Here is a 112,776-nt window from a genome sequence, read left to right as displayed (position 1 = left end):
TCCGGTGGACTGCCGATGACTTGCGTACGAAGACCCGTCGGGCCGCGGAGACGGCGCGGCGCCCTGCCACACGCGGGGGCATATGCGGTGGGCGGGTTGGATACAGCCTATCGAAGGAAGGTTCCGTGGCGACATAGGGCGCACAGGAGGCGCACGATGCGTGTCGGAAGCCGCCTGTGCCCCGGTCAGGGACGGTCCCGGAAGAGGGACGCCCGGGCCCGGGACCCGGAGCCGGAACACCCGGCCCCGGGCGCCCGGACGGGGTGCCGTGGCCCGGGGGGCCATGGCCGGGGTGCGGCGCGCAGGCGGCGGCGCGCCCCGGGCCGTGACCGTCGGACGAGGCCCTGACCGCCGGACGAGGCCCTGACCGCCGGACGAGGCTGTCAGGCGAGGCCGAGGCGCTCGGCCGCGGTGGCCGCGTCGACCGGGACGGTGACCGGCTGCGGGGCGCCGGCGACGGCCCAGTCGGGGTCCTTCAGGCCGTTGCCGGTGACGGTGCACACGATGCGCTGCCCCGGGTCGACCTTGCCCTGTTCGGCGGCCTTCAGCAGACCGGCCACGGAGGCGGCGGAGGCGGGCTCCACGAAAACACCCTCCTGCGCGGCCAATAGCCGGTAGGCGCGCAGGATTTCACGGTCCGTCACCTCGTCGATGACACCGCCGGACTCGTCCCGCGCGGCCAGGGCGTACTGCCAGGAGGCGGGGTTGCCGATGCGGATGGCCGTGGCGATGGTGGACGGGTCCTTGACGACCTCGCCGCGCACGATCGGGGCGCTGCCGGAGGCCTGGAAGCCCCACATGCGGGGGGTCCCGGTGGCGATGCCGTCGGCGGCGTACTCCCGGTAGCCCTTCCAGTAGGCGGTGATGTTGCCCGCGTTGCCGACCGGCAGGACATGGATGTCCGGCGCGTCGCCGAGCATGTCGACGATCTCGAAGGCGGCCGTCTTCTGGCCCTCGATGCGCACCGGGTTGACCGAATTCACCAGCGCCACGGGGTAGTTCTCGCTCAGTGCGCGGGCGAGGGTGAGGCAGTCGTCGAAGTTGCCGTCCACCTGGAGGATCTTCGCGCCGTGCACGAGGGCCTGGCCCATCTTGCCGAGCGCGATCTTGCCCTGCGGCACGAGGACCGCGGACACCATGCCGGCGCGTACGGCGTACGCGGCCGCGGAGGCGGAGGTGTTGCCGGTGGAGGCGCAGATGACCGCCTTGGCCCCCTCCTCCTTGGCCTTGCTGATGGCCATGGTCATGCCGCGGTCCTTGAAGGACCCGGTGGGGTTGGCTCCCTCCACCTTCAGGTGGACCTCGCAGCCCGTGCGCTCGGAGAGCACCTGCGCGGGCACGAGGGGCGTGCCGCCCTCGCGGAGCGTCACGACCGGCGTGCTGTCGGAGACCGGAAGCCTGTCCCGGTACTCCTCGATGATTCCGCGCCACTGGTGGGTCATTGCTGGTTACTCTCCTTCAACCCGCATGATGCTGGCGACACCCCGCACGGTGTCGAGCTTGCGCAGTGCCTCGACGGTCCCGGTGAGGGAGGCGTCGGAGGCCCGGTGGGTGACGACGACGAGGGAGGCCTCGCCGTCCTTGCCCTGCTGCCGAACGGTGTCGATGGAGACGCCGTGTTCGGCGAAGACGGTGGCGACCTGGGCGAGCACGCCCGGTTTGTCGGCCACGTCGAGGCTGATGTGGTACCGGGTGACGACCTCGCCCATCGAGGAGACGGTCAGGTCGGCGTACGCCGACTCGCCGGGCCCGGTGGTGCCGGTGAGCCGGTTGCGGCAGACGGCGACCAGGTCACCGAGGACGGCCGAGGCGGTCGGGGCACCGCCGGCGCCGGGGCCGTAGAACATCAGCTGCCCGGCCGCGTCCGACTCCACGAAGACGGCGTTGTACGCGCCGCGCACCGAGGCGAGCGGGTGGCTGAGCGGGATCATCGCCGGATGCACGCGCGCGGTGACCGACGCCCCGTCCTTGGCGCGCTCGCAGATGGCGAGCAGCTTGATGGTGCAGCCCATCTCGCCGGCCGAGCGGAAGTCGGCGGCGGTGACCTCGGTCATGCCCTCGCGGTAGACGTCGTCGAGGCGCACGCGCGTGTGGAAGGCGATGCCGGCGAGGATCGCGGCCTTGGCGGCGGCGTCGAAGCCCTCGACGTCGGCGGTCGGGTCGGCCTCCGCGTACCCGAGGGCGGTGGCCTCGTCCAGGGCCTCCTGGTAGCCCGCCCCCGTGGAGTCCATCTTGTCGAGGATGAAGTTGGTGGTGCCGTTGACGATGCCGAGCACGCGGTTGACCTTGTCGCCGGCGAGGGACTCGCGCAGCGGCCGGATCAGCGGGATGGCGCCGGCGACGGCGGCCTCGTAGTAGAGGTCCTTGCCGTGCTGCCCGGCGGCGGCGTGCAGCGCGGCCCCGTCCTGGGCGAGCAGCGCCTTGTTGGCCGAGACGACGGAGGCGCCGTGCTCGAAGGCGGTGGTGATGAGGGTGCGCGCGGGCTCGATCCCGCCGATGACCTCGACGACCACGTCGATGTCGCCGCGTTTGACGAGGGCGGTGGCGTCGGTGGTGACGAGGGCCGGATCGATGCCCTCCCGGACCTTGGAGGGCCGCCGGACGGCGACCCCCGCGAGCTCCACCGGGGCGCCGATCCGGGCGGCGAGGTCGTCGGCGTGCGTCGTCATGATGCGCGCCACCTCTGAGCCGACCACTCCACAGCCCAGCAGCGCCACCTTCAGCGGACGCGTACGCATCATCCGACCTCGTTTCCTCATACCGTCTACGGTTGGACCAGTCTCACTCACCGGACGACAGTTTCTACCCTTCGTCCGGATCGTGAGACATCTATTTCATTTGTACGGGGGCGCGGGACCGCAGATCTTCCACCCCCGGTCACACCCCCGCGATCTCCGTGGACCCGGTCACCCCACGTCGAGACGCAGGAGGTCCTCCTCCGTCTCGCGCCGGACGATCACCCGGGCCTCGCCGTCCCGTACGGCGACGACGGGCGGCCGGAGCACGTGGTTGTAGTTGCTGGCCATGGACCGGCAGTACGCGCCCGTCGCCGGTACGGCGATCAGGTCGCCCGGCGCCAGGTCGGCGGGCAGGAACGCGTCCTTGACCACGATGTCCCCGCTCTCGCAGTGCTTGCCGACGACGCGGGTGAGGACGGGCTCGGCGTCCGAGGCCCGCGACACCAGCGCGACGCTGTACTCGGCGTCGTACAGCGCGGTCCGGATGTTGTCGGACATGCCGCCGTCGACGGAGACGTACGTCCGCAGCCCCTCCAGCGGCTTCACGGTGCCGACCTCGTAGAGCGTGAAGGCGGTCGGCCCGACGATGGCCCGCCCCGGCTCGACGGAGATCCGCGGGGTCCGCAGCCCCGCCGCATCGCACTCGCGCGTGACGATCTCGTTGAGCGCCTTGGCGATCTCGTGCGGCTCACGGGGATCGTCGTCGCTGGTGTAGGCGATACCGAGCCCGCCGCCCAGGTCGATCTCGGGCAGCTCGACCCCGTGCTCGTCCCGGACGTCCCGCAACAGCCCGACCACGCGGTGGGCGGCGACCTCGAAACCGGACATGTCGAAGATCTGCGACCCGATGTGGGAGTGGATCCCGATCAGCTCCAGCCCGTCGAGGTGCAGCGCCCGCCGTACGGCCTCCGCGGCCTGCCCCCCGGCGAGCGGGATCCCGAACTTCTGGTCCTCGTGGGCGGTGGCGATGAACTCGTGGGTGTGCGCCTCCACACCCACGGTGATCCGGATCTGGACCGGCTGGCGCCTGCCCAGCGACTGCGCGATGTGCGCGACCCGCGCGATCTCCTGGAAGGAGTCCAGGACGATGCGTCCGACGCCGGCCTCGACGGCCCGGGTGATCTCCGCGACGGACTTGTTGTTGCCGTGCAGGGCGATCCGCTCGGCGGGCATGCCGGCGCTCAGGGCGGTGGCCAGTTCCCCGCCCGAGCAGACGTCGAGATTGAGCCCCTCCTCGTGCAGCCACCGCACGACGGCCCGGGACAGGAAGGCCTTCCCGGCGTAGAACACGTCGGCGTCCGGGCCGAACGCGCTGCGCCAGGCGCGGGCGCGGGCCCGGAAGTCGGCCTCGTCGAGGATGTAGGCGGGCGTGCCGAACTCCTCGGCGAGGCGGGTGGCGGTGATCCCGCCGACGGTGAGGACACCGTCGTCGTCACGGCCGACGGTCCGGGCCCACACCTTGGGGTCGAGGGCGTTGAGGTCGGCGGGCGGCGCGGAGTAGTGCCCCTCGGGCAGGACGTCGGCGTGACGGGGCCCGGCGGGATGGGCGGAACGGCTCATGACGTGACTCTCAGACTCTCTGTCTCTCTCCGGGACGCATTCGCTCTCGGCGCCTCAGAGATGTTCGGGTGCGTCGATGCCGAGCAGGGACAGGCCGCCGGCCAGCACCGTCCCGGCAGCTTCGGCGAGGGCCAGCCGGGCACGGTGGGCGGCCGAGGGTTTCTCGTCCCCGCGGGGAAGCACGCAGGGCAGAAAGGGCAGCACGGCATCGGCAACGGTCACGAGATGCCGGGCGACCCGGTCCGGGGCACGGTGGGTGGCGGCCGCGGCGAGGATACGGGGGTGGTCGGCGAGGGGGGTCAGAAGCGGGCGGAGGGTGGTGCCGGCGTCGGGGTGCGGGGCGGGGTGCGGGAGGGCGCCCGGCTGGGTGGGGGCGGCGGGTCCAGGCTCGACGGGTCCAGGCTCGACGGGTCCGGGCTCGGCGGGTCCGGGTTCGGCGGGTCCGGGTTCGGCGGGTCCGGGTTCGGCGGGTCCGGGTTCGGCGGTGAAGCCCAGGCGGGCGGCGTCGGGGTGGGCGGCACCGGCGTTCGGGGCGCAGTCGCCGTGACGGGCGGCACCGGTGGTCGTGACGTGGTGGCCGAGGTGGGGGGCCGCGACGGGTCCGGGCTCGGCGGTGAAGCCCAGGCGGGCGGCGTTACGGCTGAGGGACCGGATGCGGGCGTGGGCGTACCGGACACGGAAGAGGGGATTGCTCTCACGCTGCACCAGATGGTCGGCGCTGATCCGGGGCCGGTCGTGCAGGGCCGGGTGGAGCAGGGCCCACCGGGCGGCGTCGGGACCGAGCGGGGCGGGATCCTCCGGCGCGGGCACGGGCCGCAGGTCCGCGGGCTCGCCGTGCTCGACGGTGGCCCTGCCGCCCTGCGCCCCCACGAGCCGTACGACCACGTCGGCGACGACCTCGGCCCGCACCTCGTACGGCACGCGCAGTGCCACGACCTGGCCGGCGAGGGCGTGTCCATGCCCGTACCGGTCGCCCTTGTCCCGGATCTCCCGCACGAGCCCGCTGACGGGATCGGCCTGCGCGGCGAGGGTGATGTTGAGGAACCCGGGCCCGGTGACGACGACGTCCTGGATGCCGGCGGCGTCGGCGAGGCGGGGCCGCAGTATCTCGGCGACCCGCCGCGGGGGCTGCCCGGCCGGCCGGGCGAGCTGGAGCGCGATGTTGGTGGCGTAGTCCCCGCAACCACCGGGCCCCGGTTCACCCACCACGGCCCGCTCGGGCACGGTCACGCTCAGCTCACCGTCGTCGACAGCACGACGCACCGCGCGCAGCACGGTACGGGAGAGCTCGACGGGTGTCACGGGACAAGCGTAGGGGAGGAGGGGGGTGGGTGAGCGAGGCGGTTATCCACCGGCCCTGCCTTCTGACGGTCCCCGCCGGTCCACCTTCCAGCGGAATCCGCGGGCCTTCCTCGTGCGGTACTCGCCGGCCTACCCCCTGCGGCCTCAGGCCGCCATACCCTCCTGCTCTACCCGCCGCCTTACCCCCTGCGTCCTCAGCCGCCCTGTCCTGACCCCGGCCGCCCTACCCTCCGCGGGCCATCCCGCCAGGGACACCGTCGGAGATGCCGTCGCCACCCGGGGAGGCATCACGGTCGGGACTCGAGCCGCCCCCGGAATCACGGTGCGGACCGGAAGTCCCACCCTCACCGGCCCCGGCAACACCACCGTCCCCCGGCGCTCGGCCTCCCCCGCTGCCGCCGCTTCCTCCGGCACCGCCGCCGTCTCCCCCGCCTTCGTCTCCTCCGCCCCCGTGGGCCTCTCCCCCGTGCCCGTCGTGTCCGGTGCGGCGATCGATGAGGTCCATGACGAGCCGCACCAGCTCGGCGGGCTCGAAGGGCTTGGCGAGGAAGGCGTCCACACCGACGTCGAGACCCGCCTCGACGTCGTACTGCGTACACGCGCTGATGATGGCGAGGGGCAGATGAGACGTGCGGGGATCGGCACGGAGGCGGGCGGCGGTGCGCAGCCCGTCCAGCCGGGGCATGACGACGTCGAGCGTCACGACGTCGGGCTGCACCTGATGCACCACGTCCAGACACTCGGCACCATCGGCCGCGGTCACGACCTCGAGCCCTTCCAGCTCGAGATTGACCCTGATCAGCTGCCGGATGACCTTGTTGTCGTCCACAACAAGCACCCGCCCCGAAGCGCCTGGCACACGTCGAGAGTAGGTCCGCTCCGGCCACCGCGTCCGGGTTTTCCCCACTTCCACCCCCTACCGGGGACGCGCCCACCCCGCACCCCGGGAACGGGTTCCTGATCACCCCCGCGGACCTGCTAGTGTTCTACCCGTCGCCGCGAGCGAGAAGCTCAACGCCAGACACGCCCCCGTAGCTCAGGGGATAGAGCAACGGCCTCCGGAGCCGTGTGCGCAGGTTCGAATCCTGCCGGGGGCACCCAGCATGAGGTGCCCAAAGACCCCGTCACCAGCGGAAACGCTGAGGCCGGGGTCTTCGCGTTTGTGCAGCCGTATTGAGTGTTGCCCGGCCCCAGGGCGGGGTTGGGTCGGTGGGGTACTCGCGGACAGGGTCTTGGGGCAGTCGCCCTGGTCCGTCCTGGGGTTGCCGAGTGGTCGTCAGCCGACGTCCGGCCATTGCTCGGGTGGTGGCCGCGGTTCATCCCGTTCCGCCCGCCGCACGTTCTCCCCTCGCAGGGCCGTCAGCCACGGCCACAGATCCGGCAGTGACTGCGCCGGACAGGCCAGGCGGTGCTCGATACGGCACCGCTGGAACTGATCCGGCGGACAGACCCCGTAGACGGTCACCCGTCCATCAGACGTCTCGATCCACCGGTGCTCCGCCGGCACCGTGTGGGCCGGCGGAGCCATGTCCGGTTCCAACATCACCCAGTCATACTCAAGCGTCGCCACCCGATCTTGCGGTAAGCCGCAGTACGGGCAGCGCGACTGTCCGCCACCCAGTCGGCGCGGTGTCTCCTCCAAAGCCCCCATAAGGCGAGGGTCGGCACCTCGGCGACCTGAGCGTAGAGCGCGAACCGGACGGAACGCCTGGGGCAGTCGGACGCTGATGAAAGGGAAAACGGCGCGGCAGGTGCACCTTGCAACCACCGGCCGAGGAAACGCGGCCGAGACACGGCCGGCCCCCGGCCCGAAAGCCGAGTGCTGACGCCCAGGCACCGATCGCTCTCATTCATTGACGGGCGATAGCGGCCCCCGGTGAGGGGTGGGAGAAGCCGAAGTTCCCGCCGACGGCCGGTGCTCAGGGGGTGGCAGTCCTGTTGCCTCGGCATGCATCCGGTGAGGTGTTGGGCAAAGATAGTGGTGAGAGCTGTCTGTGTTCGACCGGGCGGAAACCGGCAGGCGGAGATGGGTGATGCCGCAGGTCACGTGGTTGCCGGACGCTACCGACTACTGAGCAGCCTGGGCGCCGGTGGAATGGGTCGTGTGTGGCGCGCCCACGACCAGGAGCTCGACTGCGAGGTCGTGCTCAAGGAACTTTCGGTACCGCCCGGTCTGCCCGACCCCGAGCTGAGCACACGCATCGCCAGAGCCCACAGTGAGGCACGGCACTCGGCCCGGCTCCGTGGTAATCCCCATGTGGTCACCGTCTACGACTGCGTCCTTCACGAGGGCTTGCCGTGGATCGTCATGGAGTACGTGCCCGGGGCTCGAGATCTTGAGGCGGTGGTCTGCGAAGAGGGTCCGGTCCCCAGGGCCGCTGCGGCTCACATGGGCCGCTCGCTGCTCGATGCTCTGGCCGCCGGGCACCGGTCGCGGATTCTGCACCGGGACGTCAAACCGAGCAACGTGCTCGTGACCAGCACCGACCCCCACGAACTCGGCAGCGCAGGGAGCGGGCGGGTACTGCTGACCGACTACGGCATCTCACTCCGGGAGGACGCCGGCGAGCCACGCCTGACCACTGTCTCGGGGTTCGTCGGAACACCTGGATACCTGGCTCCGGAACGCGCCCGCGGTGAGCAGCCGACACCCGCGTCGGACTTGTTCTCGCTGGGAGCGACCCTCTACTTCGCCGTGGAAGGCCACGGCCCCTTCGATCGGGGCTCCCCCGTGGGCACCCTTGCGGCGCTGCTCACCGAGGAGCCCGTGCCGCCCCGCCGGGCGGGAGACCTCACACCTGTCCTTCTCGGCCTGCTGGCCAAGGATCCGGATCGGCGGCTACGGTCCGACGCGGCAGCAGACCTGCTCGCCCGGCTCACCGGTGAAGGCCCGCGAACGCAGCAGGCGACCGTCACGCAGGTGAGCCGTCCACCGGTGAAAGGATCGTCCCCCGAACGCGGGCAGCGGCTCGAACCGCGTCCAGACGGACCGCGCGTCCGGAAGCCGGGCCGGCCGCGCCGGCAGCGTGGATCGGCTGAGCGTGGTTCCGGTGGGGCGAAGACGCGCACGTTCCGACGCGTGATCGTCGCGACCGCCGCAGCACTGGCCGCGGGTCTCGTTCCGTGGTTGGTGGTGACGCATCTCGGTGCGACGGCGAAGACGCCGGTCTCCGGCGCCTCCGAGCACCCGTCCGCGACCGGCTCCGTGGAACCGTACGGTGCCGCCGTAGGCCTTTCCCGGGAACTGCGCCGCGGGGATTGCGTCACGGCCCGCTGGACGGGCACCAGGTTCGCCACCGAGCCACCACAGCTGACTTTGGTGGACTGCGCGAATGACACCCCGGACGGCCAGGTCGTCGCTTCCGACGCCGCGATGTCCCTCGCGGACGCGCAAGTCAATGGTCACGACCGGTGCGTGTCGGAAGCGATGAGCACGTTGAGCGCGATGGCCGACGCCGAGGTTTATTCGCTGTCTCCGAGCGAGCAAGGGTGGAAGAGCGGCGTGCACGACTCCGTGTGCCTCGTCTTCAACAGGACGAGCAATATCTATGGGGCGGTGGGCGCCTTCCGGAAGACTGGCGACCAAATCGGGCCGCAGAATGCTGAGACAGGCGACTGCTACAGGGCCACGGAGACAAAGGACGCATATTATCTGTATCTAGCACGATGCGATGCGGCACATGATGCGCAAATGGCGGGTTTCTGGAAGGCGCCTTCTGGCAGGAGCTACTCGGCCGAGCAGTCCGCGCGAACCGACGATTGCACCAAGAAATACGGAACCTCTTATGACGCCAGTACATATCAGGTCGAGACGATTTTGCCCGATGAGAACACCTGGAAACAGGGATTCCACTACGTGATGTGCATTGTCGATCGGTCCGACAGCCAGAAACTCACCTCACCGCTCACCCCCACTTCGCAGCCGTGATCCGGAGCGCCGAGGGCGCGGAGGATCAGCGGGAGGAGCGGGTCACGCCGGTGGCGCGGGGGTTTCCGGTTTCGGCTCCGGGTGGGTGCTCGTGAGCCGAGATGCCCGCCCGGTCGGCCACCCGTGGTTCTCCGGACCGGCACGCGTCCGGAGGGCCGCCGCACCGGCCGGCCGGCGTCCCGTGATCCACGGCTAGGGGTGTGGAGGGGCGACGTATCATTCGGGGCGTGATCACCGGTGACATCAAGGCCAGGATCGACCGCGTCTGGGACACGTTCTGGTCGGGCGGAATCTCCAATCCCACGGACGTGATCGAGCAGATCACCTACCTGCTGTTCATCCGCCGCCTGGACGACCTGCACACCGCCGCGCTCCAGCGTGCTCAGGTGCTCGGCCGGCCCGTTACCGGCGCCATCTTTCCCGAGGGCACCGACGACCAGGGCCGGGACTGGAACGACCTGCGCTGGTCGGTGTTCCGCAACCTGGCTCCCGACCGTATGTACGAGGTCGTGGACAGGAGGGTCTTCCCGTTCCTCCAGACCCTCGGTGTGGACGGTTCCACGTTCTCCCAGCACATGGAACACGCCCGGCTGACCGTCCCGAACGCGTACATGCTCGACAAGGTCGTCGGGCTGTTGTCGGACATCCCGATGCAGAACCGGGACACCAACGGCGACCTGTACGAATACATGCTCGGCAAGCTGTCCACCTCGGGGACCAACGGCCAGTTCCGTACGCCGCGGCACATCATCGAGCTGATGGTCAACATGACGGCTCCCCGCCCGGACGACGTCATCATCGACCCGGCCTGCGGCACCGCCGGCTTCCTGGTCGTGGCCGAGGAGTACGTACGCAGGCACCACGCGCAGACGTTGCGGACCGAGGAAGGGCGCCGGCACTTCCATCACGACATGTTCCACGGCTTCGACACCGACCCGCACATGCTGCGCATCGGCTCGATGAACATGCTGCTGCACGGCATCGAGAACCCCGACATCCAGCACCGAGACTCCCTGTCCCAGCAGGCGGGCCACGACGAGGACAAGTACTCGCTGGTCCTGGCCAATCCGCCGTTCGCCGGGTCGCTGGACTACGAGCAGGTCAGCAAGGACCTGCTCAGGGACCTCAAGACCAGGAAGACCGAGCTGCTGTTCCTGGCGTTGTTCCTGCGGCTGCTCAAGCCGGGCGGCCGGGCGGCGGTGGTCGTGCCGGACGGTGTGCTGTTCGGTTCCTCGGCGGCGCACCGGAAGCTTCGCAGGACGCTGGTGGAGGACCACCATCTGTCGGGGATCGTCAAGCTGCCCTCCGGGGTCTTCAAGCCGTACGCGGGCGTCTCCACCGCGATCCTGTTCTTCAGCAGGACCGGCGTGGGCGGCACGGACGACGTGTGGTTCTACGACGTGAAGTCCGACGGGATGAGTCTCGACGACAAGCGCACGATGCTGGTGCCGGCGGACCGGTTCGGCCCGGTGCCCGCCGGTGGATTCGTGGAGGCCGACCACGAGCGGAACAACCTGCCCGACGTCCTGCGCCGCTGGACCGAGCGCGAGACGTCCGAGAGGTCACGCCCGCGCACGGAGCAGTCCTTCACGGTCCCCAGGGCCGAGATAGCGGCGAACGACTACGACCTCTCCATCAACCGGTACAGGGAAGTGGTGCACGAGGAGGTCGAGTATCCCGAGCCCGCCGACCTCATCGAGAACCTGAAGAAGCTCGACGCCCAGATCCGTGCGGGTCTCGAGGAGCTGGAAGGGATGCTGGCGTGAGCGCCCCCTCGGCCGGGTCCGGCGGCACCACCGCGCTGCGGGTGGGGGACGCCCTGGAGGAGTTCACCGAGACACTCGGGGCCGCCGAGGAGCCCCCGGTCCTCACCCTCACCGAGCGGAACGGATTCGTCCGGCAGGACGAGCGCTTCCACAAGCGGCTGGCCACCACCGACGTCTCCAAGTACAAGGTCATCCGGGAGAACGACTTCGCCTTCAACCCCTACCTGCTGTGGGCGGGGGCGCTGGCGCTCAACTCGCGGTTCGAGTCCGGGGTGATCTCGCCGCTGTACCCGACCTTCAGGGTGCGGGACGGATACGATCCCGCGTACCTGCGGTACGTCCTTCTGTCCGGTCCGATGATCCAGAAGTACGACTCGATCGCGTTCGGCTCGGTACCGCGGCGCCGGCGTTCCTCGGTGGAGGACTTCCTCGGTCTGACGCTTCCCGCGGTGCCGCCCGAGGCGGAACAGCGGCGGATCGCCCGCATCCTCGATCACGCCGACGGTCTCCGGGCGAAGCGGCGGGCCTCGATCGCCCTCCTGGACGACTTCGTCGTCGCCGCGTACCAGAAGGAGTTCGCGGCGGACCGGCACATCGCCCGGAGCACGCTCGAGCACGTCCTCGTGGACGGTCTCTCCAACGGGCTGTCCCCCGCGACCTCGGGGAACATCACCGCTCGCGTGCTGACGTTGTCGGCGGTGACGAGCGGTGTGTACCGGCCTGCGGAGTCCAGGGTGGCGGAGTTCGCCAAGGAGGCTTCCACGGCCCAGCTCGTCGCGGAGAACTCGTTCCTCATCTCCCGCGGTAACGGCAACCCGGAACTGGTCGGAGTGGGGGTGGTGGGGCGGCCCGACGCCGACGGGCGTCCCGTGATCTTCCCCGACACCGTGATCGGCGGTGTCATAGACACCCGGCGAGCTGTTCCCGAGTTCCTTGCCGTGGCGTGGCGGACACCTGACGTGCGGGCACAGATCAGGGCGGTGGCCAGAACGACCAACGGCACCTACAAGGTGAACCAGAAGGGCCTCGGCGCGATCACGTTCCCGCTTCCGGACCCGGACGACCAGGAGCGGTTCGCGGCCAAGGTGCGGCAGGTAGACACCGTACGCCGTCGGTACCAGGCGCACCTGGCGGAGCTGGACACGCTGTTCGCCTCCCTCCAGGTCCGCGCGTTCCGCGGTGCCCTCTGACGGTCGCCGTGTCCGCGGACGGCGCGCCGGCGGCGCTCGCTCACGATCATGGTCCGGCGGGCCTGGCGTGTGTGGCGTGGGGGCTGGTTGACTGATCCCGGCAACGCCAAGTGGACGCGGGAGCGGGGGAGTTCCAGGGGTGGACACGTTCGAGTTCGTCAAGGCCGAGTGGCCTGATCTGTACGAGTTGGCCGGCCGTGCCGAGCAGTACGCCCGCTTCGACCCGTACGCGTCCGGCATCTACTCCCGCCGCGCCCTGGAGGCCGCGGTCGGCTGGCTCTACGCCTACGACGGCACGCTGGGCCGGCCGTACCGGGACGATCTCAACGGCCGCCTGTCCGAGCCGGCGTTCGGGGCCCTGGTCGGCCCCGATCTGCTGGACAAGATGCACCTGGTGCGCCGGACCGGGAACCGCGCGGCGCACGACACCACGATGACGAAGGTGACGGTGCAGCACGCGGTGGCCTCGCTGCGCGCGCTGTTCCACAGCCTGTACTGGCTGGCCCGCACCTACACCGGGCACCCCGGCTCGGTGCCGTCCTCTCTGACGTTCGACCCCGCCGCGCTGCCGGCGCCCGGTGCCGCGGCCGGGACGCAGGACCTGGCCCGCAGGACGCGCGCGCAGATCGAGGCCCTGGACGCGGAACTGGCGGCCGGGGCCGAGGCTTTGGAGGCGGAGCGGGCCCGGAACTCCGAGCTGGAGGCCGAGCTGGCCAGGGCGCTGGCGCAGGCGGCCAAGGAGGCCAACTCCAGGCTGGCGGACACGCACGACTACGACGAGGCGACCACCCGCAGGGATCTGGTCGACGATCTGCTGGCCGAGGCCGGCTGGCCCCTGACCGAGGACCGTGACCGGGAGTTCCCGGTGCCCGGCGCGGCTGCGGACGGTGGCACGGGGTACGCCGACTACGTGCTGTGGGGCGACGACGGGCTGCCGTTGGCCGTCGTGGAGGCCAAGCGCACCGGCCGGGACCCGATGGACGGTCTCAAGCAGGCCGAGATGTACGCCGACGGTCTGGAGAGGATGTACGGGCGCCGCCCGGTCGTCTTCACCACCAACGGCCATGAGCACCGCATCTACGACGACGGCGGCTACCGGCACGGGCCCGGGTACCCGCCGCGGACGGTCGCGGGCTTCTACACCCGCGACGAGCTGGAGTGGATGCAGCAGCGCCGCCGGAACCGGCGGGCGATCCACGGCGTGCCGCTGCCCGGGCGAGCCGCGGACATCGCCGGCCGCGACTACCAGAGCCGTGCCATCCGCGCGGTCGCCGAGGAATTCGACGACCGGGCGCAGCGCGGGGCGCTGCTGGTCATGGCCACCGGGACGGGCAAGACCCGCACGGTGATCGGCCTGGTGGAGACCCTCCTGAAGGCCGGGTGGGCGCGTCGCGTGCTGTTCCTGGCCGACCGGAACGCGCTGGTGCGTCAGACGGTGCGCGCGTTCGGCAGGAACCTGCCGGACGTGCCGGCCGTGGACCTGCGGGAGGCGGACCAGACCGACAAGGCCCGCGTCTACGTGTCCACGTACTCGAAGATGATGTTCGAGATCGACAGGTTCGACGACGACGGGACCCGCAGGTTCGGGCCGGGCTTCTTCGACCTCGTCGTCGTCGACGAGGCCCACCGGTCGGTGTACCGGCAGTACCGGCACATCTTCCGGTGGTTCGACGCGCTGCTGGTGGGCCTGACCGCCACTCCCAAGGACGAGGTGGACCGCAACACCTACTCGCTGTTCGGGCTCGAACAGGGCGTCCCCACCGATTTCTACCCATTGCACCAGGCCATCGAGGACCAGTGGCTCGTGCCCCCGCGGGTCATCGACGTGCCGCTGAAGTTCCCCCGGCAGGGCGTGCATTACGAGCAGCTCTCGGACGAGGAGAAGGACCAGTGGGACGCGCTGGACTGGGGTGAGGGGGCCGAGCCGCCCGAGGACGTGGACGGTGAGGCCCTGAACGACTGGCTGTTCAACACGGACACCATCGACAAGGCCCTGAAGTTCCTGATGGAGAAGGGTCACCGGGTCGAGGCCGGTGACCGGATCGCCAAGACGATCGTCTTCGCGAAGAACCAGCGGCACGCCCGGTACATCGTGGAGCGGTTCGACCATGCCTACCCCCACCTGGCCGGCAAGGCCGCGCGCGTGATCATCTCCTCGGACGACCGCGCCCAGACGACCCTGGACGAGTTCTCCGACCCGGCCGGGCAGCCCGACATCGCCGTGTCCGTCGACATGCTCGACACCGGCGTGGACGTGCCCGAGGTCGCCAACCTGGTCTTCTTCAAGCGGGTGTTCACCTCCTCGAAGTTCTGGCAGATGATCGGCCGCGGCACCCGTCTGCGCCCTGAGCTGTACGGGCCCGGCCGGGACAAGGAGGACTTCTTCGTATTCGACCTGCTCGGCAACGCGGAGTGGTTCAACCAGGACCTGCCGCGCGCCGAGGGACGAGTGGCCAGGTCGCTGCGCTCTCGGACGTTCGCCGCCCGCGTGGACCTGCTGCGCACCATCGACCTGCTGGACGATCCCGGTGCGGAGCTGACCGGCTTGCGCGACGCCGTCGCCGCACGGCTGCACCAGACCGTGGCCGGGATGAATCTGGACAACTTCATCGTCCGCGACCACCGCTCCTGGGCGGAGACCTACGCCGACCGCGGGGCCTGGTCACGCGAGCGGATCCGGGCCGCCGACCCGCAGGACCTGGGTGACCTCGTCGAGAACCTGGGCGACCTGCCCACCGCCGACCGCGGGGACGGCACCGACGAGAAGGCCAAGCGCTTCGACCTGATGATGCTCACCCTCCAACTGGGCACCCTGCGAACGGACATCGACGTGTCACGGGTGCGGGAGAACGTGCGGACCATCGCATCGGCGCTGCTGGAGAACCGGGACGCGACCCAGATCGCGGCCCAGGTCGCGCTGCTGGACGACGTGGCCGGCGAGGAGTGGTGGCAGGACGTCACCGCGGCCATGGTGGAGGTCGCGCGCCTGCGGATGCGCGGCCTGGTCGGGCTGATCACCGGGACGCCGCGGAGAATCGTCTACACCGATCTGGCCGAGGAGTTGGGCGAGGTACGGGAGATCGAGCTGACCGCTGCGGCCAAGGGCGTCAACGCCAAGCGGTTCCGGCAGAAGGCCCAGGCGTATCTGGCCGGGAACCTGAACCACGTGACCCTGCAGAAGCTCCGCCGGAACAGGACGCTGACCCAGCAGGACCTGGACGAGCTGGGCCGGATGCTCGTGGATGCCCGGATCGGTACGGAGGACGACGTGCACGCCGCCGCCGAACGGGCTCATGGTCTCGGGAGGTTCATCCGTTCCCTCGTCGGTCTGGAACGCGAGGCCGTCGAGGAGGCGTTCGCCGCGTTCCTCCAGGATGCGGGGGCCACCCGGGCCCAGCAGGACTTCGTGCGCCTGGTCATCGACCATCTGACCGACAACGGTGCGCTCGACCCCGGTCTGCTGTGGGAGGACCCGTTCAACCGGGACGACCCGTCCGGGGTCTCGGGGGTGTTCCCCGACCCGGTCCCGCTGGTCGAGGTCATCCACCGGTTCAACAGCGGGGCCGACCTGCCGTCGTCCGCGACGGCCTGAGCCGGCCGGGAACGACGGCCGGCCGAGCGGTCCGCCCGGAGGGCCGGGGTCCGCTCCGGTGCCGGTGCCGGTGGTCCGCCCCGTCGGTGCCCGGAGGGTTCCTTCAGGCGGACCGCTTCCGGGACGGCGTCTTCTTCGGGGCGGTCTTCTTCGCCGTACTCGTCGCCGTGTTCGTGGCCGTGTCCTTCGGCGTGCTCGTGGCCGTGTCCTTCGTGGTGCTTCTCGCTGTGGCCGTCGTCTTCTTCGCCGTGCTCTTCGCGGACGCCGCCGTCTTCTTGGTGTCCTGCCCCGCCCCGGACGTCGACTTCCGTGCCGTGGCCGGCTTGCCGGCGGTGGCCTTCGTCGTCTTCTTGCCCCCGGTCTCCTTGGGCGCCGCCCCTCCCCGCAGCGGTGTGACCTCGGCCTCGCCGGTGGGGGTCGCGCGGGACTCGCGGGCCGCTCGGACGCTGTTCTCCAGCGCGGCCATGAGGTCCAGTACCTTGCCGCCGGTGGCGGGGGCCGGGGCCTCGGGCGGGGTCTCGCCTGCGGCCTTGGCCGCGATGACCTCCTCCAGGGCCTCGCGGTACTCGTCGTGCAGGTCCTTCAGGTCGACCTCACCGAGTGTTTCCATGAGGGCGTCCGCCAGGTCGAGTTCCTTGTCGCGGATGGTCACGTCGGCGTCGGGGGCGATGCCCTCGGGAGCCCGTACCTCGTCGGGCCACAGCAGGCCGTGCATGGCGATGGCGTCCCCCACGACCCGCAGCATGCCGAGACGCTCCCGGCCGCGCAGCGCGTACTTGGCGATGGCGACCTTGTTGCTGCGCTTGAGGGCCTCGCGCAGGAGGGTGTACGGCTTGGCGGCGGGCGTTCCGCCGGCCGCGAGGTAGTACGCCGAGCCCATCTGGAGGGGGTCGATCCGGTCGGCCGACACGAAGGCCACGATCTCGATGGTGCGGGCGGTCGGCATGGGCAGGTGGGAGAGGTCCTCGTCGGTGATCGGGATGATCGAGCCGTCGGCGTCCTCGTACGCCTTGCCGATCTCGTCCTGGCTGACCTCGCGGTCCTCCAGTTCGCACACCTTGCGGTAGCGGATGCGGCCACTGTCCTCGGTGTGGATCTGGCGGAAGGAGATGGCGTGGTTCTCCGTGGCGTTCACCAGTTTGACCGGGATGGTGACGAGACCGAAGGAGATGGCGCCGTTCCAGATCGATCGCACGTACCGCACCCTGCCTTTCCCGATTTCCCCGGTTCGTCTGGGATTGTCATCTTATGACGCCTATCACAGAGGTGGAGGGGCGCCGGGTCGCGCTCAGCAACCTGGAGAAGGTGCTGTATCCGGAGACCGGCTTCACCAAAGCGGAGCTGCTGCACTACTACGCGACCACCGCCGGGGCCCTGCTGCCGCATCTGCGCGACCGCGCGGTGTCCTTCCTGCGTTATCCGGACGGCCCCGACGGACAACTGTTCTTCGCCAAGAACGTGCCGCCGGGTACGCCCGAGTGGGTCACGACCGCGAAGGTGCCGCGCTCGTCGGCGGACGGTCCGGCCCGGATGGTGGTGGTGCAGGACCTGCCCAGCCTGGTCTGGGCGGCCAACCTGGTCACCGAGTTCCACACCCACCAGTGGCTGGTGCAGACCCCGGACGAGGCCGACCGGCTGGTCTTCGACCTCGATCCGGGTGCGCCCGCGCACATCGTGCACTGCTGCGAGGTCGCTCTGTGGCTGCGTGAGCGGCTCGCCGCCGACGGGATCGAGGCGTACCCGAAGACGGCCGGGTCGAAGGGGCTGCACCTGCTGGCCGCGGTGCGCGGGAGTTCCTCCGAGCGGACGTCCGAGTACGCGAAGGCGCTGGCCGTGGAGGCGGAGCGGGCGATGCCCCGGCTGGTGGTGCACCGGATGAACAAGAGCCTGCGGCCCGGGAAGGTGTTCGTCGACTGGAGTCAGAACGCGGCCCGCAAGACCACGGCCACCCCGTACACCGTGCGCGCCCGCCGGGCCCCGCTGGTGTCCGCACCGGTGACCTGGGAGGAGGTCGCCGGCTGCCGCAGCCCGGCACAGCTGGAGTTCCGGGCCGGGGACATCGCCGCCCGGCTCCAGGACCTCGGTGACCTCATGGCCCCGCTGACGGACCCGGCCAAGGCCGCACCCCTGCCCTGACCTGCTTCTGTGCCCGCGCCCGCGCTAGACCCTCCCCCAGGTGTTCCGGTCCCGGGCCATCCCGTGCAGGGCCTCCACGTCCGCCGGTTTGAGGACCCCGCCCAGCCGGGCCAGGTCCGCCAGCTCGGTGTCCCGCAGGATCCGTACCCGGCGCGGCTGCGCGGTCACGGTCACCTCGGCCGGGTCGGTGAGGACCAGCACCGCCCGGACCTCCGCGGTCAGCGCGTACGAGGCGCGGTCGGCGTCGGCGCGCAGGCGGCGCAGCAGCGGCTCGGCGGCGCGGCGGCCCAGGCTGATCATGGGGTCGGCGACCAGGACGCGCGTCCTGCGGGCGTACAGGGCGTGGACGGCGAACAGACCGCCGGGGCCGATCACCAGGTGGTGGATGCGGCCGCCGCCGGGCAACGGTACGGAGTGCAGGGTGTGCCAGCCGGCGCCCTCCAGCCCGTCCAGTGCCTCACCGGCGCCCTGCTCGGCGGCCAGGGCGCGCCGGCGGGGGTCGGGGCGCAGCCGGTGGGCGGGGCCGGGGTCGCGGTCGAGGGCGACGAGCAGGGCCTCGCCGGGGCGGTTGGGGGCCAGGTCGTCGTCCGGGTGCAGGGTCAGCCGGGCGTACTCGGCGGGGGTCGGGACCGGGGGCGGCCCCACAGTGACCGGGCCGGTGAGGAAGGGCCGCAGCGCGTGCAGCACGGCGTCCCCGCTGTCCTCGCCGAGCAGGTTCACCCGGCCTGTCTCACGGTCGTACCAGGCGACGCTGCTTCCGTCCGCGCGGCAGACGTACAGCCGTTCCCTGCCGTGCCGGCCGGCCGGCACCACGCGCAGTCCGCTCATGTGCCATCACCCCTCGACCATGGGAACAGGCGGGGTGCTCCCGGGGCAAGACCGGTTACCGTGGAGGACGGCCCTCGCGCGAGGGAGTTGGGGAGGCGCCGGTGCGGACCCACGGAAAGCAGCCCGACGTACCGGCTCCGGAGAGCCCGTGGAACGAGATCCTGCCCGGCCTGTGGATGGGCGGGCACGAGTTCCGCGGCCGTTCCGGACGCCTGGAGTCCGCCGTCGTACGCGACGAGTTCGACGTGGTCCAGACCCTGCTGCGGCTACCAGGGTACGGGCCCGCTCCGGGCGTGGAGCACCATGTGTGGCCGATCCCCGACGGGCCGCTGGACGGGACGCAGCTCGCCGGGGTCATGCGGCTGGCGCGGGCGGTGGACGAGGCGCTGGACGCCGGCCGCCGGGTGCTGGTGCGCTGCTGTCACGGGTACAACCGGTCGGGGCTGGTCATCGGGCACGCCCTGGTGCGGCGGGGTGAGCGCGCCGACGAGGCGATCCGGCTGATCCGGGCCCGGCGCTCGGCGTGGGCGCTGCACAACGAGCTGTTCGTGGCGTACCTGCGGGCGGGCCTGGCGACCGTGCGGCTGCTGGAGGAGCTGGCCGAGGCCGAGTAGCGCTCCTCCGGCGGTGGTGTCCGGCTGGTCCCGGCAGTCTTGTCCCCGGCAGTGTTGTCCCTACCGCCCCTGGCGGCCCATGTCCGCCCGGCGGCCGTACCGCCCAGCCGGGCACGGCGCCCCTCCCCGGTGCCCCGTGCCGTGCGCGGGACGGGTGGTCGGCTCAGGCTGGGCACATGCCCCGGCGCACCCACGAATTAAGGTGGACGGGATCGAACCCGACGCCCAGGAGCACCGTGCCAGCCCGTCGTCCCGCGCGTACCGCCCTCGCCGTGACCGCCGTCGCCCTGCTCGCGGCGACGGCTGCGGCCTGCGGGGACACCGGCGGGCTGCGGGGCGCCGGGTCGACCCCGGCCGCCGCGAGCCCCGTGAGGCTCTGGCCCGGACTGCGGCCGGCGGCCAGCCCGGCCTACCCGTACGACGTGGCGACCAGGGAGACGGTGAAGGGGGTCACCGTGCCCGGGGACGACATCCGGAAGGTGGATCCGGTGGACGTCGTCGAGGCGGAGCTGAAAGCGCACCCGGCCGACTACGGGCCGAAGGGCACCTACCACGCCACCGTCGGCCGGATGAAGGAGTGCCGTCCGGGGGGTGACCGGGCCCGGTGTCCGCTGCTGGAGCCGTACTACCGGGACCTCACCGGGGACGGCCGGCCCGATCTCACACTCGGTTTCCGGCTGTATCCGACGAACCAGACGGGCGTTCGGGTCTACACCGTCGAGAAGCACGGGCTGGTGCAGGTGCTGGCCGACAACGACGCGATCACCGGGGTGGAACTGGCCGGCCGGGCGCTGATCGAACGTTCACCGGCCGACATCTCGGGCTACGAGTACCGCACCACCTGGGTGTGGGACCCGGGTCAGCGGGCGATGGTGTTCTCCCGCGACGAGTACCTGCACGTCGGTGACGGGCGGCACGGCAGGACGCCGTCCGCGACTCCGTCCGTCTCTGTGTCTCCGTCCGCCTCCGTGTCGTCTTCCACCTCCGTGTCGCCTTCAGCGTCACCGTCCGTCTCGCCTTCCGCGAGCGGGCGATGAGGCTCGCGCTGCCCCACTGGGCCGGGACGCTCGCCGTCAAGGCCGCCGCGTTCATCACGGTGATGTGCTGTGCGCTGGCCGCGCTGCTCGGCGTGCTGGTCCACGTGTCGGTGACCAACCAGACCGTCGGGCAGGCCCGTGACCTGGCGCTGTCCCGGCTGACCGACGCCACCCGGGCGTACGAGGCCGGGGACACCCTGCTGCCGGGCGCCGCGGTGGACCCCGCCGGGCTGCCCACGCCGCTGCGGACCCTGGCGGTGACCGGGGAGCGCGGCACGATGGTCTCGACGCACCGGGGACGCCCGACCATGTGGGCGGCGGGACCGGTGGCCGGGCGCCGGGCGCTGGCCGTGGAGGTCGACTACTCGCAGCAGTCCCGCACCATCGCCGGCCTCGACCAGTCGATCCTGTGGTCGTCGGGGCTCGCCATCGGGGCGACCGTGCTGGTCGGCGCGTTCGCGGTGACCCGGGTGACCAGGCGGCTGCACGGCACCGCGCGGGTGGCCCGGCGCATCAGCGCGGGCGACCTGGACGCCCGGGTGGAGGATCCGCGGACGAAGGATCCGACCCGGGCGCAGGACGAGGTGGCGGCGGTGGCCGCGGCCCTGGACTCGATGGCCGCGTCGTTGCAGGGCAAGCTGCTGAGCGAGCAACGGTTCACCGCGGACGTGGCGCACGAGCTGCGTACCCCGCTCACCGGGCTGCACGCGGCGGCGGAGCTGCTGCCGCCGGGCCGGCCGACGGAGCTGGTGCGGGACCGGGTGGCGGCGCTGCGCACACTCACCGAGGACCTGCTGGAGATCTCCCGGCTGGACACCGGGCGGGAGCGGCTGGAGGCCGACACGGAGGAGCTGGGCGCGCTGGCCGGGCGGGTGGTGCGGGCGTCGGGGACGGAGACGGAGGTGCGGGTCCTGCGGGACGCGCGGGTGGAGACCGACCGGCGGCGGCTGGAGCGGGTGCTGGGGAACCTGGTGGCCAACGCGCACCTGCACGGTCGCCCTCCGGTGGTCCTGACGGTGGACGGGCCGGTGGTGACGGTGCGGGACCACGGTGGCGGGTTCCCGGAGTGCCTGGTGGAGCACGGGCCGCAGCGGTTCCGTACGGAGGGCGGGGCCAGGGGCCACGGGCTCGGGCTGACCATCGCCTCGGGGCAGGCGGAGGTACTGGGGGCCCGGCTCTCGTTCGCCAACGCGGTGGACGGCGGCGCGGTCGCCACGCTGACGTTGCCGGGCGAGGGGTAGCGCTGGGAGCGGGGGCCGGGGCCCGGGTGACGGCGCTGCCCGTCCCCCGGCCCCCGTCCCCGTCCCCCTCGCCCGTCCCCCGGCCCCGTCCCCCTTGCCCGCGCGCCGTCCGTCGGGCCCAGCAAAAAAGGTCACCCCCGAGGGGCCTCCTGATGTGGCGATTGGTCACGTTCCACCCCCTTTTTCTGGAGGCGACCCCATGCGCCTACGCCGCTCCCCGCCCCGGTGCCTCGCCGTGGCCGTCGCCACCGGGGCGCCGGCCGCCGGTGTCGCGGCCGCACCGGCCGTGGCCGGCACCTGGGCCTGGGGCCCGGCCACCTGCATCCGGAACGTCGGCCCCGCGCCACGCTGGTGCTGACGCGGCCGTCGAACAACACCCACAAGTCGTCCCGTTTCGGTAGGTTCCGGGCATGACGAAGGCCGGAACCACCGTGGCGGCGGCCCCCGCTCCCCCGCGCGCTCCCCGCCTCCCCCGGCGCCGGGGCATCGAAGCGGCCCTGATCGTGCTGGCCGTCCTGCTGTCCGTGTACGGCTACTGCGCGGTGGGGCTGGCGCGCACCGGCTCCGTCCCGCCCGGTGCCGCCGGCTACGGCGCCGGACTCGGCGTGCTCGCCCTGTTCGCGCATCTCGCGGTGCGGATCCGGGCGCCGTACGCCGATCCGCTGCCGCTGCCCATCGGGGTGCTGCTCAACGGGCTCGGGCTGGTGCTGATCTACCGGCTGGACCTGGAGACGCCCGGCGACCGGGCGGCCCCGACCCAGCTGGTGTGGTCGACGTTCGGGATCGGGCTGTTCATCGGCGTCGTCCTGGTGCTGCGCGACCACCGGGTGCTCCAGCGGTACGCGTACGTGTGCGTGGTGGCCGCCCTGGTGCTGCTGGCGCTGCCGATCCTGTTCCCCGCGGTCAACGGCGCCCGGATCTGGATCCGGATCGCCGGGTTCTCCATCCAGCCGGGCGAGTTCGCGAAGGTGCTGCTCGCGGTGTTCTTCGCCGCCTATCTGGCCGCCAACCGCAGCGCCCTCGCGTTCACCGGCCGCCGGCTGTGGCGCATGCAGTTCCCGACCGGCCGGGTCCTCGGGCCGATCGTCACGATCTGGGTGGTGAGCGTGGGGGTACTGGTGCTGGAGCGGGACCTCGGGACCTCGCTGCTGTTCTTCGGGCTGTTCGTGGTGCTGCTGTACGTCGCCACCGGGCGGACCGGCTGGATCGCGGTCGGGCTGCTGCTGGCCGTGGTCGGCGCGGTCGCCGTGGGGCGGCTGGAGCCGCATGTCAACGGGCGGATCGAGGACTGGCTGCACCCGTTCGCCACGATCCAGGCCGGACAGGGACCCAACCAGCTCGTGCAGTCCCTGTTCGCCTTCGCCGCCGGCGGGATCCTGGGCACCGGGCTGGGGCTCGGGCACTCGATCCTGATCGGCTTCGCCACCAAGTCGGACTTCATCCTGGCGACCGCCGGGGAGGAGCTGGGCCTCGCGGGTCTCGCGGCGATCGTGCTGCTGTACGCCCTGCTGGTGGAGCGCGGCTACCGGGCGGGCCTGGCGCTGCGCGAGCCCTTCGGCCGGCTCCTCGCGGTCGGGCTGGCCTCGATCATGGCGTTGCAGGTGTTCGTGATCGCGGGCGGGGTCACCGGGCTGATCCCGCTGACCGGGATGGCGATGCCGTTCCTCGCCCAGGGCGGTTCCTCGGTGGTCACCAACTGGGCGATCGTGGCGCTGCTGATCCGGGTCAGCGACTCGGCGCGCAGTCAGTACGACGGCCGGGAGGCGCCGTGACCGAGTACGGGGGGCTGCCCGAGAACGGGCGCCCGATGGCGAAGTACATCCGGCACGCCAGCGCGTTCTGCGCCCTGCTGCTGGCGGCCCTGCTGGGCAACGCGGCCCGCGTGCAGGTCGTGCAGTCCGGGGAGTACGCCAACAGCCCGGCCAACCGCCGGGCCACGATCGCCCGTTACCAGCAGCCGCGCGGCGACATCCTGGTGGGCGGCGTGCCGGTCACCGGCTCCGTGGACACCGGCGAGCAGCTGCGCTTCGAACGCGGCTACCTGGACGGGCCGTTGTACGCGCCGGTCACCGGCTTCGCCTCGCAGAGGTACGGCACCACGTTCCTGGAGCACGCCGAGGACGGGGTGCTCTCCGGTACCGACCCGATGCTGGCACCGCTGCCGGTGTGGAACGACGTGACGCGCGCGCCGAACCGCGGCGGGGACGTCGTGACGACCCTGAACCGCAAGGCGCAGGAGGCCGCGTACCGGGGGCTGGCGGGCCGCAAGGGCGCGGTGGCCGCGCTGGACCCGGCCACGGGCCGCGTCCTGGCGCTGGTGACCAGCCCGTCGTACGATCCCGCCGAACTGTCCGGCAACAGCGAGGCGGTGACGTCGGCGTGGTCCCGGCTCAACAGTGACCCGGAGAAGCCGATGCTCAACCGGGCGGTACGGCAGACCTATCCGCCGGGGTCGACGTTCAAGGTGGTCACCGCGGCGGCGGCGCTGGACGCGGGTGTGGTCACGGACCTGGACGCGCCCACCGACTCCCCCGACCCCTACCGGCTGCCCGGCACCACGACCCGGCTGACCAACGAGGGCGAGGGCTGCGTGGACACCTCGGTGCGGGACGCCTTCGAGTGGTCCTGCAACACGGTGTTCGCCAAGCTGGGCGTGGACGTGGGCGTGCGGGACATGGCGGACACGGCACAGGCGTTCGGGTTCAACGACCGAGATCTACGCATCCCGTTCTCCGTGGCGCCCAGCACCTTCGACAACCGGGTGGACCGGGCACAGCTGGCGCTGTCCTCGATCGGGCAGTACAACACCCGGGCCACGCCGCTCCAGATGGCGATGGTCGCGGCGGCGGTCGCCGACGGCGGCCTGCTGCGTCCGCCGTATCTGGTGGAGCGCACCACCCGGCACGGCGGCGAGACGCTCACCGGCAGCGCGGCCCGCCCGGGACGGCAGGTGATGCGGCCGTCCACGGCGGCCCGGCTGAGGGAGCTGATGGCCGGCGTGGTCGAGGAGGGCACCGGCACCCGGGCGGCCATTCCCGGCGCGATCGTCGGCGGCAAGACCGGCACCGCCCAGCACGGGGTGGGCAACGCGGGCGTGCCGTACGCCTGGTTCGTGTCCTGGGCGCAGGCCGATGACGCGCCGGAGCCGCAGGTGGCGGTCGCGGTGGTGGTGGAGGACGCCTCGGCGGACCGGGGGGAGATCAGCGGGGGCGGGGACGCGGCACCGATCGCGAAGGAGGTGATGCGGGCGGTTCTCGCGGGCTGAGACGGGGGGTTCCGGGGGCCCGGTGGCCGACCTACCGTGCGCCCATGACGGAATCCGTGATCGCGTACCGACTCGCCCAGGTCAACATCGCCCGCCTCAGATACCCTCTCGACTCGCCCGAGTTGAAGGACTTCGTCGACGCCCTCGACCCCGTGAACGCGGTGGCGGACACCGCGGACGGCTTCGTGTGGCGGCTCCAGGGCGAGGACGGGAACGCCACCGCCGTCCCCGTCCTCGGCGACGAGTGGCTGATCATCAACATGTCGGTGTGGCGGGACACGGACGCGCTGACGGCGTTCATGTACCAGGGCCGGCACCGGGAGCTGCTCGCCCGGCGGCGGGAGTGGTTCGAGCGGCCCGAGGAGGCGATGACCGCGTTGTGGTGGGTGCCGGCCGGCCACCGCCCGGCGGTCGCCGAGGCGGAGGACCGACTGCTGCACCTGCGGGCGCACGGCCCGACGCCGTACGCCTTCTCCCTGCGGACGCCCTTCGCGCCGCAGGCGGCCGCGGAAGCCGCGGCGGCCAGGGAGACGGCGGTGGCCAGGGAGACGGAGACGGCGGTGGCCGGGAAGACGGCGGCGGCCGGGGATGTGGCGGCCGTCAGCCGATCGGCTTGAGCATCTCCGTACGGACCTTGAGGGTGTCGCGGGCGGCGGCGTCGAGGTCGATGTCGGCGGGGTCCTTCTTCTCCACGCCCACCGTACCGACGATGGCCGCCGTGTTGCCGTCCGCCCAGGAGCAGACCGGGTAGGTGAGCGTGACGAGGGCGTTCTTCTGGATCAGCACCTCGCAGCTGACGGGCGTGTCCGCGCCGGACGGGGTGATGTCCCGCGCGGGCTCCCCGAGCGTGACGTCGTCGGCCTCGGCGGCGCCCTTGAGCATCTTCCGCCGCACCGCGGCCTCGTTCTTGAACCGGCCGTACATGCCGGACACCAGCAGTGACCCCTTGGTGTCGTCGCCGCCCGGGCTGTAGCGGGCGGTGACGGCGTGGATGTCCTTGACGTCCCAGGCGCCGTCCGCCTCCCGCTCGACCTTCTTGCCCTCGGTGCCGGAGTAGTCCTGGGCGAAGACGTAGGTGCCGTCCAGCAGGGTGTGCGGCAGCGTGAGCTTGTTCCTCGCCTCGGGGAAGCCGCTCTCGGCCACCATCCCGAGCAGCACCAGCCCCACGACGCCCAGCGTGACGACACCGCCCACGATCCCGAGCACCAGACCCACCCGGCGCCTCTTCGGCGGCGGCCCCATGGGCGGCACACCGCCCCAGCCGGGGTACGGCTGCGGCGGGTAGGGCTGCTGCGGGGGATACGGCTGCTGCGGATAGGGCTGCTGCGCGGGGTACGGCTGCTGCTGGGGGTACGGCGAACCGTATGGGCCGGGGGCCGCAGGGGGCTGCGGGCCGTAGGGGTACTGCGGCTGCGGAGGCATGGACACGCCAGCACGCTACTGCATCCGGGTGAGCGCACCCGCGCCGCGTCCGCGCCGGCCGGGTTCGGGCGGCCGGGCGCGCTCACCGGCGCAACAAGTCGCGCCCGGGGGATTGACGAGCTTGCTGACAGGCAGTCTCATAAGAGGCGAGACGACTACCCCCGGGTAACGAGGTGAGGGAGCCATGACGACCCTGACGGAAGAGGACGCGCTGGACGGGCTGCGCGACGCGCTCGGCCTGCTGAAGGACCGGGAACAGGTGGCCGAACGGCTGCTCGTCTCTTCCGCCAAGCACTCCTTCGACCCGGACAAGGAGCTGGACTGGGACGCGCCCTTCGAGGAGGGCAAGTGGTTCTGGCCCCCGGAGCTGGTGTCGCTGTACGGCACCCCGATGTGGCAGCGGATGAGCGAGGAGCAGCGGCTCCTGCTCTCCCGGCACGAGGCGGCGGCGCTGGCCTCGCTCGGCATCTGGTTCGAGCTGATCCTGATGCAGCTGCTGGTCCGGCACGTCTACGACAAGGCGGCGACGAGCGCGCACGTGCGCTACGCGCTCACCGAGATCGAGGACGAGTGCCGGCACTCGAAGATGTTCGCCCGGCTGATCACGCACGGCGGCACGCCCTGGTACCCGGTGAGCCGGGCCCACCAGAACCTGGGCCGCCTGTTCAAGACGATCTCCACGACCCCCGGTTCGTTCACCGCCACGCTGCTCGGCGAGGAGGTCCTGGACTGGATGCAGCGCCTGACGTTCCCCGACGAGCGGGTCCAGCCGCTGGTCCGGGGCGTCACCCGGATCCACGTGGTGGAGGAGGCGCGGCACGTCCGGTACGCCCGTGAGGAGCTGCGGCGCCAGATGGTGACCGCCCCGAAGTGGTCGCAGGAGTTCACCCGGGTCACCTCCGGGGAGTTCGCCCGGGTGTTCTCGGTGGCGTTCGTGAACCCGGACGTGTACGCCAACGTCGGCCTCGACAAGCGGGAGGCCATGGCGCAGGTGAAGGCGAGCGGCCACCGGCGGGAGGTCATGCAGACGGGTGCGAAGCGGCTGACCGACTTCCTGGACGACATCGGGGTGCTCCGGGGCGTCGGCCGGCGGCTGTGGAGGTCCTCGGGGCTGCTGGCCTGACCCCCCGCGCCCGCACGGCGATTAGGCTGCGGGGCATGACCCCGTCCGCCACCCCCGCCTATCGCCGGCTCAGCGTCGAGGAGCGGCGGCGTCAGCTCCTCGACGCCGCGCTCTCCCTCTTCGCGCACCGCGCCCCAGAGGACGTGTCCCTGGACGACGTGGCGGAGGCGGCCGGAGTCTCGCGGCCGCTGGTGTACCGGTACTTCCCGGGCGGCAAGCAGCAGCTGTACGAGGCGGCGCTGGGGTCGGCCGCGCAGGAGCTCCAGCAGTGCTTCGTCGAGCCGCGCGAGGGCCCGCTGCTGCCCCGCCTGTCCCGCGTCCTGGACCGCTATCTGGCATTCGTGGACGAGCACGACACCGGGTTCAGCGCGCTGCTCCAGGGCGGCAGCGTGGTGGAGACCTCCCGTACGACCGCCCTCGTGGACGGGGTGCGCCGGTCCGCCGCGCAGCACATCTGCCGGCACCTCGGCGTCCTCGACCCCGGCGCCCGGCTGCGGATGACCGTCCGCATGTGGATCACGGCCGTGGAGGCGGCCTCCCTGATCTGGCTCGACGAGGACAAGCAGCCGCCGGCCGGGGAGCTGCGTGACTGGCTGGTGGAGCAGTTCGTGGCCGTCCTGACGGTCACCGCGGGCCGTGACCCGCAGACCGCCGCGCTCGTCGGCGCGCTCGCCGGGGATGGCCGAGACTGAACCCGTGAAGAGCCAGGACACCCCCTTCGAGGGCGGGCCCATGGACGGCCGTGTGCTGCCCGTGCTGCTCGGCCCCACCGGGCACCCCCCGAAGACGTACCGCATCCCCGTACCGGACCCGGACGGCGGTCCGCCCACGGTGCTCGTCTACCACCGCGTGCCGCGCGGGCACAGCAGGCGGCTGGGACTGATCCAGGGGTGGAAGTACCGGTACGCCCCCGAGGACCGGTCGGGCGGGCGGCCGAGGTGGCCCTGGTCCAAGCCGGACATCACGCCGTCCGGCAAGCCGGACGACACGGACGGGTGACAGGGCTGCGCCGAACCGCGCACGCTCGGGGCGCGCCCCGCACACACCTGCCGTACTAGCGGTGCGATAAGCGGAAGTAATTTCTTCCTCTGAGCACCCGAGGTGATGATGTGTCAGGAATGCTCCCGCGCCTGGCCTGCGCGGCCGCGGTGGCGGCCCAGGCCGTCCTCGTGCCCGTGCCCGCCGCCGCCGCACCGGCTCCCCAGCCGTCCGTCGCCCGCCTGCTGAGCGATCTCCAGCGGCTGTACCGGCAGACCGAACAGGCCACCGAGACCTACGACGCCACCACGGAACAGCTCGAACGGCAGCGCGCCGAGGTCACCCGCCTCGACGGCGAACTGACCCGCGCCCGGCTCGCCCTGCAGGGCAGCCGGACCGACGCCGGGCGCCTGGCCCGGCAGCAGTACCAGAACGCCGGCGGCCTCGGCCCCTACGTCCGTGTCCTGCTCGCCCCCGACCCGCAGCACGCCCTGGACGAGGGCCACGTCATCGGCGAACTCGCCCGCGAACACGCCCGGACGGTGGCCCGGCTGACCGCCGCGGAGAGACGGAAGGACACGCTGGCCCGTGCGGCCCGCAAGGCCCTCGACACCCAGCAGACCCTCGCCGGCCGGCAGCGGAGCCAGCGCGACGACGTCCGGGCGCGACTGGCCGACGTGGAGCGCATGCTGGCCGGTCTCACCCCGGAGCAGCTCGCGGCCGTGGCCCGGCTGGAGGAGCAGGGGGTCAGCGAGGCGCAGCGCAAGCTCACCAGCGCGGGCGCCCTGCCCGCCGACCGCCCCGCCTCACCGGCGGGCGACCGTGCCGTCGACTACGCCCTGGACCAGCTCGGCAAGCCGTACCGGTGGGGGGCGCAGGGCCCGGACGCGTTCGACTGCTCGGGCCTGACGTCCCAGGCGTGGTCCCACGCGGGAACACCGCTCCCGCGCACCAGCCAGGAACAGTGGGACCGGCTGCCCAAGGTCCCACTGAGCCAACTGCGCCCCGGGGACCTGGTGGTGTACTTCCCCGAGGCGACGCACGTGGCGCTGTACGTGGGCGACGGCAAGGTCGTCCAGGCGCCCAGGCCGGGCGAGAAGGTGGAGCTCTCGGCGATCGCCGGCTACCCGATCCTGGGCGCGGTGCGACCCGGTCCCGACGGACGGGTCTAGTGCTTGCAGAACTGCTTCGACGCCAAGGCGGCGCCCGCGTCGTAGCCCTTCTGCCAGTTCGGGTCCACCTTCTGGGGCACGGCGAACTGCTGCTGGTTCTTCTTGCAGTCCTTCTTCAGATCCGCGAAGCCGTCTCTGAAACCCTGCCGGTACTGCGCCTTGGCGTCGTTCTGCTGGCCCTTCTTCACCATCCCGCACTTGGCCCCGGAGGTGCCGACCTGATGGGCGGTCACGAAGCCCCGGGCGCCCATGATCGTCGTGGAGAAACTGCCGTTGGCGTTCGCCCTCACGCTGCCGTCCGCTCCCTGGGAGGAATCCACGACAACGCTCTTGTTCGGCTTGAAGCCACTGCCGCTGACCTGCACGGCGTTCTGGCCGTTACCCGTCCCCACCGAGCAGCTGGGTGACGCCGCCGCCGCTGTCGTGGCGGAGAACGTCATGGACCCCAGCGCCAGTGACGACACCGCCAGTGGTGCCAGCACAGCCAGACGCACACGTCGACCGTTCATGGGAACACTCCTACGTGGTTGTCCCCCCTCCGACCCCTGCTTTCCAGCGTCTCTCCGCCGGTGCGGGGTGTCAAAAGGGGGACGGACCCGTCGGAGAGCGGTCAGGCTCCGGTGACCGACGCCAGGTAGGCGGCCGTCTTCTCCGGCTCGTAGAAGAAGTTCTCGAAGTCGGCGGGATCGTTGAACGCGTTGGCGAACCGATCCGCCACCGGCTGGAGTTGGCCGGCGGCGCCGATGAGGTTCAGCACGTGCTCCGGCGGCGGCGCCAGCATGGCGTTGGTCCACTTGGTGACGTGCCGGGCGGTGGCCCAGTACCGGTCGAAGGTGGCCCGCATCCACTCCTCGTCGAACGGTTCGTCACCCCGCTCCAGGATCGACGCGAGGTACGCGGCGGCGCACTTCGACGCCGAGTTGGAGCCCTGCCCGGTGATCGGGTCGTTCGCGACGACCACGTCGGCCACGCCGAGGACCAGGCCGCCGGAGGGCAGCCGGCCGACGGGGTTGCGGACGGTCGGGGCGTACCGGCCGGCCAGCGTGCCGCCGGCGTCGGTCAGTTCGGCCTTCGTGGCCCGCGCGTGCTCCCACGGAGTGAACGTCTCCATGAGCTTCAGGGTCAGGGACAGGTGCTCCGCCGGGTCCTTGACGCCCTTGAAGGCGTCGAGCGGGCCGCCGGGTATGCCTTCCCAGAACAGGATGTCGGCACGGCCAGAGGTGGTCAGGGTCGGCATGACGAACAGCTCGCCGACCCCGGGGACCAGGTTGCAGCGGACCGCGTCGAAGTCCGGGTGCTCGGGACGCGGGCCGAGCCCGTGGACGTACGCCACCGCCAGCGCGCGCTGCGGCTCGCTGTACGGGGAGCGCTCGGGGTCGCGGGCGAACATCGACACCAGTTCGCCCTTGCCGGCCGCGACGAGGACGAGGTCGTAGGCCCGGGAGAAGTAGTCGAGGTCGCCGACCGCCGCGCCGTGGATGACCAGCTGGCCGCCGCGCTGGGCGAAGGTCTCCATCCAGCCGGCCATCTTCACCCGCTGGTCCACCGACTGCGCGTACCCGTCGAGCCGGCCCACCCAGTCGATCGCCCGCTGGGTGGGGCCCGGGTCGTGCGAGCCGGGGGCCGCGACCGAGACGCCGAGGCCCTCGATCCTCGGTGCCTGGGACTCCCAGAAGTTCACCTGGAGATCGCGCTCGTGCCCCAGCGCCGTGTCGAACATGCACTGCGTCGACATGACCCGGCCGGAGCGGATCTCGTCCGCGGTCCGGTTCGACATCAGGGTGACCTCGTAGCCGTGCGACTGGAGGCCGAGGGCGAGCTGGAGGCCGGACTGGCCGGCTCCGACGACGAGTATCTTCCGCATGCGGGTGGTGGCTCCTTACAGGGACTACTCGGGTGTTTCGGCCAGCGCGTGGCCCACCAGGGCCAGGAGGGTCTCGATCACCGAGATCCGGCGCCGGGCGTCCATGATCATGACAGGGACGTGCGCGGGGATCGTCAGCGCCTCCCGCACGTCATCCGGCTCGAACCGCTCACTGCCGTCGAAGTGGTTCACCGCGACGACGTACGGCAGTGCGCAGCTCTCGAAGTAGTCCAGCGCCGGGAAGCAGTCCTTCAGACGGCGGGTGTCCGCCAGGACCACGGCGCCTATCGCGCCGCGCACCAGGTCGTCCCACATGAACCAGAACCGCTGCTGGCCCGGCGTGCCGAACAGGTAGAGCACCAGGTCGTCGTCGAGCGTGAGGCGGCCGAAGTCCATGGCCACGGTGGTGGTGAGCTTGCCCGGGGTGGCCGACAGGTCGTCGGTGCCCTCGCTGGCCTCGGTCATCAGCGCCTCGGTCTGGAGGGGCGTGATCTCCGAGACGGAGGTGACCAGGGTGGTCTTGCCGACGCCGAAGCCCCCCGCCACCACGATCTTCGTGGCGATGGGGGCCCGGGTGCGGTCCGTCTGCCAGGACTTCAGATCCTCGTCGGGCTCGGCGAAGCCGGCGACGAGGGGGATGCCTCCGACGGCGGAGGCGGCGGCGTCAGAGACGACGGAGTCCACTCAGCACCCTTTCCAGCAGCGCGCGGTCCGGGCGGCCGGTGCCGTGCCCGGTCCCGGTGCCGTACACACGGATCTTTCCCTGGTCCGCGAGATCGCTCAGGAGTACGCGGACCACGCCGAGCGGCATCTTCAGCAGCGCGGCGATCTCGGCCACCGTGCGCATACGGCGGCACAGTTCGACGATGGCCCGCATCTCCGGCATGACCCGGGTCGTGAGCGAGCCGTTCGTCAGTTCCCTGCGCTCCTCGGGGGCCTCCAGCGCGGCCACGAAGGTCTCCACCAGGAGGACGTGGCCGAAGCGGGTACGGCCGCCGGTGAGCGAGTAGGGGCGGACACGGGCGGGTTTGCGGTCGCCGCCGCGGACGGGGAGTTTCGCTGTGCCGCTCATCGGGCGCTCCCCGTCGACTGGGACTCGAGTGACTGCCGCAGCTCCGAGCGGAGTTCCGGGGTGAGGACATGGCCGGCACGGCCGACGAACAGTGCCATGTGGTAGGCCACCACGCTCATGTCGCACTCGGCGGAGCCGTGCACGCCGAGCAGTGAGCCGTCGCTGATCGACATCACGAACAGGCTGCCCTCCGCCATGGCGACCATCGTGTGCCTGACCCCGCCGAAGTCCATCAGCTTGGCGGCCCCGACGGTGAGGCTGCCGATGCCGGAGACGATGGTGGCGAGGTCGGCGGAGGACCCGCGGGGGCCCTTGGCCGGGCTCGCCAGGCGGGACTGCTCGGTGTGTCCGGGATCGGACGAGAGCAGCAGCAGGCCGTCCGAGGAGACCACGGCGACGGACTGGATGCCGGGTACTTCCTCGACCAGGTTGGTCAGCAGCCAGTGCAGGTTGCGGGCTTCGCTGCTCAGTCCGTAGGTAGTGGGCGCGGTCAACTGCTTGCCTCCTCGGCTGTGCCCCCCGTGGCTTCTGTGGTGTGTGCGGCGATCTCCGCCTCCACGTCGCGGTAGCCGGCTACGGCTCCCCGGCGGAACCCGCCGAGCCTGCGGCGCAGAGCGTCGGCGTCGACGCTCTCGGTTCGCTGGCGGGGTGGCGCCGCGGGTGCGGTGATCCTGGGCGTGCGCTTGGGCAGGCCCTTGCTGGTGACCACCTCGGCGTCGTCCTCGGCGGGGTCGTTCTTGCCCGCACCGGTGGTGCGGAAGTCATCGGGCCCATCCACCCGTCCGGCCTCCGGCCCGGCCCCCGGCCGGGCGGTGCGCTGGACGGCGGCGGGCTGCGCGGCGGAGCCGTGCCCGGCGGCGCCGTGCTCAGTGGGGGTCTGCCTGGCAGAGTCCTGCCCGGTGGAGCCGTGCTCGGCGGGGGCATGCCCTGCGGCGCCGTGTCCGGCGGGGTCCCGCCCGGTGGAGCCGTGTCCGCCGGAGCTGTGCCCGGCGGAGCCCTGCCCGGCGGGAGCCTGCCCCGTGGAGGAGCCCGACCCGGCGGAGCCCTGCCCGGTGGGGGACGGCTCGGTCGTGACCTGGTCGGTGGCGGCCGGGGACAGGTCCGGGAGCAGCAGCTCCATCGTGGTCTCGGCTGGGGTCTCCGGCGGTGCCTTCGGCCGTGTCGGCGCATCCTCCGCGCGCCGCCGGCCGGGGCTCTCCGCCCGGGTGTGCGTCTCGGTGTCCTCGGGCTCCGGCTCCGGCCCGGTCTCCCGCGTGTCCCCGGCCCTCTCCCCGGCCCTTTCCGCGGGCTTCTCCGCCGTGGCGCCGGCGGCCCGGGCCGCCTTCTCCGCCAGTGCGACCAGCGGATCGGTGTCCGCGGCGCGGCCGTGCAGGACGTTGGAGTTGGCCTCGGCGTCGGCGCCCGGCAGGGAGTAGGTGCCGGTGCCGCTCATGGAGGCGGACTGCGCGGGGAGCGCGGCCGGCGGGGCCTCGGTGAGGAGGGACGCCGGGAGGACCACGACCGCGGCGACGCCGCCCTGCTTCTGCTCGCGCAGCCGGACGCGGACGCCGTGGCGCTGGGCGAGGCGGGCGACGACGTAGAGGCCGAGGCCCAGGTTGTCGTCGCCCTCCTGGTCGTAGGGCGACCCGGGGTCGAAGTCGGTGAGGCGGGCGTTGAGACGGGCGAGGCGCTCCTCGGTCATGCCGATGCCCTCGTCCTGGACGGACAGCATGACCTCGCCGGATTCCAGCAGCCAGCCGGAGACCTCCACCGGCACGTCCGGCGGCGAGAACGACGTGGCGTTCTCCATCAGCTCGGCCAGCAGGTGGGAGAGGTCGTCCGCGGCGAAGCCCACGAGGTGCGTGTGCGGGGGCAGCGCCGCGATGCGCACGCGTTCGTAGCGCTCGATCTCGCTGACCGCCGCCCGGACCACGTCGACCAGCGGGACCGGGCCGGGGTGCTGCTGGACGTGCTCGGTGCCGGCGAGGACCAGGAGGTTCTCGCTGTGCCGGCGCATGACCGTGGCGAAGTGGTCGAGTTTGAAGAGCGTGGCGAGGCGCTCGGGATCCTGTTCGCGGTCCTCCAGGCCCTCGATGACCGCCAGCTGCCGCTCGACCAGGCCCAGGGTGCGCAGGGCCAGGTTGACGAAGGTGGAGCCGATGCTGGTGCGCAGCCGCTCCAGCTGGGCGGTGGACCCGGCGAGTTCGGCGCGCAGTTCCTCGCGGGCGTCGGCCATCTTCTGCCGCTGGCCCACCAGGTGCTTGCGGTCCGTCTCCAGGGTCCCGACCCGCTCGTGCAGCGTCACGGCGTGCGCGTGCAGGGCGTTGACCGAGCGGACCACCTGGGCGAACTCGTCGTTGCGGCCGGTGAAGGTGATCGGCTCCTGGGCCGCCGGGTCCTCGGCCCCGGCGAGGCGGGCGGAGCCGCGGCGCAGGACCGAGAGCGGGCGGGTGAGGGTGCGGGCCACGGCCGCGGCGACGCCGATCGCGACCAGCATCAGGGCGCCGAGGACCGCGACGCGGATCTCCAGGGCGGTGACGTCGTCGTCCCGGAGCCTGGCGAGGTCCTTGGTGCGGTGGTCGTAGAGCGCGGACTCGGCACCGCGCATGAGGTCGACCCGGGCGGACAGGGCGGCGTCCAGCTTCTTGGTGCTGGTGGTCGCCTCGCTGTCGGCCAGGGTGGGCTGGTCGGTCAGCGTGGCCAGGTACTTCTCGGCCGAGTTGACCTCCGGGCCGGTGACCGTGGAGTCGTAGGAGTCCACGGCCGCCTTGGGCGCCGTACCGCGGAAACCGGCGAGGGCGGCGTCGGCGCGCAGCCGGGCCTGCTGGGCGGCGACGGTGAGCGCGTCGCGCTGCCTGCCCTCCGCGTCGGTGGTGGTGGCCGTGGCCGGCAGGCCGGTGGCGGGGTCGATCACCGTGCGGGAGTGGGACGGGACGTTCAGCGCGGCCAGCAGCAGGCCGCGGGCGGCGGCGGACTGCTGGACGGCCGAGTCCAGCTCGGCCAGGGCGTGGGCTCCGGAACCGGCCCGCGGGGGCGTCCGCTCGGCCAGCTGTTCGGCGAGCCGGTGCAGCGCGGTGATCGTCTCGGAGTACGCCTGGTGCGCCTGGAGTGCGCTGGTCTTGCCGGTGAGGGCCGCGCGCCGGACGGCGTCGATGCCGCTGAGGTCGGTGCGCAGGTCCGCCGGGGTGCCCTTGTCGGCGCGCAACTCCTCGACCTGCCGGTCCACGCGGGCGCTGCGGTCCTCGGCGGGCGCCTTGGAGCGGGGGCGGCCGGCCGCGATGTAGGAGGTGACCTCGTCGCGCTCGTCGGCGAGGGAGTGGGCGAGGGTGAGCGCGTCCTGGGTGCGGGCGGCGAGGGTCACCAGATCCTGGGAGTCGCTGACGTCCTGGGAGGCGGTGAGCACGGCGGGCGCGCCCGCGCCGGCCACGGCGGCGGCCACCACCGCGACGGCGACGATCAGCCGGTTGCGCACATGAGTGGGGCGGCCGGTGCCCACGGGTGTCTGCGGGGCGGTCCCCGCGGGGGCCGTCTGACTGCCTGTGCGCCGAGGCCGCTTTTTCTGCACCGGTGCTCGCATTCCTGAACTCGTCTACCCAGGGCCCGGGTGGCACCCCGTCATCTCGGTGCCAAGTGGTGCGTACACCCGGTTCGTACGGTTCCCGACCCTCCCAGCGCCGGTGGGCAGTGGTCGCGCATCACCTGACCCGCCACCCGAAGGAGTGAACATCGGAGGGGAGTTGGCGGGCAAGTTCCTCTGGCCGGTGCGGGGGTCTTGCGCGGTGGGCCGGTTGGACGTGCGCGGCAGGCTTTGGCAGTATTCGCCACCACGCCTTCCCGGAGTGGATCATTACCTCCCAAATCAGGCGCCTGACCTGCGGGGTCATGGGAAATCGCCACCGCTTGCCAGCCTTTGGCGAGTGTGTGAAGGGGTCGTGCAGACTGGCTGGATGCGCACTGATCTCGTTTCCGAGCCCGGCGACGCCGCCCGCCCCAACGAGGACTTCGCCGGTGTCGCGCTACCCGCCTGCGGACAGGGAGGTTGCGTCATCGTCCTGGACGGGGTGACGCCGCCCGGCGGCGGCACGGGCTGTCTGCATTCCGTCCCCTGGTTCACCTCGCGACTGGGCGGCGCACTGACCGAACTGACCGTTTCCGGGCGAGATCTGACGCTGCCGGAGATTCTCGCGGAGGCGATCCGGCGCACCGCCGGCGTCCACGCAAACGCCTGTGACCTTTCTCACCCACGGACGCCCCAGGCAACCGTCGCCCTGGCCCGCTGGTCCGCCGCCACGGTGGAGTACCTGGTGCTGTCCGACTCGGCGCTGCTGCTGCGGGGCCCCGACGGCACGGTCACGCCGGTCCTGGACGACCGGCTCGCCCGGCTGCCGCGTGCCGCGCTCGCCACGGAGGCCCTGGTCGACACGCGTCTGCGCAACCGGGAGGGCGGCTTCTTCACGGCCGCCGCCGACCCGGCCGTGGCCGCCCGGGCGGTCACCGGCGTCCTGCCCCGGCGCGAGGTCCGGGCGCTGGCCGCGCTGACGGACGGCGCGACCCGCTGGACGGAGACGTTCCGCGAGGGCGACTGGGCGGCCCTGTTCGACGTGGTCGCGAAGGAGGGCGCGCGGTCACTGGTCGACCGGGTGCGGGCACTGGAGGACGCGGACCGGGTGGAACGGGCGTTCCTGGGGCGCGGCAAGACGCACGACGACGCGACGGTGGTGTACGCGGAGCTGTGACGGGACGCCGCGGCGGTGGCGTGGGTGGCCGGGCCGGGACCTGTGCGCTCCGGGGCTACCTCTCCATGCCGCCGTTCAGCTCGTGGAGCAGTCGGGCCAGTTCGGCGACCTCGTGGCGGTCCCAGTGGGCGAGCTGGCGGACGTAGCGGGCGCGGCGGGCCTCGCGGACCGTGCCGACGCGGCGGCGGCCCTCGTCGGTGAGGGTGACGAGCCAGGCGCGGCCGTCGGCCGGGTCGGGCTCGCGGGCGATCAGGCCGAGTTCCTCCAGGGCACGCAGCTGGCGGGACATGGTGGCCTTGCCGACGCCGATGTAGGCGGCGAGTGCCGTGGCCCGCTGGCCGCCGAGTTCGTCCAGCCGGATGAGCAGGCCGTAGGCGGAGGACTCCAGGTCGGGGTGGACCGCGCGGGCCATCTCCCCCTGGCTGGCCCGGGCGCGCCGGAGCAGCACGGTCAACTCGCGTTCCAGCGCCAGGAACTCCTGGTCCGGGCCACTGGGCGTCGTCTGGCCGGCGGCGCGGTGCGCGCCACCGTTTCCGTCGTCGTGCACGTCAGCACCCCTGATCGGTTTCGCTGTCCTGAAAGTTTCTGCCGTATGTCGTCATCACCGCAGCTCCGCCAGTATTTCGCAGGAGTAGACCAACGGCGTCCCGCGGACCCCCTTCCCACCCCATATCTACGTGCGTAGCTTCTTTACGAGGCAATCAATGGCATGCCCACGCCATTAGGTCAGCGGTCCGCGCCTCGTCCCCCACTTCACTCCCCCGGAGGCACGTCATGGCCGTGCTCAGACCCGGTTCCATCCGTTCCCCCCGCCCGCGTCCCCTCGCCGCCCTCCTCACGACCCTGCTCGCGGCGCTCTCCCTCACGCTCCCGCTCACCACCGCGCACGCCGCGACCACGCCCAGCCGCGGCTCCGCCTACCTCGGCATCGGCGTCCTCGCCCACGACGGCCGGAACGGCACCCCCACCACCGGCGAGGCCACCCAGACGGAGGGAGTGGACGTCTCCGCGTACCAGGGCAACGCCGCCTGGTCGACCCTGTGGGACAGCGGGGTGCGCTGGGCGTACACGAAGGGCACGGAGGGGACGTACTACACGAACCCGTACTTCGCGCAGCAGTACAACGGCGCGTACAACGTGGGCATGATCCGCGGCGCCTACCACTTCGCCACCCCGGACACCACCAGCGGCGCCACCCAGGCCAACTACTTCGTCGACCACGGCGGCGGCTGGTCCCGGGACGGCCGGACCCTGCCCGGCGCGCTCGACATCGAGTGGAACCCCTACGGCGCCGCCTGCTACGGCAAGACCGCGAGCCAGATGGTCAGCTGGATCGCCGACTTCGTCAACACCTACAAGGCGCGCACCACCCGGTACCCCGTCATCTACACGGCCGCCAGCTGGTGGACGCAGTGCACCGGCGACTACAGCGGCTTCGCCGCGAACAGCCCGCTGTGGATCGCCCGCTACGCCGCGGACCCGGGGACGCTCCCGGCCGGATGGCCGTACTACACGATGTGGCAGTACACCTCCTCCGGCCCGACCGTCGGCGACCACGACAAGTTCAACGGGGCGCTGGACCGGGTCCAGGCCCTGGCCAACGGGTAGCACTCGCCCCACCGGCCGCGGGACGGCGGCACGCCGGGACGCCGCCCCCGGTCGGGCCGGGGGCCGGGTCCTCCCCCGCCCCGTTCCGTGGCCCGTCCCTGCGTTGGTGCTCCGCGCCGCCCGGGATCATGCTGGTCAGGAGAGCCTGCCGAGCAAGGGCGAGATGAGCGGCGATGGAGCGACAGTCGACGTACACGGCCATGGCCACCATCGATGACCGGGGCATCCTGACCGGCTGGAGCGAGGGCGCGCGGCGGCTGCTCGGCTACGACTCCTCCGCGGTCGTCGGCCGCCCCGCCACCGCCCTGCTCGCCACCGACGGCGCGGCCGTCCGGCGCGCCCTGGCCGGCCGGACCCGCTGGAACGGCACCGTCCCGCTGCGCCACCAGGACGGCCGGCTCCTGGAACTGGGGGTTCTCGCCCATCGCCGTACCTCCGACAAGGGCGTCACCGACTGGCTCGCGGTGAGCGCCGTGACACCCCGGACCCAGCCGCCGCGCGGTGAACCACTGGAGGAGTGGACGTTCCTCCAGTCCCCCTTTCCGCTGGCGGTCTTCGACACCGACCTGCGCCTGGTACGCGCCAACCGCCGGATGGAGCACGCCCTCGCCCTGCCCGAGGCGGCGATGCGCGGGCTGCGTCTCACCCACATCGTGCCCGACACCGCGGGCGAGGAGGCCGACCGCTCGATGCGGCTGGCACTGGAGTCCGGCCGGCCGCGGGAGGCGCGCGCCCGTCTCGCCCCGGACCTCGGCCGGACCACCGTCCTGACCCCGCTGAAGGACGCGGGCGGCCGGGTACGGGCCGTGTGCCTGTCCGGGCAGCAGCCCGGCCAGGACTCCGCCGCCCGGCAGCGCGCCTCGGCGGACTCCGGACCGCTTGTCGGCACGGTGGCGGACCAGGCCCGCGCCGCTCAGGAACTCGGCGAGGTCACGGTCCCCCGGCTCGCCGACGTCATGGCGGTCGATCTGCTGGACTCCCCGCGCACCGGCGAGGAGGCCGGCGGGCCCGCCGATCCCGTCGTGCTGCGCCGGGCCGCCCTGCGCGCGCTGCCGGACGGAGGCGGCCGCGCCCATGGGACCGGCACCGGCACCGGCACCGGCACCGGCACCGATATCGGTATCGGTATCGGTATCGGTGAGGCCGTCGTGTGCCCGGCGGACTCGCCGCCCGCCCAGTGCCTGGCTGCGGCCCGCCCGCTGCTGTACGACACCGCCGACCCGGCCGTCGCCGGGTGGGCCGCGCTGGACCCGGGCGCCGCCTGGCTGCACATGTCCGGGGCGCGCGCCCTGCTGGCGGTGCCGCTCCTCGCCCAGGGCAGCACGCTCGGCGTGGCCCTGTTCGCCCGCCACCCCCGGCGGGGTGCGTTCGGGCCCGAGGACCTGCGGCTCGCGGAGGAGTTCACCGCCAAGGCCGCCGCCGGCATCCAGCAGGCCCGGACCTACTCCAAGTCCCGTACGACCACGATGGCCCTCCAGCGCAGCCTGCTCCCGCACAAGCTGCCCGACCAGGCGGCACTGGAGATCGCCACCCGCTATCTGCCGGCCGCCACCCGGGCCGGCGTGGGCGGGGACTGGTTCGACGTGATTCCGCTGTCCGGGGCGCGCGTGGCGCTGGTCGTGGGTGACGTGGTGGGGCACGGCATGCGCGCCTCCGCCACCATGGGCCGGCTGCGCACGGCCGTACGCACCCTGGCCGACGTCGACCTGCCGGCCGACGAACTGCTCACCCACCTCGACGACCTGGTGCTCAGACTGGCCGCCGACGAGGGCAGCGCGGACCCGGCCGCCGACACCGCGGGCGGCATCGGCACCACCTGTCTGTACGCCGTCTACGACCCGGTCTCGCGCCGGTGCACCATCGCCCGGGCGGGCCATCCCCCGCCCGCCGTGGTCACCCCGGACGGCACCGTCCGCTTCCTCGACGTGCCCGCGGGCCCGCCGCTCGGGCTGGGCGGGCTGCCCTTCGAGGCGGTGGAGACCGAACTGCCCGAGGGCAGCGTGCTCGCCCTCTACACCGACGGACTGCTGGAGGCCCGCGACCACGACATCGACGAGGCGCTGGACAAGATGTTCCACGCGCTCGGCCACCCCGCGAAGTCACTGGAATCGGTGTGCGACCGGGTCCTCACCGAGCTGCTCAGCCACCGCCCCGACGACGACATCGCCCTGCTGGTGGCGCGCACCCGGGCGCTGCACGCGGACCGGGTCGCCTCCTGGGAACTCGACAACGAGCCCACCGTCGTCTCCCTCGCCCGCCGGTACGCCACCGAGCAGCTGACCACCTGGGGCCTGGACGAGGCCGCGTTCCCCACGGAGCTGATGGTCAGCGAACTGGTCACCAACGCGATCCGCTACGGCCGCCCACCCATCCAGCTCCGGCTGATCCACCAGGACAGCAAGCTGATCTGCGAGGTGTACGACTCCAGCGGCACCACCCCGCACATGCGGCGCGCCCGGATCTTCGACGAGGGCGGCCGGGGCCTGCTGCTGGTCGCCCAGCTCGCCGAACGCTGGGGCACCCGGCACGACCGGGTCGGCAAGACGGTCTGGGCGGAACAGTCACTCTGACACCACCGCCGGCCGACACAGGTCCGCCCCGCCGCGGGGAGCGGCGGGGCGGAGTCTTGCCGCTGTCGCGGCGGTCAGGCCTTACTGGCCGGTCGTGTTGGACTGGTCGGTGGTGTTGTCGTTGGACTGGGCGCCACCGTTGTCGCCCTGCTGGTTCGACTGGTCGGTGGTGTTGGTGTTCGACTGGTCACCGGACGCGGTCCCGGCCTGGTCGTTCGACTGGTCGGTGGAGTTGGTGTTGGTCTGGTCGCCGGTGCCCTTGTCCGACGTGTTGGACTGGTCCGTCGTGTTCTTGTTCGACTGGTCGCCGCCTTCCTTGCCTGTCTTGTCGTTCGTCTGCGTGGTGTCGTTCTTGTTCGACTGATCGCCCGTACCGGAGCCCTTGTTGGACTGGTCGGTCTTGTTGTCGTTCGACTGCTTGCCGGAGCCCTTGTTGGACTGATCCGTCTTGTTGTCGTTCGACTGCTTGCCGGAGCCCTTGTTGGACTGATCCGTCTTGTTGTCGTTCGACTGGTTGCCGGAGCCCTTCCCGGACTTGTCGTTCGTCTGCTTCGTGTCGTTCTTGTTGGACTGGTCGCCGCCGCCCTTGCCTGTCTTGTCGTTGGTCTGCTTCGTGTCGTTCTTGTTCGTCTGGTTGTCGCCGCCCTTGTTGGACTGATCCGTCTTGTTGTCGTTCGACTGCTTGCCGTTGCCGGCGGACTGGTTCTGCTGAACGGTCACGTTGGTGTTGTTCTGCACGGTGGTGCCGGAGGCGTGACCGCCACCGCCACCGCCACCGCCGTGGCCGGATTCGGAACCGTGACCGGAACCATGGCCGGAGCCGCTCTCGTGCCCGCCGCCGTGTCCGGAGTAGCCGTGTGAGTGCTTCTTGCACCAGTTCTTGTGATGGCCGTGCTTCTTCTTCGACTTACAGCTGTGGCTGTGATGGTCGTGGGAGTGCTCGGCGGCAGTCACCGCGGCCGGGGTGTGCAGAGGGGCCGCGACCGCTGCGGTCGCCGGAAGAGCGAGTCCCCCGCCGATCACGGCCGAGGCGATCAGTGTGGCGAGGCGGACGCCCCGACGCTTGGAACGGTGGGCGTCGCGGTTCTCGACAGTACGGTTCATGGTTTTTTCCTCACTCGATGAAGGGTTTTCGCCGGGGTCCGGCAATTAAGGAGAGGGAATTCCTGGACTGGATTTCCGTTTCCCTTGCGGTTCGTTTTCCTGGCCGCACTTCAAGTAAGCCAAAACGGGCAGCCCCGGTCACGCTCCGAGGACTCGGGACTTGTCGGTGCGGAATTCGTCTGGTAGTGGGGGCTAGGCCGCACCCACGCGCGGTGCGTGCCCGCCCGGTGACCGCGGGAAGACGGGCCCGGCCCACGCCGGAGGCCCGGGTACCGCCATCCGGTCCGTTCCGGGCTCGGTGCCGGGGCGGGGTTCCGTGCCCGGGGCGGGGCAAGGGGCGTTCACGCGCAGGTCCACCAGCGTCGGGGTACGGCCGCGCGGACCGACCGCGCCGACGGCCGTGCGCAGGGCCGCCACGAACTCCATACAGGTGTCGTAACGGTCGTCCGGAACCTTGGCCAGGGCCCGCAGCAGTACCTCGTCGGCGCCGGCCGGGATGTCCGGCCGCTTCTCGCTGAGGGCGGGAGGGGTGTCGCACTGGTGGGCCCAGAGCAGCTCGACGTGGTCCTCCCGCTGGAAGGGCGGGGCACCCGTCAGGATCTCCTGGACGACACAGGCGAGGCTGTACAGGTCGGACCTGCCGTCGACGGGGCGCCCGGTGAACCGCTCGGGCGCCACGTAGTCCAGCGTGCCGACGAACTCTCCCACGCTGGTGAACCCGGTCAGCGACAGGGATTTCTTCGCCAGCCCGAAGTCGGCGAGATAGACGTGTTCGGGGTGGTCGCTGTCGATGCCCTCGGCGACCAGGACGTTGCCGGGCTTGACGTCCCGGTGGACCAGGTCGCGCGCGTGGGCCGCGTCCAGGGCGGAGGCTAGCTGGGCGGCGATGCGCAGCGCCGTCGGCACCGGCAGCGGGCCCTCGCGGTCGAGCAGGGCGCGCAGGTCGAGGCCGGCGACGAAGCACATGGCGATGTAGAGGATGCCGTCGGCCTCGCCGGCCTCGAAGACGGGCACGATGTTCGGGTGGTCGATGGCGGCGGCCACCCGGGACTCCTGGGCGAAGCGGCTGCGGAAGGCCTCGTTGCGGGTGTACTCGGGGGCGAGGAGCTTGAGCGCGACCGTGCGGCCGAGGCGCAGGTCCTTGGCGCAGTAGACGACGGCCATGCCGCCGCGGCCGAGTTCGCGCTCGACCCGGTAGCCCGCGATCTCGGCCCCGATCAGGCCGGAGGGGGTTCTGGGCGGCCAACCGGCCCGCCCGGGCGCCGTGTTCATCGAGACACCACCCTCACCCCGGTCCGCTGCGGAGGGCTGGCTCCTGTCTGCATCCTACCGAGTGCTCCCGGTGGACGCCCGGGCTGAAAGCGGGCACGGAACGGGCCCGGACCCCCCTCACGGAGGTCCGGGCCCCGGCCCGTGGCATCCGGTCACGCCGCCACGGACACCTCCGGTGCCGCCACGTCCACGGCGGGCGTGAGCGCCAGTTCCAGGACCTGGCGGACGTCGGTCACGGTGTGGACGTCCAGCTTGTCCAGCACCTCGGCCGGGACGTCGTCCAGGTCGGGTTCGTTGCGCTTGGGGATGATCACGGTGGTCACTCCGGCGCGGTGGGCGGCGAGGAGCTTCTGCTTCACCCCGCCGATGGGCAGCACCCGGCCGGTCAGCGAGACCTCGCCGGTCATGGCGACGTCGGTGCGGACCAGGCGGCCGGAGAGCAGCGAGGCGAGTGCCGTGGTCATCGTGATGCCCGCGCTCGGGCCGTCCTTCGGGACCGCGCCCGCCGGGAAGTGGATGTGCACGCCCCGGTCCTTGAGGTCGGCCACCGGCAGCTCCAGTTCGGCCCCGTGGCTGCGCAGGAAGCTCAGCGCGATCTGCGCCGACTCCTTCATCACGTCACCGAGCTGTCCGGTGAGGGTCAGGCCCGCGCCGCCGGTCTCCGGGTCGGCGAGGGACGCCTCCACGAAGAGCACGTCGCCGCCGGCGCCGGTGACCGCGAGGCCGGTCGCCACGCCGGGCACGGACGTGCGGCGCTCGGCCGGGTCCTGGGCGGACTCGGGCACGTGGTGCGGCCGGCCGATCAGCCCGCGCAGGTCGCCGTCCGTCACGGTGAACGGCAGTTCCCGCTCGCCCAGTTCGTGCTGGGCGGCGATCTTGCGCAGCAGCCGGGCGATGGACCGCTCCAGGGTCCGCACGCCCGCCTCGCGGGTGTACTCGCCGGCGAGCCTGCGCAGCGCGCTCTCGGCGAGCGTGACCTCGTCCCCGTGCAGGCCGGCCCGCTCCAGCTGGCGCGGGAGCAGGTGGTCGCGGGCGATGACGACCTTCTCGTCCTCGGTGTAGCCGTCCAGCCGGACGATCTCCATACGGTCGGCGAGCGCCTCCGGGATGGCCTCCAGGACGTTGGCGGTGGCGAGGAAGACCACGTCGGACAGGTCCAGCTCGACCTCCAGGTAGTGGTCCCGGAAGGTGTGGTTCTGCGCCGGGTCCAGCACCTCCAGCAGGGCCGCCGCCGGGTCGCCGCGGAAGTCCGAGCCCACCTTGTCGATCTCGTCGAGCAGGACGACCGGGTTCATCGACCCGGCCTCCTTGATGGCGCGCACGATCCGGCCGGGCAGCGCGCCGACGTACGTACGGCGGTGGCCGCGGATCTCGGCCTCGTCGCGGACGCCGCCGAGAGCGACGCGGACGAACGCGCGTCCCATCGCGTGGGCGACCGACTGGCCGAGGGAGGTCTTGCCGACCCCGGGCGGCCCGACGAGCGCGAGCACGGCACCGCCGCGCCGCCCGCCGATCACGCCGAGTCCCCGGTCTCCGCGCCGCTTGCGCACGGCCAGGTACTCGGTGATGCGCTCCTTCACGTCCTCCAGGCCGGCGTGCTCGGCGTCGAGCACGGCCTTGGCGCCCCGGATGTCGTAGGCGTCCTCGGTCCGCTCGTTCCACGGCATCTCCAGGACGGTGTCCAGCCAGGTGCGGATCCAGGAGCCCTCGGGCGACTGGTCGGAGGCGCGCTCCAGCTTGTCGACCTCCTTCAGGGCGGCCTCGCGGACCTTCTCCGGCAGGTCGGCGGCCTCCACGCGGGCACGGTAGTCGTCGGACTCCTCGGCGGAGTCCTTGCCGTTCCCGCCGTTCAGCTCGCGCAGCTCCTTGCGGACGGCCTCCAGCTGGCGGCGCAGCAGGAACTCGCGCTGCTGCTTGTCGACGCCCTCCTGGACGTCCTTGGCGATGGTCTCGGCCACGTCCTGCTCGGCGAGGTGGTCGCGGAGCTGCTGGGTGGCGAGCCGGAGCCGGGCCACCGGGTCGGCGGTCTCCAGCAGGGCGAGCTTCTGGTCGGTCGTCAGGAAGGGCGAGTAGCCGGAGTTGTCGGCCAGCGCGGACACGTCGTCGATGGCCTGGACCCGGTCCACGACCTGCCAGGCGCCGCGCTTCTTCAGCCACGTGGTGGCGAGCGCCTTGTACTCCTTGACCAGTTCGGTGACGTGGCCCGGCAGCGGCTCGGGCACGCTCTCCTCGATCCGGGCGCCCTCGACCCACAGGGCCGCGCCCGGGCCGGTGGTGCCGGCGCCGATGCGCACCCGGCTCCGGCCGCGGATCAGGGCCCCGGGGTCACCGTCGGCCAGCCGGCCGACCTGCTCGACCGTGCCGAGGACGCCGGTGCCGGCGTACGTGCCGTCGATGCGCGGGACCAGCAGCACGGTGGGCTTGGCGGATTCCGGCGCGGCGGCCTGCGCGGCCTCCACGGCGGCCCGCACCTCGGCGTCGCTCAGGTCCAGCGGAACGACCATGCCGGGCAGCACGACCTCGTCGTCGAGCGGCAGCAGCGGCAGGTTGAGCGTGAACGCCGGTGACTCAGCAGCCATGATCTCCCCTTCGGCAGTCAACTTGAGCTATGCCGACTCAATGTTCTGGCTGCCCCCGATGTTCCCGACCGGGTGTTCGCCGTGAGCGATCACGGGATCGGTGCAGGTGGGGCCGTTACCGGGCAGCTCGGGCAGGCCGGTACGGGCGCCGGAGGAGCGGCCAGGCGGCCACGCCGATCGCCAGGGCGATGAGGTGCCCCCAGTCGGTCAGGGGGTCCGTGTAGGCGTACAGGTCGCTCAGGAGCGCTCCGGCCACCGGCACCAGCAGGGGCCAGCGCAGCCAGGGGCGGAGCAGTCCGGCCAGCGCGCCGATGCTGGCGGCGACGCCGAAGCTGATGCCGTAGTCGAGGCGGTGCAGGGAGGTCGGCGGCAGATGGCCGGCCAGGACGGCGAGGCCGACCGGGACCTCGGTGGCGAGGGTGGCCAGGACGTGGCCGGCCAGGAAGACGCCGGCGGCCCGCACCCCGCCCGTGCGCCGTTCCAGCGCGGTGAGCACCAGCAGGAACGCGGCGGCGTACGGCGAGACGATCCCGCCCGCGATCCACAGCGCGCTCGCCGTGAGCACCGGCACGGGCGTGCGTATCAGGTGGGCGACGTCCGTGCTGGAGCCCTGGTGGAGGGCGTGGACCAGGGCGGGGTCGGCCACGGCCGCGACCACGGAGGTGAAGGCCAGGACGGTCGCGTACGCGAAGGCGAAGGGGGTGCCGGCCGGGGTGGGCAGCAGGCGCCAGGGCCGTACGGCCGGCCGCGGCCGGCACGCGGGGGCCGGGGCGGACGCCTCCGTGGCACCGCGCTGACGGGGCACGCCGTCCAGCAGGCCGGTGGCCGGCGAGGGCGCGGCGGCGGGCCCGCCGGGAAAGGGCGGGCCCGGCCGGTGCGGGGACACGGCCGTCGCAGGACCCTCAGTGATCCGTTCCACGGTGCGGCGCTCCTTCCGTCGCGCTCCACCCTTGGGGTCCGGCGTGCCGCTGTCTATGACCGACGCCACGCGGGAGCGGATTCACAGCAACCTCTCACTCCTCGGACGCGTCCGGGTGCCGTCCTCCCGGGGCGGCCGTCGCGGTCGTCCGCAATTCCCGTGAAGGCCGGGCCGTGTTGGGCCAGGATGGGGGTCATGACTGCCCCGCACGACTCTCCCGTGGTCCTGGACCGGCGCGACGGCCCGTACGGGGAGGTGGTGCTGCGCAGACACGGCCCGCTGCTCCAGATCATCGCCAACGGCTGCTTCCTGATGGACACCTCCGACGGCCGTTCGGAGCGGCTGCTGGTCGACGCCGCCCGCGCCGCGCTGGACGGGCGGCCGGAGCCTGATGTGCTGATCGGGGGGCTGGGCGTGGGGTTCTCGCTCGCACACGCGGTGTCCGGTCCGGGGTGGGGGCGGATCACCGTGGTGGAGCGGGAGCCCGCCGTCATCGGCTGGCACCGGCGGGGGCCGCTGGCGGAGGTGTCCGGCGGCGCGCTCGCCGATCCGCGGACCCGGATCGTGGAAGCGGATCTCGTGGCGTACGTCAATGAGACATCGGACACGTTCGACGCGCTGTGTCTCGACATCGACAACGGGCCCGGCTGGACCGTCACGGAGGACAACGACAGCCTCTACTCGCCGGCCGGACTGGCCGCCTGCGCAAGGGTGTTGAGACCCGGCGGGGTGCTCGCCGTGTGGTCTGCGCAGCCCTCTCCGGAATTTGAAGGAAGCTTGCGGAATGCCGGGTTCCAGCAGGTGCGTACCGAAGAGGTGCCCGTTGCCCGGGGCGTTCCGGACGCTGTGCACCTCGCCGTCCGACCTGGATAGCGACAGCGCGGGCAGTCCCCGTAATGTGCTGCCCTGACGCCGATCATTCAAGCGTCAAACGCAGACATGGGATCACCCCACGGATTCCGGAAAGCAACAACAGGGGCGGGCGATGGAGCAGACACACACCTCCCAGAGCGGCGCGGCGACGACCACCCCGGGCGCACAGCGCCGGGTGCTGGTCGTCGAGGACGACCTCACGATCGTCGACGCCATCGCGGCCCGGCTCCGTGCCGAGGGATTCCTGGTGCAGACGGCGGCCGACGGTCCCGCCGCCGTCGACACGGCCGAGGCCTGGCAGCCCGACCTGCTGATCCTCGACATCATGCTGCCCGGCTTCGACGGGCTGGAGGTCTGCCGGCGCGTGCAGGCCCAGCGCCCGGTGCCGGTGCTGATGCTCACCGCGCGGGACGACGAGACCGACATGCTGGTCGGGCTCGGCGTCGGCGCCGACGACTACATGACCAAGCCGTTCTCGATGCGGGAACTGGCGGCACGCGTGCACGTGCTGCTGCGCCGGGTGGAGCGGGCGACGATCGCCGCCGCCACCCCGCGCTCCGGCATCCTGCGTCTCGGCGAGCTGGAGATCGACCACGCGCAGCGCCGGGTCCGGGTGAAGGCGGAGGACGTCCATCTGACGCCGACCGAGTTCGACCTGCTGGTGTGCCTGGCGAACACCCCGCGCGCGGTGCTCTCCCGGGAGCAGCTGCTGGCCGAGGTGTGGGACTGGGCGGACGCCTCCGGCACCCGCACGGTCGACAGCCACATCAAGGCGCTGCGCCGGAAGATCGGCGCCGAGCGGATCCGCACCGTGCACGGTGTGGGCTACGCGCTGGAGACGCCGGCCCCATGAGCGGTGACGGGCGCCGGGCCGCACACAGCAGCCACCGGCCCTCCGGTGGGGAACCCTGGGGCGGCGTGCGCCCGTTCTCGATCAAGACCAAGCTGGGCGCGCTGGTGGTCATCGCGGTGCTGATCACCACCGGGCTGTCGATCGTCGCCGTGCACACCAAGACGGAGCTGCGCTTCATCACCGTCTTCTCGATGATCGCCACCCTGCTCATCACCCAGTTCGTGGCGCACTCGCTCACCATGCCGCTGGACGAGATGAACACGGTGGCCCGCTCCATCTCGCGCGGCGACTACACGCGCCGCGTGAAGGAGAACCGCCGGGACGAACTCGGCGACCTGGCGCAGACGATCAACGTCATGGCCGACGAGCTGGAGGCCCAGGACAGCCAGCGCAAGGAGCTGGTGGCGAACGTCTCGCACGAGCTGCGCACCCCGATCGCGGGCCTGCGCGCGGTGCTGGAGAACATCGTCGACGGGGTCACCGAGCCCGACCAGGAGACGATGCGGACGGCCCTGAAGCAGACCGAGCGGCTCGGCCGGCTGGTGGAGACCCTGCTGGACCTCTCCCGGCTCGACAACGGCGTCGTACCGCTGAAGCTGCGGCGGTTCGAGGTGTGGCCGTACCTCTCGGGCGTGCTCAAGGAGGCCAACATGGTCGCCTCCGCGCGCGCGGGCATCGCCTCCGGCTCCGGCAGCCACACCCGGACGGACGTCCATCTGCACCTCGACGTCTCGCCGCCGGAGCTGACCGCGCACGCGGATCCCGAGCGGCTCCACCAGGTCGTCGCCAACCTCATCGACAACGCGGTCAAGCACAGCCCGCCGCACGGCCGTGTGACCGTGAAGGCGCGGCGCGGTCCGCAGCCGGAGTCGCTGGAGCTGGAGATCCTGGACGAGGGGCCCGGCATCCCCCGGTCGGAGTGGCACCGGGTGTTCGAGCGGTTCAACCGGGGAGCGGTGACCCGGCCGCACGGGCCGGGCAGCGACGGCGGTACGGGGCTGGGGCTGGCGATCGCCCGGTGGGCCGTGGATCTGCACCGTGGCCGGATCGGTGTGGCCGAATCCGAGCGGGGCTGCCGGATCATCGTCACTCTTCCGGGCCTGACTTCCGCCACGAGTTGACGTAGGGTCCGAACCGGAAGCACAAGATCCACGACGGTCGGCGCCGCTCGGCGCGGCCGCGGCCGTGTGATCGGGACCAGGCCCGCGCCACCCGTCGAACGAAGACGCGCAGGGCTCCGGCCGGTGCACCCTCCCACGTGCGGAACCACGGTTGTTTCCCGCCATTTCAAGCCCCGAAACAAGATTTCCGATGTGACTTACGCGACGATGAACGGGCCCGACCTGACCTTCACGGTCAGGGAGGCGTAGCCTTTATTCCCGCTGTCCATCACCTTGTGAAGCGGAAGAGGGCGGTTGCCGCCGTGTCGCCACAGTCCCCCAGTAACTCGAGCATCTCAACCGATGACCAAGCCGGGAAGAACCCCGCAGCCGCGTTCGGTCCGAACGAGTGGCTCGTCGACGAGATCTATCAGCAGTACCTCCAGGACCCGAATTCCGTAGACCGCGCCTGGTGGGACTTCTTCGCCGACTACAAGCCGGGCGCTCCTGCCACCCCGGCTCCGGCGGGTACTGCGGCCGCGGGGGCCGCAGACACCCCCACCACGGCCCCGCAGGCCCAGCCCGCGGCCCCGGCCCCGGCCCCGGCCGCCGCCCCCGCGGCCCCGAAGCCCGCGGCCGCCGAGGCCAAGGCCCCCGCCCCAGCGCCCGCCGCCGCACCCGCTCCCGCGGCGAAGGCCGCCCCGGCCGAGCCGGCGCGCCCCGCACAGGCGCCCGCTCAGCCGAAGGGCAAGGCCGCGCCCGCCGCCGAGGCCCCCGAGGGGCCGGAGCTGATCACGCTGCGTGGTCCGGCCGCCGCCGTCGTGAAGAACATGAACGCCTCGCTGGAACTGCCGACCGCCACCTCGGTGCGCGCGGTACCGGTGAAGCTGCTGTTCGACAACCGCATCGTCATCAACAACCACCTCAAGCGCGCCCGCGGCGGGAAGATCTCCTTCACGCACATCATCGGGTACGCGATGGTGCAGGCCATCAAGGCCATGCCGTCGATGAACTGGTCGTTCGGCGAGAAGGACGGCAAGCCGACCCTGGTCAAGCCGCCGCACGTCAACCTCGGCCTCGCCATCGACCTGGTGAAGCCGAACGGTGACCGCCAGCTGGTCGTCGCGGCGATCAAGAAGGCCGAGACGCTGAACTTCTTCGAGTTCTGGCAGGCCTACGAGGACATCGTCCGCCGCGCCCGCGACGGCAAGCTGACGATGGACGACTTCACCGGCGTGACGGTCTCCCTGACCAACCCCGGCGGCCTCGGCACCGTCCACTCCGTGCCGCGTCTGATGCCCGGCCAGTCCGTGATCATGGGCGTCGGCTCCATGGACTACCCGGCGGAGTTCCAGGGCACCAGCCAGGACACCCTGAACAAGCTCGGCATCTCCAAGGTCATGACGCTCACGTCGACCTACGACCACCGGGTCATCCAGGGCGCCGCCTCCGGCGAGTTCCTGCGCGTCGTCGCGAACCTGCTGCTCGGCGAGAACGGCTTCTACGACGACGTCTTCGAGGCGCTGCGGATCCCCTACGAGCCGGTCCGCTGGCTCAAGGACATCGACGCCTCCCACGACGACGACGTCACCAAGGCCGCCCGTGTCTTCGAGCTGATCCACTCCTACCGGGTCCGCGGCCACGTCATGGCCGACACCGACCCGCTGGAGTACCGCCAGCGCAAGCACCCCGACCTGGACATCGTCGAGCACGGCCTCACCCTGTGGGACCTGGAGCGCGAGTTCGCCGTCGGCGGCTTCGCCGGCAAGTCGATGATGAAGCTGCGCGACATCCTCGGCGTGCTCCGCGACTCGTACTGCCGCACCACCGGCATCGAGTTCATGCACATCCAGGACCCCAAGCAGCGCAAGTGGATCCAGGACCGCGTGGAGCGCGGCCACTCCAAGCCGGAGCGCGAGGAGCAGCTGCGCATCCTGCGCCGGCTGAACGCGGCGGAGGCCTTCGAGACCTTCCTCCAGACCAAGTACGTCGGCCAGAAGCGCTTCTCGCTGGAGGGCGGCGAGTCCGTCATCCCGCTGCTGGACGCGGTCATCGACTCGGCGGCCGAGTCCCGCCTGGACGAGGTCGTCATCGGCATGGCCCACCGCGGCCGGCTGAACGTCCTCGCCAACATCGTCGGCAAGTCGTACGCGCAGATCTTCCGTGAGTTCGAGGGCAACCTCGACCCGAAGTCGATGCACGGCTCCGGCGACGTGAAGTACCACCTGGGCGCCGAGGGCACCTTCACCGGCCTGGACGGCGAGCAGATCAAGGTCTCCCTGGTCGCCAACCCTTCCCACCTGGAGGCCGTCGACCCGGTCCTGGAGGGTGTCTCCCGCGCCAAGCAGGACATCATCAACAAGGGCGGCACGGACTTCACGGTCCTGCCGGTGGCGATCCACGGCGACGCGGCCTTCGCGGGCCAGGGCGTGGTGGCCGAGACCCTGAACATGTCGCAGCTGCGGGGCTACCGCACCGGCGGCACGGTCCACATCGTCATCAACAACCAGGTCGGCTTCACCGCGGCCCCCGAGTCCTCGCGTTCCTCCATGTACGCCACGGACGTCGCCCGCATGATCGAGGCCCCGATCTTCCACGTGAACGGCGACGACCCCGAGGCCGTCGTCCGCGTCGCCCGGCTGGCCTTCGAGTTCCGCCAGGCGTTCAACAAGGACGTGGTCATCGACCTCATCTGCTACCGCCGCCGCGGTCACAACGAGTCGGACAACCCGGCCTTCACCCAGCCGCTGATGTACGACCTGATCGACAAGAAGCGCTCGGTGCGCAAGCTGTACACCGAGTCCCTGATCGGTCGCGGCGACATCACCCTGGAGGAGGCCGAGCAGGCCCTCCAGGACTACCAGGGCCAGCTGGAGAAGGTCTTCACGGAGGTCCGCGAGGCCACCTCCCAGCCGGCCGCCGGCGACGCCCGGGCGCCCCAGGACGGCTTCCCGGTCGCGGTGCCCACCGCGGTCTCCGCGGAGGTCGTCAAGCGGATCGCCGAATCCCAGGTCAACGTCCCCGACCACATCACGGTGCACCCGCGGCTCCTGCCGCAGCTCCAGCGCCGGGCGGCGATGGTCGAGGACGGCACCATCGACTGGGGCATGGGCGAGACCCTGGCCATCGGCTCCCTGCTGCTGGAGGGCACCCCGGTCCGCCTCGCGGGCCAGGACTCCCAGCGCGGCACCTTCGGCCAGCGCCACGCGGTGCTCATCGACCGGGAGACCGGCGAGGAGTACACCCCGCTCCAGTACCTCTCCGAGGACCAGGCGCGCCTGAACGTCTACAACTCGCTGCTCTCCGAGTACGCGGCGATGGGCTTCGAGTACGGCTACTCGCTGGCCCGGCCCGACGCGCTCGTCATGTGGGAGGCGCAGTTCGGCGACTTCGTCAACGGCGCGCAGACGGTCGTGGACGAGTTCATCTCCTCGGCCGAGCAGAAGTGGAGCCAGACCTCCGGCGTCGTCCTGCTGCTGCCGCACGGCTACGAGGGCCAGGGCCCGGACCACTCCTCGGCCCGCCCGGAGCGCTTCCTCCAGCTGTGCGCGCAGAACAACATGACGGTGGCGATGCCCACGTCCCCGTCGAACTACTTCCACCTCCTGCGGTGGCAGGTGCACAACCCGCACCACAAGCCGCTGGTCGTCTTCACCCCGAAGTCGATGCTGCGCCTGAAGGCGGCGGCGTCGAAGGCGGAGGAGTTCACGAGCGGCGAGTTCCGCCCGGTCATCGGCGACGCCTCGGTCGACCCGGCCGCCGTGCGCAAGGTCGTCTTCTGCGCCGGCAAGGTCTACTACGACCTGGAGGCCGAGCGGCAGAAGCGCGGCGTCACGGACACGGCCATCATCCGCATCGAGCGGCTGTACCCGCTGCCGGGTGCCGAGCTCCAGGCGGAGATCAAGAAGTACCCGAACGCCGAGAAGTACCTGTGGGCGCAGGAGGAGCCGGCGAACCAGGGTGCCTGGCCGTTCATCGCGCTCAACCTGATCGACCACCTGGACCTGGCGGTCGGCGCGGACGTCCCGCACGGCGAGCGGCTGCGGCGCATCTCGCGCCCGCACGGCTCGTCCCCGGCGGTGGGTTCGGCCAAGCGCCACCAGTCCGAGCAGGAGCAGCTGGTGCGTGAGGTGTTCGAGGCCTAGGCCTCCCAGACCTCCCGCGGCACGCCGCGACAAAGGGCCCGGCACCGAGTATCGACTCGGTGCCGGGCCCTTCGTCCGTGCGGGACCGTGCGCGGTGAGGCGGGATGCCGCCGGCTGCGCGGGACCTACTCGTCGTCGTCCTCGTCGTCGAGGCGCGCGAGCCAGGTGGCCAGCCGCTCCACGGGCACCTCGAAGTCCGGGTTCAGGTCCACGAACGTCCGCAGCTGCTCGGCGAGCCACTCGAAGGTGACCTCCTCCTCGCCACGCCGCTTCTCCAGCTCCTCGATACCGCGGTCGGTGAAATACATGGGGCCGTGTCTCCTGCGCATCCATCCAGGGCGTTGCTGACTGGGTCCAGCCTATGCGCCGGACCGGCCGGTCCCCTCACCGCAAAGAGCGTCTTGACTTCACGGGGCCACGATATATCGTGTTTCACGAGACGCGATATGACGCGTCGCCACGCCGTCCCGCCGAGGAGGCCCCATGCCCGAGTGGTCCGTCACCGAGCCCCGGAAGCTGACCTTTGACACCCCCGTACGCGACCTGCACGTCCGGCTCGTCAACGGCACGGTCAACGTCGTGAGCACGGACGAACCCGCCGCCCGCCTGGAGGTCTCGGAGGTCGAGGGCCCACCCCTGGTGGTCACCCAGCGGGACGGCACCCTGACCGTGTCGTACGAGGACCTGCACTGGAAGGGCTTCCTGAAGTGGCTCGACCAGGCGGGCCGGCGGCGCAGCGCCGTCGTCTCCCTCGCCGTTCCCGCCGGCACCCGGGTGGAGGTGGGCGTGGTCGGCGCCGGCGCGGTCGTCTCCGGCATCCGCGGCCCCGTCGATGTCAAAGGGGTGACCGGCGACACCACCCTGGTCGGCGTCTCGGGCCCGGTCCGCGCGGACACCGTGTCGGGGAACCTGGAGGCCCAGGCGGTCACGGGCGACCTGCGGTTCCACTCGGTCTCGGGCGACCTGACCGTGGTCGACGGCTCCGGCCCCTCCGTCCGCGCGGAATCCGTCACCGGCTCCATGATCGTCGACCTGGACCCGGACGGGCCCACAGAGGTCGGCCTGACCAGCGTCTCCGGCGAGATCGCCATCCGCCTGCCGCACCCGGCGGACGCCACGGTCGAGGCCAACACCGCGAGCGGCACGATCTCCAGCGCCTTCGACGGACTGCGGGTGCACGGCCAGTGGGGCGCCCACAAGGTCTCCGGGCGGCTCGGCGCGGGCACCGGGCGGCTGCGCGCCACCACGGTCTCCGGCTCGATCGCCCTGCTGCGCCGCCCGCCCCGGGACGAGGAGGAGCACACCCCCTGGGAGACGGAGCCCGACTCCCCGCAGCCCGCCGGCCCACCCGGCGCCCCGGCCGACGGCGCCCCGGCGACCGACGGCCCGACGACCGAAGGTACGACGACCGACAAGAAGGTGCTCTGACATGCCTCCCGTCTTCGCCCACGGCCGCCTCCGCCTGTACCTGCTCAAACTGCTCGACGAGGCCCCGCGCCACGGTTACGAGGTGATCAGGCTCCTGGAGGAACGCTTCCAGGGCCTGTACGCCCCCTCGGCGGGCACGGTCTACCCCCGCCTGGCCAAGCTGGAGGCGGAGGGCCTGGTCCGGCACACCACCGAGGGCGGCCGGAAGGTGTACGCGATCACGGACGCGGGCCGGGCCGAACTGGCCGACCGCGGCGGTGAGCTGGCCGACCTGGAACTGGAGATCCGCGAGTCGGTGGCGGAACTGGCCGCCGAGATACGGGCCGACGTGCGCGGCGCGGCCGGCGACCTGCGCCGCGAGATGCGCGCGGCGGCCTCGGAGGCCCGCCGGGGAACCAGGGCGGCCGGCACCGGGCCGGATACCTTCCCGGACCTGGGGAAGGACGGGACCGAAGGGGGCCGGGGGGAGGGCGGGGAGTACGACGACCTGAGCGACAAGGAGGCCTGGAAGGCCGCCAAGGAGGAGATGCGCCGGGTCAAGCAGGAGTGGAAGGAGCAGGCCCGCCGGGCCAAGGACGAGAGCCGCCGGGCCCGTGAGGAGGCCCAGCGCGCCCGCCACAAGGCGCAGGAGGCGCAGGCTCGGGCGCGGGCCCAGGCGCAGGAGGAGGTGCAGCGCATGGCCCGACGGGTCCAGGACCGGGTACTGGACCACTTCGCCCGCGGGGACTGGCCGACCGGCGTCCGCGACGGCCTGACGGAACTGGCCAAGGAGTTCGGCGAGTTCGGGAAGGACTTCGGCAAGGAGTTCGGGAAGGACCTCGGCGGCAGCTGGACCTTCGGCCGCACCACCGAGGAGACCTCCGCACCCGCCCCGGCCCCCGCTCAGGAGCCGCACTACACCTCCGCCCCGGCGGACTTCCCCACGGCGTACGAACCCCTCTGGGCCCACGAGGACTTCACCGGTGACCCGGCCCGTGACCTGGACCGTCTCCTGGACCGCTTCCGCGACGACATCCGTGACGCGGCCCGCGACCACGGCGTCACCCCGGAGCAGCTCGGTGCGGCCCGCCACCACCTCTCGACGGCGGCAGCCCACATCGCGGCACTCCTTGACCCCCGCGATCCCAGGACCCCCTCCCGGCCCACCGGGACGGGCGGGCAGAAGGAGAACCCGGGACCGGGGTAGCCCGGCGGGACGGCTCCGCTCCACTCAGGAACCGGTCAGCACGATCTTCCCGAACTGCTCACCGGACGCCAGCCGCTCGAAGCCCTCGCGGGCGCGGTCCAGCGGCAGCTCCTCGTCGATGACGGGCCGTACACCGGTCGCGGCGCAGAAGGAGAGGAGGTCCTCCAGCTCGTCCTTGGTGCCCATGGTCGAGCCGACGACCTTCAGCTCCAGGAAGAAGATGCGGGTCAGTTCGGCATGCGAGGGCCGGTCGCCGCTGGTGGCGCCCGAGATGACGAGGGTGCCGCCGGGCCGCAGGGACTTCACCGAGTGGGACCAGGTGGCGGCGCCGACGGTCTCGATGACGGCGTCCACCCGCTGCGGCAGCCGGGCCCCGGGCTCGACGGCCTCCACGGCCCCGAGTTCCAGGGCCCGCTTGCGCTTCGCCTCGTCCCGGCTGGTCGCGAAGACCCGCAGCCCGGCCGCCTTGCCGAGGATGATCGCGGCCGTGGCGACACCGCCGCCCGCGCCCTGCACGAGAACCGAGTCACCTGGCCGTACACCGGCGTTGGTGAACAGCATCCGGTAGGCGGTCAGCCAGGCGGTCGGCAGACAGGCGGCCTCGGCGAAGGACAGCTCCCTGGGCTTGGGCAGGACGTTCCACGTCGGCACGGTGACCTGCTCGGCGAAGGTGCCCTGGTAGCGCTCGGTGAGGATGGAGCGCGGCTCGTCCGGGCCGACGCCGTGGCCGGTCTGGCCGATGACGGAGTGCAGGACGACCTCGTTGCCGTCCTCGTCGATGCCGGCGGCGTCGCAGCCTAGGATCATCGGCAGCCGGTCCTCCGGCAGGCCGACGCCCCGCAGGGACCAGAGGTCATGGTGATTGAGGGAAGCGGCCCGTACGGTGATGGTGCTCCAGCCGGGACGGGCCTCGGGAGCCGGACGCTCCCCCAACTCGAGGCCGGTGAGCGGCTGGTCGCGGTCGATTCGGGCGGCGTAGACAGCGAACATGCTGCTGACGATAGGTGCACGGTGCAGCCGGCGGAACCAGGCCCGCCTGTGACACATGCCCTCTTGCGCAACGGCACCCGTGCGGCGCAGAACGCGGTGAGACGCCCGACAGCGCCGTGCCCTCACCCGTCCGGGCGCGCGGGCAGGCGGAAAAACAGGCCGGAAGACAGCCAGAGAAGGGGGCACAGAAGCGGGCAGAGAAGCGGGCCAAGAAGAACGGCCCCGCCCGGGCGGGCGGGGCCGTTCAGCGCTGCGTCAGCCGCGGGCGACGCCCTCGGCGCGCGCGGCGGCCGCGACCGCCGCGGTCACGGCCGGAGCGACCCGCTCGTCGAACGGGGACGGGATCACGTAGTCCGCGGCGAGGTCGTCCCCGACCACCGCGGCCAGCGCCTCGGCGGCGGCGATCTTCATCCCCTCGGTGATCCGCGTGGCCCGCACCTGGAGCGCGCCCGCGAAGATCCCGGGGAAGGCCAGCACGTTGTTGATCTGGTTCGGGAAGTCCGAGCGTCCGGTGGCGACGACCGCCGCGTACTTGTGCGCCACGTCGGGGTGCACCTCGGGGTTCGGGTTGGCCATCGCGAAGACGAAGGCGCCCTGCGCCATGGAGGCGACGGCCTCCTCCGCGACCGTACCGCCGGAGACGCCGATGAAGACGTCCGCGCCCGCGAGCGCGTCCTCCAGCGAGCCGGTGAGGCCGGCCTTGTTGGTGAAGGACGCCAGCTCGCGCTTGACCGGGGTCAGGTCCGCCCGGTCGGCCGACACGACGCCCTTGCGGTCCGCCACGGCCACGTCCCCGATGCCGGCCTCGACCAGCATCCGGGCGATGGCGACACCGGCCGCGCCGGCGCCGGAGATGACGGCCCGCAGCTGCCCGATCTCGCGCCGGCTGAGCCGGGCCGCGTTCCGCAGCGCCGCGAGCGTCACCACGGCCGTTCCGTGCTGGTCGTCGTGGAAGACCGGGATGTCGAGCCGCTCCTGGAGCCGGCGCTCGATCTCGAAGCACCGGGGCGCCGAGATGTCCTCCAGGTTCACTCCGCCGAAGGACGGGGCGAGCCGGACGACGGTCTCGACGATGTCGTCCACGTCGGTGCAGTCGAGCGCGATCGGCACCGCGTCGACGCCGCCGAACTGCTTGAACAGGATGGCCTTGCCCTCCATCACGGGGAGGGACGCCTGGGGACCGATGTCCCCGAGTCCGAGCACGGCGGTGCCGTCGGTGACGACGGCTACCACGCTGGACTTCCATGTGTAGTCGTTGACCAGCTCCGGCTGTTCCGCGATCGCGGTGCACACGCGAGCGACGCCGGGCGTGTACGCGAGGGAAAGGTCGTCCTTGTCGCGGATCGGCACGGTGGCCTGCACGGCCATCTTGCCGCCGCGGTGCAGCGCGAACACCGGGTCGAACGAATCGAGGGGCTCGGCCCCTCCGTCCTGGTCCGTACCGTTGTCGCTGCGAGGATTGACGATCTCCGCTGCCACTTTGTTGTACCCCTTAGCTATGCATGGTTTGAGGGTCGACCACTCCTGGTGAGGGGTGGGCGGGCACCGCGCACGGCTCGATTGCGGATACGTACGAGCACATACGCGACGGGCGCGCCGCACACGCGCCCTGAGCCCCGGATGAGGGGTGTAAAGAACCTTCTTACCGGACGGACGGCGCCCGCGACGAGTCCATTAGGTGCAAGGTCACATCCCGGAACAGCAAAGCGGCGGGAAGGTGACACACGGCCGGCGGCACGGGGGCGGCACGCGGGCGCCCCGGCGCGACGGGAGCGGCCGGGCGGTGAGGTGGCCGCGGAGGGTGATCACATCGTGAGACACGCCGAAGATTTTCCGGCCGGAGCGCTGGATTCCCGCAGATGATCCTGCGGCTATGGACCGGGGTTGTACCGACCTGATGCGGTTCGGGGGTGACCCGTTATCCGATTTTGACATAGCGACGCCCCTGAATGGCGTAGTCCGAATGGCAAGATGCCGTAAACCCACGAGGTCGCGACACCCGAAGGTGTGTGTTTCCGTCGACCCATCGGCAACTCTTCCCATCCGCCGGAGGAACCACGATGACCGCAAGCTCCACCCGTCGTACAAGCGCCGCGCGCTCACGTCTGGCCGCGGCCGGTGCGATCGCGGTCGCAGGCGCCCTGCTGCTCACCGGCTGCGGTGACCAGACCAAGGACAAGAACAAGGACTCCGGCGGTGCGTCCACCAGCACCGCTCCGCTCGCCGACAAGCTCCCGCAGGACATCCGCAGCGCCGGCAAGATCAAGGTCGGTTCGGACATCGCGTACGCGCCGGTGGAGTTCAAGGACGCCTCCGGCAAGGTCGTCGGCCTGGACCCGGACCTGGCGGCGGCCATGGGCAAGCAGCTCGGGGTGACGTTCGAGTTCGAGAACGGTACCTTCGACGCCCTGCTCACCGGTCTGCGCTCGGGCCGCAACGACATCGCGATGTCGGCGATGACGGACAACAAGAACCGTCAGGAGGGCGTCGACCCGGACACGGGCAAGAAGGTCGGCGAGGGCGTCGACTTCGTCGACTACCTGAACGCCGGTGTCTCGATCTACACCCGCAAGGGTGACACCAACGGCATCACCACCTGGTCGGACCTGTGCGGCAAGAAGCTGGCCGTCGAGCGGGGCACCATCTCGGAGGACCTGGCCAAGCAGGAGGCCAAGAAGTGTCCCGCCGGCAAGAAGCTCACCGTCGAGGCCTTCGACGACGACCAGCAGTCCCAGACCCGGCTGCGCTCGGGCGGCGTGGACGCGGCCTCCTCCGACTTCCCGGTCGCCGCGTGGGCGGTCAAGAACTCGGGCGGCGGCAAGGACTTCCAGCTCGTCGGCGATCAGGTCCAGGCGGCCCCGTACGGCATCGCGGTCGCCAAGAAGCAGACGCAGCTGCGGGACGCCATCAAGGCCGCGATGGACGCGATCATCAAGAACGGCGAGTACAAGACGATCCTCGAGAAGTGGGGCGCCGAGGACGGCGCGGTCAAGCAGTCCGCGATCAACGGCGGCAAGTGACCCGCGTCGGCGCCAGCGGCCACTGAGAGGCAATACCCGTGACTGACATCGACAAGACGGCGGGCCCGAAGGGCACACCCCCGTCCGGCGCGGAGGCCATCAAGGCCATCCCCGTCCGGCACTACGGGCGGTACGTCTCCGCCGTCATCGCGATCGCGCTCCTCGTCGCGATCATCTACGCGTTCAGCCAGGGCAGGATCAACTGGCACGCGGTACCGGACTACTTCTTCGACGACCGGATCCTGACCGGTGTCGGCAAGACCCTGCTGCTGACGGTCCTGTCCATGGTGATCGGCATCGTCGGCGGCATCGTCCTGGCGGTGATGCGGCTGTCCAAGAACCCGGTGACCTCGTCGATCGCCTGGTTCTACATCTGGTTCTTCCGCGGCACCCCGGTCCTGGTCCAGCTGTTCCTCTGGTTCAACCTGGGCCTGGTCTTCGAGTACATCAACCTGATGCCGCTCTACAAGGACTACTGGTCGAACTTCATGACGCCGTTGCTGACGGCGCTGCTCGGCCTGGGTCTGAACGAGGCGGCCTACATGGCCGAGATCTGCCGGGCCGGTCTGCTCGCGGTGGACGAGGGCCAGACCGAGGCGGCCCACGCGCTCGGCATGAGCCAGGGCAAGACGCTGCGCCGGGTGATCATCCCGCAGGCGATGCGCGTGATCGTGCCGCCGACGGGCAACGAAGTGATCAACATGCTGAAGACGACCTCGCTCGTGGCGGCCGTCCAGTACCCCGAACTGTTCCGCTACGCCCAGGACATCGGCCAGAACTCCGGTGCCCCGGTGGAGATGTACTTCCTCGCCGCGGCCTGGTACCTGATCATGACCTCGGTCCTGAGCGTCGGCCAGTACTACGTCGAGCGCTACTACGCCCGCGGCTCCAGCCGCCAGCTGCCACCGACGCCGTGGCAGAAGGTCAGGACGAACATGCTCTCCCTGGGCCGGCCGAAGGGTGGCATGGCATGACCGACAAGCCGAACAAGACGCAGGACACCCCGGTCGACGGGACCGTCCCGATGGTCAGGGCGGAGGGCGTCCACAAGTCCTTCGGCCACGTGGAGGTGCTCAAGGGCATCGACCTGGAGGTGAAGCCGGGCGAGGTGTTCTGCCTCATCGGCCCCTCCGGCTCCGGCAAGTCGACCTTCCTGCGGTGCATCAACCACCTGGAGAAGATCAACGCCGGGCGGCTGTACGTCGACGGCGAGCTGGTCGGCTACCGCCAGCAGGGCGAGAAGCTGTACGAGCTGCGCGACCGCGAGGTCGCCATGAAGCGCCGGGACATCGGCATGGTCTTCCAGCGCTTCAACCTGTTCCCGCACATGACGGCCCTGGACAACGTCATGGAGGCGCCGGTGCAGGTGCGGGGCACCAGCAGGACGCAGGCCCGGGAACGGGCCGTGCAGCTGCTGGAGCGCGTGGGCCTGGCCGACCGGGCCGGGCACTACCCCTCGCAGCTCTCCGGCGGCCAGCAGCAGCGCGTGGCCATCGCCCGGGCGCTGGCGATGGACCCGAAGCTGATGCTGTTCGACGAGCCGACCTCGGCCCTGGACCCGGAGCTGGTCGGTGACGTCCTGGACGTCATGCGGGACCTCGCCGAGTCCGGGATGACCATGGTGGTCGTCACCCATGAGATGGGCTTCGCCCGCGAGGTGGGCGACAGCCTGGTGTTCATGGACGACGGCGTGGTGGTGGAATCCGGCCATCCGCGGGAGGTCCTGGGCAACCCGCAGCACGAGCGGACGCAGTCCTTCCTGTCGAAGGTGCTGTAGACACGCGGGAGAGGGGCGGTACGGCCACGGCCGTACCGCCCCTCTCCTCTGCGAGGCCGCGGCAGCCCCGCGCCGTCACCGTCCGGCTGTCACTTCAGCGCGAGCAGCAGGGTGTCCGACGGTGAGCACCACACCGCGCGGGCCTCGGCGAACCCCTTCTCGCGCAGCACGCGCGCGTGCCAGGCGGCCGACGGGGTGTCGCCGTCCGCGTGCTCGCCGTAGATCGCGAAACGGCGGGCGGTCGGTTCGGCGAGGGCCGGGTCCGCGGCCGCCAGCCGCCACCACTCCGCCCAGTCCGGGGTGCCGTCCCGCCTGGCCTGATCCATGCGGGCGTGGCGCTGGGCGCGCTCCCCGGCGTTGATCCGGGGTGTGCTGTCGTCGATCATGTGGTCGGCGTTCATGAGGACGCCGCCGTCGCGGACCAGCTCCGCGACCTGACCGTAGAGGGCCGCGAGAGGTTCACTGTGCAGCCAGTGCAGCGCCGTCGCGGTCAGGACGGCGTCGTAGGAGTCGTACGGCAGCCGCTCCGGCCAGTCGGGGTCCTTCAGGTCGGCGGTGACGAGACGGACGCGGTCGTCGCCCTCGAAGGTGCCCTGCGCGATCGCGAGCAGCGCCGGGTCGAGGTCGACGCCGGTGCTGGTGGCCCGCGGGAACCGCCTGAGCAGCCGCGCGGTGATGCTGCCGGTGCCGCACGCGAGGTCGAGGACGCGCGGGGCCGTGCCGACCAGCGCCTCGACCATGTCGAGCATGATCCGGAAGCGTTCCTCCCGGTCGGGCATGTAGCCCTCCTGCTGCCGGTCCCAGCTCTCCTGCCAGGCGGCCCAGTCCGTACCGGTGTCCGTGGTCATGGCACCCCGACTCCCCTCGGTTCGCGTAATACCCTGGAAGCACGACCGGCTATTACCCGACCGCAGACATGACGATAAAGCGCCCTGGTAAGGACTACAAGTGGAACTGGCCTATTACTCGGATTACGCCGTACGCCTCGTCAACAGCGAGGAGCCGGCCCGGGGCAAGGACTCTCTGACCTCGGTCGAGGCCGTCCGCGACCTGTTCGGCGCCAACGCGTCGGCGGCCCGTCGCGCCACCGACGCCGACGTCACCCGCTTCCGCTCGGTCCGGGCCCGGCTCCGCTCGGTCTTCGAGGCCGCCGACACCGGCGACGAGACCCTGGCCGTGGACCTGCTGAACTCGCTGCTGCTGGAGTTCCCGGTCAGCCCCCAGATCTCCGGGCACGACCACCGCGACGAGGACGACCGCCCCCTGTGGCACATGCACCTGGCCGACCATCCCTCCAACGCCACCGCCGGCTACGCGGCGATCGCGACGATGGGCCTGGCCTTCCACCTCACCGAGTACGGCGTGGACCGCCTCGGCCTGTGCCAGGCGGCCCCGTGCCGCAACGCCTACCTCGACACCTCCACCAACCGCTCCCGGCGCTACTGCTCCGACCGCTGCGCGACCCGCGCCAACGTGGCCGCCTACCGGGCCCGCAAGCGCCTGGAGGCCGACCGGTCGGGCAGCAGGGGCCTCGCCGCCGAGAGCGCCCAGCGCAGCAGCGTCAGCGGCGAGCGCTGACCGGCCCGCGGCGGCCGGAACCGCAGCAGGGCCTTCCCCAGCACCAGGTCCTCCGGTACGACCCCGTAGTCGGTGCTGTCACCTCCCGCGTACGGGTTGTCCCCGAGCACCCACCAGCCGCCCTCACGCCGTTCCACGGCCCGCTTGACGACCAGCAGGTCCTGCTGGAACGGATGACGCAGGACCACGACGTCCCCCGGCCTGACCGCACCCCCGTACCGCACCAGCAGCCGATCCCCGTGGCGCAGCGTGGGCACCATGGACGGGCCGGTCACCTCGGCCAGCCCGAAGGGCGCCACGGCCCCGCCCCGCTCGGTCTCCCGCGACAGCTCCGGCATCCCCGGCACCTCCCCGGTCCGTTCCTCCACCGGTCCCAGTCTCACCCTGGACTTTCGTCCTAAGCCCTAGGGGGCACTCACGAAAACCGGTTCCTCAGGGAGTAATGTCGCACCTGAGAAGACGATCACGAGGAAGGAATGCTCCATGCTTTCCCGCCTGTTTGCCCCCAAGGTCAAGGTCAGCGCCCACTGCGACCTGCCCTGCGGCGTGTACGACCCGGCCCAGGCCCGCATCGAGGCGGAGTCGGTGAAGGCCGTCCAGGAGAAGATGGCCGGTAACGACGACCCTCACTTCCAGGCGCGTGCCACCATCATCAAGGAGCAGCGCGCGGAGCTGGCGAAGCACCACGTCTCCGTACTCTGGAGCGACTACTTCAAGGCCCCGCACTTCGAGAAGTACCCGGAGCTGCACCAGCTGGTCAACGACACCCTGAAGGCCCTCTCGGCCGCCAAGGCGTCCACCGACCCGGCGACGGGTCAGAAGGCGCTCGACTACATCGCGCAGATCGACAAGATCTTCTGGGAGACCAAGAAGGCCTGATCCTCGATCATGCCGACCGGTCCGCGATCTCCGGTCGCCCGGTCCTCCCGTCCGCACCCGGTCCGCAGCGCGCCGAACACGGCGTCCGCGACGGACCGGGTGCGGTCTTTTTCCGCTCCCCGGAGGGCGGGGGCGGTGCTGTGGGAGGCTGAGGGGGTGACCGCTCTGGAGGACCTCAGACGGCTGCGCCGGGTGCGTGACCGGATGGACCGTGAGTACGCCGAGCCGCTCGACATGACCGGGCTGGCCCGCGACGCCCTGATGTCCCCGGGGCACTTCCAGCGCAGCTTCCGCAAGGCGTTCGGGGAGACGCCGTACAGCTATCTGATGACCCGTCGCATCGAGCGGGCCAAGACACTGCTGCGCCGGGGCGACCTCACCGTGACCGAGGTGTGCCTCGCCGTCGGCTGTACCTCGCTCGGCTCCTTCAGCTCCCGGTTCACCGAGCTGGTCGGTGAGACGCCGAGCGCCTACCGGGCCCGCGACCACGAGGAGAGCGCGGTGATCCCGTCCTGCGTGGCCCGCCGGCTGACCCGGCCGCGGCGCCGCCTGTACTGAAGGCACGGCGCGCGCCGCGGTTCTACGCTGAGTCCATGGACGTGAAACTCGCGCAGTGCTTCATCGCCGTGGACGACCACGACAAGGCCATCGCCTTCTACCGCGATGTGCTGGGCCTGGAGATCCGCAACGACGTGGGCTTCGAGGGGATGCGCTGGGTGACGCTGGGCTCCCCGCTCCAGCCCGATGTGGAGATCGTCCTGGAGCCGCCGGACGCCAGCCCCGACGCCTCCCCCGCCGACAAGCAGGCACTGAACGAGCTCCTAGCCAAGGGCCTGCTGCGCGGGGTCATCTTCACCACCCCCGACTGCGACGCCCTGTACGAGCGGGTACGGGAGGCCGGCGGCGACGTCCTCCAGGAGCCGACCGACCAGCCGTACGGGGTCCGCGACTGCGCGTTCCGCGACCCGGCCGGCAACCAGCTCCGCTTCCTGGAGCGGCCTACGCGCTGACCTCCCGCGCGTTACGGCTCCGGGACGGGCGCCGTCGCGTCCCCTGCCGTTTCATCCCCAGGGCTCCACGTCCACCACGGCCGCGACCGGTACGGGCCCGTACACGTGCGGGAACTCCTCTCCGCCCGGTTCGACGGCCTCGTACCGCACGGGCGCCCCGACCCGGGCGGGGTCCACGACCAGGACGACCAGTTCGTCCGGGCCCTCGTGGTCGCCGTAGAGGAAGGCGGCGATGCGCGGGAGCTGGGCCCGGGTGGAGAAGTGGATGAAGCCCTCCTCCTGGAGGGTGCGGCCGCGGGTCGACATCTCGTAGGTGCCGCTCTCGCGCGCCGCCTCCCACAGGGAGCGCTCGGTGACATGCAGGATGTGCGGAAGTTTCGGCATGCGCCCACGCTACGGCGCGCCCGGTCCGCCTCGTGCTCGGACGGCGCTGTTCCCCGCGCCGGGCGCCGACCGGCCCTTGGGACCGCTGCCCCGCGGCCGGGCCGGGGCGCCGGCGGGCCGGGCGGGGTCGGAAGGGGAGGCGCAGTCGGGGCTGCGGCACGGGCCGGGGGCCCACACCGGCACCCAGGCGCCCAGGGTCTTGTGCCGCCTGACGACCATGTCGACGGGCTGTCCGCAGACGGGACAGACGGGTTGTTCGCTGTCCATGCCCCCAGGGTAGGACGGTGGCGGCCGCAGCGCTTCCTGCCGTATCGACCGCACGAAGGTGCCGTCGCCGAGGACGCGCAGGGCGCTCGCCCATCGACCGGGCAGGGCGGCGGGCCCCGCGCACGGTGGGAGTGGGCGGGGCCCGCCCGGCCGGAGGCCCGGTGACCGTGCGGGGTCAGGAGCCGCACGGTCACCGGGGGCTCCGGATTCGGCGGGACTGCCGGACGGCAGCCTCAGTTGTTCCGCCGGGTCACGAACTCGGCGAGCGCCAGCAGACCGCCCGCCGCCTCGGGTACGGGGACCGCGCGGGCCAGTTCCTGCATCGCGCGGGCCATCCGGTCCGCCGCCTCGGCCTGCGCCCAGTCCCGGCCGCCGGCCCGTTCCACCGCGAGGGCCGTCCGCGCGATCTCCCCGGTCGCGGCCTCCGCCCCCAGGTACGGCTTCGCGTACAGCGCGGCGAGTTCGGCCGCCGCGGGGCTGCCGGAGGTGAGCGCCGCCACCACCGGCAGTGACTTCTTGCGGGCCGTGAGATCCGCGCCGGCCGGCTTGCCGGTGCGCTGCGGGTCTCCCCATATGCCGATGACGTCGTCGATGAGCTGGAACGCGAGCCCGGCCTGGCGGCCGAAACCGTCCAGCGCGGCCACCTCCTCCTCGCCGGCGCCCGCGTACAGCGCGCCGAGCGCGCAGGCGCAGCCCAGCAGGGCGCCGGTCTTGGCCTCGGCCATCACGAGGACCTCGTCCAGGGTCACCGCGTCCGGGGCGCGGCGCTCCAGTTCGCTGTCGGTCTGCTGGCCGGCGCACAGTTCCACGACACAGCGCGCGAGCCGGGCCACGGCCGGAACGGCGGCCGGGTGCGGATCCTCGACGAGCAGCCGCACCGCCAGCGCCTGGAGCGCGTCCCCGGCGAGGATCGCGTCGGCGTCGCCGAACACGGTCCAGGCGGTGGGGCGGTGCCGCCGGGAGGTGTCGCGGTCCATCACGTCGTCGTGCAGCAGCGTGAAGTTGTGCACGAGTTCGACCGCCACCGCCGCGCGGACGGCCGCCGCCCGGGCCGCCGGTCCACCGAGCGCGGCGGCGGCCGCGAGGACGAGCGCGGGCCGCATGGCCTTCCCCGCGTTGCCCGCCGCCGGCGTGCCGTCCGCCTGCTGCCAGCCGAAGTGGTAGAGCGCGATCCGGCGCAGGGAGCCGGGCAGCGACTCGACGGCGGCGCGCAGCTCCGGGTCGACGAGTGCGCGGGTGCGCTCCAGCAGCGCCGTCGCCTCGTGCCCGTCGGGCGGTCCCGCGGGGGCCTCCCCGGTTCTCTCCCGCGGCTCCCCCGGTGCGCCGGGACGCGGCACCCCGGGGGTGCGCTGTCCGGTCTCCGTCATGAACTCGGCCATGGTCCCCCCTCGCCAGGTCCGCGCGCGCCGGTGTCGCCGGCCCGCCCGGACGCGTACCCCCGGGGCCTGCCCGCCCGTGCCGGCGGGGACACGGCCGCGACGTGGGCAGACGTCACCCCCACCGGCCGATCTCGACGTTCTCCAGCACACCGAGCGCGTCGGGCACCAGGACGGCCGCCGAGTAGTAGGCCGTCACCAGGTACTTGATGATGGCCTGCTCGTTGATGCCCATGAACCGCACGGACAGGCTCGGTTCGATCTCGTCCGGGATGCCGGACTGCCGCAGGCCGATGACGCCCTGGTCGGCCTCGCCCGTGCGCATCGCGAGGATGGAGGTCGTACGGGCCTCGCTGATCGGGATCTTGTTGCACGGGTAGATCGGGACCCCGCGCCAGGTGGGGATGCGGTTGCCGCCGATGTCGATGGTCTCCGGGACCAGTCCGCGCTTGTTCAGCTCGCGCCCGAACGCGGCGATGGCGCGCGGGTGGGCGAGGAACAGCTTGGTGCTGCGGCGGCGGCTGAGCAGCTCGTCCATGTCGTCCGGGGACGGCCCGCCGTCGTGCGGCTGGATCCGCTGGTCGTACTCGCAGTTGCTGAGCAGACCGAACTCCGGGTTGTTGATCAGCTCGTGCTCCTGGCGCTCCTTGAGCGCCTCGACCGTGAGCCGCAGCTGCTGCTCGGTCTGGTTCATCGGCTGGTTGTACAGGTCGGCCACGCGCGAGTGGATGCGCAGCACGGTCTGGGCGATGCTCAGCTCGTACTCGCGCGGCCTGGGTTCGTAGTCGACGAAGGTGTGCGGGATGTCGGGCTCGCCGGAGTGGCCGGCCGCCAGCTCGACCTCCTTCTCGCCGTACTTGTTGGTGCGCTGACGCGGGAGCGAGCGCACCTGGTCGAGGTGTTCCCGCAGGGTGTCCGAGCGCTCGGCGACCTGCTCGAAGTCCTGGCGGCTGAGGACCAGCACCGTGGTCGCGGTGTCCGCGCGGGCCGTGTACTCCCAGATGGAGTCGGGGTCGACCAGCGCGTGGTCGCCGAAGTAGGCGCCGTCGGCGAGGACACCGAGGACGGCCTCGTCACCGTACGGACCCGTGCCGACTTTCGACACCCTGCCGTGGGCGAGGAGGTAGACCTCTTCCGTCGGGTTCCCGAAGTCGGCGATGACCTCACCCGGCGCGAAGTCACGCCGGCGGCAGCGCCGGGCCAGCTCGGTGAGCACCTCCTCGTCCTCGTACGACCGCAGGACCGGCAGCTCACCCAGTTCGGCCGGGATGACCTCCACCTGGTCACCGGTCTTCACGAAGGTGACGCGGCCGTCGCCGACGGCGTAGGTCAGCCGCCTGTTCACGCGGTACGTGCCGCCTTGGACGTCCACCCAGGGAAGCGTGCGCAGCACCCAGCGGGAGCTGATCTCCTGCATCTGCGGAACGGACTTGGTGGTGGTGGCCAGGTTCCGCGCTGCCGCTGTCCCGAGGGACTGCTGCGGCCTGCCCTGATCCGTGCGGACCTCTTCGCCTACCGACATAGAGAAATGCCCTCCCAGGTATGCCCGGTGCCCTGTCGCACGGAGCACCGGTCTCGGGCCCGAGCCTTTCATCACCGTGCGTGGTCCCACCATTACCCGAAAGAGGGGGAATGGATCATCGCATTACTGGGCACAATGAGGGACTTGCCCCGACCCTCCCCGATGGCCCCCGGATGCGCCGCCTGTCCGGATCGGCTCGCACAGCGTACGAACCATGTGTCCCCGGACGTCCGGTTTCGGTAGAAGCAGGCAGAACGGATCGGCCGCGACCGGCGGCCGGACGGGCACGGCACGAAGGAGTCGGTCATGGCCCCACCCATGTCGGCGAGCGGATTCCTGGACGCGCTGCGGGCGGAGGGCGTCCCGGTCGTCGAGGTCGGCGACTGGCAGCACCACAACCGCAACCACAAGGGACCCTGGGGACCCGTCCACGGCGTGATGATCCACCACACCGTCACCCAGGGCAGCACGCGCACGGTGGAGCTGTGCCGCGACGGCTATCCGGCGCTGCCGGGGCCCCTGTGCCACGGCGTGATCACCAAGGACGGCACGGTCCACCTGGTCGGCTACGGTCGCGCCAACCACGCCGGGCTCGGCGACGACGAGGTGCTGCGCGCGGTGATCGCCGAGCGGGGCCTGCCGCCGGACAACGAGGCGAACACCGACGGCAACCGGCACTTCTACGGCTTCGAGTGCGAGAACCTCGGCGACGGGGAGGACCCCTGGCCGCAGGCTCAGCTGGACGCGATCGAACGGGTCTCCGCGGCGGTGTGCCGGTACCACGGGTGGACGGAACGGTCGGTCATCGGGCACCTGGAGTGGCAGCCGGGCAAGGTCGATCCGCGGGGGTTCACGATGGCGTGGCTGAGGGAGCGGGTGCGGGAACGGCTGAAGAGCTGACACCGTGGCGGGGCCGCGCGCCCTGCCCGCCCCGCGGAGCACGGTCCCGTCGGATCCCGTCACCCTCCGCCCGCGCCCGGGCCGGGCCGGGCGACAATGGGGCCGTGACCAGCCCCGACCCGCTCGCCCCCCGCCTCCCCTCCCCGCTGCACGAGGTGGCCGACGACCGTTTCGCCCGGCGCGGGGTGCGGTTGCTGCTCAAGCGGGACGACCTCCTCCACCCGGAGCTGGTCGGCAACAAGTGGCGCAAGCTGGTGCCGAACATCGCGGCGGCGGACGGCCGCCCGCTGGTCACCTTCGGCGGGGCCTACTCCAACCACCTGCGGGCCACCGCCGCGGCCGGCCGGCTGCTCGGCCTGCCGACCACCGGCGTGGTCCGCGGCCAGGAGCTGGCCGGCCGCCCCCTCAACCCGTCCCTGGCCCGGTGCGCGGCCGACGGCATGCGCCTGCACTTCGTGGACAGAGCGGCGTACCGGCGCAAGACCGAGCCGGACACCCTGGCCGCCATCCTGCGCGCGGCCGGTGCCGAAGGGGCGTACGTCGTCCCCGAGGGCGGCAGCAACGCCGAGGCGGTGCGCGGCTGTCGCGCACTCGGCGAGGAACTGCGCGGCCACGCGGACGTCGTCGCGGTCGCCTGCGGCACCGGCGGCACCCTCGCCGGCCTGGCCGCCGGGCTGTCGCCCGCGCAACGCGCGCTCGGTGTACCGGTTCTCGCGGGCGGCTTCCTGGAGGCCGTTGTGCAGGCCCTCCAGGAGCGCGCGTTCGGCGCCCGCAGCGGCGCCTGGTCGCTGGCCGACCGCTTCCACTGCGGGGGTTACGCCCGTACGACACCGGAACTGCTGGCTTTCGCACAGGACTTCGAGCAGCGGCACGGACTGCCCGTGGAGCGTCTCTATGTCGCCAAGTTGCTGTACGGACTTCTCACCCTGGCGGAGGAGGGCGCCTTCGCGCGCGGGACGACGGTCGCCGCGGTGGTGACCGGCCGGCCGGATCCGGGGGGCGGGCGCTAACCGGCCTCCCGGTAGGCCGCCGCCTCCTCCAGGTCCAGGCGTCTGAGCAGGGCGCGCAGCATCTCGTCGTCGATGTGGCGGTGGTCGCGGAGCTTGACGAAGACCTCACGTTCGGCGCTGATCATCTCGCGGGACAGCCGGCGGTAGGTGTCGTCCACGGACTCGCCGGTGACCGGGTTGACCTGGCCGAGCCGCTCCCAGACGGCGTTGCGGCGGCGCTCCAGGACCGTGCGCAGCCGGTCGGCGAGCGGCGGCGGCAGGGCGTTGCGGTCGTCGGTGAGGAGTTCGTCCAGGCGGCTGTCGGCGGCCCGTGATGCCTGGGCCTGGGCGTTGGCCTCGGCGAGGGTCTCGGCCTGCCGGTCGCGGGCGGGGAAGCGCAGCAGCCGGATCAGCGACGGCAGGGTCACGCCCTGGACGACCAGGGTGCCGATGACGGTGGTGAAGGTCAGGAAGAGGACCAGGCTGCGGGGCCCCTCGGCCATGGTCGGCGGGATGGCGAAGGCGATCGCCAGGGAGACGACACCGCGCATGCCGGCCCACGAGGTGACCATCGCGCCCCGCCAGGTGGGGTTCTCCTCGCGTGCCCTGATGCGCGCCGACAGCATCCGGGGCAGGAAGGCGGCCGGATAGACCCAGACGAACCGGGTCACGACGACGACCAGGAAGACGGCGATCGCGTACCCCGCCGCGGAGGCGCCCTCGTACTCGCCGAGCCGCTTGAGGACGATCGGCAGCTGGAGACCGATCAGGGCGAAGACCGCGGACTCCAGCACGAAGGCGACCATCTTCCACACCGCCTCCTCCTGGAGCCGGGTGGCGAAGTCGACCTCCCACGCGCGGTGGCCGAGATACAGGGCGACGACCACGACCGCGAGCACCCCGGAGGCGTGGGCCTGCTCGGCGACTCCGTAGGCGACGAACGGGATCAGCAGGGAGAGGGTGTTCTGGAGGAGGGGTTCGGTCAGGTGCGTGCGCAGCCAGTGCAGCGGCGCCATGAGGACCAGGCCGATCCCCACGCCACCGACCGAGGCGAGCAGGAACTCACGGATCCCGCCCGCCCAGGTCGCTCCCGCGCCGACCGCCGCGCCGAGCGCCACCTTGTAGGCGGTGATCGCGGTGGCGTCGTTCAGCAGGGACTCGCCCTGGAGGATGGTGGTGACCCGGGAGGGCAGGCCGGCCCGGCGCGCCACCGCCGTGGCGGCCACCGCGTCCGGCGGTGCCACGACCGCGCCCAGCACCAGCGCGGCGGGCAGCGGCAGTCCGGGCACGATCAGGTAGGCGGCCCAGCCGACGACCAGGGTCGCGAAGAGCACGTAGCCGACCGACAGCAGCGCCACCGGCCGCAGCTGGGCGCGCAGGCTGAGGTAGGAGCTGTCACTGGCGGAGGTGTACAGCAGCGGGGGCAGCAGCAGGGGCAGGACGATGTGCGGATCGAGGGTGTAGGACGGCACCCCGGGGATGCCCGAGACCACCAGCCCCACCGCGACCAGCAGCAGGGGCGCCGGCGCGGGGGTGCGCCGGGCCGCCGCGGCCACCGCGGCGCTGCCCGCCACCAGCAACAGCAGGGGCATCACGTCCATGGTCTTCGCCCACCCTCGTATTCCGCGCGGCCACCCGCACGTGCGTCGTAATCTGGCAATCATGAAACAGTGCACGCACGCCGACGCGCTGCCGCACCCGGAGCCGGAACCGCTCGGCGAGACCTGCCCGGAGTGCCTGCGCAACGGCACACACCCAGTGCAGCTGAGGCTGTGCCTCAGCTGCGGCCACGTAGGCTGCTGCGACTCCTCGCCCGGACGTCACGCGACGGAGCACCACGAGCGGACCGGTCATCCGGTGATGCGGACGTTCGAGCCCGGCGAGGACTGGCAGTGGTGCTTCGTGGACCACGTCCTCGTCTGAGCGTTTCCCGTACAGGGGCGTTCTCGTGTGACACTGCATGCGGCGGTCGCCGCAGGACGGTTCGAGCAGGTGACGCCTGGGTACGCCAACCCGGCGCGCGCTCTTTTCATTTGGGCCCGCAGACCCCCTAGACACGGAGCGTATCCACAGCTTTACTGTGAGTGACGTCGGGGGGTTGGGGTCCCGGGGACAGGAATGTTCGGAGCGCGATAGCGTCACCGGTTGAACTCGTACGCGTTACCCCCGGGGGGCGACCCTCGGCCCCGTAAAGTTTGTACCACCATGGAGGTGAGGGTGTCCCAGATCGCAGGCGAGCCCGCGGCGAACCAGGACTTCGTGGAAGTCCGGCTGCCGGCGGCGGGTGCCTACCTGTCGGTGCTGCGGACGGCCACGGCCGGTCTGGCGGCCCGCTTGGACTTCACCCTGGACGAGATCGAGGACCTGCGCATCGCCGTGGACGAGGCCTGCGCGATCCTGCTCCAGCAAGCCGTGCCGGGCTCGGTGCTCAGCTGTGTCTTCCGGCTCGTCGACGATTCGCTGGAGGTGACGGTGTCGGCGCCGACCACCGACGGCCACGCCCCCTCGCGGGACACCTTCGCCTGGACCGTGCTGTCGGCCCTCGCGGGAAAGGTCTCGTCCGCCGTCGACGAGGACAAGACGGTGTCGATCAGTCTCTACAAACAGCGCGGCGCGGGTCCCGGGCCGGCGTGAGGAACGGGGACGGGCCGGTGCGGGACGAAGAGCGCGGCACGCGGGAGCGGCCGACCGGGGACGAGGGTGCCCCCTGGTCATGGGGGTCCCCCCGCTCGGGCGCAGTCGAGAGTGACACCGGAGCCGACACCTCGGGGCAGGGCCCCGGGGACGGCTCCCGGCGCATGGCGGACGGCATCGACGGCATCCCCGAGCAGGCCAGACCGCACCCGGAGGACGGCTCCGCGCCGGCCGGCGACGACGGCGCGGTACCGGCCGCGCCGCCACCGGCACGCGGTGGTGCCGGCGCCGCAGGCCACGCGGGAGCGAGGGCTCGGGGAAGGGCTACGGGCGGGACGATGAGCGAGCACGGGCGACACCCCGATGACGACGCGCCGGCCGCGGAGGCCGTGCCCGTCGCGCCGCACATCTCGCGGCACACCCCGCACGACCGCAGCGGGGCACGGGCGATGTTCGTGGAGCTGCGCAAGCTGAACGCGGGCAGCGCGGAGTACGCGGAACTGCGCAACCAGCTGGTCCGTATGCATCTGCCCCTCGTGGAGCACCTGGCGCGCCGGTTCCGCAACCGCGGGGAGCCGCTGGACGACCTCACCCAGGTCGCCACGATCGGTCTGATCAAGTCCGTCGACCGGTTCGACCCGGAGCGCGGCGTGGAGTTCTCCACGTACGCCACCCCGACCGTGGTCGGCGAGATCAAGCGGCACTTCCGCGACAAGGGCTGGGCGGTGCGGGTGCCGCGCCGGCTACAGGAGCTGCGGCTGGCGCTGACGACCGCGACGGCCGAGCTGTCCCAGCTGCACGGCCGCTCCCCCACGGTGCACGAGCTGGCCGAGAAGCTCGCCATCTCCGAGGAGGAGGTCCTGGAGGGCCTGGAGTCGGCGAACGCGTACTCCACGCTGTCCCTGGACGTCCCCGACACCGACGACGAGTCCCCGGCGGTCGCCGACACCCTCGGCGCGGAGGACGAGGCGCTCGAGGGCGTGGAGTACCGCGAGTCCCTCAAGCCGCTCCTGGAGGACCTGCCGCCGCGCGAGAAGCGGATCCTGCTGCTGCGCTTCTTCGGGAACATGACCCAGTCGCAGATCGCGCAGGAGGTCGGCATCTCCCAGATGCACGTCTCCCGGCTGCTGGCCCGCACCCTGGCCCAGCTGCGGGAGAAGCTCCTCGTCGAGGAGTGAGCCCCACGGGGTGAGCCCTACTCGGCCCGGCCCGGTCCCTTGATCCCGAGGGCCCGGGTCGTCTCACTGTTGACCAGCAGCACCAGGGCCGCCACGGCGACCACCGCGAGGACGATGCCGACCGGGATGGCCATGCTGTCGGCCTGGAGCAGGTTGTAGGCCACCGGGAGCGCCATCAGCTGCGTGATCACGGCGGGGCCCCGGCTCCAGCCGCGCCGCAGCAGCAGACCGCGCGCGGCGAGCAGCGGCAGCAGTGCGAGGACGACCAGGGTGATGCCGAGGGTCACGGCCTGCTGCCGGCCGTCCGGATCGCCGGTGAGCGCCCGGACGAGCACCCAGAGACCGCCGCCCACCAGGGCGGCCCCCTCCAGCGCGGCCAGGGCCGCCGCGTACGTCAGCCGGCGCGGGCGCGGCTCCGTGGCTGCGGCGGCTTCGGCGGCGGTGTCCGGGGCGGGGTTCTGCTGACTGCTCACCCCAGCAGGGTAGCCCGCCCCCTGCCGCGCCGGCGGGGCCCGCCGGGCGCGAGTGTCCGGGCTCACCCCCCGGCTTCTTACCGGTTCCCTACCTCGGTCTGGGATCAATACCCCCCAGTAGGTACGCTGCCATGCATGCGTGCACTTCTCGTGGTCAATCCGGCGGCAACCACCACAAGCGCACGCAGGCGTGACGTCCTGATCCACGCGCTGGCGAGCGAGATGAAGCTGGAGGCGGTCACCACCGAGTACCGCGGTCATGCGCGCGACCTCGGCCGGCAGGCGGCGGAGAGCGACGACATCGACCTGGTGGTGGCGCTCGGCGGTGACGGCACGGTCAACGAGGTCGTCAACGGCCTGCTGCACGCCGGCCCCGACCTGCAGCGGCTGCCCGGTCTGGCGGTCGTCCCCGGGGGCTCCACGAACGTCTTCGCCCGTGCCCTGGGCCTGCCCAACGACCCGGTCGAGGCCACCGGCGCGCTGCTGGACGCGCTGCGCGAGGGCAGCGAGCGGATCGTCGGCCTCGGTCTGACCTCGGGTCCGCGGGGCACCGAGGACGAGGCGGTACCGGCCCGCTGGTTCACCTTCAACGCCGGGCTGGGGTTCGACGCCGGCGTGGTGGGGCGGGTCGAGCAGCAGCGCGAGCGCGGGAAGAAGTCGACGCACGCGCTCTACGTCCGCCAGGTGGTCCGGCAGTTCCTCGGTGAGTCGAACCGCCGGCACGGCACGATCACGCTCGAACGGCCCGGCGCGGACCCGGTCGCAGATCTCGTGGTCGCCATAGTCTCGAACACGTCCCCGTGGACCTATCTCGGCAATCGCCCCATGTACACGTCACCCAGGGCGTCGTTCGACGCCGGCATCGACGTGCTCGGTCTCAGCCGCCTGTCGACGGCCGCGGTTGCCCGGTATGGCACCCAGTTGCTCACTTCGTCCCCCGAGCGCGGACCCCATGGCAAGCACGCCGTCGCGCTGCACGATCTGGACCAGTTCACCTTGCATTCGAAGGCGCCTCTGCCCCTTCAGATGGACGGTGACCATCTGGGGCTGCGTACGAGCGTGACGTTCACAGGCGTACGCCGTGCACTGCGTGTGATTGTGTGAGCGGAACGGGCGAAAGTCCTTTCACTCGAACGTTTAGGCCAGGATCCACCCCATGGAAGTACGGCTGTGACCTAGTCGACACCGAGGAATCAAAAAAAATCTTCGGGAAGGGGTTGTATCCGCCGCTGAGGTTTGCGAGTCTCTACGTGGCGATCGGGACGGCCCGCAACACCAGCCTCCACTGATCACCAGAACCCCTCTTCAATCCACAGGACCACGCCGGGGAGACTCGGCGATCGGCCCTTCACTTGTTGAGGGATTCGTGAAAGCGTTCACATTCACAAGCAATCCGCACGTAATACCAAGGAGAGGTAGCAGCCATGGACTGGCGTCACAACGCCGTTTGCCGCGAGGAAGACCCCGAGCTCTTCTTCCCCATCGGCAACACCGGTCCTGCGCTGCTGCAGATCGAGGAAGCCAAGGCCGTCTGCCGCCGCTGCCCGGTGATCGAGCAGTGTCTGCAGTGGGCGCTCGAGTCCGGTCAGGACTCCGGCGTCTGGGGTGGTCTCAGCGAGGACGAGCGCCGTGCCATGAAGCGCCGCGCCGCCCGCAACCGGGCCCGTCAGGCCTCCGCCTGACATCCCACCCCCCTTGACGGCCTGAGCTTGGCGGCGCGTGCAGCACGCACGCTTCTCCCGCCCCCGAGCCGCAGCGCGCAGTATCCCCCGATGCGCTTAGCGACACAGCGGAGCAGCAACGAGCATCAGCCTCGGACCAATGGCGGTCCGGGGCTTTTTGCTGTGCCCGGTCCCCCGCGCGGCCGGTGCGCCGGCGGGTGAGGCGACCGGGCTCACTTGTCCGCGCGCACCGGGACGTCCAGGATCACCCGAGTCCCGCGCCCCGGCGCCGGCACCATGTCGAAGGTGCCGCCCAACTCGCCCTCGACGAGCGTCCGTACGATCTGGAGACCGAGGTTGCCCGAGCTGTGCGGGTCGAAGCCCGCGGGCAGACCGACGCCGTCGTCCTGGACCGTGACCAGGAGCCGGGCCTCCTTGGTGGTACCGCCGCGCACCGCGGAGACCTCGACCGTGCCGGTGTCCCCCTCGCGGAAGCCGTGCTCCAGTGCGTTCTGGAGCACTTCGGTGAGCACCATCGACAGCGGGGTGGCGACCTCGGCGTCGAGTATGCCGAACCGTCCCGTGCGCCGGCCGGTCACCTTGCCCGGGGAGATCTCGGCGACCATCGCGAGCACCCGGTCGGCGATGTCGTCGAACTCCACCCGCTCATCCAGGTTCTGAGACAGCGTCTCATGGACGATGGCGATGGAGCCGACCCGGCGGACCGCCTCCTCCAGCGCCTCCCGGCCGCTCTCGGAGTCGATGCGCCGGGCCTGGAGCCGGAGCAGGGCGGCGACCGTCTGGAGGTTGTTCTTCACCCGGTGGTGGATCTCCCGGATGGTCGCGTCCTTGGTGATCAGCTCGCGCTCGCGGCGGCGGAGTTCGGTGACGTCCCGGCACAGCACCAGTGAGCCGATGCGGGTTCCCTTGGGCTTGAGCGGGATGGCCCGGAACTGGATGACCCCGTCGTGGGCCTCGATCTCGAACTCGCGCGGCGCCCAGCCGCTGGCCGCCTTCGCGAGCGCCTCGTCCACCGGGCCCCGGGTGGGGGCGAGTTCGGCGGTGGTCCGGCCGAGGTGGTGACCGACCAGGTCGGCGGCGAGACCGAGGCGGTGGTAGGCGGACAGGGCGTTCGGGGAGGCGTACTGGACGATGCCGTCCGCGTCCAGCCGGATCAGACCGTCACCGGCACGCGGGGAGGCGTCCATGTCGACCTGCTGGTCGGGGAACGGGAAGGAACCTGCGGCGATCATCTGCGCGAGGTCGGAGGCGCTCTGGAGGTAGGTCAGTTCCAGCCGGCTCGGCGTGCGGACGGTGAGCAGGTTGGTGTTGCGGGCGATCACGCCGAGGACGCGGCCCTCCCGGCGCACGGGGATGGACTCGACCCGCACCGGGACCTCTTCGCGCCACTCCGGGTCGCCCTCGCGCACGATCCGGCCCTCGTCGAGCGCCGCGTCCAGCATGGGCCGCCGGCCGCGCGGGACCAGGTGGCCGACCATGTCGTCCTGGTAGGAGGTGGGGCCGGTGTTGGGGCGCATCTGGGCGACCGACACGTACCGGGTGCCGTCACTGGTGGGGACCCACAGGACGAGGTCCGCGAAGGAGAGGTCGGAGAGCAGCTGCCACTCCGAGACCAGCAGGTGGAGCCACTCGAGGTCGGAGTCGTCGAGGGCGGTGTGCTGGCGTACGAGTTCGTTCATGGAGGGCACGTGTGCGAGCGTACCCGGGGCCTCACGGGTGGCCGAAAAACACCCGCGGGCCGCGGCGCCTGGAAGGGACCCTCAACCCTCCCGGCACCGCAGCCCGGAGCATCATCGGCCGTGGGGTGTGCGGTCCCGGTCGGCCGAAGGTCGAGGAGCCGGGACAGTCAGGGCAGAGAGCCCGGTTCCTCGGTCCGCCTTCCTGTGCGGGGAAGACGGAGACCTGTTCTCTTGGATTGTGGACTAGACCATGAGGGCGTGTCCATGGTGGGGGCGAACGCCGCGGACCACTGGCACGCGATGCCAGAGAGCCTAGCCCGCCCGGGTCACTCGTGGGGCCAGATGGCCATGGCAATTTCCGCGAGGGCCGCCGGCCGCTCCCGGCTCGCGCCGTCGCGGGCGGGCCGGAACGTGCCCGCACACCTGCTCTCCCCGCCCCTTTTCCCCCGCGCCCGGGAACACCGGTTCTGCTAGATTGGTCTAAACCACATGGAGACGGATACAGCCCCCTTCAGAACGGCAGGCCCAGCGTGGAAGTTGTCATCGTCCCGGACGCCGCGGCGGGCGGCGAGCTGATCGCCGAGGCCCTGGCGCAGCTGCTGCGACGCAAGCCCGACGCGCTGCTCGGTGTGGCCACCGGCTCGACCCCGCTGCCCGTCTACCAGGCACTGACCGCCAAGGTGCGCTCCGGTGCCGTGGACGCCTCCCACGCGCGGATAGCGCAGCTCGACGAGTACGTGGGCCTGCCCGCCGACCACCCCGAGTCCTACCGCTCGGTGCTGCGCCGCGAGGTGCTGGAACCGCTCGGCATAGACATCGACGCGTTCGTGGGGCCGGACGGCACGGCGCCGGACGTCCAGGCGGCGTGCGAGGCGTACGACCGCGCGCTCGTCGAGGCCGGCGGGGTGGACCTGCAACTGCTCGGCATCGGCACCGACGGGCACATCGGGTTCAACGAGCCGTGCTCCTCGCTCGCCTCCCGTACCCGGATCAAGACGCTGACCGAGCAGACCCGGATCGACAACGCCCGCTTCTTCGACGGCGACATCGAGCAGGTTCCGCACCACGTCATCACCCAGGGCATCGGGACCATCCTGGAGGCCCGGCACCTGGTGCTGCTGGCCACCGGCGAGGGCAAGGCGGACGCGGTCGCCGCGACCGTCGAGGGCCCGGTCGCGGCGGTCTGCCCGGCCTCCGCGCTCCAGCTCCACCCGCATGCCACGGTAGTCGTCGACGAGGCCGCCGCGTCCAAGCTGAAGCTGGCCGACTATTTCCGGCACACGTACGCCAACAAGCCGGAGTGGCAGGGGATCTAGCCGGGGAACAGGGGTACGGGAGACGGGGAGGCGTGCGACGCGGGGACGGGCCCGCCGTCGCCCGCGGTCTCCGGCGCCCTCGATGGACTAGACCAACAGGGGGCGCGACGGTATACAGAGGGGATCACGGAGCGTGCGGGGGGAGTCCCGACACGGCAACCCGTGCCACGATGTGTGCCGTGGCCGATGGGATGTCGGTCGCTTTCGGCACTCGGAGCCGGGAAGGCAGAGCATGAGCACCGACGTCAGCAGTGCGGAGAACGAAACAGGCACGACCGTCCGTACCGCGCGCGTGCCCAAGTACTACCGCTTGAAGAAGCATCTGCTCGACATGACGCAGACGCAGGCGCCGGGCACGCCGGTCCCGCCCGAGCGCACCCTGGCCGCCGAGTTCGACACCTCCCGCACCACGGTCCGCCAGGCACTCCAGGAACTGGTCGTGGAGGGCCGGCTCGAACGCATCCAGGGCAAGGGCACCTTCGTGGCCAAGCCCAAGGTCTCCCAGGCGCTCCAGCTCACCTCCTACACCGAGGACATGCGGGCCCAGGGCCTGGAGCCGACCTCGCAGCTGCTGGACATCGGGTACGTCACGGCCGACGACCGGCTCGCCGGGCTGCTCGACATCACCGCCGGCGGGCGTGTGCTGCGCATCGAGCGGCTGCGCATGGCCAACGCCGAGCCGATGGCGATCGAGACCACCCATCTGTCGGCCAAGCGCTTCCCGGCCCTGCGGCGGTCGCTGGCGAAGTACACCTCGCTGTACACCGCGCTCGCGGAGGTCTACGACGTCCACCTCGCCGAGGCCGAGGAGACCATCGAGACCTCCCTGGCCACCCCGCGCGAGGCAGGGCTGCTCGGCACCGACGTGGGCCTGCCCATGCTGATGCTCTCCCGGCACTCCCTGGACCGCAGCGGCCAACCGGTGGAGTGGGTGCGCTCGGTGTACCGCGGGGACCGGTACAAGTTCGTGGCGCGGCTGAAGCGGCCCGCGGAGTAGGAGCGGGGGCGCGTTCGCCGAATCGGTATACCGATATGCGGACGAGGGCTTCCACTGGTACGACGCCGTCACCTAGATTGCCTGCGCATTACCCAGGTGATCAGCGAGGGGACGGAGCCGTGGCATGTCCGAAACGCCTGAAGTGAGGCCACCGGTGGTGACACCGGCCAGGGTGGTGATCGCCCTGTGTCTCGTCGCGCCCTTCGTGGCGATGCTGTGGGTCGGCTCGTACGCCGAGACGGATCCCACGTTCGTCGGGATCCCGTTCTTCTACTGGTACCAGATGCTCTGGGTGCTGATCTCCACCGCGCTCACGATGCTCGCGTACCAGCTGTGGCAGCGCGACCAGCGTGCCCGCGGCAGGTCCGCCGCCGGCCGGGACGAGGAGGCGGCGAAGTGAAGGACGGCGTCAACGGCGTCGCGCTCGGCGTCTTCATCTTCTTCTTCCTGGCCGTCACGGTCATGGGCTTCCTGGCCGCGCGCTGGCGCAGGACCGACAACGAGCAGACCCTGGACGAGTGGGGCCTGGGCGGCCGGTCCTTCGGCACCTGGGTCACCTGGTTCCTGCTCGGCGGCGACCTGTACACGGCGTACACCTTCGTGGCCGTACCGGCGGCGATCTACGCGGCGGGCGCGTCCGGTTTCTTCGCGGTGCCGTACACGATCCTGGTGTACCCGCTGATCTTCACCTTCCTGCCCCGCCTGTGGTCGGTCTCGCACCGCCACGGGTACGTCACGACCTCCGACTTCGTGCGCGGCCGGTTCGGGTCCAAGGGGCTGTCGCTGGCGGTGGCCGTCACCGGCATCCTGGCGACGATGCCGTACATCGCGCTCCAGCTCGTCGGCATCCAGGCCGTGCTGGACGTGATGGGCGTCGGCGGCGGCGAGAACACCAACTGGTTCGTGAAGGACCTGCCGCTGCTGATCGCCTTCGGTGTGCTGGCGGCGTACACCTACTCCTCCGGGCTGCGCGCCCCGGCCCTGATCGCGTTCGTGAAAGACACGCTGATCTACATCGTCATCGCGGTGGCGATCATCTACATCCCGGTCAAGCTGGGCGGGTTCGACGACATCTTCGCCAAGGCCGGCGAGAAGTTCTCGGCCACGGGTGTGGGCGGGGTCGTGCCGGCCCCCGGGGGCCAGTGGACGTACGCCACGCTGGCCCTCGGCTCCGCGCTGGCCCTGTTCATGTACCCGCACTCGATCACCGCGACCCTGTCGTCCAGGAGCCGTGAGGTGATCCGCCGCAACACCACGATCCTGCCGCTGTACTCCCTCATGCTGGGCCTGCTGGCGCTGCTGGGCTTCATGGCGATCGCGGCCGGGGTCAAGGTCACCAACGGGCAGCTGGCGATCCCGCAGTTGTTCGAGGACATGTTCCCGGACTGGTTCGCGGGCGTGGCCTTCGCGGCGATCGGCATCGGCGCGCTCGTGCCCGCGGCCATCATGTCCATCGCGGCGGCGAACCTCTTCACCCGCAACATCTACAAGGACTTCATCAAGCCGGACGCCACACCGCAGCAGGAGACCCGGGTCTCCAAGATCGTGTCGCTGCTGGTGAAGGTGGGCGCCCTGGCCTTCGTCCTCACCATGGACAAGACGGTCGCCATCAACTTCCAGCTCCTCGGCGGCATCTGGATCCTCCAGACGTTCCCGGCCCTGGTCGGCGGCCTGTTCACCCGCTGGTTCCACCGCTGGGCACTGCTCGCCGGCTGGGCGGTCGGCATGGTCTACGGCACGCTGGCCGCGTACGGGATCGCCTCGCCAACGCAGAAGCACTTCGGCGGCAACGCCAAGGAGATCCCCGGTATCGGCGAGATCGGCTACATCGGCCTCACGGCGTTCGTCCTCAACGTGGCGGTGACCGTGGTCCTGACCTTCGTCCTGAAGGCCGTCAAGGCCCCCGAGGGCGTCGACGAGACCAGGCCGGAGGACTACACGGCCGACGCGGGCGACCCGGGCGTCCAGGTGGAGCTGCCGCCGGCCACCGCGGGCGCCGCCCACTGAGGCTCCCGCGGAGAGCACCGCACATCCCGGCGGGCCGCCGGAGGTCACCCTCCGGCGGCCCGCTGCCGTACCGGCGCCCCGCGAACCACCGCCGCGCACCGTCCCCCGCGCCCCCGCGAACCACCGCCGCGCACCGTCCCCCGACGCCCCCCGCGAACCACCGCCGCACACCCTTCCCCGGCGCTCCCGCACCCCCCGCGAAGCACCGCCGCGCGCCATCCCCCGCGCCCTCGCACCCTCGCGGGCCACCGCCGCACACCCTCCCCCGCCGCCCCCGCATCCCCCACGGACCGCCGCCGCGCGCCCTCCCCCCGTGTCCCGACGCCGTGTGCGGCCGCCCCCGTCGACCGGTCCCGGCGGGGGCGCCCTCCAGCCCGTGAGTCGCCCCTCCGGCACCGGACCGACACAACATCTGGGGGTGACACGACAGCCCGGCACCAGATGTATGCTCATGCTCGCTGTCGCCGCAGGGGAATCCGGTGCGAGTCCGGAACTGTCCCGCAACGGTGTACTCGCGTGTTTCCGCACGCCTGTTCCAGTCCGAGGTCCTGCCGACAGCGCGCCCGGCCGTCCGGTCCGGGTGCCTGTGACGTCCGGGCCTCGTGGAGTGGGCCGGTGGACGCGACGCCGTGTGCGCTCGTGGCTGCCCCTGCCCTCCGCCAGGCCCCGTGCCGAGCGAGGGAGAGCCCCACGTGACCATCGCGCCAGCCGACCCGGCTTCAGCCACCGAACTGAAGACCGACGGCCCCGGTACCGCGCTGCTGCGGACCCTGACCGAGCTGACCGCCGACCTGCCCGACGCCGACCCCGGCCGGGTCGCCGCCGCCGCGCTGCGCGGCCGGTCCGCGCGGGCCGACGAGGCGGAGCTGCGGGAGCTGGCCACGGAAGCCGCCGCCGGCCTGATCTCCGAGGACCCCGCGTACTCGAAGCTGGCCGCCCGGCTGCTGACCCTCACGATCCGGGACGAGGCCGCCTCGCAGGGCGTGACGTCCTTCACCGGGTCCGTCGCGGTCGGGCACCGCGAGGGCCTCATCGCCGACCGCACCGCCGCGTTCGTCCGGCTGCACGCCGAGCGGCTCGACGCGCTGGTCGACGGCACGGCCGACGACCGGTTCGGCTACTTCGGCCTACGCACCCTGCACAGCCGCTACCTGCTGCGGCACCCGATCACCCGCAAGGTCATCGAGACGCCCCAGCACTTCATGCTGCGCGTGGCGAGCGGCCTGGCCGAGGACGACACGATCCGGGCCGTGGACGAGGTCGCGGCGCTGTACCGGCTGATGAGCCGCCTGGACTACCTGCCCTCCTCCCCCACCCTGTTCAACTCCGGCACCCGGCACCCGCAGATGTCGTCGTGCTATCTGCTCGACTCCCCGCTGGACGAGCTGGACTCCATCTACGACCGCTACCACCAGGTCGCCCGCCTCTCCAAGCACGCCGGCGGCATCGGTCTGTCGTACTCCCGCATCCGTTCGCGCGGTTCGCTGATCCGGGGCACGAACGGGCACTCCAACGGCATCGTGCCGTTCCTGAAGACGCTGGACGCCTCGGTGGCCGCGGTGAACCAGGGCGGCCGGCGCAAGGGCGCGGCGGCGGTCTACCTGGAGACCTGGCACCTGGACATCGAGGAGTTCCTGGAGCTGCGTGACAACACCGGCGAGGACGCCCGGCGCACGCACAACCTCAACCTGGCGCACTGGGTGCCGGACGAGTTCATGCGCCGGGTGAACGCCGACGGGCAGTGGTCGCTGTTCTCGCCCGCCGACGTGCCCGAGCTGGTCGACCTGTGGGGCGAGGAGTTCGACGCCGCCTACCGCCGGGCCGAGGCGGCCGGGCTGGCCAGGAAGACGATCCCGGCGCGCGACCTGTACGGCCGGATGATGCGCACCCTCGCCCAGACCGGCAACGGCTGGATGACGTTCAAGGACGCCGCCAACCGCACCGCCAACCAGACCGCCGAGCCGGGCAGCGTCATCCACTCCTCCAACCTCTGCACGGAGATCCTGGAGGTCACCGACGACGGCGAGACTGCCGTCTGCAACCTCGGCTCGGTCAACCTCGGCGCCTTCGTGCGCGACGGCGACATCGACTGGAAGCGGCTGGACGAGACGGTCCGGACGGCCGTCACCTTCCTCGACCGCGTGGTGGACATCAACTTCTACCCGACCGAGCAGGCGGGCCGCTCCAACGCCAGGTGGCGCCCGGTCGGCCTGGGTGCGATGGGCCTCCAGGACGTCTTCTTCAAGCTGCGCCTGCCCTTCGACTCCGCCGAGGCCAGGGCCCTGTCCACGCGGATCGCCGAGCGCATCATGCTCGCCGCCTACGAGGCGTCCGCCGAGCTCGCCGAGCGCAACGGCCCGCTGCCCGCCTGGGAGCGGACCCGCACCGCCCGCGGGGTGCTCCACCCCGACCACTACGACGTCGCCCTCACCTGGCCCGAGCGGTGGGACGCGCTGCGCGAGCGCATCGCGCGGACGGGCATGCGCAACTCGCTGCTCCTGGCCATCGCCCCGACGGCCACGATCGCCTCGATCGCGGGGGTGTACGAGTGCATCGAGCCGCAGGTGTCGAACCTGTTCAAGCGCGAGACGCTGTCCGGTGAGTTCCTCCAGGTCAACTCCTACCTGGTGCGGGAGCTGAAGGACCTCGGCGTGTGGGACGCCCGCACCCGTGAGGCGCTGCGCGACGCCAACGGCTCGGTGCAGGAATTCGCCTGGATCCCCGAGGAGGTGCGCCGGCTGTACCGCACGGCCTGGGAGATCCCGCAGCGCGGCCTCATCGACATGGCCGCCGCCCGCACCCCGTTCCTCGACCAGGCCCAGTCGCTGAACCTGTTCCTGGAGACGCCGACCATCGGCAAGCTCTCCTCGATGTACGCGTACGCCTGGAAGTCCGGGCTGAAGACGACGTACTACCTGCGCTCGCGCCCCGCGACGCGCATCGCCCGCGCCGCCCAGGCGCAGCCCGCCATCCCCGTGCAGCAGGCCGCCGACCCCGACGCGGTCGCCTGCTCCCTGGAGAACCCCGAGTCCTGCGAGGCCTGCCAGTAATGACCACCCGTACCACCCGGCTCCTCGACCCGGGCTTCGAGCTGACGCTGCGCCCCATGCGCTACCCCGACTTCTACGAGCGCTACCGGGACGCCATCAAGAACACCTGGACCGTGGAGGAGGTCGACCTCCACTCCGACGTCGCCGACCTGGCCCGGCTGACGCCGGAGGAGCAGCACCTCATCGGCCGGCTGGTCGCCTTCTTCGCGACCGGCGACTCGATCGTCGCCAACAACCTGGTGCTGACGCTCTACAAGCACATCAACTCCCCCGAGGCGCGGCTCTATCTGAGCCGGCAGCTCTTCGAGGAGGCCGTCCACGTCCAGTTCTATCTGACGCTCCTGGACACCTATCTCCCCGACCCGGACGACCGCACCGCCGCGTTCGCCGCCGTGGAGAACATCCCCTCCATCCGGGAGAAGGCCGGGTTCTGCTTCAAGTGGATCAACGAGGTCGAGAAGATCGACCGGCTGGAGACGGCGGCCGACCGCCGCCGCTTCCTGCTGAACCTGATCTGCTTCGCCGCCTGCATCGAGGGCCTGTTCTTCTACGGCGCCTTCGCCTACGTCTACTGGTTCCGCAGCCGCGGTCTGCTCCACGGCCTGGCCACCGGCACCAACTGGGTATTCCGCGACGAGACGATGCACATGTCCTTCGCGTTCGACGTCGTCGACACCGTCCGCAAGGAGGAGCCGGAGCTGTTCGACGACGCGCTGCGGCAGGAGGTCACCGACATGCTCGGGGAGGCCGTCGAGGCCGAGCTCCAGTTCGCCCGCGACCTGTGCGGTGACGGCCTTCCCGGCATGAACACCGACTCCATGCGCCAGTACCTCGAGTGCGTCGCCGACCAGCGCCTCACGCGCCTCGGTTTCGCTCCGGTGTACGGCTCGCAGAACCCCTTCTCCTTCATGGAACTCCAGGGCGTTCAGGAGCTGACGAACTTCTTCGAGCGCCGTCCGTCGGCGTACCAGGTGGCGGTGGAGGGGACGGTCGACCTGGACGAGGACTTTTGATCCCTCCCGGCCCCCCGGTCCTCCTGGACCTCCCTGAGCTGGCGGTCGATGCGCCGGTCGCGCACGACGCCGAGTGCGGACGGGAGGATCAGGAGGACCAGGATCCCGAGGGTGGTGAGCAGTCCGATGAGACCTTCGATCTGGTTTCCGTTCATGGACACCACTGTCGCGCCGGACACTCCTGACCGGGAGTGGCAGGACTGCCGTAGACCCTCGAATTACTGCCATCGCTGAGGCACACTGGCCGCATGCTGAAGAACGTGGCCGCCGTGCTGCTGGACGGGGTGCAGCCTTTCGAGCTGGGTGTCGTGTGCGAGGTGTTCGGCATCGACCGCAGCGACGACGGACTGCCCGTGTACGACTTCGCCGTGGTCTCCGCGGAGGGGCCCTCGCTCGCCACCCACTGCGGGTTCACCGTGTCCACCCCGTACGGGCTGGAGCGGCTGGAGGAGGCCGACCTGATCGCCGTCCCCGCCGGGCGGGCCTACGCGGAGCGCGCGTTCCCGGAGGAACTGCTGACGGCGCTGCGACGGGCCGTCGACCGGGGCAGCCGGGTGCTCAGCGTCTGCTCCGGTGTGTTCGTGCTGGCCGCGGCGGGACTGCTGGACGGACGGCGGTGCGCGGTGCACTGGCATCACGCCGAGCAGCTCGCCCGGGCCCATCCCCGGCTCCGGGCCGAGCCGGACGTGCTCTACGTGGACGAGGACCCGGTCATCACCTCCGCGGGCACCGCCGCAGGCATCGACGCCTGTCTGCACATCGTGCGCAAGGAACAGGGCCCGGAGGTGGCCAACAAGATCGCCCGCCGGATGGTCGTGCCGCCCCACCGGGACGGCGGGCAGGCGCAGTTCATCGAGCGTCCCCTGCCGAAGGCTCCCTGCGACACGGTCGGGGAGGTGCTGGCCTGGATGGAGGCGCACCTCGACCGGGAGGTGACCGTCGAACAGCTCGCCGCCCGTGCCCACATGGCGCCGCGCACCTTCGCCCGGCGTTTCCAGCAGGAGACGGGCACCACTCCGTACCGGTGGATCCTGCGCCAGCGGGTGCTGCTGGCACAGGAGTTGCTGGAGGGCACGGACGAGACCATGGACGCCGTCGCCTGGCGGACGGGGTTCGGTACGGCCGCGGCGCTGCGTCACCAGTTCGTGCGGGCGCTGGGCACGACCCCCCAGGCCTACCGGCGCGCGTTCCGGGGCCCGCGGGCCGCCTGAACGCGCGCCGGTACCGGTGGCCTACCAGGGCGCCGGCCGCAGCAGCAGGTTCTGCGGGCGCAGCGTGATGCCCACGCGGGTGCTCTCGTCCGATCCGGCGGCCTGCTCGAAGCGGTACTTCGCCGAGACCGCCGCGGTGATCAGGCTCAGCTGGGTCATGGAGAAGTGGTCGCTGGGGCACTTGCGGTTGCCCACGCTGAACGGGCTCATGGCGTACTTCGGCACCTCACCGGCCCGCTCCGGCAGCCAGCGGTCGGGGTCGAAGTCGAGGTGGCCGGCGTAGGAACGGGCGTCGCGCTGGATGGCGTACGGGCTGTAGACGATGTCCGCCCCGGCCGGAATGCGATAGCCACCGAGTGCGGCGTCCGTGACCGCGCGGCGCGTCAATATCCATACGGCGGGCCTGAGCCGCATGGCCTCGACGACGACATTGTTGGTGTGCCTCAGCGCACGCACGTGCTCGAATCCGACCGGCCGGCCACCGGTCACGGATTCGACCTCGGTCCGTACCCTCGCGGCGTGTTCCGGATGCGCGGCGAGGACCTGGAGCAGCCACATGACGGTGGACGCGACTGTTTCGCTGCCGGGGGTGAGGATCGCGACGACCTGGTCGTGGATCTCCTGTTCCCCGATGGGCTCGCCATTGTCGTCCTTCGCCTCCAGCAATGCCGTCAGCAAATCGTCCGGCTTTTGACCAGATGCCCTTCTCTCGGCGACGATCTCGTCCACCAGCAGATGCAGATCGGCCAGTGCCCGGTCGAATTCCCGGTTGGCCGGAAACGGCAGCCGGTAGAGCGGTCCGAGCGGGAGCACCATCCTGCGGTACATACCGCGGAAGACGGTGGCGAGATCGGTGCTGAGCCGTTCCGCGCGCTCGTCCATGTAGTCGCCGCGCAGCAGACAGCGGGCCGCGATACGGACGGCGACCCGGAAGGACTCGGAGGTGCAGTCGATGGTCTCGCCGGGTTTCCAGCGCTCGGTGAGCCCGTGCGCCTCCTCCTCCATGACCGGCCCGTACTGCGGTATCGCGTCGAGCCGGAACGCGGGCTGGATGGTGCGCCGCTGACGGCGGTGCCGGGAGCCGTTGGCGGTGGCCACGCCCTCCTTGCCGAGCAGGCCCTCGAGGGACTCCCACAGGGGGCCGGCGATGCTGAAACCGGGGCTGAGGGCCAGGGCGCCGGTGAGCGCGGGCGTGGTGACGGCGTACACCGTCTTGGGGCCGAGCCGCAGACGCACGATGTCGCCGTGGTCGCGCAGCCCGGACATGAAGGCGAGCGGGTCGCGCGCCAGTCTCAGGCCGTGTCCGAGGACCGGTACGGCACCCGGGGCCAGGGGCGGTTCGCGCAGCGCGGTCGTTGCGGGGGTCGCGGGCTGCACCGACTCGACGGTCATTTCTCACCTGCCGCTTCGTTCGTCACGTACGGGGGCGTGGACCGGTCGTCCCAGTTGTCGACCATGTACCGGCCGGACTCGTGGTGGAACCAGTAGACGGAGCTGAACCAGTTGCGCATGGCGCCGACGCAACTGCGGACGGCGGCGCCGAGTTCTCTGCCGCGGGCGGTTCCGTCGTCGATGTCACGGGCGAGCCGCAGGGCGTCCCGTTCGGCGTCGATGAATTCCACGACGCATTCCTCGACGCGCCGCCTGACGTCGTCCACCGCTTCTTCGAGAGTCAGCCCCTCATGGGTGATGAGGCTGATCCCGAGATTGTGGACCTCGTCGCCTGCTATCTCCTTCGGCAGCGAGCACAGGTCGTTGTACCAGGCGGCGAATTCCTGGCTGAGGAAGGCCGCCCGGCGATAGGCCGGGTCTTTCCGCACGGCGTCCGGGAGTTCGCACCCGGCACTGATCTCGAGCAGGTCCGTCCATATCCAGTGGGCGAAGGTCAGGCGGCGCAGGGCGAGATATTCCTCGACGCCGGGTACGTATCCTTCGGTACGGTTGCGGAACTCGCGGTCGTAGGCCTCGACCACCGCGTGGAAGTGCCGGGCGAACCGCTGGTTCCAGGTGCGCGGCAGGAAGGCGTACAGCCGCAGCACGCAGTCGGCGAAGCCCGCGACCAGTGGGTCGGGGTGGCGCACATGGTGCCTGGGCGCGTCGAGAGCCGCGTGCAGCCGGTGTCTCAGCCGCCGCCAGTCGCCGGCCCGGCCGTGCACGATGTCGCGGTCGTGGCGGTCGTCCCAGACGAAGAACCACGCGCTGTAGTCGGCTATGGCCTGGAGGACCTCGTCGGCGGCACCGGTGTAGTAGCCGGCCATGAGGTCCGTGTAGCACAGGCCATCGGCATATTCATGCACCTTGTCCGCCGGCATGAGCCGCTTTTCCAGCAGCCAGAGCCGCGTCTTCTCCTGGAGCCGCGGCCAATACGGATGCAGTCGCCGGGGAAAGGCCGACTCGATCACCGGGAGCGCCAGTGAGGGCGGGACCGCGACCGCCGTCCGGGTCACTGTGGTGCTGTGCGGGAAAGTCTGCACGTACAAACCCCTTCCAGCCGCCAGGAGCGCACGCCTCCGCTGATGCGCCGGGCGTGCGCCATGCGTATCCCCGTACTTCTATTCAGCACCACAACTGACCGTCATGGGAACGGATTTGCCGCATTCACTACCCCAAGGTGCCGGGAATCCCCCTTGTGTGACTGATCAAGGATCACCAGGAACCCGCAGGGGAGCTGGTGTACGACGCACGGACGAGCGAGGAGCGGACACGCGAAGGCGCCCGGCCGGGAAGGATCCCGGCCGGGCGCCCATGTGGCCCGCGCCGGTCAGTCGTTGGCGACCACGGGGTAGCGGGGCTCGTTCTCGGCCATCTGCCGCAGCGCGTCCTTGCGGTCCCGCTTCGACAGCCGGTCGATGTACAGGTAGCCGTAGAGGTGGTCGGTCTCGTGCTGCAAACAGCGTGCGAAGTAGCCGGTGCCGCGGACCTTGACCGGATTGCCCTGCTCGTCCTGGCCGGTGACCTCGGCGTAGTCGGGGCGCGCGAGGGACGCGTAGGCCGTCGGCACGGACAGGCAGCCCTCGTTGCTGTCGTCCAGCCGGCGCTGCTCGGCGGGCAGGTCGACCAGCCGGGGGTTGCAGATCACGCCGACGTGGCGGACGCCCTCGTCGTCCTGGCAGTCGTAGACGAAGACCTTCAGGTCCACACCGATCTGGTTGGCGGCCAGGCCCACGCCCTCGGCGGTGCGCTGGCTGGCGAACATGTCGGCGACCAGTTGCTGGAGCTCCTCGCCGAAGTCGGTGACGTCCCGGCACTCCTTGTGCAGCACCGGATTGCCGACGACCGTGATCGGCCGCGAGGTGCCGCGCCCACGCCAGGTCTGCTCGCGCTCCTCGCAGTCCTCCGTGTCGACGACGTACCCCTCGTCGTCGACGGGGAGCACGCCCGCGTGCTGCTGATCGGTGTCCTGGTGCGCCATGACCGACGTACGCCTTCCTCAAAGAACAGGGGGAGATGTTGCTGATACAGGGTACGGCGGCCGGTCAGCAGACCTCTTCCAGATCCCGCCAGTCCCGCGAGTCCGGGCTGTCCGCCACCCAGCCGTCCAGCAGCCCGCGCACCAGCGAGGCCGGCGCCGCGACCCCGCACTCCCGCTCGGGCACCCACAACTGCCCGTCCGTCCGGTGCCCCAGCGGCCCGGGATGCCCCGGCTCGCTGTGGTCGTGCGGGTCCAGGTGCACCCCGTCGCCCTCGTCGGACGGCATCCGCGACTCCGAGCACGTCCGGCACAGCAGCCGCACCGACGACGACCAGTCCTCCGCGGCGAACCCGGCGTCGGAGGCCAGCTGCTCCAGCGCGTCCCGGTCCGCCTCGGTGGCCGCCTCCAGCAGGACCACCCAGGTGGGGACGGGGGACGGCGCCCACAGCTCGATCTCGTCGAAGACCGGGTAGGCGTGCCCGGCGGACGTCGTGCGCTCGCCGTGCGGGACGCCGTCGTGCAGCACGACCTCGCCCCAGCGCCGCCCGGACGAGGGCAGCGGGATGGACAGCACCTCCATCCGCGCCGGGTCCAGCCTGCGGCCCCACACGACCTCGGCCTCGCCCTCCGGGGACAGCCGTACGGCCGCGCTGCCCAGCTCCATGCCGAGCGGCTCACCGGAGACGGCGGCCCCGCCGGGCACCTTCAGCCCGTACGCCTGCCAGGCGCGGCGGGCCAGCGGCCAGTCCTGGAGGGCGGTCGCGGCGATCCCGACGTTCCACCAGTCGGGAGCGCCGGCCTCCCGGTCGAGCAGGGCGACGGCGCGCAGACCGGCGGCGCGGGCCTGTTCCCAGTCGTGCCGGAACTTGTGCAGCAGGGCGAGGTTGAACCAGGACTCCGCCAGCCATGGCTCCAGGTCGGCGGCGCGGGTCAGCAGCTCGCCCGCGTCCTCGTACCGGCCGTCGCCGATGAGTGTGAACGCGCGGTCGGTGGCCTGCCGCCAGGAGGCGGAGGGCCGGTGCCGTGCCTTGCCGAAGATCCTCACGATTCCCGCCTGCCAGTTCCATTTCCCGCTGTGGGCTGGCTTGTGCCCCCGGACACCCTCTCCCTCGCATCCAACCACGTACGGCGGGAGAGTCGCTCATTACCCATGGGTTACCCAGCCGGGAGCGGGGTCAGACAGTCCCGTCCGTCCCGGCCCGCCGTGGGCCGGGACGGTCGCGCGCCAGCCGCGGGGCCGGGCCAGGACCCGGGCGAGCGACTCCACGACCTCGGGAGCGTAGTCACCGGCGGTGCCCAGCCGCAGCTCCTCCAGGGCGCGCAGCGGACCCTCGGGGCCGGCGTCCCGGGCCTTCTCCTCGTAGGCGTTCACGGCCCGCACGATGCGGGCGGCGAGCGGCTGCTCCGGGCAGGGGTCGGCCTGCCGCTCCACGACGACGGCGACGGCCGCGTCGACGCCGGTCTGCCGGACGACGGCCCCGCCGAGCAGGGCGATGCGCCGCTGCTCGGCGGCGGGCAGGGCGGCGGTGGCGCCCGCCGGGACGGGGTCGACCAGGCTGAGCTGGCCGATGTCGTGCATGAGGGCCGCGTACTCCAGGACGGTCAGCTCGGGCCCGGTCAGGCCGAGGTCGCGGCCGACGGCGACGCTGAGCGCGGCCACCCGGTGGGCGTGCCCGGCGGGGGTGCAGCCGGCGATCTCGGTGGCGCGGGCGAGGGAGGCGATGGTCTGCCGGTAGGTGGCGCGCACGGCCGCGTACCGGCGGACGGTCAGCTGGACGAGGAGCAGCGGCAGGCAGAACACGGGCAGCGCCCACAGTCCGGCGACGGCGACCCCCAGCGCCATCACCGCGCCGGTGGCGCCTACCGCGGAGCCGATGCCGAGCAGGCCGCGCAGTTCCTCGCGCAGCAGCGGACCGAACGGCCAGCGGGTGCGGCAGTGGGCGAGCGTGGCGGCCAGCACGGCCCCGCACAGGGAGGTGAGGGCGAGCAGGACGAGGAGGAGCAGGGGGTAGGCGGGGCCGGTCCAGGAGGCGAAGACCCGGGTGTCGTAGGGGGGTTGGAAGCAGACGGCGGCGAAGCCGACGGTGAGGACGCGGCGGGCCAGGTGGTCGGCGGTCGGGGTGCCGCCGGACCAGATGTGCGGGACGGCACCGAGCAGGGCGGCGACGAGGACCACGGTGACGACCTGGGCCGCGCCGTGCTGGGCGGGCCGCCCTGCGTCGGCGCCCAGCAGGGCGTACGACAGGGAGCCGGCGGCGCCCAGGGGCGCGGCCTGCCGGGCCTGGGCGTCGCTCCACCGGGTCAGCTCACCGACGGTGATGAGCGTCCCGAAGGCGAGCGCGACGCCCCGGTCCTCCAGGCCGGTCCACAGGGTGACGGCGAGGGAGCCGGCCGCGACGAGGACGGCTGCGCCGTGGATGAGCCGCAGGGGGCTCATCGGGCCGCCCCGGTGCGCGGGGCCCGCTCGGCGGGCGCGGTGCCGTGCGCGGGTTCGTCGGCGGTGACCGTGGGCCGCCAGCCGCAGCGGCGCACGGCGCGGACCAGGGCACCGACCACCCGGGGGTCGAAGTGGGCGCCCGCGCAGCGCTCCAGCTCGGTGACGGCCGCCTCGACCGGCCGGGCCCTGCTGTAGGAGCGGGTCGAGGTCATGGCGTCGAAGGCGTCGGCGACGGCGACGATCCGGGCGCACTCGGGGATCTGGTCGCCGGCCAGGCCGTACGGGTAGCCGCTGCCGTCGAGCCGCTCGTGGTGGTGGAGGATCGCCGCGCGGGCCTCGCCGAGGAAGGAGATCCCGCGGACCATCTCGTGGCCGTACTCGGGATGCAGCTCGATGATCCGCCGTTCCTCGGCGGTGAGCGGTCCGTCCTTGCGCAGCAGCCGGGTGGGCACGCCGAGCTTGCCGACGTCGTGCAGGATGCCGGCGAAGCGCAGCGTCTCGACGCGGTCGTCGTCCATGCCGAGTTCGCGGGCGATCAGCACGGAGGCGTGGCCGACGCGTTCGCTGTGGCCGCGGGTGTAGCCGTCCTTGATGTCGACGGCCTGGACGAGGGCGCGGATGGTGGCCTGGTGGGCCGCGCGTTCGCGGTGGTACTGGGCGAACACCCAGCACGAGACGCACATCGGGAGCAGGACGAGCAGGGCGGCCACCGGGCCGTACGGGCTGCGCCAGAGCACGGCCATCATCAGCCCGGCGAGGCCGTGCACGGCGACGGGCGCGAGGGAGCGGGCCAGCAGCCCGCACCAGGCCCGCCGCGCCGGCACCAGGCCGGCCGCCGCGCGCAGACCGCCGTCGAGCAGGGTCAGCACGAGGCAGAAGGCGAGGACGGCGGCACCGGCGGGCAGCAGGGCGTAGGGGAAGTCGGAGCCGGCGACGGCGTCGCGGCCGCCGAGCCCCCGGTGCACCTGCGCGGCGCTCCACACGGCGAGCGCGGGCCGCGCGGCCCGCCACACGCGCCGGGGCAGGGCGGCCCCGTGTCCGGCCGGGGGGAGCAGGAGGGCGGGCAGCGGGACGAGCGCGGCGGCCGGCGGCGGCAGCAAAAAGGCCCCGGCGAGCAGGACGGGGTAGAAGGTGCCGCCGAGGCGCCGGCGTACGACGTGCTCGCAGGCCGCGTAGAGCGCGGCGAGGAGGACCGGCATCCACCAGGGGACGTGGGTGGCCGGCAGGCGCAGCAGGGTGAGGGCGGCGAGCAGGGCTGCGCCGGCCACGTAGCCGCGTGCTCTCGCCGGTACCGCGTCCATCACGCCCCTCCCGACCCTGCCCGTCCCGGCTGGGAGCCTAGGGCGGGGATCGGGGGTGCGGGGTCTATGACCTGAGGATTAGCACGTTCGGGTGATACGACCCGGCGGGTCAGGATTCCTGGGGCGCCGTCGGGGTCCGGGTCACGTCGTGACCGGGCACGGGCTGGCCGGAGCGGATCAGGTCGATCCGCCCCATGACCTTGGCGCGCAGGTCGGCGGGCACGTCGTCATGGCCGCAGCACCGCTTGACCAGCTTCTTCACGGCCTGCTCCAGGCCGTACTTCTCCAGGCACGGCGAGCATTCCTCGAAGTGGTGCTGGAACTTGTCGCGGTCGATGTCCGGCATCTCGCTGTCGAGGAACTCGTACAGGTGGTCCAGGACCTCACTGCAGTCCGTCTCGTGCGGCTCTCCGCAGCTCATGAGCCCGAGCCTTTCGCTTCGTTCGACTCTCCGGCACCGGCCGGGACCAGACCCCGCTCACGGGCGTAGTCCTCCAGCATGCCGCGCAGTTGGCGGCGGCCCCGGTGCAGCCGGGACATCACCGTTCCGATGGGTGTCCCCATGATGTCCGCGATCTCCTTGTACGCAAAGCCCTCGACGTCCGCGAGATAGACGGCGATGCGGAACTCCTCGGGGATCGCCTGGAGCGCCGACTTCACGTCCGAGTCGGGCAGGTGGTCGAGCGCCTGCGACTCGGCGGAGCGCAGACCCGTCGACATGTGCGACTCGGCGCGGGCGAGCTGCCAGTCCTCGATCTCCTCCGCGGCGGAGCGCTGCGGCTCGCGCTGCTTCTTGCGGTAGGAGTTGATGAAGGTGTTGGTGAGGATCCGGTACAGCCATGCCTTGAGGTTGGTGCCCTCGCGGAACTGGTGGAAGGACGCGTACGCCTTCGCGTACGTCTCCTGCACCAGGTCCTCGGCGTCGGCCGGGTTGCGCGTCATGCGCAGCGCGGCCGAGTACATCTGGTCGAGGAACTCGAGCGCGTCCCGTTCGAAGCGCGCGCTGCGCTCCACGGTCGTCTCGGCGGACGCCTCCGCGCTGACGCCCTCGGGCGGCTCCGCCTGGCCGTTGTCGGTCCCTGCGTCGGTCCCAGTGACCTGACCCACCTCCTCGGAATTTCCGGCGGGACCAGAACCGGTCCCACTCGTTTCGGAGGATAGAACACGACCCGTGCCTGCCGCCGCTCGAATAGGAGCGGTCCTGGCCGCGTGCAGCACCGTCCAGTCCAGGTCGGTGCGGCTGCTGCGGCCCGGGCAGATGGTCGAACCCATGCGGCGGACTTCCTTTCCCACGACATCGGTGCCGAGGCGTCAGCACTTCTGTCCGGCACAACAGCGGCCCGTCACGCGGCATTCCCCGGCGTCACCCGAGTGACAGGGCCCACCCGGCGACACGGCCGGCGATGAGGTCCAGGGCCTGTTCCTGGGTGAGGTCCGCGCGCCGGGGTACCGCGAGGCCGTGATCGGCGTGGTCCACCTCGACCAGGTCGAAATCGCCCTCCGGGAACTCCTCCGGCCTGCCGAAGGGGTCGTTCCCGCCCTGCACGACCAGCGTGGGCACCCCGGCGCCCAGCAGCTCCCCGGCGCGGGAGCGCTCCGGCCGGCCCGGCGGGTGCAGCGGGAAGCTCAGCGCGAGGACGGCGCGCGCGCCCAGCTCCGCGGCCGTACGGCAGGCGACGCGGGCGCCGGCGCTGCGCCCGCCGGAGATCACCGGCAGGCCGGGCCGGGCGAGCGCCGGCCACACCCCGCGCCATCCGGTGTCCAGGGTCTTCGGGGCGGGCGCGACCTTCTTGCCCGCGACCCGCCAGGGCTGCTCGACGAGGGCGACCGTGATGCCCCGCGCGGGCAGTGTCCGGGCGAGTACGCGCAGGTCCCGGGCCTCGATGCCGCCGCCCGCGCCATGGCCGACGGCCAGCACCAGACGGGCCTCGCGCGCCGGGTGCCAGGTGATCCGGGCCGGTCCGGTGTCCGTGTCGACGGTCTCTGTGCTCACGTCAGAAGAGTGTGCCCTCTTCCGGTGCCGCCAGCTCCTTCAGCAGCTCCGGGCCGTTGTTGCGGACGTTGCTGACGGCGGTGGGGACCGGGTAGGCGCGCATCAGGCCGGGCGGGGGCGGGGCCAGCAGGGCGCGCAGCTCGTCGGGGTCGGTGCGGGAGGGGTCGAGCCAGGCGTCCCAGCGGTCCGGGGTGAGCATCAGCGGCATCCGGGGGTGGATGTCGGCGAGGGAGCGGGGGCCCTCGGCGGGGGCGACGGCCAGCGGGGTCCGCTCGGCCTCTGTGGTGATCACCGAGCAGGTGACCCACCAGGCTCGCGGGTGGTCGTCGGGCAGGGTCCGGTCGCGCCAGAACTCGTACAGGCCGGCCATCGCGAACACCGAGCCGTCGGCGGGGAGCACGAAGTACGGCTGCTTGCGCGGGCGCTTCTTCCTGCCCTCCGCCTCCAGCTCGCGCTCCTGGCCGCCGGTGACCCACTCGTAGTAGCCGTCGGCGGGCAGGATGCAGCGGCGGGCGGCGAAGGCGCGCCGGTAGGCGGGCTTCTCGTGCACGGTCTCCGCGCGGGCGTTGATCATCCGGGCGCCGCCCTCGGGTGTCTTCGCCCAGGACGGGACCAGGCCCCACTTCAGCCGGCGCAGCTGACGAACCGGGCGCGGCGAGTCCGCGTCCTTCAGGGGGCGGTCCAGGACGGCGTGCACCTCCTTGGTGGGGGCCACGTTGTAGTCCGGCTCCAGGGTCTCCTCGGGGTCCCAGTGCTCGACCCCGAGGACTCCCGCGAGATCCTCGGGCCCACGACTGGCTGCATACCGTCCGCACATACGTGCCACACTGCCAGGCCGACCCGTCACCCGACCACCACCCCGCCACGACGGCGCCCCCGCGCCGACCCCCCGACGATCACCAGGACAGGGAGCCACTCGGACACATGGACAGCCCCGCCACCACCGCGCTGCCCGGCCTCTGGGACCGGCTCACCGGCACCCAGCCCGATCCCCACCTGTGGGTGGTGCTGGCCACCCTGGCCGCGGCGCTCGCCGTCGTCGTCCCGCACCCGGTGTGGCGGATATCCCGCAACGCGATCACCATCGCGCACGAGGGCGGCCACGGCCTGGTCGCCCTGCTCACCGGCCGGCAGCTCACCGGCATCCGGCTGCACTCCGACACCAGCGGGCTCACCCTCAGCCGGGGCAAGCCGTACGGGCTGGGCATGATCCTCACGGCGGCGGCCGGATACACGGCACCCTCCCTGCTGGGACTCGGCGGGGCCGCGCTGCTGGCCACGGGCCGGATCACCCTCCTGCTGTGGGTGGCCACGGCCCTGCTGCTGGCGATGCTGGTGATGATCCGCAACGCCTACGGCGTGCTCACCGTGGTGCTGGCCGGGGGCGCGTTCCTGCTGGTGTCCTGGCTGGCGGGGCCGCAGGTGCAGGCGGCGTTCGCGTACGCGGTGGTCTGGTTCCTGCTGGCCGGCGGGGTACGGCCGCCGTTCGAGCTCCAGGCCAAGCGGTCACGGGCGGGCGCGGGCGACTCGGACGCGGACCAGCTGTCCCGGCTGGCGCACGTGCCGGCGGGGCTGTGGCTGTTCCTGTTCCACGCGGTGTCCTTGTCCTCGCTGATCGGCGGGGGCCGCTGGCTGCTGGAAGGTTGACGCCGGGCCCTGCTTATAAAGTGGCCCCATGGCCCCGAACTCCGCTCCCACCGCCCTCTGGCCCGCCCCGCACGCGAGCGGGGCCGTCGACGCCACGGTCCACGTGCCGGGTTCCAAGTCGGTCACCAACCGCGCCCTGGTCCTCGCCTCCCTGGCCTCCGAGCCTGGCTGGCTGCGCCGCCCGCTGCGCTCGCGGGACACCCTGCTGATGGCCGGCGCGCTGCGCGCGATGGGCGTGGAGATCGAGGAGGGAGTGGGCCCCGACGGCACCGGCGAGGCCTGGCGGGTGCTGCCCACGGGCCTGCGCGGCCCGGCCACGGTCGACGTCGGCAACGCGGGCACGGTGATGCGGTTCCTGCCGCCGGTGGCCGCGCTGGCCGACGGCCCGATCCGGTTCGACGGGGACCCGCGGTCGTACGAGCGTCCCCTCGACGGGGTGATCGAGGCGCTGCGGGCGCTCGGCGCCCGCATCGACGACGACGGCCGGGGCGCGCTGCCGCTGACCGTGCACGGCGGCGGCGCCCTGGACGGCGGCCCGGTGTCGGTCGACGCCTCCTCGTCCTCCCAGTTCGTCTCGGCACTGCTGCTGTCCGGCCCGCGCTTCAACCAGGGCGTCGAGGTCCGGCACACCGGTGCCACCCTGCCGTCCGTGCCGCACATCCGGATGACGGTCGACATGCTGCGCGCGGTGGGCGCCCAGGTGGACACCCCAGAGTCGGGCGGCGAGCCCGACGTGTGGCGGGTGACGCCGGGGGCGCTGCTCGGCCGGGACCTGACCGTCGAGCCGGACCTGTCCAACGCGCAGCCGTTCCTGGCGGCGGCCCTGGTCACCGGCGGCAAGGTGCTGATCCCGGACTGGCCCGCCCGCACGACCCAGCCGGGGGACCGGCTGCGGGAGATCTTCACCGAGATGGGGGGTTCCTGCGAACTCACCGACTACGGGCTGGTGTTCACCGGTTCGGGTGCGATCCACGGCATCGACGTGGACCTGGGCGACGTGGGCGAGCTGACCCCGGGCATCGCGGCGGTCGCGGCGCTCGCCGACTCGCCGTCCACCCTGCGGGGCGTGGCCCATCTGCGGCTGCACGAGACGGACCGGCTGGCCGCGCTCACCAAGGAGATCAACGAACTCGGCGGTGACGTCACGGAGACGGCCGACGGCCTGCACATCCGCCCGCGCCCGCTGCACGGCGGGGTGTTCCACACCTACGAGGACCACCGGATGGCGACGGCCGGCGCGGTCATCGGCCTGGCCGTACAGGGGGTGCGGATCGAGAACGTGGCGACGACCGCGAAGACCCTGCCGGACTTCCCCGGCCTGTGGACCGGGATGCTCGGGCAGTAGGGACACGTACAGCATGCGCCGCTACGGCAAGCACACCGACGAGGACGACATCCGCAGCCGCCCCAACCGCAAGGGCAACCGGCCGCGGACCAGCATCCGGCCCAAGCACGAGGACGCGGCCGAGGGCATGGTCCTCACCGTCGACCGGGGACGGCTGACCTGCCTGGTGGACGACCGGGTCGTCCTGGCGATGAAGGCCCGCGAGCTGGGCCGCAAGGCCGCCGTCGTCGGCGACCAGGTGGCCCTGGTGGGTGACCTGTCGGGGAAGAAGGACACCCTCGCGCGGATCGTGCGGATCGCGGGGCGCACGTCGGTGCTGCGCCGCACGGCCGACGACGACGACCCCTACGAGCGGGTGGTCGTCGCCAACGCCGACCAGCTGGCGATCGTGACGGCGCTGGCCGACCCCGAGCCCCGCCCCCGGCTGATCGACCGCTGTCTGGTCGCGGCCTTCGACGGCGGTCTGACACCGCTGCTGGTGATGACCAAGTCGGACCTGGCCCCGCCGGACACGCTGCTGGGGCTGTACGGCGCCCTGGACATCCCCTACGTCGTCACCAGCCGTGAGGAGCTGGAGAGCGGGGACGCGGTGGACCGGGTGCGCGCTCACCTGGACGGCAAGATCACCGCGTTCGTGGGTCACTCGGGCGTCGGCAAGACGACGTTGGTCAACGCGCTGGTCCCCGAGGACCGCCGGCGCACGACGGGACACGTCAACGCGGTGACGGGACGCGGCCGGCACACCACGACGTCCGCCCTCGCGCTGCCGCTGAGCGGGGTGGGCGGCTGGGTCGTCGACACCCCGGGCCTCCGGTCCTTCGGGCTCGCGCACGTCGACCCCTCGCGGGTGATCCTGGCCTTCCCGGACCTCGTGCCCGGCACGGAGGGCTGCCCGCGGGCGTGCAGCCACGACGAGCCTGACTGCGCGCTGGACAAGTGGGTCGAGGACGGCCACGCGGACCCGGCACGCCTGTACTCGCTGCGCCGGCTGCTGGCCGTGCGGGAGGCCACGGAAGGCGACTGAGCACCGCGTTGTGCGCCCGGGCGGGCGGCCGGTAAGTGCATAATCACACCGAGCCGGAGATCCGGACCAACGGGAGGACCGCACATGGCGTGGCTGCTGGTCATAGTGGCCGGTTTTCTGGAGACCGGCTTCGCCGTGTGCCTGAAACTCTCCCACGGGTTCACCCGGCTGTGGCCGACGATCGCCTTCGCCTCGTTCGCCCTGGGCAGCTTCGGCCTGCTGACCCTGTCCCTGCGGAAGCTGGACGTCGGTCCCGCGTACGCGGTGTGGACCGGCATCGGCGCGGCGGGCACCGCCATCTACGGCATGGTCTTCCTCGGCGACCTGGTGTCCACCCTGAAGATCGTCTCGATCAGCCTGGTCATCCTCGGGGTGATCGGACTCCAGCTGTCGGGCTCGGCGCACTAGGCGCGGCGACGGCATGGACTGTCAAGGACATCCTCCCGGTCCGGCGCGGCACCACGATCCGGGGGACGTACTGACCCGGTTCACGGGCCGCGTGCTGGTGGTCTGCCCCCGCTGCGGTGGCCGCGCGCAGGTCGTTCCCCGGCCCGGTCTGCCCGCGCCCGCCCACTACGGCGAACTGCTGTTCCAGCCCCGCCGGCTGACCTGCGCGGCGTGCGGCGCCGTGGCCGACCGGGCGGCGGACACGCGCGGCGGCGCACTGGTCGCGGCGCAGCCGGGCGGCACCGAGGACCCCTTCTTCGGACGGCCGCTGTGGCTACAGACCCGGTGCGCCGGCCACGTCCTGTGGGCGTACGACGACCGGCACGCCGACGCGCTGGCCGCCTACGTGGGTGCCGCGTTGCGCGAGCGCGGGAGCGCGCGTCCGACGCGGGCGATGTTCGCGCGGCTGCCCCGCTGGATGAAGGCGTCCGGTCATCGCGCCGAGGTGCTGGCGGGCCTGGAGCGGCTGCGCGAGCTGTCCCGGCGCTCGGCTCCCGCCGACCGGTCCGACGCCGCCCACGAACGCGGCGACCGCCCCCGGCCGTACCGCGCGCTGTACTTCCGGGGCGGTCCGTACGAGGGCGGCTCCTGACACGCCGGACGGCGCGACCACGGCTTCCGGTCAGGGGCGGGCGCGGGCGACGGCCAGGCCGGCCGCGACGGCCGCCGCGGCCACCGCCAGGCCCAGCACGGTCGCGCCGAAGCCGACACTGGTGGCGTCGGCGAGGTAGCCCGTGGCCACCGGCAGCACTCCGGCGAACAGGTATCCCCAGGCGCTCAGCGCCGCGTTCGACTCGGCCAGGCGGGCCGTCGGCACCCGGGCGTTGAGCAGCGAGAACCCGCCGAGCTGGGCCATGCCCTGCCCGGTGCCGGCGCATACGGCGGCGGCGAGCAGGGTGGTGACCGACTCCGCGCGCACGGCCACGACCACCAGCACCATGCCGGCGGCGGTGGCCGCGGTCGCGGTGGTCAGCAGCCGGCGGGTGGGCCAGCGGCTGACGGCGAACTGCACGGCGGTGGAGGCGCCGAACATCACGAAGGCCGAACCGCCCGCCACGATCCGGTTGCCGGTGCCCAGCAGGGTCGCCAGCAGGGTGGGGCCGAGGGCGAGCAGGAAGGAGGTGCCGGTCATGCCCGGCATGTAGGCGGCCAGGCCGACCAGCAGGTCACGCCGGTTGCCGCGGGGCACGGAGGGCGGGCGCAGCCAGGTGCCGGCGCCGGCTCTGCGCACGTTGGGCATGGTGCGGACGACGGGCAGCACGGACAGCAGCAGTACCGCCTCGACGACGAAGACCGTGTGGGTGGGCGCGGGCAGGAGCTGGGCGAAGCAACCGGACAGCAGCGGGCCGATGGCCAGGCCGGCGCCCATGGCGACCGAGCCGGCGAGCGAGGCCTGCCGGCGGCGGTCGGGTCCGCCGACGTCCGCGACTGCCGCCATGCCGGCGGCGACGGTACCGCCCACCGCCAGGCCGGTGAGCAGCCGGGCGACGAGAAGGGCGGCGACGCTTTCGGCGGTCGCGTAGAGCAGGCAGGCGAGCAGGGCCGACAGCACGGCCGGGAACAGGACGGTGCGCCGCCCGTAGCGGTCGGAGACGGCGCCCGCCACGGGCAGCGCGAGGAGCAGGCCGCCGATGTACAGGGCGAAGACGACGGTCAGGGTGCCGGTGCCGAAGCCGATGCGGTGCTGCCAGACCACGAACAGGGGGGTGGGCACGTTGGAGAGCATGAAGACGGCGGTCAGCGGCCAGGCGGCGCGCCAGAGGTCGCTCTGGCGCGCCGGCCGCCGGGTGGCTGCCGCCATCGGGTCGGCCGTTCCCATCACGCGAGGCCGCGCAGCAGCGGCAGCAGTTCCTGCGCCGTGCGTTCCAGGGCCGCGCGGTAGCGGGGTTCGTGCAGGTCGGCGGTGGGCAGGCGCAGCACCAGGTGGCGGGCGCCGGCGTCGATGTAGCCGCCGAGCCATTCGGCGACCTGCTCGGCGGTGCCGCCGAAGATGCCCTGGGTGGTGCGCATGGTGGGCAGGTCCAGGCGGTAGTAGGCGCGGAAGTAGGCCTGGAGGGTGTCCTCGGCCTTCTCGAAGCTGTCCTCGACGGCGACGGACAGGTAGACGGCGGCGGTGACGTCGTCCTCGGGCCGGCCGGCGGCCTCGCGGGCCTCCTGCACGCGCAGCCAGCCCTTGGCATAGCCGCCGGAGGTGGTGCTGGTGGGCATCCAGCCGTCGTACCGGCGGCCGGTGCGTTCCAGCATCTTCTCGCCGCCGTGGGCGATCCACACCGGCGGGCCGGCGGGCTGCTCGGTCACGGGCAGCAGTGCCACGTCCTCGAGGCTGTGGTACCGGCCTTCGTAGGAGACGGGGTCTCCTTGGGCGCGCCACAGGGCCTGGCAGATCTCCAGGGTCTCGCGCATCCGGCCGACGCGTTCGGTGAACGGGATGCCGTAGGCCTGGAACTCGGCCTCGGCGGCGGGCGAGTTGAAGCCGGAGCCGATGCCGGTGATGAGGCGTCCGCCGGAGATGCGGTCCAGGCAGGCGAGTTCGTGGGCGAGGTGCACCGGCGGGCGCAGGGGCAGCAGGACGGCGGTGCCGAGTTCGACGCGTTCGGTGGTGGTCGCCGCGGCGGTCAGCGCGAGCAGCGGGTTCATGCGGGAACGGGCCAGCGGGGACTCGCCGGCCCAGATCGAGTCGTAGCCCAGCTGCTCGACCTGCTGGGCGAGCTGTCCGAGGTGGCGGGGGTAGTCGCCGCGTTCGACGACGGATTCGCGGCCGGGCATGACGACGCCGACGCGCAGGGCGGCGGGTGACTGGGGCATGGGGTTCCTCTGGAAGGGGGGTGTGTCTGCGGGGGGTTGTGTCTGCGGGGGGTGTGGTTCAGCCGAAGACGGCGTCGACCAGTTCGCGGGCCTGGCGCGGGTTGAGCCGCGGGTCGCAGAGGGTCTCGTAGCGTTCGGGGACCAGGTGCTCGCCGGTGACGGGGCCGCCGACGCACTCGGTGATGTCGGCCGCTGCGGTCTCCAGGTGCAGCCCGCCGACGTGCAGCCCTTCCTCCTCCAGGGCGTGGCGGACGGTGGCCGCCTCGCAGATGGCGTCGGCGAGGTGCCGGGTCTTGAGGCCGGATGCGGTGCGGACGGTGTTGCCGTGCAGCGGGTCGCTGAGCCAGACCACGGGGTGGCCGGCGCGGCGTACGGCGCGGGCGACGGCCGGGGTGGCCGTCTCGGCGGCGCGTACGCCCATGCGCAGGATCAGGGTGAGGCGGCCGGGCAGCCGGAGCGGGTCGAGGACCTCGCACAGCCGTACCACGTCCTCGGGCGCGGCGGAGGGACCGATCTTGCAGCCGACGGGGTTGGCCATCGCGGCGAGCAGTTCGACGTGGCCGAGGCCCGGCTGGCGGGTACGTTCGCCGATCCAGGGGAAGTGGGTGGAGGCCAGGTAGGGGGCGCCGGTCTGGTCGTCGCGGCGGACCAGGGAGCTCTCGTAGTCCATGACGAGGGCCTCGTGGCTGGCCCAGGGGCCCAGTGGGCCGGTGCGGCGCAGGTCGAGTTCGTGCAGGACACGGGCGCTGGACCGGTAGGCGGTGAGCATGCGGTGCGGGTCGTGGCGGCGGGCGGCCGGGGTCGGCTCCGGCGCGTTGACGAGGTGGCCGCGGAAGACGGGCAGGTCCTGCCCTTCGTGCCGCTCCGTGGGACTGCTGCGCGGTTTGGCGAACTGTCCGCCCATGCGGCCCACGCGCACCACCGGCCGCCCGGTGTGCAGGGCGAGCCGGTCGGCGAGTTCGTCCAGGACGTCGGCCTTGGGCGCGGTGTGCTCGGGGGTGCATTCGCGCAGGTCCTCGGCGCAGTCACCGGTCTGGAGCAGCCGGGCGTGGCCGAGGGCGACCTGGGCGAGCTGGTGACGCAGGACCCTGACGTCGGACGCGGTGGTGAGCGCGGGGGTGCTGCGCAGTTCGCCGAGGATGTCGCTGAGGTCGGGGTGGGCGCCCCAGTCGGGCTGCTGCTCGGCGGGCAGCAGTTCCCACACCGCGGGCGTGCGGTCCTCGTGCAGGGTGAGCGGCGAGGGCTCGCTCATCGGGTCGACTCCGGGCCGGGGACGAGTCCTTCGATCTCGACGAGGAGGTCGTCGCGGCACACGGCGACGTTGAGGTAGACGGGTTCGGCGTCGGGACCGAGGGCTTCGCGGCAGTGGGCGCGGACGACGGGCAGGTCGCGTTCGTGGCGGACGTAGACCTTGACCAGGCGCAGGTCCTTGAGTTCGTGGCCGCCGTCGAGTCCCGCCGCGCTCAGGTTGGGACCACTGATGAGTTCGGCGATGTTCTCCAGGACGACGTCGGTCTGGGCGCCGACGTCCCCCCGGTGGACGGTCTCGTGGCCGAGGATGCTGGCCGTGCCGGAGACGTAGAGGGTGCCGCCGGGGTCGAGCAGGGTGGCGCGGGCGAAGCTCGGCGGCTTCGGGCCGTACTGCTCGGGGTAGTGGTAGGCGGGCGTCTGGCGCTGGTTCTCCACGTGCCGGGGGGTGGATGTGCGGGCGGCGAGCAGGACGAAGGAGATGCCTTCGCCGCGGGTGCCGATGCCGGTGGCGGCGGGCATGTGCGCGGTGCCGTCGCCGTGGTGGGCGGCGAAGGCCTCGGCGCGGCCGGCCACGAAGTCCTGGTATATCTCCAGTCCTTCGGCGTTGGGGCCGATGATGTCGCCGACGAAGTTCCACATCCGGAAGATGTGCGGGTACCCGAGTTCGGTGACGAGGGAGAACGCCGCCTCGTAGGTGGTGCGGACGGTGGGCGCGTACACGGGGCGCGGGGTGATGGTGCCGCTGACGAAGAGGTGTTCACCGTCGTGGGCGAAGTGCAGGCCGTCGCGCGTGCCGGAGACGGGCCGGGTGGTGGTGGTCCACACCTCGCGGAAGGCGTCGAAGCCGGGCGAGGTCATGGGGACGGAGAGTTCGGGGTGTCCCTCGGCGTCGAGGGCGAGGCCGAAGCGGTCACCGAAGGCGACGGTGCCCAGGACATGCCGTCCCAGGGCGGGCTGCGGGGTGCCGGCCAGGGGGGCGAAGTAGGCCTGTAAGGAGGGGCGCTGCTGAGTCACAGGTGTGCCTTTCGGGAGTGGGAGGACGTGTCCGTGCCGCGCACGGGGGTGTCGTTCTCCAGGGAGTGGGCGTAGCGGCGGAAGCCGGGGACGTGCTCGGCCCGGCGCAGCGCTCCCCGGTACAGGACCATGCCGTGGACGGTGGTGCCGTCGTCGCGCCAGCACACGAGGGGAAGGCTGTGGGCGTCTCCGTCGTCGGTGACGAAGAGGGAGACGTGGCCGTCGGCCGGCAGCAGGCTCATGCCCGGCCTCCGGCCGGCTCGGCGGTGAACAGGCGGCCGTACCCGGTGATGGAGCGGGCGGCTTCGACTGCCCCGGCCAGGTGCAGGGCGTGCCAGAACAGGACCTGGTTGGCGGTCAGGACCGCGAAGCCGAGTTCCTGTTCGAGGGCGTCGATGACGCCGACGGCGCGGATGCCGTTGCCGGCGACCAGGACGGCGTCGGGGCGGTGTTCGGCGACGGTGGAGCGGATCCACTGCGACAGCGCGTCGGGGGTGATCAGCTTCTGGTTGCTGGGCAGCCCGCAAGGGCCGTGGTGGACGACCTCCAGGCCCTGCTCCGTGAAGTAGTCGGCGCCGAGTGTGGAGAGGCGGTCGTCGAACCACGGGGGGTTGACGAGCGCGATGCGCCGGGTGCCGAGGGCGGTGAAGCCGGCCACGGCCGCGGTGGTGGTGCCGGTGAGCGGCAGGCCGCGGGTGTACCGGGCGAGCCGGTCGAACAGCTTCTTCTCGCCGTCGGCGCCCAGGACGTAGGCGGAGCTGGTGAAGCCGAGCGCGATCACGTCGAGGGGGGAGGCGGCGAGCAGTTCGACCGCGTGGTCGATGTGCGGGGGTTCCACGAAGGCGCGGACCGGGTCGTGCGGGATCTTGGGGTCCATCTCGCCCCCGGCCCGCATGGCGCCGAAGTGGACGCGCGAGCCGTGGACGAACACGTCGTCGGGGGCGATCGCCTGGAACTCCGATTCGGGGCCGACGTCCGCGTGCGGGACCACCACGCCGATGCGTGCCCGGGCCTCCCAGCCGTCCTTCTGGGCTCGGATGCTGCTCATCTGGGTGTCTCCTTCGTCTGGGTCGGGTGGGCGGTGACCGCCGGGGTCAGGCGGTGGCTTCGGCGGCCAGGGAGCCGCCGCGGACGGTGCCGGTGCCCTGTGCGTCGAGGAAGGCGGGGTGCTTGCGGCGCATGTTCGTCATGACGAACTCGTAGGGGACGTCGTCGAAGCCGCCGTGGTCGGTCAGGAACTCCATGTTCTGGCGGCCCTCGTCGTCGAAGGGGTGGTGCAGGCTGTCGGCGGTGCCGTCGAACTCCAGCGGCTTCATCCCGTACAGCCGGCACAGGATCTTGTTGAAGACGGGGGTGGCCTTGACCCAGGTGCCGTCGAGGTAGACGGAGTTGAGTCCGTGGAAGAAGACGTCGCCGCCGATGTGGGCGCGCAGCCGGTCGGAGGCGAGGTGGTTGCGCACGTCGCCGTAGTGGACGCGGGCGGGGATGCCCACGCCGCGGCAGACCGCCGCGTACAGGGCGGACTTGTGCAGGCAGAAACCCTTGCGGGTGCGGGCGGTGTGGCTGGCCTTGAGTCCCTGGGGGGACAGGTCGGCGCCGTACACCTCGTAGAAGACCTCGTCGCGGACGGCGTAGTACAGCTCGACGGCCAGCCGGCGCTTGTCGGCCGCGCGGTCGGTGACGGCCTCGTCGATGAAGCTCTGGACGGCGTCGCTGTCGTGGTCGAGGAAGTCGGTGGGCGCGGTGAGCCGCCGCAGGTCCTCGGGGCTGAGTGTGTTCATGGTGACTCTTTCGTCGGTGTTCGGCTCACAGGCCCAGGAGGGAGGCGATGCGGTTGCGCTGGATCTCGCTGGTGCCGGAGTAGATGGTTCCGGCGACGGCGTTGCGGACGTCCCGCTCCAGGCCGGTCGCGGTGAGGTAGCCCTGGCCGCCGAAGATCTGGACGGCGTCGAGCGCGGTCTGCTTGTTGGCCTCGCTGACCACGGTCTTGGTCGCGGCGATGTCGATCGCGGCGTCCTGGCCGGCCTCCACCTTCGCGCCGGTGTCGGTCAGCCACTTGCGGGCGCTCTCCACGGCGATCTTCATGTCCGCGACCTTGTGGGAGACGCCCTGGAAGGAGCCGATGGGTGCGCCGAACTGGCGGCGGGACTTGGCGTAGGCGAGGACGCGTTCGAAGCGGTGCTCCATCTCGCCGAGCGTGAGGGAGAAGGAGAAGAGGATCTCCCGTTTCATCACGTGGTCGAGGATCAGGAAGCCGGCGCCCTCCTGGCCGATACGGCGGGAGGCGGGCACGCGCAGCCCGTCGAAGGTGACCGCGCTGAGCGGGGACGTGCGCAGTCCCATCTTGGACAGCGGTTCGCCGACGGTCAGACCGGGGGTGTCGCGTTCGACCAGGAAGACGCTCAGGGCGAACGGACCGGGCTTGCCGGTGCGGACGTAGAGCAGGAAGAGGTCGGCGATGGGCGCGTTGGTGATGAACATCTTGCCGCCGTCGATGACGTAGTCGTCGCCGTCGCGGGTGGCGGTGGTGGAGATGTTCAGGGCGTCGGAGCCGTTGTCGGGCTCGGTGATGGCGTGCGCGGTGATCAGCTCGCCGTTGATGATGGGAGGAAGGAAGCGGGACTTCAGTTCCTCGGAGCCGAACGCCTGGAGCGGGACGCCGACGCTGACGATCTGGGTGGAGGCGGAGAAGCCGAGGCCGGCGTCACGGCAGGTGTGTCCGAGGCCCTGGAGGGCGCGCATCGTGTCGGTCAGGGTGCCGCCGTGGCCGCCGTACCGCGTCTCGAAGGGCACGGCGAGCAGGCCCGAGCGCTGGATCGTCTTCCACTTCTCCCAGGGGAACTCCGCGCGGGCGTCCCACTCTTCGACGTCCAGGTTGAGTTCCTCGGCCCAGGCGGCGGTGAGGGTGTAGGGGTCCGGTGCGGTGCCGGTGGTCCGCGGTGCGGGGGTCATGTGTGTGCTGCCTTCCGGTACGTCGCTGGTCGGGGCCGGGGCCCGTGCCGCGGAGGGCGGGACGGGCCCCGGTGCGCGTAACTCAGTACTGGGAGAAGCCGTCGGAGGACAGCGTGTGCTTCTCGTCGCCGCGCAGGGCCGGGCTGAAGACGGAGATCAGTCTCAGATCCTCGTAGTCGGAGGCTATGAGGTAGTGCGCGTCGTTCTTGTCGAGGGCGTAGATGGTGCCCTCGGTGATCTTGTAGCGCTCGCCGGAGGCGGTGACGACCTCGCCGGAGCCGCCGGTGCAGAAGCAGGCCTCGAGGTGGCGGCGGTACTGGAGGGCGCTGGAGGTGCCCTTGCGGACCAGCGTCTCGCAGACGGTGAAGCCCATGCCGTCGGCCTCGGTGAGCAGGCGGTAGCTGGTGCCGTTGCCCCACTGGACGGGGGCGACGTCGCCGGTGCTGCGAACGATCATGACTATCTCCTTGTGTGATAGGGTCCTTCGGGAGAACTGTGAGCAACGTCCGGATATCAGCGTCCAGTTCGCTGCGGAGCACGAGCCCGTGTCGTTTCCGGGCCGCGGTCTCCCGCCGGTTATCCGGACTCCGCTGTTCTTCGCGCGGTGCCTCAGACGGCCGTCTTCGTCGCGTCCTCGACGAACGCCGAGATGGCGCCGATGCTGCGGAAGTTGTCCGGGTTCAGCGGGATGTCGTCGATCGGTATGGCGTAGGCCCGCGACAGGTGCGAGACGACGCGGACCACGCCCAGGCTGTCGACGACGCCGTTGTCGATGAGGTCGTAGTCAGGGGTCAGGTCGGCGCTGTCCTCGCCGTCGAGGAACTCGGTGACGACGTAGCCGCGGATCTCTTCCACCAGGGAGGTCATGCGGGTATTCCCTTCTGTCGTGCTGCCTTGATGAGGTTGCGGTCGGGCTTTCCGGTGGACGTGCGCGGCAGCGGGGTGTCGCCCACGTGCACGGAGGAGGGGATGGCGTGGCGGGGCAGGCGCGCGGCGCTGTGCGAGCGCAGCCGCAGGGAGGTCAGCGAGGTGCCGGGCCGGCGGGTCACCTGGGCGTGCAGCCGGTAGCCGGCCTCGGTGTCGGGGATCGCCACGACGGCGGCCTCGGCGACCTCGGGGTGGGCCGCCAGGACGTTCTCGACCTCCTGCACGTTGGTGCGCACGCCGCGGACCTTGACCTGGAAGTCGGTGCGGCCCTGGAGCCAGTACAGGCCGTCGGGGTCGCGGGTGACGAGGTCGCCGGTGCGGTAGAAGACCTCGCCGCCGCCGTCGGGAGCGGGCACGAACACCCCATCGTTGCGCGAGCGTTGCAGGTATCCGCGCGTCTGGAACGGTGTCGTCACGAGAAGTTCACCGCTGCCGGGACCGGTGAGGATCTCCCCGTCGGTGTCCAGCAGCAGGGCCCGCACCCCGGGCAGCGGCCGGCCGATGGGGGTCTGCTCGCCGGCGCGGGCCGGGTCGGCGTCGTGGACGAAGCTGTCGTTGGTCTCGGTGCAGCCGAAGACGTTGTGGAAGCCGGCGGCGGGGAAGGCCGTGCCGAGCTGGTGCAGCAGCGTCCGGGGCATCGCGTCCCCGGTGAAGATCACCGTGCGGACGTGCGGGTGGACGGCGCCGTCCTGGGTGAGCAGCCGGTGCAGCATGGGGACGCCCTGGACGAAGGTCACCTCGTGGCGGGCGAGCAGGTCCTGTAGGTGACGGGCGTCGGTGCTCAGTTCCGTCTCGACGAGGACGGTGCGGGCCCCCAGGTGCAGGGCGGTCCACACGTCGAGCAGGGAGAGGTCGAAGTTCAGCGGCGCGTAGCTGAGCAGGGTGTCCCGCTCGGTGAGGCGGAACCGGTCGGCCGCCCAGCGGGCGAAGCGGGTGAAGCCCTCGGCCGGGATGGGCACGATCTTCGGAGTGCCGGTGGAGCCGGAGGTGGTGAGCAGCAGGGGCGCGGTCGCGGGGTCCGCGGCGTCGAAGCCCTCGGCGGCCCGCGGGTCGGCGGCGACGGGGGCGATGTCGAGCACCGCCCGGTCGTCGACGGTGAGCACGGCCGA

102 protein-coding genes, 1 tRNA gene, 1 pseudogene and 1 riboswitch (1 of these 105 cut by a window edge) are annotated in these 112,776 nt (G+C 71.8%); of the genes and pseudogenes, 51 read left to right on the top strand and 53 right to left on the bottom strand.

Annotated elements, in window-relative coordinates; translation table 11 throughout:
- Positions 1-383: 383 nt before the first annotated feature.
- The 5 genes and pseudogenes from thrC to ABZ117_RS12940 all read right to left on the bottom strand — a co-directional run.
- Entirely contained in the window at positions 384-1,442 is a 1,059-nt protein-coding gene (gene thrC / locus ABZ117_RS12960) for a threonine synthase (RefSeq protein ID WP_356820103.1), read from the bottom strand.
- A gap of 6 nt (positions 1,443-1,448) precedes the next feature.
- Positions 1,449-2,741, bottom strand: a complete 1,293-nt coding sequence (locus tag ABZ117_RS12955) for a homoserine dehydrogenase (RefSeq protein WP_356820101.1) — start codon at positions 2,739-2,741, stop codon at positions 1,449-1,451.
- Positions 2,742-2,906: 165 nt separating this feature from the next.
- The gene (gene lysA, locus ABZ117_RS12950; protein WP_356820100.1) at positions 2,907-4,298 is read right to left on the bottom strand and encodes a diaminopimelate decarboxylase; all 1,392 of its coding nucleotides are present in this window, start codon (positions 4,296-4,298) and stop codon (positions 2,907-2,909) included.
- A 54-nt stretch (positions 4,299-4,352) separates the two neighbouring features.
- Positions 4,353-5,600, bottom strand: coding sequence for an ArgS-related anticodon-binding protein NrtL (nrtL, locus tag ABZ117_RS12945; protein ID WP_356820098.1), 1,248 nt, complete (start codon positions 5,598-5,600; stop codon positions 4,353-4,355).
- A 484-nt stretch (positions 5,601-6,084) separates the two neighbouring features.
- Positions 6,085-6,459, bottom strand: a pseudogene (locus ABZ117_RS12940) (response regulator); the annotation flags it as partial.
- A gap of 166 nt (positions 6,460-6,625) precedes the next feature.
- Here ABZ117_RS12940 and ABZ117_RS12935 point away from each other — a divergent pair.
- Positions 6,626-6,697, top strand: a tRNA-Arg gene (locus ABZ117_RS12935).
- Positions 6,698-6,876: 179 nt separating this feature from the next.
- On the opposite strand, the gene ABZ117_RS12930 is transcribed toward ABZ117_RS12935, so the two are convergent.
- The gene (locus ABZ117_RS12930) at positions 6,877-7,251 is read right to left on the bottom strand and encodes a DUF6083 domain-containing protein (RefSeq protein WP_356820096.1); all 375 of its coding nucleotides are present in this window, start codon (positions 7,249-7,251) and stop codon (positions 6,877-6,879) included.
- A gap of 297 nt (positions 7,252-7,548) precedes the next feature.
- On the opposite strand from ABZ117_RS12930, the gene ABZ117_RS12925 reads away from it, so the two are divergent.
- The 4 genes from ABZ117_RS12925 (at position 7,549) to ABZ117_RS12910 (ending at position 16,076) form a co-directional block, all read left to right on the top strand.
- On the top strand, positions 7,549-9,528 hold the full coding sequence (locus tag ABZ117_RS12925) for a protein kinase (protein WP_356820094.1): 1,980 nt from the start codon (positions 7,549-7,551) through the stop codon (positions 9,526-9,528).
- Positions 9,529-9,755: 227 nt separating this feature from the next.
- Positions 9,756-11,294, top strand: a complete 1,539-nt coding sequence (locus tag ABZ117_RS12920; RefSeq protein ID WP_356820092.1) for a class I SAM-dependent DNA methyltransferase — start codon at positions 9,756-9,758, stop codon at positions 11,292-11,294.
- Entirely contained in the window at positions 11,291-12,484 is a 1,194-nt protein-coding gene (locus tag ABZ117_RS12915; RefSeq protein WP_356820090.1) for a hypothetical protein, read from the top strand. Before ABZ117_RS12920 ends, ABZ117_RS12915 begins: the two co-directional genes overlap by 4 nt.
- Before the next feature lie 139 nt (positions 12,485-12,623).
- A complete protein-coding gene (locus tag ABZ117_RS12910; RefSeq protein ID WP_356820088.1) occupies positions 12,624-16,076 on the top strand; it encodes a DEAD/DEAH box helicase family protein in 3,453 nt (1,150 codons plus the stop codon).
- A gap of 103 nt (positions 16,077-16,179) precedes the next feature.
- Here the strand turns inward: ABZ117_RS12910 and ABZ117_RS12905 are convergent, their stop codons facing one another.
- A complete protein-coding gene (locus ABZ117_RS12905; RefSeq protein ID WP_356820086.1) occupies positions 16,180-17,271 on the bottom strand; it encodes a Ku protein in 1,092 nt (363 codons plus the stop codon).
- A gap of 53 nt (positions 17,272-17,324) precedes the next feature.
- Between ABZ117_RS12905 and ligD the strand changes: the two genes are divergently transcribed.
- A complete protein-coding gene (gene ligD / locus ABZ117_RS12900; RefSeq protein ID WP_356820084.1) occupies positions 17,325-18,212 on the top strand; it encodes a non-homologous end-joining DNA ligase in 888 nt (295 codons plus the stop codon).
- Between the two features lie 24 nt (positions 18,213-18,236).
- Here the strand turns inward: ligD and ABZ117_RS12895 are convergent, their stop codons facing one another.
- Positions 18,237-19,040, bottom strand: coding sequence for a nuclease-related domain-containing protein (locus tag ABZ117_RS12895; RefSeq protein WP_356820082.1), 804 nt, complete (start codon positions 19,038-19,040; stop codon positions 18,237-18,239).
- Positions 19,041-19,141: 101 nt separating this feature from the next.
- Between ABZ117_RS12895 and ABZ117_RS12890 the strand changes: the two genes are divergently transcribed.
- From ABZ117_RS12890 to ABZ117_RS12865, 6 genes are all read left to right on the top strand, one after another.
- The gene (locus ABZ117_RS12890) at positions 19,142-19,654 is read left to right on the top strand and encodes a dual specificity protein phosphatase family protein (RefSeq protein WP_356820080.1); all 513 of its coding nucleotides are present in this window, start codon (positions 19,142-19,144) and stop codon (positions 19,652-19,654) included.
- Positions 19,655-19,890: 236 nt separating this feature from the next.
- A complete protein-coding gene (locus tag ABZ117_RS12885) occupies positions 19,891-20,691 on the top strand; it encodes a hypothetical protein (protein ID WP_356820078.1) in 801 nt (266 codons plus the stop codon).
- The gene (locus tag ABZ117_RS12880) at positions 20,688-21,932 is read left to right on the top strand and encodes a HAMP domain-containing sensor histidine kinase (RefSeq protein ID WP_356820076.1); all 1,245 of its coding nucleotides are present in this window, start codon (positions 20,688-20,690) and stop codon (positions 21,930-21,932) included. Before ABZ117_RS12885 ends, ABZ117_RS12880 begins: the two co-directional genes overlap by 4 nt.
- A 410-nt stretch (positions 21,933-22,342) precedes the next feature.
- Positions 22,343-23,704 carry an FtsW/RodA/SpoVE family cell cycle protein gene (locus ABZ117_RS12875; RefSeq protein ID WP_356820074.1) on the top strand — a complete coding sequence of 454 codons (1,362 nt, stop codon included), beginning with the start codon at positions 22,343-22,345 and terminating at the stop codon, positions 23,702-23,704.
- A 35-nt stretch (positions 23,705-23,739) separates the two neighbouring features.
- On the top strand, positions 23,740-25,197 hold the full coding sequence (locus ABZ117_RS12870) for a penicillin-binding transpeptidase domain-containing protein (RefSeq protein WP_356820232.1): 1,458 nt from the start codon (positions 23,740-23,742) through the stop codon (positions 25,195-25,197).
- A 44-nt stretch (positions 25,198-25,241) separates the two neighbouring features.
- Positions 25,242-25,814 (top strand): DUF3291 domain-containing protein, encoded by a 573-nt coding sequence (locus tag ABZ117_RS12865; protein ID WP_356820073.1) that lies wholly within the window; start codon positions 25,242-25,244, stop codon positions 25,812-25,814.
- Here the strand turns inward: ABZ117_RS12865 and ABZ117_RS12860 are convergent.
- The gene (locus ABZ117_RS12860; RefSeq protein WP_356820230.1) at positions 25,798-26,619 is read right to left on the bottom strand and encodes a hypothetical protein; all 822 of its coding nucleotides are present in this window, start codon (positions 26,617-26,619) and stop codon (positions 25,798-25,800) included. The two genes, ABZ117_RS12865 and ABZ117_RS12860, sit on opposite strands and share 17 nt — an antisense overlap.
- Before the next feature lie 184 nt (positions 26,620-26,803).
- Here ABZ117_RS12860 and ABZ117_RS12855 point away from each other — a divergent pair, with 184 nt between their 5' ends.
- The 4 genes from ABZ117_RS12855 (at position 26,804) to ABZ117_RS12840 (ending at position 29,892) form a co-directional block, all read left to right on the top strand.
- Complete coding sequence (locus ABZ117_RS12855) at positions 26,804-27,742, top strand: diiron oxygenase (RefSeq protein ID WP_356820072.1); 939 nt, start codon at positions 26,804-26,806, stop codon at positions 27,740-27,742.
- 35 nt (positions 27,743-27,777) lie between these two features.
- Positions 27,778-28,434, top strand: coding sequence for a TetR/AcrR family transcriptional regulator (locus tag ABZ117_RS12850; RefSeq protein WP_356820071.1), 657 nt, complete (start codon positions 27,778-27,780; stop codon positions 28,432-28,434).
- A 4-nt stretch (positions 28,435-28,438) separates the two neighbouring features.
- Entirely contained in the window at positions 28,439-28,741 is a 303-nt protein-coding gene (locus ABZ117_RS12845) for a hypothetical protein (RefSeq protein ID WP_356820070.1), read from the top strand.
- Between the two features lie 110 nt (positions 28,742-28,851).
- Positions 28,852-29,892, top strand: coding sequence for an NlpC/P60 family protein (locus ABZ117_RS12840; protein ID WP_356820069.1), 1,041 nt, complete (start codon positions 28,852-28,854; stop codon positions 29,890-29,892).
- On the opposite strand, the gene ABZ117_RS12835 is transcribed toward ABZ117_RS12840, so the two are convergent.
- The 6 genes from ABZ117_RS12835 to ABZ117_RS12810 form a co-directional block, all read right to left on the bottom strand.
- Positions 29,889-30,401 carry a hypothetical protein gene (locus ABZ117_RS12835; RefSeq protein ID WP_356820067.1) on the bottom strand — a complete coding sequence of 171 codons (513 nt, stop codon included), beginning with the start codon at positions 30,399-30,401 and terminating at the stop codon, positions 29,889-29,891. The two genes, ABZ117_RS12840 and ABZ117_RS12835, sit on opposite strands and share 4 nt — an antisense overlap.
- A 101-nt stretch (positions 30,402-30,502) precedes the next feature.
- Complete coding sequence (locus ABZ117_RS12830) at positions 30,503-31,756, bottom strand: styrene monooxygenase/indole monooxygenase family protein (RefSeq protein ID WP_356820065.1); 1,254 nt, start codon at positions 31,754-31,756, stop codon at positions 30,503-30,505.
- 24 nt (positions 31,757-31,780) lie between these two features.
- Entirely contained in the window at positions 31,781-32,440 is a 660-nt protein-coding gene (locus ABZ117_RS12825; protein WP_356820063.1) for an ATP/GTP-binding protein, read from the bottom strand.
- On the bottom strand, positions 32,421-32,828 hold the full coding sequence (locus ABZ117_RS12820) for a DUF742 domain-containing protein (protein ID WP_356820061.1): 408 nt from the start codon (positions 32,826-32,828) through the stop codon (positions 32,421-32,423). Before ABZ117_RS12820 ends, ABZ117_RS12825 begins: the two co-directional genes overlap by 20 nt.
- Positions 32,825-33,322 carry a roadblock/LC7 domain-containing protein gene (locus ABZ117_RS12815; RefSeq protein ID WP_356820059.1) on the bottom strand — a complete coding sequence of 166 codons (498 nt, stop codon included), beginning with the start codon at positions 33,320-33,322 and terminating at the stop codon, positions 32,825-32,827. Before ABZ117_RS12815 ends, ABZ117_RS12820 begins: the two co-directional genes overlap by 4 nt.
- Positions 33,319-36,372 (bottom strand): nitrate- and nitrite sensing domain-containing protein, encoded by a 3,054-nt coding sequence (locus tag ABZ117_RS12810; RefSeq protein WP_356820057.1) that lies wholly within the window; start codon positions 36,370-36,372, stop codon positions 33,319-33,321. Before ABZ117_RS12810 ends, ABZ117_RS12815 begins: the two co-directional genes overlap by 4 nt.
- 382 nt (positions 36,373-36,754) lie before the next feature.
- Here ABZ117_RS12810 and ABZ117_RS12805 point away from each other — a divergent pair, with 382 nt between their 5' ends.
- Entirely contained in the window at positions 36,755-37,543 is a 789-nt protein-coding gene (locus tag ABZ117_RS12805) for a protein phosphatase 2C domain-containing protein (RefSeq protein ID WP_356820055.1), read from the top strand.
- Positions 37,544-37,598: 55 nt separating this feature from the next.
- Here the strand turns inward: ABZ117_RS12805 and ABZ117_RS12800 are convergent, their stop codons facing one another.
- Complete coding sequence (locus ABZ117_RS12800) at positions 37,599-38,090, bottom strand: MarR family transcriptional regulator (protein WP_356820054.1); 492 nt, start codon at positions 38,088-38,090, stop codon at positions 37,599-37,601.
- 227 nt (positions 38,091-38,317) lie between these two features.
- Between ABZ117_RS12800 and ABZ117_RS12795 the strand changes: the two genes are divergently transcribed.
- The gene (locus tag ABZ117_RS12795; protein WP_356820052.1) at positions 38,318-39,151 is read left to right on the top strand and encodes a lysozyme; all 834 of its coding nucleotides are present in this window, start codon (positions 38,318-38,320) and stop codon (positions 39,149-39,151) included.
- 173 nt (positions 39,152-39,324) lie between these two features.
- Positions 39,325-41,721, top strand: coding sequence for a SpoIIE family protein phosphatase (locus ABZ117_RS12790; protein ID WP_356820050.1), 2,397 nt, complete (start codon positions 39,325-39,327; stop codon positions 41,719-41,721).
- A gap of 81 nt (positions 41,722-41,802) precedes the next feature.
- Here the strand turns inward: ABZ117_RS12790 and ABZ117_RS12785 are convergent, their stop codons facing one another.
- From ABZ117_RS12785 to ABZ117_RS12770, 4 genes are all read right to left on the bottom strand, one after another.
- Complete coding sequence (locus ABZ117_RS12785; protein ID WP_356820048.1) at positions 41,803-42,825, bottom strand: hypothetical protein; 1,023 nt, start codon at positions 42,823-42,825, stop codon at positions 41,803-41,805.
- A 192-nt stretch (positions 42,826-43,017) separates the two neighbouring features.
- Positions 43,018-44,097: a serine/threonine-protein kinase gene (locus tag ABZ117_RS12780; protein WP_356820046.1), complete on the bottom strand. Its 1,080-nt coding sequence runs from the start codon at positions 44,095-44,097 to the stop codon at positions 43,018-43,020.
- A 152-nt stretch (positions 44,098-44,249) separates the two neighbouring features.
- Entirely contained in the window at positions 44,250-46,676 is a 2,427-nt protein-coding gene (gene lon, locus ABZ117_RS12775; RefSeq protein WP_356820045.1) for an endopeptidase La, read from the bottom strand.
- A gap of 115 nt (positions 46,677-46,791) precedes the next feature.
- The gene (locus ABZ117_RS12770) at positions 46,792-47,595 is read right to left on the bottom strand and encodes a rhomboid-like protein (protein WP_356820043.1); all 804 of its coding nucleotides are present in this window, start codon (positions 47,593-47,595) and stop codon (positions 46,792-46,794) included.
- A gap of 195 nt (positions 47,596-47,790) precedes the next feature.
- Between ABZ117_RS12770 and ABZ117_RS12765 the strand changes: the two genes are divergently transcribed.
- From ABZ117_RS12765 to ABZ117_RS12750, 4 genes are all read left to right on the top strand, one after another.
- Positions 47,791-48,468 (top strand): spermidine synthase, encoded by a 678-nt coding sequence (locus tag ABZ117_RS12765; RefSeq protein WP_356820041.1) that lies wholly within the window; start codon positions 47,791-47,793, stop codon positions 48,466-48,468.
- A gap of 112 nt (positions 48,469-48,580) precedes the next feature.
- A complete protein-coding gene (locus ABZ117_RS12760) occupies positions 48,581-49,321 on the top strand; it encodes a response regulator transcription factor (protein WP_121786956.1) in 741 nt (246 codons plus the stop codon).
- Positions 49,318-50,442, top strand: a complete 1,125-nt coding sequence (locus ABZ117_RS12755) for a HAMP domain-containing sensor histidine kinase (RefSeq protein WP_356820039.1) — start codon at positions 49,318-49,320, stop codon at positions 50,440-50,442. The genes ABZ117_RS12760 and ABZ117_RS12755 overlap by 4 nt, the downstream gene beginning before the upstream one ends.
- Before the next feature lie 302 nt (positions 50,443-50,744).
- On the top strand, positions 50,745-54,566 hold the full coding sequence (locus ABZ117_RS12750) for a multifunctional oxoglutarate decarboxylase/oxoglutarate dehydrogenase thiamine pyrophosphate-binding subunit/dihydrolipoyllysine-residue succinyltransferase subunit (protein ID WP_356820037.1): 3,822 nt from the start codon (positions 50,745-50,747) through the stop codon (positions 54,564-54,566).
- A gap of 125 nt (positions 54,567-54,691) precedes the next feature.
- On the opposite strand, the gene ABZ117_RS12745 is transcribed toward ABZ117_RS12750, so the two are convergent.
- Positions 54,692-54,874 (bottom strand): DUF6104 family protein, encoded by a 183-nt coding sequence (locus tag ABZ117_RS12745; protein WP_019075209.1) that lies wholly within the window; start codon positions 54,872-54,874, stop codon positions 54,692-54,694.
- A 175-nt stretch (positions 54,875-55,049) separates the two neighbouring features.
- Between ABZ117_RS12745 and ABZ117_RS12740 the strand changes: the two genes are divergently transcribed.
- Both ABZ117_RS12740 and ABZ117_RS12735 read left to right on the top strand, forming a co-directional pair.
- Positions 55,050-55,994, top strand: a complete 945-nt coding sequence (locus ABZ117_RS12740; protein ID WP_356820035.1) for a DUF4097 family beta strand repeat-containing protein — start codon at positions 55,050-55,052, stop codon at positions 55,992-55,994.
- A 1-nt stretch (position 55,995) separates the two neighbouring features.
- Positions 55,996-57,180: a PadR family transcriptional regulator gene (locus tag ABZ117_RS12735; RefSeq protein ID WP_356820034.1), complete on the top strand. Its 1,185-nt coding sequence runs from the start codon at positions 55,996-55,998 to the stop codon at positions 57,178-57,180.
- Positions 57,181-57,204: 24 nt separating this feature from the next.
- On the opposite strand, the gene ABZ117_RS12730 is transcribed toward ABZ117_RS12735, so the two are convergent.
- A complete protein-coding gene (locus ABZ117_RS12730; protein WP_356820032.1) occupies positions 57,205-58,170 on the bottom strand; it encodes a zinc-binding dehydrogenase in 966 nt (321 codons plus the stop codon).
- Between the two features lie 255 nt (positions 58,171-58,425).
- Positions 58,426-59,649 carry an NADP-dependent malic enzyme gene (locus ABZ117_RS12725; RefSeq protein WP_356820030.1) on the bottom strand — a complete coding sequence of 408 codons (1,224 nt, stop codon included), beginning with the start codon at positions 59,647-59,649 and terminating at the stop codon, positions 58,426-58,428.
- 581 nt (positions 59,650-60,230) lie between these two features.
- On the opposite strand from ABZ117_RS12725, the gene ABZ117_RS12720 reads away from it, so the two are divergent.
- The 3 genes from ABZ117_RS12720 to ABZ117_RS12710 are packed head-to-tail and all read left to right on the top strand — an operon-like array spanning position 60,231 to position 62,967.
- Positions 60,231-61,190 (top strand): ABC transporter substrate-binding protein, encoded by a 960-nt coding sequence (locus ABZ117_RS12720; protein ID WP_356820029.1) that lies wholly within the window; start codon positions 60,231-60,233, stop codon positions 61,188-61,190.
- 38 nt (positions 61,191-61,228) lie between these two features.
- Entirely contained in the window at positions 61,229-62,164 is a 936-nt protein-coding gene (locus tag ABZ117_RS12715; protein WP_356820027.1) for an amino acid ABC transporter permease, read from the top strand.
- Between the two features lie 50 nt (positions 62,165-62,214).
- Entirely contained in the window at positions 62,215-62,967 is a 753-nt protein-coding gene (locus ABZ117_RS12710; protein ID WP_356820228.1) for an amino acid ABC transporter ATP-binding protein, read from the top strand.
- An 89-nt stretch (positions 62,968-63,056) separates the two neighbouring features.
- On the opposite strand, the gene ABZ117_RS12705 is transcribed toward ABZ117_RS12710, so the two are convergent.
- Positions 63,057-63,815, bottom strand: a complete 759-nt coding sequence (locus tag ABZ117_RS12705; protein ID WP_356820025.1) for a class I SAM-dependent methyltransferase — start codon at positions 63,813-63,815, stop codon at positions 63,057-63,059.
- A gap of 100 nt (positions 63,816-63,915) precedes the next feature.
- Here ABZ117_RS12705 and ABZ117_RS12700 point away from each other — a divergent pair, with 100 nt between their 5' ends.
- Entirely contained in the window at positions 63,916-64,545 is a 630-nt protein-coding gene (locus tag ABZ117_RS12700; RefSeq protein WP_356820023.1) for a CGNR zinc finger domain-containing protein, read from the top strand.
- On the opposite strand, the gene sodX is transcribed toward ABZ117_RS12700, so the two are convergent.
- A complete protein-coding gene (gene sodX / locus ABZ117_RS12695) occupies positions 64,449-64,883 on the bottom strand; it encodes a nickel-type superoxide dismutase maturation protease (protein WP_356820226.1) in 435 nt (144 codons plus the stop codon). The genes ABZ117_RS12700 and sodX overlap by 97 nt on opposite strands.
- A 145-nt stretch (positions 64,884-65,028) precedes the next feature.
- Here sodX and sodN point away from each other — a divergent pair, with 145 nt between their 5' ends.
- From sodN to ABZ117_RS12680, 3 genes are all read left to right on the top strand, one after another.
- Positions 65,029-65,424, top strand: coding sequence for a superoxide dismutase, Ni (gene sodN, locus ABZ117_RS12690; RefSeq protein ID WP_046418451.1), 396 nt, complete (start codon positions 65,029-65,031; stop codon positions 65,422-65,424).
- Between the two features lie 204 nt (positions 65,425-65,628).
- A complete protein-coding gene (locus ABZ117_RS12685) occupies positions 65,629-65,982 on the top strand; it encodes a helix-turn-helix transcriptional regulator (RefSeq protein WP_356820224.1) in 354 nt (117 codons plus the stop codon).
- Positions 65,983-66,017: 35 nt separating this feature from the next.
- Positions 66,018-66,434 carry a VOC family protein gene (locus ABZ117_RS12680; protein ID WP_356820022.1) on the top strand — a complete coding sequence of 139 codons (417 nt, stop codon included), beginning with the start codon at positions 66,018-66,020 and terminating at the stop codon, positions 66,432-66,434.
- 51 nt (positions 66,435-66,485) lie between these two features.
- Here the strand turns inward: ABZ117_RS12680 and ABZ117_RS12675 are convergent, their stop codons facing one another.
- From ABZ117_RS12675 to ABZ117_RS12660, 4 genes are all read right to left on the bottom strand, one after another.
- Complete coding sequence (locus tag ABZ117_RS12675; RefSeq protein ID WP_356820020.1) at positions 66,486-66,818, bottom strand: DUF952 domain-containing protein; 333 nt, start codon at positions 66,816-66,818, stop codon at positions 66,486-66,488.
- A gap of 9 nt (positions 66,819-66,827) precedes the next feature.
- Positions 66,828-67,085 carry a hypothetical protein gene (locus ABZ117_RS12670; protein WP_356820018.1) on the bottom strand — a complete coding sequence of 86 codons (258 nt, stop codon included), beginning with the start codon at positions 67,083-67,085 and terminating at the stop codon, positions 66,828-66,830.
- Positions 67,086-67,318: 233 nt separating this feature from the next.
- Positions 67,319-68,464, bottom strand: a complete 1,146-nt coding sequence (locus ABZ117_RS12665) for a family 2 encapsulin nanocompartment cargo protein polyprenyl transferase (protein WP_356820016.1) — start codon at positions 68,462-68,464, stop codon at positions 67,319-67,321.
- Between the two features lie 112 nt (positions 68,465-68,576).
- Positions 68,577-69,983 (bottom strand): family 2B encapsulin nanocompartment shell protein, encoded by a 1,407-nt coding sequence (locus tag ABZ117_RS12660; protein ID WP_356820014.1) that lies wholly within the window; start codon positions 69,981-69,983, stop codon positions 68,577-68,579.
- Positions 69,984-70,289: 306 nt separating this feature from the next.
- Between ABZ117_RS12660 and ABZ117_RS12655 the strand changes: the two genes are divergently transcribed.
- Both ABZ117_RS12655 and ABZ117_RS12650 read left to right on the top strand, forming a co-directional pair.
- The gene (locus tag ABZ117_RS12655; RefSeq protein WP_356820012.1) at positions 70,290-70,883 is read left to right on the top strand and encodes an N-acetylmuramoyl-L-alanine amidase; all 594 of its coding nucleotides are present in this window, start codon (positions 70,290-70,292) and stop codon (positions 70,881-70,883) included.
- A gap of 104 nt (positions 70,884-70,987) precedes the next feature.
- Positions 70,988-71,893, top strand: coding sequence for a pyridoxal-phosphate dependent enzyme (locus ABZ117_RS12650; protein ID WP_356820010.1), 906 nt, complete (start codon positions 70,988-70,990; stop codon positions 71,891-71,893).
- On the opposite strand, the gene ABZ117_RS12645 is transcribed toward ABZ117_RS12650, so the two are convergent.
- A complete protein-coding gene (locus ABZ117_RS12645) occupies positions 71,890-73,473 on the bottom strand; it encodes a Na+/H+ antiporter (RefSeq protein WP_356820008.1) in 1,584 nt (527 codons plus the stop codon). The genes ABZ117_RS12650 and ABZ117_RS12645 overlap by 4 nt on opposite strands.
- A 61-nt stretch (positions 73,474-73,534) precedes the next feature.
- On the opposite strand from ABZ117_RS12645, the gene ABZ117_RS12640 reads away from it, so the two are divergent.
- The 3 genes from ABZ117_RS12640 to ABZ117_RS12630 all read left to right on the top strand — a co-directional run bounded on the left by ABZ117_RS12640 (position 73,535) and on the right by ABZ117_RS12630 (position 75,684).
- On the top strand, positions 73,535-73,795 hold the full coding sequence (locus ABZ117_RS12640) for a UBP-type zinc finger domain-containing protein (RefSeq protein ID WP_356820006.1): 261 nt from the start codon (positions 73,535-73,537) through the stop codon (positions 73,793-73,795).
- A 294-nt stretch (positions 73,796-74,089) separates the two neighbouring features.
- Positions 74,090-74,506, top strand: a complete 417-nt coding sequence (locus ABZ117_RS12635) for an anti-sigma regulatory factor (protein ID WP_009190566.1) — start codon at positions 74,090-74,092, stop codon at positions 74,504-74,506.
- Entirely contained in the window at positions 74,503-75,684 is a 1,182-nt protein-coding gene (locus ABZ117_RS12630) for an RNA polymerase sigma factor SigF (RefSeq protein WP_356820005.1), read from the top strand. The genes ABZ117_RS12635 and ABZ117_RS12630 overlap by 4 nt, the downstream gene beginning before the upstream one ends.
- Before the next feature lie 17 nt (positions 75,685-75,701).
- Here the strand turns inward: ABZ117_RS12630 and ABZ117_RS12625 are convergent, their stop codons facing one another.
- On the bottom strand, positions 75,702-76,157 hold the full coding sequence (locus ABZ117_RS12625; protein ID WP_356820003.1) for a hypothetical protein: 456 nt from the start codon (positions 76,155-76,157) through the stop codon (positions 75,702-75,704).
- A 135-nt stretch (positions 76,158-76,292) separates the two neighbouring features.
- Between ABZ117_RS12625 and ABZ117_RS12620 the strand changes: the two genes are divergently transcribed.
- Together ABZ117_RS12620 and ABZ117_RS12615 are read left to right on the top strand one after the other, a co-directional pair.
- Positions 76,293-77,261: a diacylglycerol kinase family protein gene (locus ABZ117_RS12620; RefSeq protein WP_356820002.1), complete on the top strand. Its 969-nt coding sequence runs from the start codon at positions 76,293-76,295 to the stop codon at positions 77,259-77,261.
- Between the two features lie 320 nt (positions 77,262-77,581).
- Entirely contained in the window at positions 77,582-77,839 is a 258-nt protein-coding gene (locus ABZ117_RS12615; RefSeq protein ID WP_003992873.1) for a WhiB family transcriptional regulator, read from the top strand.
- Positions 77,840-78,051: 212 nt separating this feature from the next.
- On the opposite strand, the gene ABZ117_RS12610 is transcribed toward ABZ117_RS12615, so the two are convergent.
- On the bottom strand, positions 78,052-79,527 hold the full coding sequence (locus tag ABZ117_RS12610; protein ID WP_356820001.1) for a PAS domain-containing sensor histidine kinase: 1,476 nt from the start codon (positions 79,525-79,527) through the stop codon (positions 78,052-78,054).
- A 521-nt stretch (positions 79,528-80,048) separates the two neighbouring features.
- Between ABZ117_RS12610 and nagB the strand changes: the two genes are divergently transcribed.
- From nagB to ABZ117_RS12575, 7 genes are all read left to right on the top strand, one after another.
- Positions 80,049-80,834, top strand: a complete 786-nt coding sequence (gene nagB, locus ABZ117_RS12605; protein ID WP_356820000.1) for a glucosamine-6-phosphate deaminase — start codon at positions 80,049-80,051, stop codon at positions 80,832-80,834.
- A 232-nt stretch (positions 80,835-81,066) separates the two neighbouring features.
- A complete protein-coding gene (locus tag ABZ117_RS12600) occupies positions 81,067-81,831 on the top strand; it encodes a GntR family transcriptional regulator (RefSeq protein ID WP_356819998.1) in 765 nt (254 codons plus the stop codon).
- A 124-nt stretch (positions 81,832-81,955) separates the two neighbouring features.
- Positions 81,956-82,231, top strand: a complete 276-nt coding sequence (locus ABZ117_RS12595; protein ID WP_356819996.1) for a DUF3311 domain-containing protein — start codon at positions 81,956-81,958, stop codon at positions 82,229-82,231.
- The gene (gene mctP / locus ABZ117_RS12590; protein WP_356819994.1) at positions 82,228-83,838 is read left to right on the top strand and encodes a monocarboxylate uptake permease MctP; all 1,611 of its coding nucleotides are present in this window, start codon (positions 82,228-82,230) and stop codon (positions 83,836-83,838) included. The genes ABZ117_RS12595 and mctP overlap by 4 nt, the downstream gene beginning before the upstream one ends.
- A gap of 470 nt (positions 83,839-84,308) precedes the next feature.
- Positions 84,309-84,387: riboswitch (cobalamin riboswitch) on the top strand.
- A gap of 143 nt (positions 84,388-84,530) precedes the next feature.
- On the top strand, positions 84,531-86,888 hold the full coding sequence (locus tag ABZ117_RS12585; protein WP_356819992.1) for a ribonucleoside-diphosphate reductase subunit alpha: 2,358 nt from the start codon (positions 84,531-84,533) through the stop codon (positions 86,886-86,888).
- Positions 86,888-87,901: a ribonucleotide-diphosphate reductase subunit beta gene (locus ABZ117_RS12580; protein WP_356819991.1), complete on the top strand. Its 1,014-nt coding sequence runs from the start codon at positions 86,888-86,890 to the stop codon at positions 87,899-87,901. The genes ABZ117_RS12585 and ABZ117_RS12580 overlap by 1 nt, the downstream gene beginning before the upstream one ends.
- A gap of 248 nt (positions 87,902-88,149) precedes the next feature.
- On the top strand, positions 88,150-89,112 hold the full coding sequence (locus tag ABZ117_RS12575) for a helix-turn-helix domain-containing protein (protein WP_356819989.1): 963 nt from the start codon (positions 88,150-88,152) through the stop codon (positions 89,110-89,112).
- A gap of 21 nt (positions 89,113-89,133) precedes the next feature.
- Here the strand turns inward: ABZ117_RS12575 and ABZ117_RS12570 are convergent, their stop codons facing one another.
- From ABZ117_RS12570 to ABZ117_RS12525, 10 genes are all read right to left on the bottom strand, one after another.
- Complete coding sequence (locus ABZ117_RS12570; protein WP_356819987.1) at positions 89,134-90,504, bottom strand: cytochrome P450; 1,371 nt, start codon at positions 90,502-90,504, stop codon at positions 89,134-89,136.
- Positions 90,501-91,586 (bottom strand): epi-isozizaene synthase, encoded by a 1,086-nt coding sequence (cyc1, locus tag ABZ117_RS12565; protein ID WP_356819986.1) that lies wholly within the window; start codon positions 91,584-91,586, stop codon positions 90,501-90,503. The genes ABZ117_RS12570 and cyc1 overlap by 4 nt, the downstream gene beginning before the upstream one ends.
- Before the next feature lie 287 nt (positions 91,587-91,873).
- On the bottom strand, positions 91,874-92,524 hold the full coding sequence (def, locus tag ABZ117_RS12560) for a peptide deformylase (protein ID WP_356819984.1): 651 nt from the start codon (positions 92,522-92,524) through the stop codon (positions 91,874-91,876).
- 64 nt (positions 92,525-92,588) lie between these two features.
- Complete coding sequence (locus ABZ117_RS12555; protein WP_356819982.1) at positions 92,589-93,569, bottom strand: hypothetical protein; 981 nt, start codon at positions 93,567-93,569, stop codon at positions 92,589-92,591.
- A gap of 99 nt (positions 93,570-93,668) precedes the next feature.
- Entirely contained in the window at positions 93,669-94,961 is a 1,293-nt protein-coding gene (locus tag ABZ117_RS12550; RefSeq protein WP_356819980.1) for a metal-dependent phosphohydrolase, read from the bottom strand.
- Positions 94,958-96,262 carry an HD-GYP domain-containing protein gene (locus ABZ117_RS12545; RefSeq protein ID WP_356819979.1) on the bottom strand — a complete coding sequence of 435 codons (1,305 nt, stop codon included), beginning with the start codon at positions 96,260-96,262 and terminating at the stop codon, positions 94,958-94,960. Before ABZ117_RS12545 ends, ABZ117_RS12550 begins: the two co-directional genes overlap by 4 nt.
- A 109-nt stretch (positions 96,263-96,371) precedes the next feature.
- Entirely contained in the window at positions 96,372-96,683 is a 312-nt protein-coding gene (gene rsrA, locus ABZ117_RS12540; protein WP_356819978.1) for a mycothiol system anti-sigma-R factor, read from the bottom strand.
- Entirely contained in the window at positions 96,680-97,369 is a 690-nt protein-coding gene (locus ABZ117_RS12535) for a sigma-70 family RNA polymerase sigma factor (protein ID WP_356819976.1), read from the bottom strand. The genes rsrA and ABZ117_RS12535 overlap by 4 nt, the downstream gene beginning before the upstream one ends.
- A 256-nt stretch (positions 97,370-97,625) precedes the next feature.
- Positions 97,626-98,255 carry an alpha/beta family hydrolase gene (locus tag ABZ117_RS12530; RefSeq protein ID WP_356819975.1) on the bottom strand — a complete coding sequence of 210 codons (630 nt, stop codon included), beginning with the start codon at positions 98,253-98,255 and terminating at the stop codon, positions 97,626-97,628.
- 1 nt (position 98,256) lies between these two features.
- On the bottom strand, positions 98,257-99,072 hold the full coding sequence (locus ABZ117_RS12525) for an SOS response-associated peptidase (protein WP_356819974.1): 816 nt from the start codon (positions 99,070-99,072) through the stop codon (positions 98,257-98,259).
- Between the two features lie 107 nt (positions 99,073-99,179).
- Here ABZ117_RS12525 and ABZ117_RS12520 point away from each other — a divergent pair, with 107 nt between their 5' ends.
- From ABZ117_RS12520 to ABZ117_RS12500, 5 genes are all read left to right on the top strand, one after another.
- On the top strand, positions 99,180-99,902 hold the full coding sequence (locus ABZ117_RS12520; protein WP_356819972.1) for a M50 family metallopeptidase: 723 nt from the start codon (positions 99,180-99,182) through the stop codon (positions 99,900-99,902).
- A gap of 28 nt (positions 99,903-99,930) precedes the next feature.
- Positions 99,931-101,247, top strand: a complete 1,317-nt coding sequence (gene aroA / locus ABZ117_RS12515) for a 3-phosphoshikimate 1-carboxyvinyltransferase (RefSeq protein WP_356819970.1) — start codon at positions 99,931-99,933, stop codon at positions 101,245-101,247.
- Between the two features lie 13 nt (positions 101,248-101,260).
- Positions 101,261-102,271 carry a ribosome small subunit-dependent GTPase A gene (gene rsgA / locus ABZ117_RS12510; protein ID WP_356819968.1) on the top strand — a complete coding sequence of 337 codons (1,011 nt, stop codon included), beginning with the start codon at positions 101,261-101,263 and terminating at the stop codon, positions 102,269-102,271.
- Positions 102,272-102,355: 84 nt separating this feature from the next.
- Positions 102,356-102,679 (top strand): multidrug efflux SMR transporter, encoded by a 324-nt coding sequence (locus ABZ117_RS12505; protein WP_356819966.1) that lies wholly within the window; start codon positions 102,356-102,358, stop codon positions 102,677-102,679.
- A gap of 13 nt (positions 102,680-102,692) precedes the next feature.
- Complete coding sequence (locus ABZ117_RS12500; protein ID WP_356819964.1) at positions 102,693-103,310, top strand: hypothetical protein; 618 nt, start codon at positions 102,693-102,695, stop codon at positions 103,308-103,310.
- A 30-nt stretch (positions 103,311-103,340) separates the two neighbouring features.
- On the opposite strand, the gene ABZ117_RS12495 is transcribed toward ABZ117_RS12500, so the two are convergent.
- The 11 genes from ABZ117_RS12495 to ABZ117_RS12445 all read right to left on the bottom strand — a co-directional run.
- Positions 103,341-104,519 (bottom strand): MFS transporter, encoded by a 1,179-nt coding sequence (locus ABZ117_RS12495; protein ID WP_356819962.1) that lies wholly within the window; start codon positions 104,517-104,519, stop codon positions 103,341-103,343.
- 17 nt (positions 104,520-104,536) lie between these two features.
- Positions 104,537-105,523 (bottom strand): LLM class flavin-dependent oxidoreductase, encoded by a 987-nt coding sequence (locus ABZ117_RS12490; RefSeq protein WP_356819961.1) that lies wholly within the window; start codon positions 105,521-105,523, stop codon positions 104,537-104,539.
- A gap of 58 nt (positions 105,524-105,581) precedes the next feature.
- Complete coding sequence (locus tag ABZ117_RS12485; RefSeq protein WP_356819960.1) at positions 105,582-106,775, bottom strand: 3-deoxy-7-phosphoheptulonate synthase; 1,194 nt, start codon at positions 106,773-106,775, stop codon at positions 105,582-105,584.
- Complete coding sequence (locus ABZ117_RS12480; protein WP_356819959.1) at positions 106,772-107,788, bottom strand: FkbO/Hyg5 family chorismatase; 1,017 nt, start codon at positions 107,786-107,788, stop codon at positions 106,772-106,774. The genes ABZ117_RS12485 and ABZ117_RS12480 overlap by 4 nt, the downstream gene beginning before the upstream one ends.
- Positions 107,785-108,030 carry a DUF6253 family protein gene (locus ABZ117_RS12475; RefSeq protein WP_356819957.1) on the bottom strand — a complete coding sequence of 82 codons (246 nt, stop codon included), beginning with the start codon at positions 108,028-108,030 and terminating at the stop codon, positions 107,785-107,787. The genes ABZ117_RS12480 and ABZ117_RS12475 overlap by 4 nt, the downstream gene beginning before the upstream one ends.
- The gene (locus ABZ117_RS12470) at positions 108,027-108,836 is read right to left on the bottom strand and encodes a maleate cis-trans isomerase (protein WP_356819955.1); all 810 of its coding nucleotides are present in this window, start codon (positions 108,834-108,836) and stop codon (positions 108,027-108,029) included. The genes ABZ117_RS12475 and ABZ117_RS12470 overlap by 4 nt, the downstream gene beginning before the upstream one ends.
- Positions 108,837-108,882: 46 nt before the next feature.
- Entirely contained in the window at positions 108,883-109,569 is a 687-nt protein-coding gene (locus ABZ117_RS12465; RefSeq protein ID WP_356819954.1) for a transglutaminase-like domain-containing protein, read from the bottom strand.
- A gap of 25 nt (positions 109,570-109,594) precedes the next feature.
- On the bottom strand, positions 109,595-110,740 hold the full coding sequence (locus ABZ117_RS12460; RefSeq protein ID WP_356819952.1) for an acyl-CoA dehydrogenase family protein: 1,146 nt from the start codon (positions 110,738-110,740) through the stop codon (positions 109,595-109,597).
- 82 nt (positions 110,741-110,822) lie between these two features.
- Positions 110,823-111,197, bottom strand: a complete 375-nt coding sequence (locus ABZ117_RS12455) for an ectoine synthase (protein WP_356819950.1) — start codon at positions 111,195-111,197, stop codon at positions 110,823-110,825.
- Between the two features lie 152 nt (positions 111,198-111,349).
- On the bottom strand, positions 111,350-111,607 hold the full coding sequence (locus ABZ117_RS12450) for an acyl carrier protein (protein WP_356819948.1): 258 nt from the start codon (positions 111,605-111,607) through the stop codon (positions 111,350-111,352).
- A protein-coding gene (locus ABZ117_RS12445) for an AMP-binding protein (protein WP_356819947.1) crosses the window boundary here: on the bottom strand, positions 111,604-112,776 show its 3' portion. It continues 282 nt past the right edge of the window; the window shows 1,173 of its 1,455 coding nt (coding positions 283-1,455); its start codon lies off the right edge, out of view — the gene reads right to left on this strand; it ends in the stop codon at positions 111,604-111,606. Before ABZ117_RS12445 ends, ABZ117_RS12450 begins: the two co-directional genes overlap by 4 nt.

The sequence above is a fragment of the Streptomyces sp. NPDC006309 genome (genome assembly GCF_040613095.1).
GTDB lineage: Bacteria > Actinomycetota > Actinomycetes > Streptomycetales > Streptomycetaceae > Streptomyces.
Note: the sequence above shows the minus strand (reverse complement) of the source record. Positions and strands in the feature narration are given on the sequence as shown.

Excerpts from the sequence above, each read along its gene's own strand:
- ABZ117_RS12865 (WP_356820073.1), top strand. The coding sequence starts at position 25,242 with ATGACGGAATCCGTGATCGCGTACCGACTCGCCCAGGTCAACATCGCC.
- ABZ117_RS12490 (WP_356819961.1), bottom strand. The coding sequence starts at position 105,523 with ATGCCCCAGTCACCCGCCGCCCTGCGCGTCGGCGTCGTCATGCCCGGC.
- ABZ117_RS12550 (WP_356819980.1), bottom strand. The coding sequence starts at position 94,961 with ATGAGCCCCCTGCGGCTCATCCACGGCGCAGCCGTCCTCGTCGCGGCC.
- ABZ117_RS12470 (WP_356819955.1), bottom strand. The coding sequence starts at position 108,836 with ATGAGCAGCATCCGAGCCCAGAAGGACGGCTGGGAGGCCCGGGCACGC.
- ABZ117_RS12895 (WP_356820082.1), bottom strand. The coding sequence starts at position 19,040 with ATGAGCGGACTGCGCGTGGTGCCGGCCGGCCGGCACGGCAGGGAACGG.
- thrC (WP_356820103.1), bottom strand. The coding sequence starts at position 1,442 with ATGACCCACCAGTGGCGCGGAATCATCGAGGAGTACCGGGACAGGCTT.
- ligD (WP_356820084.1), top strand. The coding sequence starts at position 17,325 with ATGACGCCTATCACAGAGGTGGAGGGGCGCCGGGTCGCGCTCAGCAAC.
- ABZ117_RS12505 (WP_356819966.1), top strand. The coding sequence starts at position 102,356 with ATGGCGTGGCTGCTGGTCATAGTGGCCGGTTTTCTGGAGACCGGCTTC.
- ABZ117_RS12525 (WP_356819974.1), bottom strand. The coding sequence starts at position 99,072 with ATGTGCGGACGGTATGCAGCCAGTCGTGGGCCCGAGGATCTCGCGGGA.
- ABZ117_RS12575 (WP_356819989.1), top strand. The coding sequence starts at position 88,150 with ATGCTGAAGAACGTGGCCGCCGTGCTGCTGGACGGGGTGCAGCCTTTC.
- ABZ117_RS12600 (WP_356819998.1), top strand. The coding sequence starts at position 81,067 with ATGAGCACCGACGTCAGCAGTGCGGAGAACGAAACAGGCACGACCGTC.
- ABZ117_RS12795 (WP_356820052.1), top strand. The coding sequence starts at position 38,318 with ATGGCCGTGCTCAGACCCGGTTCCATCCGTTCCCCCCGCCCGCGTCCC.
- ABZ117_RS12855 (WP_356820072.1), top strand. The coding sequence starts at position 26,804 with ATGACGACCCTGACGGAAGAGGACGCGCTGGACGGGCTGCGCGACGCG.
- ABZ117_RS12670 (WP_356820018.1), bottom strand. The coding sequence starts at position 67,085 with ATGGACAGCGAACAACCCGTCTGTCCCGTCTGCGGACAGCCCGTCGAC.
- rsrA (WP_356819978.1), bottom strand. The coding sequence starts at position 96,683 with ATGAGCTGCGGAGAGCCGCACGAGACGGACTGCAGTGAGGTCCTGGAC.
- ABZ117_RS12615 (WP_003992873.1), top strand. The coding sequence starts at position 77,582 with ATGGACTGGCGTCACAACGCCGTTTGCCGCGAGGAAGACCCCGAGCTC.
- ABZ117_RS12500 (WP_356819964.1), top strand. The coding sequence starts at position 102,693 with ATGGACTGTCAAGGACATCCTCCCGGTCCGGCGCGGCACCACGATCCG.
- ABZ117_RS12450 (WP_356819948.1), bottom strand. The coding sequence starts at position 111,607 with ATGACCTCCCTGGTGGAAGAGATCCGCGGCTACGTCGTCACCGAGTTC.
- ABZ117_RS12730 (WP_356820032.1), bottom strand. The coding sequence starts at position 58,170 with ATGTTCGCTGTCTACGCCGCCCGAATCGACCGCGACCAGCCGCTCACC.
- ABZ117_RS12545 (WP_356819979.1), bottom strand. The coding sequence starts at position 96,262 with ATGGACGCGGTACCGGCGAGAGCACGCGGCTACGTGGCCGGCGCAGCC.
- def (WP_356819984.1), bottom strand. The coding sequence starts at position 92,524 with ATGGCGCACCAGGACACCGATCAGCAGCACGCGGGCGTGCTCCCCGTC.
- ABZ117_RS12870 (WP_356820232.1), top strand. The coding sequence starts at position 23,740 with ATGGCGAAGTACATCCGGCACGCCAGCGCGTTCTGCGCCCTGCTGCTG.
- ABZ117_RS12595 (WP_356819996.1), top strand. The coding sequence starts at position 81,956 with ATGTCCGAAACGCCTGAAGTGAGGCCACCGGTGGTGACACCGGCCAGG.
- ABZ117_RS12675 (WP_356820020.1), bottom strand. The coding sequence starts at position 66,818 with ATGCCGAAACTTCCGCACATCCTGCATGTCACCGAGCGCTCCCTGTGG.
- ABZ117_RS12705 (WP_356820025.1), bottom strand. The coding sequence starts at position 63,815 with ATGACCACGGACACCGGTACGGACTGGGCCGCCTGGCAGGAGAGCTGG.
- lon (WP_356820045.1), bottom strand. The coding sequence starts at position 46,676 with ATGGCTGCTGAGTCACCGGCGTTCACGCTCAACCTGCCGCTGCTGCCG.
- sodX (WP_356820226.1), bottom strand. The coding sequence starts at position 64,883 with ATGCCGGAGCTGTCGCGGGAGACCGAGCGGGGCGGGGCCGTGGCGCCC.
- ABZ117_RS12785 (WP_356820048.1), bottom strand. The coding sequence starts at position 42,825 with ATGAACCGTACTGTCGAGAACCGCGACGCCCACCGTTCCAAGCGTCGG.
- ABZ117_RS12520 (WP_356819972.1), top strand. The coding sequence starts at position 99,180 with ATGGACAGCCCCGCCACCACCGCGCTGCCCGGCCTCTGGGACCGGCTC.
- ABZ117_RS12755 (WP_356820039.1), top strand. The coding sequence starts at position 49,318 with ATGAGCGGTGACGGGCGCCGGGCCGCACACAGCAGCCACCGGCCCTCC.
- ABZ117_RS12660 (WP_356820014.1), bottom strand. The coding sequence starts at position 69,983 with ATGTCGGTAGGCGAAGAGGTCCGCACGGATCAGGGCAGGCCGCAGCAG.
- ABZ117_RS12930 (WP_356820096.1), bottom strand. The coding sequence starts at position 7,251 with ATGGGGGCTTTGGAGGAGACACCGCGCCGACTGGGTGGCGGACAGTCG.
- ABZ117_RS12880 (WP_356820076.1), top strand. The coding sequence starts at position 20,688 with ATGAGGCTCGCGCTGCCCCACTGGGCCGGGACGCTCGCCGTCAAGGCC.
- ABZ117_RS12805 (WP_356820055.1), top strand. The coding sequence starts at position 36,755 with ATGCGCACTGATCTCGTTTCCGAGCCCGGCGACGCCGCCCGCCCCAAC.
- aroA (WP_356819970.1), top strand. The coding sequence starts at position 99,931 with ATGGCCCCGAACTCCGCTCCCACCGCCCTCTGGCCCGCCCCGCACGCG.
- lysA (WP_356820100.1), bottom strand. The coding sequence starts at position 4,298 with ATGAGCCGTTCCGCCCATCCCGCCGGGCCCCGTCACGCCGACGTCCTG.
- ABZ117_RS12735 (WP_356820034.1), top strand. The coding sequence starts at position 55,996 with ATGCCTCCCGTCTTCGCCCACGGCCGCCTCCGCCTGTACCTGCTCAAA.
- ABZ117_RS12850 (WP_356820071.1), top strand. The coding sequence starts at position 27,778 with ATGACCCCGTCCGCCACCCCCGCCTATCGCCGGCTCAGCGTCGAGGAG.
- ABZ117_RS12925 (WP_356820094.1), top strand. The coding sequence starts at position 7,549 with ATGCATCCGGTGAGGTGTTGGGCAAAGATAGTGGTGAGAGCTGTCTGT.
- ABZ117_RS12620 (WP_356820002.1), top strand. The coding sequence starts at position 76,293 with ATGCGTGCACTTCTCGTGGTCAATCCGGCGGCAACCACCACAAGCGCA.
- rsgA (WP_356819968.1), top strand. The coding sequence starts at position 101,261 with ATGCGCCGCTACGGCAAGCACACCGACGAGGACGACATCCGCAGCCGC.
- ABZ117_RS12580 (WP_356819991.1), top strand. The coding sequence starts at position 86,888 with ATGACCACCCGTACCACCCGGCTCCTCGACCCGGGCTTCGAGCTGACG.
- ABZ117_RS12875 (WP_356820074.1), top strand. The coding sequence starts at position 22,343 with ATGACGAAGGCCGGAACCACCGTGGCGGCGGCCCCCGCTCCCCCGCGC.
- ABZ117_RS12780 (WP_356820046.1), bottom strand. The coding sequence starts at position 44,097 with ATGAACACGGCGCCCGGGCGGGCCGGTTGGCCGCCCAGAACCCCCTCC.
- ABZ117_RS12570 (WP_356819987.1), bottom strand. The coding sequence starts at position 90,504 with ATGACCGTCGAGTCGGTGCAGCCCGCGACCCCCGCAACGACCGCGCTG.
- ABZ117_RS12790 (WP_356820050.1), top strand. The coding sequence starts at position 39,325 with ATGGAGCGACAGTCGACGTACACGGCCATGGCCACCATCGATGACCGG.
- ABZ117_RS12710 (WP_356820228.1), top strand. The coding sequence starts at position 62,215 with ATGGTCAGGGCGGAGGGCGTCCACAAGTCCTTCGGCCACGTGGAGGTG.
- ABZ117_RS12745 (WP_019075209.1), bottom strand. The coding sequence starts at position 54,874 with ATGTATTTCACCGACCGCGGTATCGAGGAGCTGGAGAAGCGGCGTGGC.
- ABZ117_RS12765 (WP_356820041.1), top strand. The coding sequence starts at position 47,791 with ATGACTGCCCCGCACGACTCTCCCGTGGTCCTGGACCGGCGCGACGGC.
- ABZ117_RS12860 (WP_356820230.1), bottom strand. The coding sequence starts at position 26,619 with ATGCCTCCGCAGCCGCAGTACCCCTACGGCCCGCAGCCCCCTGCGGCC.
- ABZ117_RS12495 (WP_356819962.1), bottom strand. The coding sequence starts at position 104,519 with ATGGCGGCAGCCACCCGGCGGCCGGCGCGCCAGAGCGACCTCTGGCGC.
- ABZ117_RS12680 (WP_356820022.1), top strand. The coding sequence starts at position 66,018 with ATGGACGTGAAACTCGCGCAGTGCTTCATCGCCGTGGACGACCACGAC.
- ABZ117_RS12835 (WP_356820067.1), bottom strand. The coding sequence starts at position 30,401 with ATGAACGGTCGACGTGTGCGTCTGGCTGTGCTGGCACCACTGGCGGTG.
- ABZ117_RS12645 (WP_356820008.1), bottom strand. The coding sequence starts at position 73,473 with ATGGACGTGATGCCCCTGCTGTTGCTGGTGGCGGGCAGCGCCGCGGTG.
- ABZ117_RS12720 (WP_356820029.1), top strand. The coding sequence starts at position 60,231 with ATGACCGCAAGCTCCACCCGTCGTACAAGCGCCGCGCGCTCACGTCTG.
- ABZ117_RS12655 (WP_356820012.1), top strand. The coding sequence starts at position 70,290 with ATGGCCCCACCCATGTCGGCGAGCGGATTCCTGGACGCGCTGCGGGCG.
- ABZ117_RS12740 (WP_356820035.1), top strand. The coding sequence starts at position 55,050 with ATGCCCGAGTGGTCCGTCACCGAGCCCCGGAAGCTGACCTTTGACACC.
- ABZ117_RS12820 (WP_356820061.1), bottom strand. The coding sequence starts at position 32,828 with ATGAGCGGCACAGCGAAACTCCCCGTCCGCGGCGGCGACCGCAAACCC.
- ABZ117_RS12665 (WP_356820016.1), bottom strand. The coding sequence starts at position 68,464 with ATGGCCGAGTTCATGACGGAGACCGGACAGCGCACCCCCGGGGTGCCG.
- ABZ117_RS12640 (WP_356820006.1), top strand. The coding sequence starts at position 73,535 with ATGAAACAGTGCACGCACGCCGACGCGCTGCCGCACCCGGAGCCGGAA.
- ABZ117_RS12485 (WP_356819960.1), bottom strand. The coding sequence starts at position 106,775 with ATGAGCGAGCCCTCGCCGCTCACCCTGCACGAGGACCGCACGCCCGCG.
- ABZ117_RS12955 (WP_356820101.1), bottom strand. The coding sequence starts at position 2,741 with ATGATGCGTACGCGTCCGCTGAAGGTGGCGCTGCTGGGCTGTGGAGTG.
- ABZ117_RS12760 (WP_121786956.1), top strand. The coding sequence starts at position 48,581 with ATGGAGCAGACACACACCTCCCAGAGCGGCGCGGCGACGACCACCCCG.
- ABZ117_RS12830 (WP_356820065.1), bottom strand. The coding sequence starts at position 31,756 with ATGCGGAAGATACTCGTCGTCGGAGCCGGCCAGTCCGGCCTCCAGCTC.
- sodN (WP_046418451.1), top strand. The coding sequence starts at position 65,029 with ATGCTTTCCCGCCTGTTTGCCCCCAAGGTCAAGGTCAGCGCCCACTGC.
- ABZ117_RS12465 (WP_356819954.1), bottom strand. The coding sequence starts at position 109,569 with ATGAACACACTCAGCCCCGAGGACCTGCGGCGGCTCACCGCGCCCACC.
- ABZ117_RS12685 (WP_356820224.1), top strand. The coding sequence starts at position 65,629 with ATGGACCGTGAGTACGCCGAGCCGCTCGACATGACCGGGCTGGCCCGC.
- ABZ117_RS12455 (WP_356819950.1), bottom strand. The coding sequence starts at position 111,197 with ATGATCGTTCGCAGCACCGGCGACGTCGCCCCCGTCCAGTGGGGCAAC.
- ABZ117_RS12475 (WP_356819957.1), bottom strand. The coding sequence starts at position 108,030 with ATGAGCCTGCTGCCGGCCGACGGCCACGTCTCCCTCTTCGTCACCGAC.
- ABZ117_RS12460 (WP_356819952.1), bottom strand. The coding sequence starts at position 110,740 with ATGACCCCCGCACCGCGGACCACCGGCACCGCACCGGACCCCTACACC.